Origin of the sequence: Microbacterium sp. str. 'China' (assembly GCF_002993305.1) — a bacterium.
Classification (GTDB): Bacteria; Actinomycetota; Actinomycetes; order Actinomycetales; family Microbacteriaceae; genus Microbacterium; species Microbacterium paraoxydans.
In genome coordinates, this window is the sequence record NZ_CP027434.1 from 3141868 (window position 1) to 3255405 (window position 113538).

The 113538-nt window shown below is 71.3% G+C and carries 101 protein-coding genes and 1 riboswitch (1 of these 102 only partly in view); of the genes, 45 read left to right on the plus strand and 56 right to left on the minus strand.

Annotated features, from left to right (window positions below; all coding sequences use genetic code 11):
• Positions 1-79: 79 nt before the first annotated feature.
• Positions 80-838 (minus strand): SDR family NAD(P)-dependent oxidoreductase, encoded by a 759-nt coding sequence (locus C6C15_RS15315; RefSeq protein WP_105950531.1) that lies wholly within the window; start codon positions 836-838, stop codon positions 80-82.
• 132 nt (positions 839-970) lie between these two features.
• Here C6C15_RS15315 and C6C15_RS15320 point away from each other — a divergent pair, with 132 nt between their 5' ends.
• Positions 971-1696: an aminoglycoside 3'-phosphotransferase gene (locus C6C15_RS15320; RefSeq protein WP_105950532.1), complete on the plus strand. Its 726-nt coding sequence runs from the start codon at positions 971-973 to the stop codon at positions 1694-1696.
• A 6-nt stretch (positions 1697-1702) separates the two neighbouring features.
• Here C6C15_RS15320 and C6C15_RS15325 read toward each other — a convergent pair whose 3' ends face one another.
• The 5 genes from C6C15_RS15325 to C6C15_RS15345 form a co-directional block, all read right to left on the minus strand.
• Positions 1703-3175 carry an amino acid permease gene (locus tag C6C15_RS15325; RefSeq protein WP_231919664.1) on the minus strand — a complete coding sequence of 491 codons (1473 nt, stop codon included), beginning with the start codon at positions 3173-3175 and terminating at the stop codon, positions 1703-1705.
• 9 nt (positions 3176-3184) lie between these two features.
• On the minus strand, positions 3185-4555 hold the full coding sequence (locus tag C6C15_RS15330; RefSeq protein ID WP_105950533.1) for a glutamate decarboxylase: 1371 nt from the start codon (positions 4553-4555) through the stop codon (positions 3185-3187).
• Positions 4556-4656: 101 nt separating this feature from the next.
• Positions 4657-5448 (minus strand): energy-coupling factor transporter transmembrane component T family protein, encoded by a 792-nt coding sequence (locus tag C6C15_RS15335; protein ID WP_060923373.1) that lies wholly within the window; start codon positions 5446-5448, stop codon positions 4657-4659.
• Positions 5445-6899 (minus strand): ABC transporter ATP-binding protein, encoded by a 1455-nt coding sequence (locus C6C15_RS15340; protein WP_197676700.1) that lies wholly within the window; start codon positions 6897-6899, stop codon positions 5445-5447. Before C6C15_RS15340 ends, C6C15_RS15335 begins: the two co-directional genes overlap by 4 nt.
• Positions 6899-7540, minus strand: coding sequence for an ECF transporter S component (locus C6C15_RS15345; protein WP_060923390.1), 642 nt, complete (start codon positions 7538-7540; stop codon positions 6899-6901). Before C6C15_RS15345 ends, C6C15_RS15340 begins: the two co-directional genes overlap by 1 nt.
• A riboswitch (TPP riboswitch) is annotated at positions 7531-7642 on the minus strand. (Overlaps the previous gene by 10 nt.)
• Before the next feature lie 70 nt (positions 7643-7712).
• On the opposite strand from C6C15_RS15345, the gene C6C15_RS15350 reads away from it, so the two are divergent.
• Entirely contained in the window at positions 7713-9200 is a 1488-nt protein-coding gene (locus C6C15_RS15350; protein ID WP_144881923.1) for a D-alanyl-D-alanine carboxypeptidase family protein, read from the plus strand.
• Between the two features lie 58 nt (positions 9201-9258).
• Here the strand turns inward: C6C15_RS15350 and C6C15_RS15355 are convergent, their stop codons facing one another.
• Together C6C15_RS15355 and C6C15_RS15360 are read right to left on the minus strand one after the other, a co-directional pair.
• On the minus strand, positions 9259-11568 hold the full coding sequence (locus C6C15_RS15355) for an ABC transporter ATP-binding protein (protein ID WP_060923392.1): 2310 nt from the start codon (positions 11566-11568) through the stop codon (positions 9259-9261).
• Positions 11565-13292 carry an ABC transporter ATP-binding protein gene (locus C6C15_RS15360; protein WP_105950534.1) on the minus strand — a complete coding sequence of 576 codons (1728 nt, stop codon included), beginning with the start codon at positions 13290-13292 and terminating at the stop codon, positions 11565-11567. The genes C6C15_RS15355 and C6C15_RS15360 overlap by 4 nt, the downstream gene beginning before the upstream one ends.
• A gap of 203 nt (positions 13293-13495) precedes the next feature.
• On the opposite strand from C6C15_RS15360, the gene C6C15_RS15365 reads away from it, so the two are divergent.
• Both C6C15_RS15365 and C6C15_RS15370 read left to right on the plus strand, forming a co-directional pair.
• The gene (locus C6C15_RS15365; protein ID WP_105950535.1) at positions 13496-14518 is read left to right on the plus strand and encodes a hypothetical protein; all 1023 of its coding nucleotides are present in this window, start codon (positions 13496-13498) and stop codon (positions 14516-14518) included.
• On the plus strand, positions 14515-14910 hold the full coding sequence (locus C6C15_RS15370; protein WP_105950536.1) for a GntR family transcriptional regulator: 396 nt from the start codon (positions 14515-14517) through the stop codon (positions 14908-14910). The genes C6C15_RS15365 and C6C15_RS15370 overlap by 4 nt, the downstream gene beginning before the upstream one ends.
• Before the next feature lie 8 nt (positions 14911-14918).
• Here the strand turns inward: C6C15_RS15370 and C6C15_RS15375 are convergent, their stop codons facing one another.
• On the minus strand, positions 14919-15980 hold the full coding sequence (locus tag C6C15_RS15375; protein WP_105950537.1) for an enoyl-CoA hydratase/isomerase family protein: 1062 nt from the start codon (positions 15978-15980) through the stop codon (positions 14919-14921).
• Positions 15981-16090: 110 nt separating this feature from the next.
• Between C6C15_RS15375 and C6C15_RS17250 the strand changes: the two genes are divergently transcribed.
• Entirely contained in the window at positions 16091-18055 is a 1965-nt protein-coding gene (locus tag C6C15_RS17250; RefSeq protein ID WP_199787661.1) for an ATP-binding cassette domain-containing protein, read from the plus strand.
• Positions 18056-18112: 57 nt separating this feature from the next.
• Here C6C15_RS17250 and C6C15_RS15385 read toward each other — a convergent pair whose 3' ends face one another.
• From C6C15_RS15385 to C6C15_RS15435, 11 genes are all read right to left on the minus strand, one after another.
• Positions 18113-18562 carry a hypothetical protein gene (locus C6C15_RS15385; protein WP_025104866.1) on the minus strand — a complete coding sequence of 150 codons (450 nt, stop codon included), beginning with the start codon at positions 18560-18562 and terminating at the stop codon, positions 18113-18115.
• A gap of 301 nt (positions 18563-18863) precedes the next feature.
• Positions 18864-20186 (minus strand): glutamate-1-semialdehyde 2,1-aminomutase, encoded by a 1323-nt coding sequence (gene hemL / locus C6C15_RS15390; RefSeq protein WP_105950538.1) that lies wholly within the window; start codon positions 20184-20186, stop codon positions 18864-18866.
• A 90-nt stretch (positions 20187-20276) separates the two neighbouring features.
• A complete protein-coding gene (gene hemB, locus C6C15_RS15395) occupies positions 20277-21254 on the minus strand; it encodes a porphobilinogen synthase (protein ID WP_062637133.1) in 978 nt (325 codons plus the stop codon).
• Complete coding sequence (locus C6C15_RS15400) at positions 21251-22048, minus strand: uroporphyrinogen-III synthase (RefSeq protein ID WP_060921535.1); 798 nt, start codon at positions 22046-22048, stop codon at positions 21251-21253. The genes hemB and C6C15_RS15400 overlap by 4 nt, the downstream gene beginning before the upstream one ends.
• Complete coding sequence (gene hemC, locus C6C15_RS15405) at positions 22045-23046, minus strand: hydroxymethylbilane synthase (RefSeq protein ID WP_105950539.1); 1002 nt, start codon at positions 23044-23046, stop codon at positions 22045-22047. Before hemC ends, C6C15_RS15400 begins: the two co-directional genes overlap by 4 nt.
• Before the next feature lie 5 nt (positions 23047-23051).
• Complete coding sequence (gene hemQ / locus C6C15_RS15410) at positions 23052-23729, minus strand: hydrogen peroxide-dependent heme synthase (RefSeq protein ID WP_174521419.1); 678 nt, start codon at positions 23727-23729, stop codon at positions 23052-23054.
• Between the two features lie 79 nt (positions 23730-23808).
• Positions 23809-24081 carry a hypothetical protein gene (locus tag C6C15_RS15415; RefSeq protein WP_105950540.1) on the minus strand — a complete coding sequence of 91 codons (273 nt, stop codon included), beginning with the start codon at positions 24079-24081 and terminating at the stop codon, positions 23809-23811.
• Positions 24068-24475, minus strand: a complete 408-nt coding sequence (locus C6C15_RS15420; RefSeq protein WP_025104873.1) for a phage holin family protein — start codon at positions 24473-24475, stop codon at positions 24068-24070. Before C6C15_RS15420 ends, C6C15_RS15415 begins: the two co-directional genes overlap by 14 nt.
• Position 24476: 1 nt before the next feature.
• The gene (locus C6C15_RS15425) at positions 24477-24890 is read right to left on the minus strand and encodes a hypothetical protein (RefSeq protein ID WP_105950541.1); all 414 of its coding nucleotides are present in this window, start codon (positions 24888-24890) and stop codon (positions 24477-24479) included.
• A 169-nt stretch (positions 24891-25059) separates the two neighbouring features.
• Complete coding sequence (locus tag C6C15_RS15430; RefSeq protein WP_105950542.1) at positions 25060-26568, minus strand: protoporphyrinogen/coproporphyrinogen oxidase; 1509 nt, start codon at positions 26566-26568, stop codon at positions 25060-25062.
• A gap of 92 nt (positions 26569-26660) precedes the next feature.
• Positions 26661-26972 carry a metalloregulator ArsR/SmtB family transcription factor gene (locus tag C6C15_RS15435; protein ID WP_060921528.1) on the minus strand — a complete coding sequence of 104 codons (312 nt, stop codon included), beginning with the start codon at positions 26970-26972 and terminating at the stop codon, positions 26661-26663.
• Positions 26973-27038: 66 nt separating this feature from the next.
• Between C6C15_RS15435 and C6C15_RS15440 the strand changes: the two genes are divergently transcribed.
• Positions 27039-27932 carry an NAD(P)H-binding protein gene (locus C6C15_RS15440; protein ID WP_105950543.1) on the plus strand — a complete coding sequence of 298 codons (894 nt, stop codon included), beginning with the start codon at positions 27039-27041 and terminating at the stop codon, positions 27930-27932.
• 51 nt (positions 27933-27983) lie between these two features.
• On the opposite strand, the gene hemE is transcribed toward C6C15_RS15440, so the two are convergent.
• Positions 27984-29006, minus strand: coding sequence for a uroporphyrinogen decarboxylase (gene hemE / locus C6C15_RS15445; RefSeq protein WP_060921526.1), 1023 nt, complete (start codon positions 29004-29006; stop codon positions 27984-27986).
• Positions 29007-29078: 72 nt separating this feature from the next.
• Here hemE and C6C15_RS15450 point away from each other — a divergent pair, with 72 nt between their 5' ends.
• The 4 genes from C6C15_RS15450 (at position 29079) to C6C15_RS15465 (ending at position 32223) form a co-directional block, all read left to right on the plus strand.
• Positions 29079-30395, plus strand: coding sequence for a glutamyl-tRNA reductase (locus tag C6C15_RS15450; RefSeq protein WP_105950544.1), 1317 nt, complete (start codon positions 29079-29081; stop codon positions 30393-30395).
• Between the two features lie 176 nt (positions 30396-30571).
• Positions 30572-31324, plus strand: a complete 753-nt coding sequence (locus C6C15_RS15455; protein ID WP_105950545.1) for a class I SAM-dependent methyltransferase — start codon at positions 30572-30574, stop codon at positions 31322-31324.
• An 18-nt stretch (positions 31325-31342) separates the two neighbouring features.
• Positions 31343-31933 carry an HhH-GPD-type base excision DNA repair protein gene (locus C6C15_RS15460; protein WP_105950546.1) on the plus strand — a complete coding sequence of 197 codons (591 nt, stop codon included), beginning with the start codon at positions 31343-31345 and terminating at the stop codon, positions 31931-31933.
• Complete coding sequence (locus C6C15_RS15465; RefSeq protein WP_199787662.1) at positions 31933-32223, plus strand: hypothetical protein; 291 nt, start codon at positions 31933-31935, stop codon at positions 32221-32223. The genes C6C15_RS15460 and C6C15_RS15465 overlap by 1 nt, the downstream gene beginning before the upstream one ends.
• A 104-nt stretch (positions 32224-32327) precedes the next feature.
• Here C6C15_RS15465 and C6C15_RS15470 read toward each other — a convergent pair whose 3' ends face one another.
• From C6C15_RS15470 to C6C15_RS15480, 3 genes are all read right to left on the minus strand, one after another.
• Positions 32328-34007 carry an ABC-F family ATP-binding cassette domain-containing protein gene (locus C6C15_RS15470; protein WP_105950547.1) on the minus strand — a complete coding sequence of 560 codons (1680 nt, stop codon included), beginning with the start codon at positions 34005-34007 and terminating at the stop codon, positions 32328-32330.
• A gap of 278 nt (positions 34008-34285) precedes the next feature.
• Positions 34286-35002, minus strand: coding sequence for a hypothetical protein (locus C6C15_RS15475; protein ID WP_158698574.1), 717 nt, complete (start codon positions 35000-35002; stop codon positions 34286-34288).
• Position 35003: 1 nt separating this feature from the next.
• Positions 35004-36389 (minus strand): glycine--tRNA ligase, encoded by a 1386-nt coding sequence (locus tag C6C15_RS15480; RefSeq protein ID WP_060921520.1) that lies wholly within the window; start codon positions 36387-36389, stop codon positions 35004-35006.
• 116 nt (positions 36390-36505) lie between these two features.
• Here C6C15_RS15480 and C6C15_RS15485 point away from each other — a divergent pair, with 116 nt between their 5' ends.
• On the plus strand, positions 36506-37975 hold the full coding sequence (locus C6C15_RS15485) for a peptide MFS transporter (protein ID WP_105950549.1): 1470 nt from the start codon (positions 36506-36508) through the stop codon (positions 37973-37975).
• Positions 37976-37987: 12 nt separating this feature from the next.
• Here the strand turns inward: C6C15_RS15485 and C6C15_RS15490 are convergent, their stop codons facing one another.
• Both C6C15_RS15490 and C6C15_RS15495 read right to left on the minus strand, forming a co-directional pair.
• Complete coding sequence (locus C6C15_RS15490) at positions 37988-38677, minus strand: GNAT family N-acetyltransferase (RefSeq protein ID WP_105950550.1); 690 nt, start codon at positions 38675-38677, stop codon at positions 37988-37990.
• 47 nt (positions 38678-38724) lie between these two features.
• Complete coding sequence (locus C6C15_RS15495) at positions 38725-39345, minus strand: hypothetical protein (RefSeq protein ID WP_060921517.1); 621 nt, start codon at positions 39343-39345, stop codon at positions 38725-38727.
• Positions 39346-39401: 56 nt separating this feature from the next.
• On the opposite strand from C6C15_RS15495, the gene C6C15_RS15500 reads away from it, so the two are divergent.
• Positions 39402-40841 carry an MFS transporter gene (locus tag C6C15_RS15500; RefSeq protein ID WP_105950551.1) on the plus strand — a complete coding sequence of 480 codons (1440 nt, stop codon included), beginning with the start codon at positions 39402-39404 and terminating at the stop codon, positions 40839-40841.
• An 86-nt stretch (positions 40842-40927) separates the two neighbouring features.
• Here the strand turns inward: C6C15_RS15500 and C6C15_RS15505 are convergent, their stop codons facing one another.
• From C6C15_RS15505 to C6C15_RS15520, 4 genes are all read right to left on the minus strand, one after another.
• A complete protein-coding gene (locus C6C15_RS15505) occupies positions 40928-41326 on the minus strand; it encodes a hypothetical protein (protein WP_105950552.1) in 399 nt (132 codons plus the stop codon).
• A 296-nt stretch (positions 41327-41622) separates the two neighbouring features.
• The gene (locus tag C6C15_RS15510; RefSeq protein ID WP_060921515.1) at positions 41623-42588 is read right to left on the minus strand and encodes a serine hydrolase; all 966 of its coding nucleotides are present in this window, start codon (positions 42586-42588) and stop codon (positions 41623-41625) included.
• Between the two features lie 111 nt (positions 42589-42699).
• Positions 42700-44685, minus strand: a complete 1986-nt coding sequence (locus C6C15_RS15515; RefSeq protein ID WP_105950553.1) for a M13 family metallopeptidase — start codon at positions 44683-44685, stop codon at positions 42700-42702.
• A 45-nt stretch (positions 44686-44730) separates the two neighbouring features.
• Positions 44731-45276, minus strand: a complete 546-nt coding sequence (locus C6C15_RS15520; protein ID WP_105950554.1) for a J-domain-containing protein — start codon at positions 45274-45276, stop codon at positions 44731-44733.
• 94 nt (positions 45277-45370) lie between these two features.
• On the opposite strand from C6C15_RS15520, the gene C6C15_RS15525 reads away from it, so the two are divergent.
• Together C6C15_RS15525 and C6C15_RS15530 are read left to right on the plus strand one after the other, a co-directional pair.
• Positions 45371-46693 carry an MATE family efflux transporter gene (locus tag C6C15_RS15525; RefSeq protein WP_105950555.1) on the plus strand — a complete coding sequence of 441 codons (1323 nt, stop codon included), beginning with the start codon at positions 45371-45373 and terminating at the stop codon, positions 46691-46693.
• 119 nt (positions 46694-46812) lie between these two features.
• Entirely contained in the window at positions 46813-47172 is a 360-nt protein-coding gene (locus C6C15_RS15530; RefSeq protein WP_158698575.1) for a hypothetical protein, read from the plus strand.
• Positions 47173-47199: 27 nt separating this feature from the next.
• Here the strand turns inward: C6C15_RS15530 and C6C15_RS15535 are convergent, their stop codons facing one another.
• Positions 47200-47865, minus strand: a complete 666-nt coding sequence (locus C6C15_RS15535) for a TrmH family RNA methyltransferase (protein WP_105950557.1) — start codon at positions 47863-47865, stop codon at positions 47200-47202.
• Positions 47866-47966: 101 nt separating this feature from the next.
• Between C6C15_RS15535 and C6C15_RS15540 the strand changes: the two genes are divergently transcribed.
• Complete coding sequence (locus C6C15_RS15540; RefSeq protein WP_231919666.1) at positions 47967-49250, plus strand: Nramp family divalent metal transporter; 1284 nt, start codon at positions 47967-47969, stop codon at positions 49248-49250.
• Positions 49251-49270: 20 nt separating this feature from the next.
• Complete coding sequence (locus C6C15_RS15545; protein WP_060921509.1) at positions 49271-49570, plus strand: hypothetical protein; 300 nt, start codon at positions 49271-49273, stop codon at positions 49568-49570.
• Position 49571: 1 nt separating this feature from the next.
• Here the strand turns inward: C6C15_RS15545 and C6C15_RS15550 are convergent, their stop codons facing one another.
• Positions 49572-51017: a Na+/H+ antiporter NhaC family protein gene (locus C6C15_RS15550; RefSeq protein WP_060921508.1), complete on the minus strand. Its 1446-nt coding sequence runs from the start codon at positions 51015-51017 to the stop codon at positions 49572-49574.
• 52 nt (positions 51018-51069) lie between these two features.
• On the minus strand, positions 51070-52683 hold the full coding sequence (locus C6C15_RS15555) for an amidohydrolase (RefSeq protein WP_060921507.1): 1614 nt from the start codon (positions 52681-52683) through the stop codon (positions 51070-51072).
• 70 nt (positions 52684-52753) lie between these two features.
• Here C6C15_RS15555 and C6C15_RS15560 point away from each other — a divergent pair, with 70 nt between their 5' ends.
• The 5 genes from C6C15_RS15560 to C6C15_RS17255 all read left to right on the plus strand — a co-directional run bounded on the left by C6C15_RS15560 (position 52754) and on the right by C6C15_RS17255 (position 55702).
• Positions 52754-53422, plus strand: coding sequence for a TetR/AcrR family transcriptional regulator (locus tag C6C15_RS15560; protein ID WP_105950558.1), 669 nt, complete (start codon positions 52754-52756; stop codon positions 53420-53422).
• A 9-nt stretch (positions 53423-53431) separates the two neighbouring features.
• Complete coding sequence (locus tag C6C15_RS15565) at positions 53432-54064, plus strand: metal-dependent transcriptional regulator (protein WP_105950559.1); 633 nt, start codon at positions 53432-53434, stop codon at positions 54062-54064.
• Between the two features lie 96 nt (positions 54065-54160).
• Complete coding sequence (locus C6C15_RS15570; RefSeq protein WP_025104898.1) at positions 54161-54970, plus strand: HAD-IIA family hydrolase; 810 nt, start codon at positions 54161-54163, stop codon at positions 54968-54970.
• Position 54971: 1 nt separating this feature from the next.
• Positions 54972-55541: a YdeI/OmpD-associated family protein gene (locus tag C6C15_RS15575; protein WP_105950560.1), complete on the plus strand. Its 570-nt coding sequence runs from the start codon at positions 54972-54974 to the stop codon at positions 55539-55541.
• Complete coding sequence (locus C6C15_RS17255) at positions 55538-55702, plus strand: hypothetical protein (protein WP_186326370.1); 165 nt, start codon at positions 55538-55540, stop codon at positions 55700-55702. Before C6C15_RS15575 ends, C6C15_RS17255 begins: the two co-directional genes overlap by 4 nt.
• Before the next feature lie 21 nt (positions 55703-55723).
• On the opposite strand, the gene C6C15_RS15580 is transcribed toward C6C15_RS17255, so the two are convergent.
• From C6C15_RS15580 to C6C15_RS15615, 8 genes are all read right to left on the minus strand, one after another.
• Positions 55724-57355, minus strand: a complete 1632-nt coding sequence (locus C6C15_RS15580; protein ID WP_105950561.1) for an ABC transporter ATP-binding protein — start codon at positions 57353-57355, stop codon at positions 55724-55726.
• Positions 57352-58434, minus strand: coding sequence for a serine hydrolase domain-containing protein (locus C6C15_RS15585; protein WP_105950562.1), 1083 nt, complete (start codon positions 58432-58434; stop codon positions 57352-57354). The genes C6C15_RS15580 and C6C15_RS15585 overlap by 4 nt, the downstream gene beginning before the upstream one ends.
• Complete coding sequence (locus C6C15_RS15590) at positions 58431-59558, minus strand: enolase C-terminal domain-like protein (protein ID WP_105950563.1); 1128 nt, start codon at positions 59556-59558, stop codon at positions 58431-58433. Before C6C15_RS15590 ends, C6C15_RS15585 begins: the two co-directional genes overlap by 4 nt.
• Positions 59555-60745: an anhydro-N-acetylmuramic acid kinase gene (locus C6C15_RS15595; RefSeq protein ID WP_105950564.1), complete on the minus strand. Its 1191-nt coding sequence runs from the start codon at positions 60743-60745 to the stop codon at positions 59555-59557. The genes C6C15_RS15590 and C6C15_RS15595 overlap by 4 nt, the downstream gene beginning before the upstream one ends.
• A complete protein-coding gene (gene murQ / locus C6C15_RS15600) occupies positions 60745-61650 on the minus strand; it encodes an N-acetylmuramic acid 6-phosphate etherase (protein ID WP_105950565.1) in 906 nt (301 codons plus the stop codon). The genes C6C15_RS15595 and murQ overlap by 1 nt, the downstream gene beginning before the upstream one ends.
• A complete protein-coding gene (locus C6C15_RS15605; protein WP_085605636.1) occupies positions 61647-62534 on the minus strand; it encodes an ABC transporter permease in 888 nt (295 codons plus the stop codon). The genes murQ and C6C15_RS15605 overlap by 4 nt, the downstream gene beginning before the upstream one ends.
• The gene (locus tag C6C15_RS15610) at positions 62531-63502 is read right to left on the minus strand and encodes an ABC transporter permease (protein WP_025104906.1); all 972 of its coding nucleotides are present in this window, start codon (positions 63500-63502) and stop codon (positions 62531-62533) included. Before C6C15_RS15610 ends, C6C15_RS15605 begins: the two co-directional genes overlap by 4 nt.
• Positions 63503-63569: 67 nt before the next feature.
• Positions 63570-65120 carry an ABC transporter substrate-binding protein gene (locus C6C15_RS15615; protein WP_105950566.1) on the minus strand — a complete coding sequence of 517 codons (1551 nt, stop codon included), beginning with the start codon at positions 65118-65120 and terminating at the stop codon, positions 63570-63572.
• Positions 65121-65285: 165 nt separating this feature from the next.
• Here C6C15_RS15615 and C6C15_RS15620 point away from each other — a divergent pair, with 165 nt between their 5' ends.
• From C6C15_RS15620 to C6C15_RS15630, 3 genes are all read left to right on the plus strand, one after another.
• Entirely contained in the window at positions 65286-66188 is a 903-nt protein-coding gene (locus C6C15_RS15620; protein WP_105950567.1) for a MurR/RpiR family transcriptional regulator, read from the plus strand.
• Between the two features lies 1 nt (position 66189).
• The gene (locus tag C6C15_RS15625) at positions 66190-67332 is read left to right on the plus strand and encodes an MFS transporter (protein WP_105950568.1); all 1143 of its coding nucleotides are present in this window, start codon (positions 66190-66192) and stop codon (positions 67330-67332) included.
• A gap of 121 nt (positions 67333-67453) precedes the next feature.
• A complete protein-coding gene (locus C6C15_RS15630; protein WP_105950569.1) occupies positions 67454-67822 on the plus strand; it encodes a hypothetical protein in 369 nt (122 codons plus the stop codon).
• An 8-nt stretch (positions 67823-67830) separates the two neighbouring features.
• On the opposite strand, the gene C6C15_RS15635 is transcribed toward C6C15_RS15630, so the two are convergent.
• Both C6C15_RS15635 and pyrE read right to left on the minus strand, forming a co-directional pair.
• Positions 67831-68733 (minus strand): ROK family protein, encoded by a 903-nt coding sequence (locus C6C15_RS15635; protein ID WP_105950570.1) that lies wholly within the window; start codon positions 68731-68733, stop codon positions 67831-67833.
• Positions 68730-69290: an orotate phosphoribosyltransferase gene (gene pyrE / locus C6C15_RS15640; RefSeq protein ID WP_025104912.1), complete on the minus strand. Its 561-nt coding sequence runs from the start codon at positions 69288-69290 to the stop codon at positions 68730-68732. The genes C6C15_RS15635 and pyrE overlap by 4 nt, the downstream gene beginning before the upstream one ends.
• A gap of 37 nt (positions 69291-69327) precedes the next feature.
• On the opposite strand from pyrE, the gene C6C15_RS15645 reads away from it, so the two are divergent.
• Positions 69328-70173 carry an exodeoxyribonuclease III gene (locus C6C15_RS15645; RefSeq protein WP_105950571.1) on the plus strand — a complete coding sequence of 282 codons (846 nt, stop codon included), beginning with the start codon at positions 69328-69330 and terminating at the stop codon, positions 70171-70173.
• 142 nt (positions 70174-70315) lie between these two features.
• Positions 70316-71122 (plus strand): HAD family hydrolase, encoded by an 807-nt coding sequence (locus C6C15_RS15650; protein WP_105950572.1) that lies wholly within the window; start codon positions 70316-70318, stop codon positions 71120-71122.
• A gap of 15 nt (positions 71123-71137) precedes the next feature.
• Here C6C15_RS15650 and C6C15_RS15655 read toward each other — a convergent pair whose 3' ends face one another.
• Positions 71138-72325: an MFS transporter gene (locus tag C6C15_RS15655; protein WP_234024168.1), complete on the minus strand. Its 1188-nt coding sequence runs from the start codon at positions 72323-72325 to the stop codon at positions 71138-71140.
• A 31-nt stretch (positions 72326-72356) separates the two neighbouring features.
• A complete protein-coding gene (locus tag C6C15_RS15660) occupies positions 72357-74369 on the minus strand; it encodes a carboxypeptidase-like regulatory domain-containing protein (protein ID WP_158698576.1) in 2013 nt (670 codons plus the stop codon).
• A 191-nt stretch (positions 74370-74560) separates the two neighbouring features.
• Between C6C15_RS15660 and C6C15_RS15665 the strand changes: the two genes are divergently transcribed.
• The 5 genes from C6C15_RS15665 to C6C15_RS15685 all read left to right on the plus strand — a co-directional run bounded on the left by C6C15_RS15665 (position 74561) and on the right by C6C15_RS15685 (position 79790).
• The gene (locus tag C6C15_RS15665) at positions 74561-75814 is read left to right on the plus strand and encodes a sensor histidine kinase (RefSeq protein ID WP_105950575.1); all 1254 of its coding nucleotides are present in this window, start codon (positions 74561-74563) and stop codon (positions 75812-75814) included.
• A complete protein-coding gene (locus C6C15_RS15670; RefSeq protein ID WP_105950576.1) occupies positions 75811-76500 on the plus strand; it encodes a response regulator in 690 nt (229 codons plus the stop codon). The genes C6C15_RS15665 and C6C15_RS15670 overlap by 4 nt, the downstream gene beginning before the upstream one ends.
• 38 nt (positions 76501-76538) lie before the next feature.
• Entirely contained in the window at positions 76539-77720 is a 1182-nt protein-coding gene (locus tag C6C15_RS15675; RefSeq protein ID WP_105950577.1) for a benzoate/H(+) symporter BenE family transporter, read from the plus strand.
• A 106-nt stretch (positions 77721-77826) separates the two neighbouring features.
• On the plus strand, positions 77827-78711 hold the full coding sequence (locus C6C15_RS15680) for an ABC transporter ATP-binding protein (protein WP_105950850.1): 885 nt from the start codon (positions 77827-77829) through the stop codon (positions 78709-78711).
• Positions 78708-79790: an ABC transporter permease gene (locus C6C15_RS15685; RefSeq protein WP_105950578.1), complete on the plus strand. Its 1083-nt coding sequence runs from the start codon at positions 78708-78710 to the stop codon at positions 79788-79790. The genes C6C15_RS15680 and C6C15_RS15685 overlap by 4 nt, the downstream gene beginning before the upstream one ends.
• 84 nt (positions 79791-79874) lie before the next feature.
• Here the strand turns inward: C6C15_RS15685 and C6C15_RS15690 are convergent, their stop codons facing one another.
• Positions 79875-83330, minus strand: a complete 3456-nt coding sequence (locus C6C15_RS15690) for a bifunctional proline dehydrogenase/L-glutamate gamma-semialdehyde dehydrogenase (protein ID WP_105950579.1) — start codon at positions 83328-83330, stop codon at positions 79875-79877.
• 137 nt (positions 83331-83467) lie between these two features.
• Here C6C15_RS15690 and C6C15_RS15695 point away from each other — a divergent pair, with 137 nt between their 5' ends.
• Positions 83468-84376, plus strand: coding sequence for a LysR substrate-binding domain-containing protein (locus C6C15_RS15695; protein ID WP_025104922.1), 909 nt, complete (start codon positions 83468-83470; stop codon positions 84374-84376).
• 99 nt (positions 84377-84475) lie between these two features.
• A complete protein-coding gene (locus C6C15_RS15700; protein WP_025104923.1) occupies positions 84476-85063 on the plus strand; it encodes a nitroreductase family protein in 588 nt (195 codons plus the stop codon).
• A 68-nt stretch (positions 85064-85131) separates the two neighbouring features.
• Here the strand turns inward: C6C15_RS15700 and C6C15_RS15705 are convergent, their stop codons facing one another.
• Complete coding sequence (locus tag C6C15_RS15705) at positions 85132-87345, minus strand: ATP-dependent Clp protease ATP-binding subunit (RefSeq protein WP_082750120.1); 2214 nt, start codon at positions 87343-87345, stop codon at positions 85132-85134.
• Between the two features lie 85 nt (positions 87346-87430).
• On the minus strand, positions 87431-88630 hold the full coding sequence (gene coaBC, locus C6C15_RS15710) for a bifunctional phosphopantothenoylcysteine decarboxylase/phosphopantothenate--cysteine ligase CoaBC (RefSeq protein ID WP_105950580.1): 1200 nt from the start codon (positions 88628-88630) through the stop codon (positions 87431-87433).
• A gap of 87 nt (positions 88631-88717) precedes the next feature.
• Between coaBC and C6C15_RS15715 the strand changes: the two genes are divergently transcribed.
• The gene (locus C6C15_RS15715) at positions 88718-89416 is read left to right on the plus strand and encodes an NRDE family protein (protein WP_105950581.1); all 699 of its coding nucleotides are present in this window, start codon (positions 88718-88720) and stop codon (positions 89414-89416) included.
• A gap of 565 nt (positions 89417-89981) precedes the next feature.
• Here C6C15_RS15715 and C6C15_RS15720 read toward each other — a convergent pair.
• Positions 89982-90962 carry a GlxA family transcriptional regulator gene (locus C6C15_RS15720; protein WP_105950582.1) on the minus strand — a complete coding sequence of 327 codons (981 nt, stop codon included), beginning with the start codon at positions 90960-90962 and terminating at the stop codon, positions 89982-89984.
• Between the two features lie 86 nt (positions 90963-91048).
• On the opposite strand from C6C15_RS15720, the gene C6C15_RS17260 reads away from it, so the two are divergent.
• Entirely contained in the window at positions 91049-91210 is a 162-nt protein-coding gene (locus C6C15_RS17260; protein WP_167627839.1) for a hypothetical protein, read from the plus strand.
• A 37-nt stretch (positions 91211-91247) separates the two neighbouring features.
• Positions 91248-91838 (plus strand): hypothetical protein, encoded by a 591-nt coding sequence (locus C6C15_RS15725; protein ID WP_060923595.1) that lies wholly within the window; start codon positions 91248-91250, stop codon positions 91836-91838.
• Between the two features lie 4 nt (positions 91839-91842).
• Here the strand turns inward: C6C15_RS15725 and C6C15_RS15730 are convergent, their stop codons facing one another.
• Both C6C15_RS15730 and C6C15_RS15735 read right to left on the minus strand, forming a co-directional pair.
• Positions 91843-93069, minus strand: coding sequence for a glycosyltransferase (locus C6C15_RS15730; protein ID WP_105950851.1), 1227 nt, complete (start codon positions 93067-93069; stop codon positions 91843-91845).
• Positions 93070-93074: 5 nt separating this feature from the next.
• Positions 93075-94304 (minus strand): glycosyltransferase, encoded by a 1230-nt coding sequence (locus C6C15_RS15735; protein WP_105950852.1) that lies wholly within the window; start codon positions 94302-94304, stop codon positions 93075-93077.
• Between the two features lie 121 nt (positions 94305-94425).
• On the opposite strand from C6C15_RS15735, the gene C6C15_RS15740 reads away from it, so the two are divergent.
• Positions 94426-95013, plus strand: a complete 588-nt coding sequence (locus C6C15_RS15740; protein WP_025102630.1) for a hypothetical protein — start codon at positions 94426-94428, stop codon at positions 95011-95013.
• A gap of 18 nt (positions 95014-95031) precedes the next feature.
• The gene (locus C6C15_RS15745; RefSeq protein ID WP_158698577.1) at positions 95032-95799 is read left to right on the plus strand and encodes a hypothetical protein; all 768 of its coding nucleotides are present in this window, start codon (positions 95032-95034) and stop codon (positions 95797-95799) included.
• Between the two features lie 76 nt (positions 95800-95875).
• Here C6C15_RS15745 and C6C15_RS15750 read toward each other — a convergent pair whose 3' ends face one another.
• The gene (locus C6C15_RS15750; protein ID WP_105950584.1) at positions 95876-98890 is read right to left on the minus strand and encodes an alpha-mannosidase; all 3015 of its coding nucleotides are present in this window, start codon (positions 98888-98890) and stop codon (positions 95876-95878) included.
• 134 nt (positions 98891-99024) lie between these two features.
• On the opposite strand from C6C15_RS15750, the gene C6C15_RS15755 reads away from it, so the two are divergent.
• Positions 99025-100050 carry a LacI family DNA-binding transcriptional regulator gene (locus C6C15_RS15755; protein WP_105950585.1) on the plus strand — a complete coding sequence of 342 codons (1026 nt, stop codon included), beginning with the start codon at positions 99025-99027 and terminating at the stop codon, positions 100048-100050.
• A gap of 78 nt (positions 100051-100128) precedes the next feature.
• On the opposite strand, the gene C6C15_RS15760 is transcribed toward C6C15_RS15755, so the two are convergent.
• Positions 100129-101433 (minus strand): glycoside hydrolase 5 family protein, encoded by a 1305-nt coding sequence (locus C6C15_RS15760; protein WP_105950586.1) that lies wholly within the window; start codon positions 101431-101433, stop codon positions 100129-100131.
• A 178-nt stretch (positions 101434-101611) separates the two neighbouring features.
• On the opposite strand from C6C15_RS15760, the gene C6C15_RS15765 reads away from it, so the two are divergent.
• The 4 genes from C6C15_RS15765 to C6C15_RS15780 are packed head-to-tail and all read left to right on the plus strand — an operon-like array spanning position 101612 to position 107968.
• Complete coding sequence (locus C6C15_RS15765; protein WP_060922286.1) at positions 101612-102913, plus strand: ABC transporter substrate-binding protein; 1302 nt, start codon at positions 101612-101614, stop codon at positions 102911-102913.
• Between the two features lie 41 nt (positions 102914-102954).
• A complete protein-coding gene (locus C6C15_RS15770) occupies positions 102955-103842 on the plus strand; it encodes a carbohydrate ABC transporter permease (RefSeq protein WP_025102636.1) in 888 nt (295 codons plus the stop codon).
• The gene (locus C6C15_RS15775) at positions 103839-104771 is read left to right on the plus strand and encodes a carbohydrate ABC transporter permease (protein WP_060922287.1); all 933 of its coding nucleotides are present in this window, start codon (positions 103839-103841) and stop codon (positions 104769-104771) included. The genes C6C15_RS15770 and C6C15_RS15775 overlap by 4 nt, the downstream gene beginning before the upstream one ends.
• Positions 104768-107968, plus strand: coding sequence for a glycoside hydrolase domain-containing protein (locus C6C15_RS15780; RefSeq protein ID WP_105950588.1), 3201 nt, complete (start codon positions 104768-104770; stop codon positions 107966-107968). The genes C6C15_RS15775 and C6C15_RS15780 overlap by 4 nt, the downstream gene beginning before the upstream one ends.
• A gap of 39 nt (positions 107969-108007) precedes the next feature.
• Here C6C15_RS15780 and C6C15_RS15785 read toward each other — a convergent pair whose 3' ends face one another.
• On the minus strand, positions 108008-108901 hold the full coding sequence (locus C6C15_RS15785; protein WP_199787664.1) for a glycosyl hydrolase family 18 protein: 894 nt from the start codon (positions 108899-108901) through the stop codon (positions 108008-108010).
• Between the two features lie 135 nt (positions 108902-109036).
• On the opposite strand from C6C15_RS15785, the gene C6C15_RS15790 reads away from it, so the two are divergent.
• The gene (locus tag C6C15_RS15790) at positions 109037-110905 is read left to right on the plus strand and encodes a heavy metal translocating P-type ATPase (protein ID WP_105950853.1); all 1869 of its coding nucleotides are present in this window, start codon (positions 109037-109039) and stop codon (positions 110903-110905) included.
• Positions 110906-110936: 31 nt separating this feature from the next.
• On the plus strand, positions 110937-111215 hold the full coding sequence (locus C6C15_RS15795; RefSeq protein ID WP_105950589.1) for a hypothetical protein: 279 nt from the start codon (positions 110937-110939) through the stop codon (positions 111213-111215).
• Positions 111216-111228: 13 nt separating this feature from the next.
• On the opposite strand, the gene C6C15_RS15800 is transcribed toward C6C15_RS15795, so the two are convergent.
• Positions 111229-112863 carry a fucose isomerase gene (locus C6C15_RS15800; RefSeq protein ID WP_105950590.1) on the minus strand — a complete coding sequence of 545 codons (1635 nt, stop codon included), beginning with the start codon at positions 112861-112863 and terminating at the stop codon, positions 111229-111231.
• Positions 112860-113538, minus strand: partial view of an FGGY-family carbohydrate kinase gene (locus tag C6C15_RS15805; protein ID WP_105950591.1) — the 3' end only. It continues 839 nt past the right edge of the window; only the last 679 of its 1518 coding nucleotides appear in the window; its start codon lies beyond the right edge, outside the window; it ends in the stop codon at positions 112860-112862. Before C6C15_RS15805 ends, C6C15_RS15800 begins: the two co-directional genes overlap by 4 nt.

A 113538-nucleotide genomic window follows, 5' to 3' on the forward strand; every position in this document is an offset into this window, starting at 1 on the left:
GGTTCTCGTTTCGAATCGCTTGATTGGCTGGATTTCCGGGTCGAATCGGGTCATTCAGGCGATTCGAAGCCGGGAGGGGTCACCGCGGGGCCATGCGGATGGCGCCGTCGAGGCGGATGGTCTCGCCGTTGAGGTAGCCGTTCTCGACGATCTGCTGCACGAGGGCGGCGTACTCGTCCGGGCGTCCGAGGCGAGCGGGGAACGGCACCTGCTGTCCCAGCGAGTCCTGCGCCTCCTGCGGAAGGCCCATGAGCATCGGCGTCTCCATGATGCCGGGGGCGATCGTGCACACGCGAATGGCGTGACGGGCGAGCTCGCGAGCGATCGGCAGGGTCATGGCGTGCACGCCGCCCTTGGACGCCGAGTACGCCGGCTGCCCGATCTGCCCGTCGAACGCGGCGACGCTCGCGGTGTTGACGATGACCCCGCGCTCCTCGTCGTGCAGCTCGTTCGCGGCGATCACAGCCGCGGCCTGGGAGATCACGTTGAACGTCCCGACGAGGTTGATGCGCACGATGCGCTCGAAGTCGGCGAGCACGGCGGGCGTGCCGTCCCGGTCGAGCACCTTGGCGGGCGGGGCGATGCCGGCGCAGTTCACGACCACCCGCAGCGGCGCGGCGGCCTGTGCCGCGGCGACGGCGGCCTTGACCTCGTCGACGCTCGTCACGTCCGCGGGCACGAAGAGACCGCCGAGCTCGGAAGCGATCTCCTCCCCCTTCGACGAGGCGAGGTCGATGATGGTGACGTGGGCTCCCGCGGCGGTGAGCCGACGGGCGGTGGCCAGCCCGAGTCCGGAGACGCCGCCGGTGACGAGGGCACCCTGTCCGCTGATCTGCATCTGATGTTCTCCTTCGAACGTCGTCGTGCGACATGCCTGGAACGCAGTCCCAGCCTATGCGGTTCTTGGTGTCACCGCAGGCCAGTGCGTCGACCCGAGCCTACGACACCGAGGTTCCGGCAGGATGGAGAGGTGAGCATCCCCGCCGCCTCCGTCGAGGTCCCCGCCCGGGTGCGCGAACTCGCCGCCGGGGCGGCACTGACCCCCGCGTGGCGCAACGCGCTCGGCGGCCTGACCTTCCGCACCGACGACGGCCGCTACATCAAATGGGGCCCCCTCGATCCTGAGGCGAACATGCGCGACGAGGCCGAGCGGATGCGCTGGGCCCGCACCTGGATCACGGTGCCCGAGGTGCTCTCCCAGGGCCAGGATGAGGCGCACGAGTGGCTCGTGACGGCGGCCCTCCCCGGCAGCAGCGCCGTGGATCCGCGGTGGACCGCCTCTCCGGAGGCCGCCGTCCGCGCAGTCGGGCTCGGTCTGCGCCTCCTGCACGACGCCCTCCCCGTCGCGGAGTGTCCGTGGACGTGGAGCCCGGCGGAGCGCATCGCGAACGCCGCCGACCGCGGCACGACGGTACCGACGGACCTGCTCGAGCCGCCGTCGATCGACCGGCTCGTGGTCTGCCACGGCGACGCATGCCTGCCGAACACCCTGCTCGACGACGACGGCCGACCCCTCGCCCATGTCGACCTCGCCGCGCTCGGGGTCGCCGACCGGTGGGCCGACATCGCCGTCGCCGCCATGAGCACGCTGTGGAACTTCGGACCCGGGTGGGAGGACACCCTCATCGCGGCCTACGGCGTCGAGCCCGACCACGTCCGGCTGGAGTACTACCGACGCCTCTGGAACGAGACGTGATCCGGCTCAGGCTTCCGGGTGCGCGTCGCTCAGGAGGCTCCCGTCGGCGGGCCGCCGATCCCACGAGGGCTTCCGCAGCGCGTAGAAGAGCAGCGGCGGGGCGCCGAGCACGACGATCACCGCTCCGACGATCCACGGGTACGCGGCCGCCGGGAAGGCGGTGAAGCCGTCGGGCGGGATGAAGGCGAGCAGGAACGCCGCGAGGCAGGCGAAGAACCCGACCCCGGCGACGAACGGGAGGGCCTTCACGCGGTAGGCACGGTGGACGTCCGGCGCCTTCCGCCGCAGCACCATCGCCGAGGCGAACATGAGCATGTACATGATGAGGTACAGCGCGGCGGCCATGTCGATGAGCGCCACGAAGGCGGCGCTGACGTTGGGCACGATGATGAAGATCGCCGCGAGGATCGTGACGATGGTTCCCTGGAGCATCAGGATGCCGGACTGCACACCGGCCTTGTTCCGCTTCTGCAGCAGCGGCGGGAGCAGTCCCGTCTCCGCCGCCGCCAGCACACCCTTGGAGGGACCGGCGACCCACGTCACGACCGAGGCGAGGGCACCGGCGGCGATCAGGGCCGAGACGACGGCCGTCGCCCACCCCATGTCCCAGTGGTCGAAGTACTCCCCGAACGCGAGCATGATGCCGTTCGTCAGCCCGAGCTCCTTCTTCGGCACAGCGACCGCGATCGCGATGGTGGGCAGGATGAAGACGAGCAGGATCAGGCCGGCGGCGAGGAACACCGAACGCGGGTAGCCCTTGCCCGGATCCTTCATCTGGTTCACGTGCACCGCGTTGACCTCCATGCCGGCGTAGGCCAGCACGTTCGAGACGATCAGCACGATGGACGCGAGACCCGTGAACGGCGGGATCACCGCCGAGGCATCCAGCGGCACCTGGCTCTTCTCCCCGCTGAAGACCCACACCGCCCCGAAAACGATGAGCAGCACCGCCGGGAACAGCGTGCCGATGATGCCGCCCCAGGAGCCCAGCTTGGCGAAGAGGTCGCCGCCGCGGAGGGTGACCAGGGTGGCGCCCCAGTAGCAGACGATGATGATGACCGCCGTGAAGAAGCCGGAGCTGGACAGCGAGGGGTCGAGGAACACGAAGGCGAGAGCGCCGGCGACGAACGCGAGCTGCGTGGGGAACCAGACGACGTTCTGGATCCACTGCAGCCACACTGCGGTGAACCCCCAGCGGTTGCCGAGGGCCTCCCGCACCCAGACGTACACCCCGCCCTTCCACCCCGTCGCCAGCTCCGCGGCGACGAGGGCGGTGGGGACGAGGAAGAGCACCGCGGGGATGAGGTACAGCGTGATGCTGCCGAGGCCGTAGATCGCCATCGCGGGCAGGGACCGCAGGCTCGCCACGACGACGAGGGTGAGCAGGGCGAGCTGGCCGATGCCGAGGACGGCGACGGCGGGACGGGAGACGCGCGGCGTGGAGGCGGCGCCGGCGGCACCGGACTGCGGGGCGGACATGTCAGCCCCCTAGTGGTGGAACGCCGAGTCGGGGTGGTCGGGCGGCATGGGTGCCGTGAGCGCGTCGAGGTGGGCCACCTCGGCGGTGATGGCGTCGAGCAGCTCGGCGGCCAGATCCATGCTGAGCCCGTTGCGCACGACGATCCGCTGCACCGTGAGGTCCTCCAGATCGGCGGGCATCGGGTACGCGGGGACGAGCCAGCCGCGCATCCGGAGCCGATCCTGCAGGTGGTACAGCGTCCACTTGTCGGTGTGCCCGTCCTTCAGGCGCCAGGCGAAGACGGGGATGTCGCTGCCGTCGTTCCACAGTTCGAACGCGTCCAGTTTCGCGATCCCCGCGGACAGGAACTTCGCCACGTCCTGCGAGGCCTGCTGGATAGCCCGGTAGCCCTCGAACCCGAGGCGGAGGAACAGGTAGTACTGCAGCAGCACCTGCGCCCCAGGGCGGGAGAAGTTCAGGGCGAAGGTCGGCATCTCCCCGCCGAGGTAGCTCACCTTGAACACCAGATCCTCCGGCAGCCACTGCGTGTCGCGCCAGACCACCCAGCCGAGACCGGGGTAGACGAGACCGTATTTATGCCCCGAGGTGCTGATCGAGTGCACGCGCTCCAGCCGGAAGTCCCAGACCAGGTCGGGCTGGAGGAACGGGGCGATCATCGCTCCCGAGGCGCCGTCCACGTGGATCGGGATGTCGAGGCCGGTCTTCTCCTGGATCGCATCCAGCGCCGCGGCGATCTCCGCCACCGGCTCGTACATGCCGGTGTAGGTGACACCCATGATGGCGACGACGCCGATGGTGTTCTCGTCCACGTACTTCTCGAGATCATGGCCGTCGAGTGTCTTGTGCTCCTCACTGATGGGCACGTAGCGCGGTTCGACGTCGAAGTAGTTGCAGAACTTCTCCCAGCACACCTGCACGGCGCTCGACATCACGAGGTTCGGCGCGGAGGCGTCTTTGCCGGCGGCACGGCGCGCCTGCTGCCAGCGCCGCTTGAACGCGAGACCGCCGAGCATGCACGCCTCGGAGGAGCCGATGGTCGAGGTGCCGATGCTCTTCGCCGCGTCCGGAGCCTTCCAGAGGTTCGCGAGCATGTGCCAGCAGTTGTCCTCGATGGCGGCGGTCTGCGGATACTCGTCCTTGTCGATCATGTTCTTGTCGAACGAGGCCACGTAGACCTGCTTCGCCTCGTCGTCCATCCAGGTGCTGACGAAGGTGGCGAGGTTGAGGCGTGCGTTGCCGTCGAGGATGGTCTCGTCCTCGACGATCTGCTTCGCCGTCGTGGGAAGCGACTCGGAATCCGGGATGACGTGTCGCGGTGCGACGGTGGCCTCGCCCGGCCGCGTGAAGAGCGGCTGGTCGTCGGCGGAGGAGATGCTCATGGGACGTCCCTTTCGGTCGGTGTCGATTGGCACTGTCTCCAGCGGACGCTAGACCGGCCACCGACCGACCTCCAGGGACCCTCGTCCGAAACGGGTGAGGGTCAGGACGGCCCAAGGATGAAGTTCCAGGCCCCGGTCGCGACCGCGGCGGCGATCGCCGTCGCGGAGATCGCCGCCCCGACGGCGAGCAGAAGCCACTCCGGCGCGCCGAAGCGCGACTCGCGCGCCCACGTCCGTCGTCCCGCCGCCCCGAAGCCGCGTGCCTCCATCGCGGTCGCGAGCTTGGCACCGCGGCGGATCGACAGCACGAGCAGGGCGAAGGCCATGCCGAGGAAGCGGCGGATGCGCCCGCGGTCGGCGACGCCGCGCGCCCGGCGGGCGAGCTCGAGGGCACGCCAGTCGTCGAGGAACAGTCCGGCCATGCGCAGGCCGGCGAGCGCGCCCAGCACGAAACGGGCCGGAAGCCGAAGGATCTGCCCGAGGCCATCGGCGAGGTCCGTGGGATCGACCGTGATGAAGAGCACCACCGAGGGCAGGGCGATCGCGAGCACCCGGAGCATCGTGGCGACGGCGAGCGCGAGCGAGCCCTCGCTGATGCGGAGCACGAACCAGTCGACGTAGACGGTGCCGCTCGTCTCTCCGTAGAGGGCGATGGTGAGACCGGTCAGCGGAGCCGCGAGCCAGACCGGCCACGTGCGCACCCAGAACTCCCGCCAGCCGATGCCCGCGAAGAGGAACAGCACCGCTTCGAGCACCAGCGCGACAGCCGCCGACACGGGGTCGAGGGTGAGGACCAGCGGCACGGCGATGAGCGCGCTGACCCCCAGCTTCGCGACCGGATTGATCCGGGCGACGACGCCGGTGCGGGCGGACGCGGGGGCGAGAGCCGTCATGCCGGTGCCCCCAGCGCGAACCGCGTGGCGTGCAGAGCGCGCACCACGTCGAGATCGTGGGTGATGGTGACGATCGCGGAGCCCTCGTCCCGCAGGGCGGCGAGCATCGCGACGAGCTCAGCCCAGGTGCGGGCGTCCTGGCCGAACGTCGGCTCGTCGAGGATCAGCACCCGGGGTCGCGTGGCGATCGCGGCCGCGACCGTGAGCCGGCGCTTCTCTCCACCCGAGAGCGTGTACGGATTCGCGGCCCCCAGATGCGCCAGCCGCAGCCGGGCCAGCAGCTCGTCGATACGGGCCTCGATCTCGCCTTCGGGGAGGCCCAGGGCGCGGGGGCCGACCGCGAGCTCCTCGCGCACCGTCTTGCCGAGGAGCTGATGTTCCGGCTCCTGGAAAACCATCCCGATCCGCGTGAGGAGCTCGCGGGAGGCCCAGCGGATCGGGGACGGGTCCGCCCCCTGCGCGAGCACCGGGGCCGCGGACACGGCACCGCTGACGGGAGGGAGGAGTCCGGCGAGGGTCAGACCCAGCGTGGACTTGCCCGCACCGTTGGGCCCGGTGATCGCGACGGCTTCCCCCGCACGCACCTCCAGGTCGATGCCCTGTGCCACGGGGCGCCCCTTCACCCGTGCGACCGCGAGCCCGCGCGCCGACAGCAGCACCTCCCCGGGAGCCGTCCGCGGTGCCGGCGGCTCGGCGGGCGGTCGGCCGGGCACCCAGACGCCGTCCGCGGCCAGGCGCTCGCCCTGCGCGCCGAGCACATCCGCAGGAGTGCCGTCCGCCACCACCCCGCCGGCACCCAGCACGATCACCCGCGTGAGGAGCGGCAACCACACCTCGAGCCGATGCTCCACGACCACGAGGGTGGCGGGACGCGTGGCGAGCATCCGCTCGACGGCATCCCTGACCTCGCGCACGCCCTCCGGATCGAGGTTCGCCGTCGGCTCGTCGAGCAGCACCAGCCCGGGGCCCATCGCCAGCATGCCGGCCAGGGCGAGCCGCTGCTTCTGACCGCCGGAGAGCGCCGCGGTCGGGTGATCGAGCGGCACGTCCAGTCCGACGCCGGCCATCGCGGCCTCGACGCGGGGCCAGATCTCGGCACGCGGCACACCGAGGTTCTCGCACCCGAAGGCGACGTCATCGCCGGCACGGGCGAGGATCACCTGCGAGTCGGGATCCTGGAGCACGAGCCCGGCCCGCCCGCGGGTCGCCGCGGCGGGGTCGCCGCCGACGAGCAGCGCGCCTTCGCTCTCCCCCTCCTCCTCACCGCCGAGCACACCGGCGAGGCCGTGCAGCAGCGTCGACTTCCCCGCGCCGGAGGCGCCGAGCACGAGCACGCGCTCGCCGGGCTCGATGCGGAACGAGACGTCGCGCAGCGCCCAGGCGTGGCGGCTCGCGTGTCGCCAACCCCAGCCGCGGGCCTCGACGCCGGCGGGAGCGAACTGCGCGGACATCAGACGCGGACGCGCGCCTCGCGCCCGGAGCCGAAGCGGTCCAGAGCCCCGGTCGCCGCGATGCCGCGGGCGAGCACCCACGACAGCGCACCGGCGATGACCGCCCCGGAGATCACGGTGCTGAGGAGGTAGATCGTCGTGAAGGCGGGACCTGACCCGGCATACCAGAGGACGAGGTTGTTGATGCCGCCCGCGAGCGCGGCACCGGCCCCGGCGAGGATCGCGACGGGCAGCGACCAGCGGCGGTAGAAGAACAGCAAGAAGACCAGCTCGGCGCCGAGGCCCTGCACGAGACCCGCCTCGAGCGTGAGGAAGCCGCCCCACTGGTTGCCGATGAGCGCCGAGACGACGGCGGCCAGCAGCTCGACGTAGATCGCGGCACCCGCCTTGCGGATGATGAGCCCGCCGAGCACACCCGCGAAGAGCCACGGGCCGTCGAGGAGCCCTTGGAGGCCGGGAAGCAGCGGCTCGAGCATGGCCTTCGGCCCCAGGTATCCGACGTTCCAGGCCAGGAAGATCAGACCGGCGGCGACACCGAGGACGCTGGCGACGACGATGTCGATGACGCGCCAGCGCAGGTAGCCCCGCGCCGGAGCGGCCGTGGTGTTCCTCGACGGGGATGCGGACGTGGACGTACTCATGTGAACTCCTCCCTGCGCTGGCATGACCCAGATCAGGTTCGACGGTCGAAGCGCGATTCGCTCCCTCTCAGCCCGGCTCGCCGGACTCCCGTGGTTGTGCTGTCGATCCTACCGTCCGCGCGTCCCGCGCCGCGCACGGCGGATTCGGGGCCGGATTCGGTACCGTAAGCGAGTGACCGCTTCCGATCCCCCTGAAGAGGCGTCCGGCGGCGTGGGCGTCGACGCGCGGCCCGAAGACTCCGCACCCGCCTCTGCCGCGCCCGCGGACGATCAGCCGGGTCCGGTTCCGGAAGCTGCGGCGTGGGCCGATGCCTCGGCACCGCCGACCGCGCTGACCTGGGTGGACCCGTCGATCGTCGCTGCGGCGTCATCGACGCCCGAGTTCGATGCCTCGGCCGGCACGGAGGAGGAGACGGGATTGCTGCGCGACGCCCGGCTGCGCCCGGCGATTGCCGGACCCGGCCTGCTCGTCCCCCTCGGCGTCCTCGCCGGCCTCATCGCCTCTTACGCCGGCACCACGCTGCTCTGGCCGCTGCACGAGGTCGCCCCGACCGTCCAGGCGGTCGAGTTCACCCCGGTCGCCGCCCCCACCGCCGCGCTCGCCTGGCCGGCGGTCGGCGACGGGGCGGTCGGCATCGCCGGGATGACCACCGCGGCGTCGACCACCGCGCCGGTGAGCATCGCGAGCATCACGAAGGTCGTCAGCAGTCTCATGGTGCTGGACCGGCTGCCGCTGGCCCCCGGCGAACAGGGCCCGGAGTTCTCCTTCACCTACGCCGACAGCGTCCGTTACTGGGACTATCGGATCGCCAATCAGTCGGCGCTCGATGTGCCGGTGGGCGGAGTGCTGACCGAGTACCAGCTTCTGCAGGGCACCCTGCTCGGCTCGGCCAACAACTACATCGACCGGCTGGCGTCGGAGATCTGGGGGTCCGACCGCGAATTCGCCGCCGCGGCCGAGGTCTGGCTCGGCGAGCGCGGACTCTCCGGCATCACCGTGGTCACGCCGTCCGGATTCGACGAGCGCAACGTCGCCACCCCGGAGGCCCTCGTGGCCCTGGGCGAGATGGCGATGCGGAATCCGGTGTTCGCCGAGATCGTGGGTACCCGGTCCGTCGACCTGCCGGGGGCCGGGACGGTCGAGAACACGAACGGCATGCTCGCCGATCCGGGAGTCGTCGGCATCAAGACGGGCACCCTCGTCGGCTGGAACCTGTTGACCGCCAAGGACGTCGTCATCGGCGACGCGACGGTCCGGCTCTACGCCGCGGCATTGAACCAGGAGGACGACGAGGCGCGCCTCGCCCTCACCCGCGCCCTGTTCGCTCAGACGGAAGCGGCGTTGCAGGCCCAGGGCCCGGCCGTCCCGGCAGGCACGGTGGTCGGGCGCGTCCTCACCGTCTGGGGCGAGCGCGTCGATGTGGTCGCCGGTGAGGACGCCGATGTCGTGCTGTGGAACGGAGCGAGCGCGACGGCGACGCCGGTGTTCGATCTCGGGGAGGAACGCGAAGCGGACGGGACGGTCGGCACCCTGACCACGACCGGTCCCGTCGACAGCACGGACACCGCCCTCGTCCTCGACGAGGACCTGGACGGTCCGAGCCCATGGTGGCGACTGACCCACCCCCTCGAACTCCTCGGCATCGCCGGAGACGACTGAGGTTTCACGCACGACGCCCCACTCCGGATCCGGAGTGGGGCGTCGTGCGTGAGGCGGGTCAGGACGGAGACGTGGAGCCGTCAGCGCCGTCGTCGAGAAGTGCCCGAGCCGCTGCGGTCTCGGCCGCCGGGAGCTGGGCGCCGACCGCCGCTCCGGCCACCGCGTCCGCCGCCTGCTCCTGCGCGCTCGCCTCCTCGTCCGCGTCGCCGGTCACGACGACCGGCGAGGATCCGGTGAGAGCCGCTTCGGCGTCGAGGTCGGTCGCCGCCTGCTCGAACTGCGACTGGTACAGGCGCCAATACGCGCCCTGCGCGGCGATCAGCTCGTCGTGCGTGCCCTTCTCCACGATGTCACCGTGCTCCATCACGAGGATGAGGTCCGCGTCGCGGATGGTCGACAGGCGGTGGGCGATGACGAACGAGGTGCGCCCCTGCCGGAGCGCGGCCATCGCGTGCTGCAGCAGCAGCTCGGTGCGGGTGTCGACCGCCGATGTGGCCTCGTCCAGGATGAGGATCGACGGATGCGCCACGAAGGCCCGTGCGATCGTGATGAGCTGGCGCTCACCGGCCGAGACGTTCGACGCGTCCTCGTCGAGCACGGTGTCGTACCCGTCCGGCAGTGCGTGCACGAAGCGATCCACGTAGGTCGCCTTCGCCGCGGCGAGCACCTCCTCGTCCGTCGCGGTCGAGCGTCCGTAGCGGATGTTCTCGCGGATGCTCCCGGCGAAGAGCCAGGGGTCCTGGAGCACCATGCCGGTGCGGGACCGCAGCTCGTCGCGCGTGATGGTCGAGATGTCCTGACCGTCGAGCGTGATCCGCCCGCCGCTGAGCTCGTAGAACCGCATGATGAGGTTCACCAGCGTCGTCTTGCCTGCGCCGGTGGGCCCGACGATGGCGACGGTCTGTCCCGGTTCCACCCGGAAGGACAGATCGGTGATGAGCGGCCGCTCCGGCGAGTACGAGAACGAGACGTTCTCGAACTCGATCACGCCCTCCCCCTCGCGAAGCGCGGGGGCCTCAGGATCGTCGGCCTCCTGCTCGTCGGCATCGAGCAGGCCGAACACCCGCTCCGCCGACGCGGTGCCGGACTGCACGACCGCGGCCATGCCGCCCAGCTCCGACAGCGGCTGGGTGAACTGCTGCGAGTACTGGATGAAGGCCTGCACGTCGCCGAGTCGCAGCTGCCCGCTCGCGACCATGAGGCCGCCGAGCACCGCGATGCCGACATAGGTCAGGCTGCCGACGAAGGTCATCGCCGGCATGATGATGCCGGAGAGGAACTGCGCCTTGAAGCTCGCCTGGAACAGCTCCTCGTTCTCGGCCTTGAACTTGTCCAGAGCGTCCTGCTCACGGCCGAACACCTTGACCAGCGCGTGCCCGGAGAAGGCCTCCTCGACCCGGGCGTTGAGCCGGCCGACCTTGCGCCACTGCGTGCCGAAGGCCTTCTGCGAGCGCGGTCCGATGACGCCGAAGATCACGCCCATGAGCGGGAGTGCCACGAGCGCCACGAGGGCGAGCTGCCACGAGATCGAGAACATCATCACGAGCACGCCGATCACCGTCAGCACGGCGGTGAGGGCACCGGACAGCGACTGCTGCATGGTCTGGGTGATGTTGTCGATGTCGTTCGTCACGCGGGAGATCAGCTCGCCGCGCTGCACCTTGTCGAAGTACGCCAGCGGGAGCCGGTTGATCTTCGCCTCGACGGACTCGCGTAGGCGCCACATGGTCCGGACCATGATGACGTTGATGACGTACCCCTGCAGCCAGCTGAGGAATGCGGCCACGACGTAGATCGCGAGGACGGCGGCGATCACCCAGCGCAGCGCGTCGAAGTCGATGCCGTCGCCGACTCGGAAGTCGCCGAGCGCTCCGACCTGATTGGCGAAGTCGGTCTGTCCGGCGTCGCGCAGGGCGTCGACCACCACGTCCTGCGGCGTCCCCGCCGGGAATCCCGGGAAGTCGCCGCTGGGCTGACCGAGCTGGATGGAGATGAAGCCGCGGTAGACGATGTTCGTCGCCTCGGCGAGCACCTTCGGGGCGGCGACGGTCAGCACGACCCCGATCGCTCCGAGGATCGACACGAAGACGAACCAGACCGCGGAGGGCTTGAGCAGCCCGATCATCCGGGCGAAGCTCGGGCCGAAGTGGTCGGCCTTGCCCGGTGCGACGCTGTCCCAGTCGCCGGAGTTCTGCCGTGCCTGCTCGGCGAGCTCGGCCTCGTACTGCTCCTCTGCGGTGAGCTCCCGCTCGGCCGTGGGCGCCGGTGTCTTGCCCCGTCCGCGGCGCCGCTGGCCCTGGGTCCCTGAGCTTGTCGAAGGGCCCGCTCCCTGGGTCCCTGGGCTTGTGGAAGGATCCTGCTCGCTCATGCGTCCACCCCCAGCTGCGACTCGACGATCTCCCGGTAGGTCTCGCTGTTCTCCAGCAGCTCCTCATGGGTGCCGACTCCGACCATCGTGCCGCCCTCCAGCACCACGATGCGGTCGGCATCGGTGATGGTGGAGATGCGCTGCGCGACCACGATCTTCGTCACCTGCGGAAGCTCCCGCCACAGCGCCTGCCGCAGCCGGGCGTCCGTGGTGAGGTCGAGCGCGGAGAACGAGTCGTCGAACACGAGCACCTGCGGGCGATGGACGAGGGCCCGCGCGATCGCGAGGCGCTGTCGCTGGCCGCCGGACACGTTCGTGCCGCCCTGGGCGATGCGTGAGTCGAGGCCGTCCGGCATCTCCTCCACGAAGTCCCGCCCCTGAGCGATCTCGAGCGCGTGCCAGAGCTCCTCGTCGGTGGCGTCCTCGCGGCCATAGCGCAGGTTGGACGCGACGGTGCCCGTGAAGAGGAAGGGACGCTGCGGCACGAGGCCGATGCTGTCCCACAGCGCCTCGACGTCGGCGTCGCGGACGTCCGTGCCCCCTACGTACACCGCACCGCCCGAGACGTCGAACAGGCGAGGGATGAGCGAGACGAGCGTGGTCTTCCCCGAGCCGGTGGAGCCGACCACCGCGACGGTCTCGCCCGGTTCGGCGGCGAAGCTGATGCCGCTGAGGACCGGGGCGTCGGCGCCCGGGTAGGTGAACTCCACGTCGTCGAACGCGACCGCTCCCGGCGTCGGGAAGGCGGTGACGCCGTCCGCCGGACGCGTCATCGTCGACTCGGTGTTCAGCACTTCACCGATGCGCTCGGCCGAGACGGCGGCGCGCGGGATCATCATCGCCATGAAGCTGGCCATGATGACGCCGCCCATGATCTGACCGATGTACTGCATGAAGGCGAACAGCGTGCCCACCTGCACGGTTCCGTTGTTGACCTCGATGCCGCCGAACCAGATGACGGCGACCACGGTCACGTTGAGGATGAGCATGAACAGCGGGAAGAGCAGCACGAACAGCGAGCCGACCTTGCGGCCGACGACCATGATGTCGGTGTTCGCGCCGCGGAAGCGCTCCTCCTCGATGCGCTCGCGGACGAAGGCCCGGACCACGCGCACGCCGGTGAGCTGCTCCCGCATGATGCGGTTCACGTTGTCGAGCTTGCCCTGGTAGCTGCGGAACAGCGGCACCATCCGGCCGATGACGAGTGCCGCGAGCAGGAGCAGCACCGGGACGGAGACGGCGATCAGCCAGCTCAGCCCGGCGTTGGTCTGCACGGCGAAGATGATGCCGCCGATCGCGAGCAGCGGCGCCGTGACGAGCATGGTCGCGCCCATCATCGCGAGCATCTGCACCTGCTGCACGTCGTTCGTGTTGCGGGTGATGAGGGAACCGGCGCCGAACTGCGAGACCTCGCGCTCGGAGAAGCCGCTGACCTTGCCGAACACGTCGGCGCGGATGTCACGGCCCGCCCCCATCGCGGCGCGGGCGGCGAAGTAGGTCGCGATGACCGAGGCGACGATCTGGCCGAGCGACACCGCCAGCATGAACAGACCGGTGCGCCAGATGTACGCGGTGTCGCCCTGCGCGACGCCGTTGTCGATGATGTCGGCATTGAGGCGGGGCAGGTAGAGGGTGGCGGCCGCGCTGGCGAACTGGAAGACCAGCACGGCGACGAGGAGCCACTTGTAGCGAGACAGATATCGGAGGAGGAGTTTTCCCAGCACAGGCGTACTTTCTCGGAAGGAGGAGGCGGCGGGTCTCCCGGCAGACGGATGCCGACCGACGACCGGCCATAGGACAGGGTGCCACGAAGCGGCGACATTCGGATCCCCCTCCGGGAGGACCTTCGCTCAGAGCGAACCACCATATGTATCGCTTGAATGACACAACTTGTGATAGACATATGGCACAAAGAACGGAGTCCGCCATGCCGAACCCCACCCCGCCTGACATCGTCGGCGCCGTCCTCTCGTCACCGGCCGTCTCGTTCGTCGTCGGCCTCGTCATCGCCGCGCTGCTGGGCCTCACACCCTGGTGGCGCGCGCGTGCGGCGACGGCGACCCGGCTGACGCGCGATGAAGCGGTCGCCGTCGGCGCACGCTACTCGCCCGAGCGACGGCTCCTCGCCGGCGGCGCCCTGGTGGTCCTCGGGACGGGGGTGACGGTGGAGGTGCTCGCCCGGTACGTGCTGCCGCTGAACGGCGAGGTGTCCTGGTGGCGCTACGCCGCCCCCGTGTTCGCCACCGCCGCCGTCATCGCCGCGCTGGCGCTCGCGATCAGCGTGCGGGGTGCGCGCCACGCGACGCAGCCGGTGGCCACCGGGACCCGGCGGACCTGGCTCTCGTTCAGCCCCCGCGGCGGCACCGTGGCGGCGGGTATCGCGCTGCTCGGGCTCATCCTCACGACGATCGCGGCCGGCTGCGCCTCCTCGAACATCGACGGCGGGCCCTTCGTGTTCCTGGAGATCCCCGCGCCGAACACCGACGTCGACCCGGTGCGGCTGTGGTTCTACGGATGGGCGTACGGCGTCACCGTGCTGCTGTGCTGCGCGCTGGTCGCCGCGTCCGTCGTCTGGGCGCTGTCGACGAACGCCACGCGTCCGTTCCTCCGCCCCGAGACCGTTCCCGCCGAACACCGCGAACGTCGCCGGATCGCCGCGGGGGTCGCCCAGGTCGCGACCGGAGGCATCCTGCTCACGCTGGCCGCCGCCTGGCGGTTCATCGGGAGCGCGGGGCGGATCGGCCCCCTGACGATCGAGGGCGAGGGCACGTTCGAGATCGTCTGGCGGTATGCGGACATCGCCCGCGCGGCCGGTGCGGCGGCCCCGGTGCTGGAGGTCGTGGCCGTAGCACTCCTGGTGCTCGCGGCACCGGCCCTGCTGCCGGACGGCGCCCGCAGGTCGAGGGGTTCCGCGACGGCGGCGACACGGCAGCCGGAGGGCGCGCGATGACGCCGCGCTCTCCGCTGTCCGCCGCCGACGATACGCTTCCGGCCCGGGACATCTATCGGCAGTTCCGCGGGCTCATCGTCTCCGGCCAACTCGGCGCCGGCGAACGGCTGCCCTCGGTCCGGCAGACGGCCGGCGACCTCGGCGTCGCTCCGGGGACGGCTGCGCGCGCCTACAAGATGCTCGAAGCCGACGGCCTGGTCGTCTCACGCACCGCGGCGGGCACGCGCGTCGCAGACTCCGCCGCCGTGCTGCCGGCGGCGGTGATCCGGAGGATCCGCGAGCTGGTCGACACCGCGCAGGAGGCCGGCCTCGAACCCGGCGATGTCACCGACGTGATCCGGGCGACCTGGGATTCCCGCCGCCGCGCCGCCGTCGTCCCCGAAGAGAGCTGAGGCGCGCGTCAGAACAGCGCCGGCTGCGGGACGTAGTCGCGGGCGGCCGCCCCGGCGTCGGGTCCGAGCTCGGCAAGGGTGGCGGGCTGCCACCGCGGGTTGCGGTCCTTGTCCACGAGCTGCGCGCGGATGCCCTCCACGAGATCGGGGTGCTCGTTCACGAACCAGAGAACCCGGCGGTAATCGCCCTCCAGCGCGGCGCGGAGCCCGGACATCTCCCGAGCCTCCCGCACGGCGTCGAGAGTGACGACGAGACCAGTCGGGGCCAGCCCGTCGAGCAGGTCGGCGACGGCCGCCGCCTCGTCGGTGCCGAGCCCGCGGAGCCGCTCCAGGATCTCGGGCACGGTCGGGGCGGCGAACGCCTCGTCGATCCACTCCCGCGCAGCGGGGAGCGAGGACGGCTCCGGCGTCTCGTCGAAGAGCAGGACGATCTCGCTGGGGCTCGTCGGGTCGGCGCGGTAGGCCAGAGCCTCGCGCAGCGCGTCGAGGCGGTCGGAGGGGACGAAATGATCCGCGAAGCCCGCGTACACGGCATCGGCACCGTTCATCGTCGTCCCCGTGAGACCGAGGTACTCGCCGAGGCGCCCCGGCGCCCGCCCCAGCAGCCACGTTCCGCCGACATCGGGCGTGAAACCGATCCGGGTCTCCGGCATGGCGAGCTTCGAGCGTTCGGTGACCACGCGGATCGCGGCGTGCCCCGCCAGACCGATGCCACCCCCCATCGTGATGCCGTCGGCGAGCGCGACGACGGGCTTCGGATACTCCGCGATCATGGCGTTCATCGCGTACTCGGCTCGGAAGAACTCCGCGGACTGCTCCGGATGACCCGAGGTGATCTGGCGGTGCAGGCGGCGCACGTCGCCACCTGCGCACATCCCACGCTCGCCTTCGCCGTCGATGAGGACGATCTGCACGTCGGAGTCCTCGCGCCAGGCGACGAGCGCCTCCGTGATGATCGCGATCATGTCCTCGTCGAGCGCATTGATCGCCTCAGGGCGGTTGAGCGTGAGCCGCCCGAGCGCTCCTTCGGTGCGGATGAGGACACGGGGCGCGGCGGGGGTATCGGTCACGGGTGCCAGGCTACCCCGTCACATGCGGCCGGATTCCGCACGAAATGCGGGTTCCGGGGCGGTTTTCCGGCAGGATAGGAGGAACTGTTCATCGCAACGAGAGGTCCCGGATGCCCGAAGGACAGGTGCTCGAATTCACGAATGTGACGAAGCGCTTCAACGAGGTGACGGCCGTCTCGGACTTCTCCGCACGGGTCGAGCCCGGCGCGGTCACTGCTTTCCTCGGCCCCAACGGTGCGGGCAAGACGACGACCCTGCGCATCCTGCTCGGCCAGGTGCGCGCCACGTCCGGCACCGCCACGATCGGCGGCGTCGCGTACGCCGAGCTGCGCCAGCCGCTGCGCACCATCGGCGCGGTGCTGGAGGAGACGGCCTACCGTCCACGCCGCACGGCCAGCCGTCAGCTCACGATCGCCGCGAAGGCCAACGGCATCCGCCTGGCGCGCGTCGACGAGGTCATCTCCCTCGTCGGCCTGGAGGGCGAAGCGGACACGCGCATCGGCGGATTCTCGCTCGGCATGCGTCAGCGCCTCAGCGTGGCCCACGCACTCCTCGGCGACCCGGGAGCGCTCGTCTTCGACGAGCCGGCGAACGGTCTCGACCCGGAGGGCATCCGCTGGATGCGCCTGCTGATGCGTCGTCTCGCCGACGAAGGCCGCACGGTCCTGGTCTCCTCCCATGTGCTCAGCGAGATCGAGCAGGTCGCCGACCACGTGCTCGTGCTCTCCAAGGGACGCCTCGTGCTGTCCAGCGGCATCGAGACACTGGCCGACCCGGCCGGCGGTTCGGTGGTGGTCGATTCCGTCGATCGCCCCGGCCTCACGACCGCCCTGGTCGCCGCGGGATTCGACATCGAGGTGCTCCGCTCCGGTCTGACCGTGCGGGGGACGGACGCGAGCCGGGTGGGCGCCGTTGCGGCGGACGCCGGTATCGCTCTCAGCACCCTCGTGCAGCGCGGTCCGACGTTGGAGGATGTGTTCATCGACCTCATGCGGGGCGGGCGCTTCGACACCGCCCCGGCGCTCGATCAGACGGAGTCTCCGACGGAGGCCGATGCCGAGGTGGAGGCCGAGTCCGCGACCGACGCCGAGGCGCCTGCGGAGGAAGCTCCGACGGACGCCGTGTCGACGGATGAGGCCGCCGCGGGCACCGCCGCTGCGGCTCTCGCAGCCGGCGGCACCGCCGCCCTCGCCGACGACCTGACGACTCAGGCCACGGGCCCCGTGACCTCCGGGACGATCGCCGCCGACGCCGCCCCGACGGAGCAGGCGGAGGTGGAGGTCGCCGCAGACGAGGATGCGACCCGCGCTCTTCCCGTCGTCGCCGCGGACGCCGACACCACCCGGATCCTGCCGGTGATCGACGCGGCCGAAGGCACGCAGCCTGCAGAGGCGGAACACGCCGAAGAGGGCGCGGACACGGAGGCCGAGGACGCGCCGTCGTTCGACGACATCCTCTTCGGTGCGCCCGCGCCCGCCGCCGAGTCCCCGCGGCGGTCCTTCGCCGCCCTGTTCGCAACGGCGTCTGCGGACGCGGAGGCCGAGTCGTCCGCGCAGCCGGCGGCGACGGACGCACCCGGCGAGACCGAGTCCGAGACTGAGACCGAGTCGCCGTCGACGACCGACGATACCCCCGCCGAGGCCGTCGGCTCCGCTGCCGATGCACCGGCCGACAGCACGAGCACCGACGCGCCCGACGGCGCCTCCGGTGACGAGGAGCCCGCGGGGGTGGAGTTCTTCACCGGCCTGGACACCTCGGCAGCGGACGAGACCGCGCCGTCCGAGGACACCGCCGAGGCCGCAGCGCAGGGCGAGGACGCCTCTCCTGCGTCCGACGACGACCCGCGATCGGCCGCCGTGAGCTCGATGCTGGCCGCCGCCGCGCGTGCCTACTACGAGGACGAACCGCGCGACTACCCGCTCGCTCTTGCCGAGGAGACGTCGTCCGGCGAGGGGGCTCCGCAGGACGAGATCGGGAGCGACGAGTCTGCAGACGACACGGAGACCGCGGCGGAACAGCACATCCCCGCGGATGACCGTGGGGACGAGCACCACGACGACGAACACCGCGGCTGAACCCCCGCACAGCAGAACGCCCTCCCGGTCCACCGGGAGGGCGTTCTGCATCCGGGATCAGGCCGGACGTGGTCGGATGACCGGGCGCCGGCTGCCCTTCGACACCGGGGTCGGAGCCGTGGCGACGATCTCCTCGACCGTCGTGGGCTCCTCGGAGACCGGGAGGCGCAGCGCCTGCGTCAGCGCGAGGCCGTGCCGTGTGGTCAGGATCAGGCGGTTGTACTGCGGGTCGCCTTCGAGATCGACGACCACGCTGGGGCGTCGGCGGCGGATCAGCACGAAGTCGAGGCTGCCTGCCGCTTTCCAGCTCCCGGCTGCCAGGACGCCCGGGATGTGCGTACCCGGGTTGGGGACTCCGCGGAGCCAGGTCCAGGCGTCATCCGTCAGCTGGACCTTGGTGATCGTGTCGCGCACGATGCGGACGTTCTCGCGGTGGAAGGTGGCGGCACGTTCGATGGGCGAGAGCACGACCTCGAGTTGCGTCTGGTCCAGCAACAACGTCACCATGCCCCCAGTCTGCCAGCGCCGCCCTCCCGGTTGGCTGGAAGTTGCTCACAGGAACGCAACGATCCCTTGTCGGAATCCCCCACGCTCCGCGCGCACAACTCCTTCGCGAGAACAGGCTCCCGCGCGGGAACAGGCGCTGCCGCGGGCGTAAGCCTGACTCCGCGCGAAGACCTGATGCCGACGACCTCGCGACCACCGCTCCCTCCGCAGGCATCCGCGCGGCATCATGCAGCAGGGTCCAGCGGTGCCTGTTCCCGCGCGGACGCCTGTCCTCGCGGGAGAAAGGCAGCGGCGGCGGCGGTCAGGGGCGCGCGGTGGCGGCCGCCTGAGCGGCGTGCGGCAGGGCTTCCTCGATGCGCTGGAGCTCGGCCTCGCCGTGCGCGGCGGTGAGGAACCAGGCCTCGAAGACGCTCGGCGGCAGCGCGACGCCGTGCTCGCGCATCGCGTGGAAGAACGCCGCGTACCGGAACGACTCCTGCGCCTGCGCCTCGGCATAGTCGCGCGGGGCCGACGCGCGGAACGAGGCGCTGAAGAGGTTTCCGGCGGACGCCAGAGAGTGGGTCACCCCGGCGTCGGCGAGCGCGCGGTCGAGGGCCGAGGAGACCCGGGCCGCCGCGGCATCGACCGTCGCGTAGACCTCCGGCGTCGCGAGGCGGAGCGTCGCCAGGCCCGCGGCCACGGACAGCGGGTTCCCGGAGAGCGTGCCCGCCTGGTAGACGGGGCCGAGCGGCGCGAGGAGATCCATGACCTCGGCACGACCACCGAGCGCCGCCAGCGGCATACCGCCGCCGACGACCTTGCCGAAAGTCAGGATGTCGGGGAGGTAGTCCTCCCCCGCCTGCGCCTGGAGCCCCCAGAAACCCGCGGGGTGCACCCGGAAGCCGGTGAGGACCTCGTCGAGGATCATCAGCGCACCGTGGGCGTGCGCGGTCTCCGCGATGAGGCGGTTGAAGCCCGGCAGCGGAGGGACGACGCCCATGTTCGCGGCCGAGGCCTCCACGATGACGGCCGCGATGCGGGGACCGTGCTCGGCGAAGACGGCGGCGAGCGCCTCGGGGTCGTTGTAGCGGATCACGAGCGTCTGCGCGGCGATCGGCGCGGGCACGCCGGCCGAACCGGGCAGCGCGAGCGTGGCGACCCCGGAGCCCGCCTCGGCGAGCAGGCCGTCGGAGTGGCCGTGATAGTGACCCGCGAACTTCACGAGCAGATCACGGCCGGTCGCGCCGCGGGCGAGGCGGATCGCGGTCATGGTGGCCTCGGTGCCGGTCGAGACGAGACGGACGCGCTCCACGGGACGGATCTCGCCGAAGCGCACACGGTCGGCGATGAGCGCGGCGAGCTCGACCTCCCCTTCGGTCGGAGCGCCGAAGGAGAGCCCGCGGGTGGCGGCCTCTTGCACGGCGGCGACGACCTCGGGCTGCGCGTGTCCGAGCAGTGCGGGACCCCAGGACGCGACGAGGTCGACGTACTCACGACCCGCGGCGTCGGTCACGGTGGCGCCGCGCGCCGAGGCGAGGAACCGCGGCGTCCCGCCGACCGACCCGTAGGCCCGCACCGGAGAGTTCACCCCGCCGGGGATCACCGCACGGGCGGCAGAGAAAAGGTCGTCATTGCGGTCGGTCATCGAGGCTCCTCCGTGATGCACGGCGCTCTCCCGGCATCCCTTCCAGGCTAACCCGCCCCCTGCCCTTCCGAGGCCGCGGCCGACGAAGGCTCAGCCGCGCAGCCAGCGGGCCGCTTCGGTGGCCCAGTACGTCAGCACCGCGTCGGCGCCCGCCCGGCGGATCGACAGCAGCGACTCGAGGACCGCGGCGCGCCGATCGATCCAGCCGTTCGCGGCGGCGGCCTCGATCATCGCGTACTCGCCCGACACCTGGTACGCCCAGACCGGGACGGTCACGGCGTCGCGGACCTCGCGGAGCACGTCGAGGAAGGCCATCGCCGGCTTCACCATGACGATGTCCGCGCCCTCGTCCTCGTCGACCAGCGCCTCCCGCACGCCCTCGCGACGGTTGCCGGGGTCGAGCTGATACGTGCGGCGGTCGCCCTGGAGCTGCGAGTCCACGGCCTCGCGGAAGGGGCCGTAGAACGCGCTCGCGTACTTCGCGGCGTACGCCAGGATGAGGGTGTCGGTGAAGCCCTCGGCGTCGAGCGCCTGACGGATCACGGCGACCTGGCCGTCCATCATCCCGGACAGCCCCAGCAGCTGCGATCCCGCACGTGCCTGGGCGAGGGCCATCGAGGCGTACCGCTCCAGGGTCGCGTCGTTGTCCACCGAGCCGTCTGCGGCGAGGACGCCGCAGTGACCGTGATCGGTGAACTCGTCGAGGCAGAGGTCGGTCTGCACGACGAGCGCGTCGCCGACCTCCGCCGCCAGCGCCTCGGTGGCGACGTTCAGGATGCCCTGCGGGTCGTCCGCACCGGAGCCTCGCGCGTCACGGACCGCGGGAACGCCGAACAGCATGACGCCGCCCACTCCGGCCTCGGCGGCCTCGACGGCCGCGGAACGCAGCGAGTCGATCGAGTGCTGGGCGACGCCGGGCATCGACCCGATGGCGACCGGCTCGCTGATCCCCTCGCGGACGAAGAGCGGGAGCACGAGCTGACGCGGCTCGAGAGAGGTCTCACGCACGAGGTCGCGGACGGCGCGCGACTGACGCAGTCGGCGCAGACGGATGTCGGGGAAGCTCACGGCGCGAACTCGTCTGCCGCGTGCGGAAGGGTGAACTGCGACACGGCATCGATCAGCGCATCGATGGTCTGCCGATCGGCGACCACCGAGACGGGCAGGCCGGCGCGCTCGGCGTCCTTGGCCGTGCGCGGGCCGATCGCCGCGAGCAGCGTCTCATCCGGGATCTCGGGGAACTGCTCCCGCACCTGCTCGGCCACCGAACCGCTGGTGATGAGGATCGCGTTGATCCGGCCGTTCTCGACGTCGCGGCGGATGCGCTCCGTCACCGGGACGCCGACCGTGCGATAGGCGACGACGCCGTGCACGTCGTGTCCCGCGTCGGACAGCAGGATGCTCAGGACGGGCTTGGCGATCTCGCTGCGCAGCGCCAGGATGCGGCGCGGCTCGTGCTCCAGAGCGATGAGCTGCTGCGCCATGCCCTGCGCGGAGTTGTCCTGTTCGGGGACCAGGGCCACCTCGTAGCCCACGGCCTGCAGCGCCGCGGCCGTCGTCTCCCCCACGGCCGCGATCTTCGTGGTCTTCGGCACGACGGCACGGTGGGCGAACAGCACATCCACCGTGGTCGCGCTCGTGACGGTCAGCCAGTCGAACTCGCCGGCCGCGAGCTGCTCCAGCGCGCGGTCGAGGGTCGCCTGATCCGTGGTCGGAGCGAAGTTGATGAGCGGAGCGACGACGGGGACGGCGCCGAGAGCGCGGAGGCTCGCGGCGACGCTGTCGCCCCAGGGGCCGCCACGGGGCACGAGGATGCGCCAGCCGTCCAGCGGTCGGTCCTGCTTGCTTTCAGAAGTGGTCATGACAATTCGGATTGCTCTTGAGGGACGAGGTCGGCCGCCCCTTGATCGAGCAGCCGACGGGCAACAGCGAGCCCGAGCTCACGCGCTGCGTGCATCGGGTCTGCACCATCGGCAGCATCCGCACCATTGCCACTGCCGTTCCGATGAATATACTCCCCGTTCAGGGCTTCCGTGACGTCCAGACCGATCCGCCGACCGCCGTCCGGGGCGTAGACGACCGTCCTGACGCGGATCTCGGAGTCCTGGACGACGGCGTGCGCCGCCATGGGGGCTTGACAACCGGCGTCCAGTCCCTCCAGGATGGCGCGCTCGACGGTGATGGCGAGCCGGGTCTCCCGATGATCCAGCGCCGACAGCGCCGTGCGCAGCTCCTCCGGCGCGTCCGCCCGCGTCTCGACGGCCAGGGACCCCTGGCCGGGAGCGGTCGGCCATTCCGCGAGGCCGAGCTCCTCGCGATGCAGCGGCGAGTCCGTGCCGAGGCGCGAGAGGCCGGCGGCGGCGAGGATCACGGCATCCAGCTCGCCGGAGGCGACGCGCGCGAGACGGGAGTCGACGTTGCCGCGGATGTCCACGACGTGGGCGCGGGGCGCACGACGGTGGACCTGGGCGATGCGTCGCGGCGACCCGGTACCCACGGCGCTCCCCGCCGGGAGCTCGTGCAGGGGAATGCCGTGGCGGGTGAGCACGACGTCGCGGGCGTCTTCCCGCCGGGGCGTCGCGGCGATGACGAGCGACTCCGGAACCGCGGTCGGGAGGTCCTTCAGCGAGTGCACGAGGAAGTCGCACTCGCCGGCGAGGAGGGCTTCGCGGAGACGGGTGGCGAAGATGCCGAGGCCGCCGATCTCCGACAGCGAGGCGCGGTTGGTGTCGCCCTCGCTGGTGATCGGGACGAGTTCGACGCGACGACCGGTGACCTTCTCCAGTGCGGCGGCGACATGACCGGACTGCGCCTGCGCGAGCGCGCTGCGACGGGTGCCGAGACGGATGGGGGTGCTCATGGCGCTTACTGCAGCACGTCCGCGATCTCGTCGAAGCGCAGGCGGCGCCCGGTGTAGAACGGCACCTCCTCCTTCACGAACATGCGGGCGTCGGTGTAGCGGAGATCGCGCATCATGTCGACGAGATCGGTCAGCTCGTCGGCCTCGAGCGGCAGCAGCCACTCGTAGTCACCGAGGGCGAAGGAGGCCACGGTGTTGGCGATGACGCCGGTGAATGCCGCACCCTTGCGCCCATGATCGGCGAGCATCGCACGACGCTCGCTCTCCGGGGCGAGGTACCACTCCGGCGTGCGGACGAACGGGTAGAGGCAGAGCCAGTCCTTGGGCTCGATGCCGCGGAGGAAGCCGGGGACGTGCGCGCGGTTGAACTCCGCGTCACGGTGAACGCCCATGACGTTCCACACCGGGAGGAGCGAGCGCAGCATCTCGGTGCGGCGCAGGCGGCGGAGAGCCTTCTGCAGCTCCTCGGCGGTGGCGCCGTGCAGCCACACCATGAGGTCGGCGTCGGCCTTGAGCCCGGAGACGTCGTAGAAGCCTCGGACGGTGACGCCGGAGTCCTCGATGTGCGAGACGATCGACTCGAGCTCGGTCGCATCGTTCTCGGTGACGGGGGCGTCGGGGTTGCGTCGCCAGACGGCCCAGAGGGTGTAACCGGACGGGTTCTCTTCGCGCAGGTCGGACATGATCCCAGTCTGCCCCCTTTGCGGAGGCGCCGCTAATCAGGGGAATACTGCCCCCGCCCGAGGGCGGTGCGGGGGTCGCTCAGCGCGCGATGGCGCGGGCGATGGCCCACACGGCCCCGCCGACGGCGGCGGCGATCCCGACCGTCGCGGCAATCGCGGCAGCCGGGTTGCGGTCGGCGAACACACGCGCCTTGACGGCGGCCCGCGCCGACGCCTTCTCGACGCGCCGCGGGATGTTCCCCTTGACCTCGATGGCGGCGAGGGCCGCCTTCAGCTCGGCGCGCGCGGAGGCGACGGGATCGACGATTCCCGCGGGGACCGCGGTGCGCGGCAGCGACTCAGGGGTGCTCATCGCCGGCCTCCTTCACGATTCGGATGTCTTCGGCCACGGCCTGTGCCGGGTTCTGGCGACGGAGCACCTTGCGGAACTTCAAGATGCCGAGCAGTGCGAACAGCAGCACGGCGATGATGAGGATGCCGAACACCGCCAGCGCGGACAGCCACACGGGCCACCACGATGACAGTCCCGCGATCGCGAAGACGAGGATCACGGGCACGGCCCAGAACAGGAAGAACAGCGCGACGAGGAACCAGACGGAGCCGACCCCCGCGTCCTTCGCGGTGCGCGACACCCACGCCTTGGCCGCGTCGATCTCGGCCTTGACCAGATTGGTGACGAGCTCCGGCAGGTCGCCGAGCAGCGTCAGCAGACTGTCGTCGGCGCGATCCCGATATCCGCGGGGCATGTCAGTCGTCGGACTTCCGCGGGGCGGGCTTCTTCGCGGCCGGCTTCGAGGCAGCGGGCTTCTGGGTCTCGGCGGCGCGCTCCTTGACCTCGTCGACCGCGTCCTCCGCGGCGTCCGAGATCTCCTCGGCCGCGTCCTTGCCGGAGGCGATGACGGCATCGAGCTTCTGCCCGGGCGTGCCGTCCCCGGTGACCGACTTGACGATCTTCACGGCGCCGGTCCAGACGGCGCCCGGAACCGCGGCGGCCTTGTCGCCGACGAAGCCCTTGACCTTGTCGACGCGCTCCTGCACGGGGTCGGTGTTCCAGACCTTCAGCCACTGCGTCTTGATCTGCTCGTAGCGCTCGCGTCCTGCGCGGGTGCCGAGCACATAGCCGACGCCGAGTCCGACGACGAGTCCGATCTTCCCCTTCATGGGGTCTCCTCACGTTGTTCCGGCTGTGGTCCGTCCCGGGGGACGCCGATCGCCCGCGTCTCCACCGCGATCAGGTACCCAGCGTAACGCCGTATGCCGATTTCGGCATCAATCGATCAGAGGGTTGACACGGAGCCGCCGAGCGCACTCGCGCGTGCTCGGCGGACGCTCAGTCCCAGAGGAGAGCGCGACGCAGGCGGTCCGCCTCCTCCACAGCATCCGGCACGACCTGCGCGAGCCCCGTGCCCGCGAGCCAGGCACCCACAGCGGCCAGCCCCGGCACGGCCTGCACGGCCTGACGCGCCGCGGCACGCCGCTCCCCCGAGCCGATGATCGACGCGGGCTGTGCCTGCACGAAGCGCCCACGATGACCCGCCACGACCTGGTCGGGCGACAGCGGGACACCCAGGAGCGCCGAGGCCTCCCGGCGGGCGAGGTCGATCGCGGCCCCGTCATCCAGCGCCGCGGTGGCCGCCGGTTCCCCCTGCGCACCGAAGGAGACGCGGACCACCTCACGGTCGCCCGCGGCCTCCCGCACCCACGACCACTTCGCCGTGGAGTGCGTGAGCGCCTTCGCCGTGTGGCTGTGCGGCACGGTGAGCACGCCGGTGCCGCGGGGCGGGGTGCGCAGCGCGGGCACGTCGAGCAGCAGGCTGATGATCTCGATCTCGGGGGCGGGCGCGGCGTCGGCGTCCGCGAGGGCGGGCACGACGCCCGCGAGCAGTTCCCGCGCCGTGTGCTCGGAGGTCGCGACGATCACGGCGTCGGCGACGAGTTCCGCCTCCTGGGTCGCCTCCTCCCCCTCGATCGGCTCGTCTGCGTCGGGCTCCTCGACCACGATGCGCCAGGTGGTGCTGTCGGTGGTGAGACGACGGGCTCGGACGCGAGTGCGGACGGTCGCACCGAGTTCGTCGAGGTCGGCTGCGAGGGCGTCGACGAGCTCGCTCATGCCCCCGACGAGGCCCTCCACGGCGGCACCCGGAGTCTTCGCGCCGCGCGACGCACCCTCTCCGCGGAGGGCCAGCACCGCACCGGACAGGGATCCGACCCGGGTCAGGGCGGCGTTGAGTCCGGGGGCGGCGACATCGATGTCCACGTCGTCCGGGGAGGCGGAGTAGACCCCCGTGGTGACAGGCGCGACGAGGCGGTCGCGCACCTTCTCCCCCATGCGCGAGGCGACGAGGCGACCGAGGCTGAGCTGGTGCCCGATCGTGAGCGGCGGGCGCACCCGGTCGAGATAGGCCCGCCAGGCGCCGGACCAGCCGATGATGCGGCGGACGTCGTCCTGGAACGGGTTGCCGGGGATGCCGAGGATGCCGCCGGCCGGGAGCGGAGCCGCGCCACCGCCGGGGAGTCCGGCGAGCCACGCCCCTCCCGCCTGCGGCGTCACGACGCGGTCGGAGAGGCCGAGGTCGTCCACGAGGGCTCGGACGTGCCCGCCCTTCGTCGCGTAGCTCTCCGCCCCGGCGTCGACGACGACCCCGTCCAGGGCGACCCGGCGGATCACGCCACCCAGGGCGTCTGACCCCTCGAGCAGCGTCACCCGCATGCCGACCTTCGCGCACTCGCGGGCGGCCACCAGTCCGCCGACGCCACCGCCCACCACGACGACGTGCTTCCGTGCGGCGCGGGCGGCAAGGTCGGCCGGTTCGGCGGGTGCGGGGTGCTCGGGGCTCATGCCTCCATCCTTTCACCGCCCCTGTGCTTCGAATCGCCCGATTGGCCGGATAATCGCCGCCGATGCCGCCAGGTGCGCGATTCGAACGGAGGTCAGGCCCGACCGCGCTTGCGGACCTCGCGGAGGACGATCTGCTCGGGGCAGACGGTGGAGAGGAAGTCGCCGACGGAGAGGGCGAGGCGCTCGCCGACGAGCGAGTAGAAGATGCGGTTGGCGTCGCGACGCTCGCTGACGAGGCCCGCCTGCCGGAGCACGCTCAGGTGCCGGGAGATGGTCGGTCCGCTCGCGGAGAACCGGGACGCGATCTCCCCCGCGGCGAGCTCCCCCTCCTTGAGGTCCTGCAGGATCTGCCGCCGGGTGGGATGGGCGAGCGCCGCGAAGATGTCGGATGCGCTGTCGGCCATGCTTGCAATATAGCACCTTCGCTAGATACAGTTTCGCCAGGTAGCTAATTAGCGAAGGAGAACACCATGAAGGTCGCCATCACCGGAGGCAGTGGATTCGTCGGCCGCGCCCTCGCCGATCGCCTGGAGGAGCCCGTGGTGATCTCCCGACGCTCCGGAACGGACATCACGGACGTCGACGCGCTGACCGCGGCCTTCGCCGGATGCGACGTGGTGGCCCACTGCGCCGGGATCAACCGGGAGATCGGCGACCAGACCTTCCGCCGCGTGCACGTGGAGGGGACGGCTGCCGTCGTCGAAGCCGCGCGCCGCGCCGGGGTCCGACGCCTCGTCATGGTGAGCTTCCTCCGCGCCCGTCCCGACTGCGGCTCCGGGTATCACGAGTCGAAGTGGGAGGCCGAAGAGATCGTCCGCGGCTCCGGGCTGCCGCACACGATCCTCAAGTCCGGGATGATCTACGGCCCCGGCGATCACATGGTCGATCACGTGACCCGCGCCGTCCGCACCCTTCCCTTCTTCTGGACGGTCGGTTACCGCGAACGCACCGCCCGCCCTGTCCCGGTCGAGGATGCCGCGGACGTGCTGGTGGCCGCACTCGAGGGGCGGATCCCGGAGCCGACGGTCGCGGTGATGGGGGCGGACGAGGTGACGCTCGGAGAGGCCATCCGCCGGATCGCCCGCGTCGCCGGACGCCGCCCCGCGTTCCTCCCGGTGCCGACCTGGGTCGTGCGGGTGCTCGCGCAGCTCACCGAGTGGACCATGGTCGTGCCCCTGGTCGCGAAGGCGCAGGCGCGGATGCTCGCGGAGGGTGTGAGCGAGCCGGCCCCGTGGGCGCCGGAGCCGCCGGAGGACATCCGCCCCTCACGGCCGTTCGACGACGACAGCATCCGCGCGGCACTGCCCACCGGGCGCTTCGGCCTGTCGGACCTGCGGCTGGCGCGCGCGCTTCGAATCGCCTGATTTGCTGCATCTGGGCCGCAGATGCCGCAAAGCAGGCGATTCGAACGGAGGTCAGCCGGCGTGCACGAGCTCGACGATGCGCGTGAGCTGATCGGGGTCGGTCTCCGGGGGCACGCCGTGGCCGAGGTTGAGGATGTGCCCGCGGGCCGCGCGACCGCGCTCGAGCACGTCGCGGACATGCGCCTCGAGCACCGGCCACGGCGCGCCGAGGAACGCGGGATCGATGTTGCCCTGCACCGAGACGTCGGGGCCGAGGATCGCGGCGGCCTCGTCGAGGGGCAGCCGCCAGTCGACCCCCACGCCGTCCGCGATGCCGTCGAGCCGCATATCGCCGAGGAAGGGACCGGTGCCGACGCCGAAGTGGATCGTCGGGACGCCGATGCCGTCCAGAGCGGTCCGTGAGTGCGGCGCCACGAAGGCGCGGTAGTCGGCGGGGCTGAGCGAGCCCGCCCAACTGTCGAAGAGCTGCACGACCGCGGCGCCGGCATCGCGCTGCGTCTCCAGGAACCGCCGCGAGATCTGCGCCAGCCAGCCCGCGAGACGGTGCCAGGCCTCGGGCTCCGCGTGCATCATGCCGCGGGCGCGCAGGTGCTCCTTGGACGGACCGCCCTCGACGAGGTACGCGGCGAGGGTGAAGGGGGCTCCCGCGAAGCCGATGACCGGGGTGTCGCCGAGCTCCGCGACGACGATGCCGACAGCCTCCGCGATCGCGCTGCCGTCCAGGCTCTCCGGATCGATCGCCGTGATGCGGTCGACGTCCGCGACCGTCCGCACCGGGTTCGCGAAGACGGGGCCGCGGCCGGGCTCGATCTCGACCTCCACGCCGGCGAGACGCAGCGGGATGACGATGTCGCTGAAGAACACCGCCGCGTCGACGCCGTGCCGTCGGACCGGCTGGAGGGTGATCTCGGCGGCGAGGTCAGGAGTGAGGCAGGCGTCGAGCATCCTCGTGCCGACCCGCAGCTCCCGGTACTCGGGCAGGGAGCGGCCGGCCTGGCGCATGAACCAGACCGGAGCGGTGGCGGGGCGGTCGCCGGTGAGGGCGCGCAACAGCGGGGCGTCGGAGAGTGCCATGCGTCCATCCTCCCATCCGGGATATAGGGAGCAGCCGAGTCCCGGCTTCGGATGCTCGGGTACAATCGAAGGGTGCTGCTGTGTGTGACGGCGAGTCACAAGACCGCCTCCTTCGAACTGCTCGAACGCCTGAGCCGCACCCCCGACGACGTCGCTCCCACCATCGTGGGCATGGCGCCGTGCGTGCAGGGTGCCGTGGTCCTGGCGACGTGCAACCGCTTCGAGGCGTACGTGGAGATGGACGAGCCGGTGACAGCGGCCGGCGCCATCGGCGTGGAAGCCGTGATCGAGGCGGTCGAGTCCGCGACCGGCATCTCCGCCGCCGATCTCGACGGCGCCTATGCCGTGCACTCCGGCCGCCGCGTCGCCGAGCACCTGTTCTCCGTCGCCTCGGGCCTCGAGTCCGTCGTCTCCGGTGAGGGCGAGATCGCCGGCCAGGTCCGTCGGGCGCTCAAGTCCGCCCGGAAGGACGGCACCACCTCCCCCGAGCTCGAGCGGCTGTTCCAGCGCGCCAGCCAGGCGCAGCGCAAGGTCAAGAACGTCACCGCCCTGGGCCGCGCCGGTCGCTCGCTCGTGCGCCTCGCGCTGGAGCTCGCCGACAGCCGCATCGCCGACTGGTCCGCCGAGCGCGTGCTGCTGGTCGGCACGGGCGCCTACGCGGCGGTCACCCTCGCGACCCTGCGCGAGCGCGGAGCCGTCGACATCTCCGTCTACTCCCCGTCCGGCCGCGCGGAGATCTTCGCAGCCAAGCACGACATCCGCCCGGTGCCGGCCGAGGAGTACGCCCGCACGGCGGCGCACTCCACGCTGCTGATCACCTGCACCACCGCGACCGAGCCCGTGCTCGGCCCGGAGCACCTGCAGCTCCCGGTCGGCCTCGCCGCCGCGGGCTGCCCCGTCGCCGCGACCAGCGGCACCACCGGGGTCCCGAGCCGGCTGGTGGTCGACCTCGGCATGCCGCGGAACGTCGACCCGGCCGTGGCCGCACTGGAGGGCGTCGCGCTGCTCGACCTTGAGACCATCCGCCTGCACGCTCCGCTGGAGGAGCTGCAGGCGACGGACGCCGCCCGGAGCGTCGTCCGCGAAGCCGCGGAGACCTTCCACGTGGTCGGTGCCCGCCAGAGCGTGACCCCGTCGGTCGTCGCCTTCCGCTCGCACATCTTCGAACTGCTGGAGCGCGAGATCGATCGTGCGCGTGCGCGTGGCGACGAGGACGGCAAGGTCGAGCAGGCCCTGCGGCACCTCTCGGGCGTGCTGCTGCACACGCCGACCGTGCGGGCTCATGAGCTCGCCGCCGCCGGTCGCGCGGACGAGTTCGCCGCCGCGCTGTCGACGCTGTACGGGATCACCCCTGCCGCGGACGCCGTCGAGGACGCCGCCACAGCCTGATCCCGTGTGAGCGAGATGGGAGGCGCTGTCCTCCACATCACCGGAGACACCGCCCCGACGCCTGCGGAACGAAAGCCGCTGGTGCTGCAGGTCGACATGCTGATGGACCGGACCGCGAGAACCATGGGCTGCGGGAGGATCCGCGCTGTGAGAGCGTGGGGCACGAGGAGGTGCGAATGACACAGGATCTGTACTCGGACGCGAGGCTGTACGACCTCCTGTTTCCGACGAGCGAGGCAGCCGTGGATTTCTACCGTGCCGAAGCCGACGGCGTGGGCGGTCGTGTGCTCGAGCTCGGATGCGGAACAGGTCAGAAGCTGATCCCGATCGCGGCCGACGGGCACCCGAGCGTCGGCCTCGACCTGTCGCTCGACATGCTGGATGTGGCGCGTCAGAAGGCTGATGAGCGCGGCGTGTCCGTCGAGTGGCAGCACGGCGACATGCGCGACTTCGACCTGGGCGACGAGTTCGACCTCATCTTCATCGCGGGCAACGCTCTGCTGCACCTGCACGAGGCTGACGACATTGTGCAGTGCTTCCGCGCGGCACGGCGGCACCTCGCGCCCGGCGGACGGTTCGCTTTCGACGTCTTCCATCCCGACGTGCGGCTCCTGGCTGACGCCGACGGCGTCCGGCGCCCGCGCACGACATTCGCCGATCCCGACCGCGGCGACGTCCGCGTGGACGTCGCGGACGCCTACGATGCCGCCGCTCAGGTGACGCGCGGCACCTGGTACTTCTCGACGGATTCCGAGCCCGACTTCCAGACGGTGTCCATCGAGGTGCGGAGCATCTTCCCCCAGGAACTGCCGGTACTCCTTGCGCATGCCGGACTCCGACTGGTCGAGCGCTTCGGCAGCTGGGATGGCAGCCTCTTCGGGGCGGGCTCCTCGACCCAGCTCTGCATCTGCGAATCCGCCACCCCGTAGTGAGAGAGGATGGGACTCATGGCCCTTCACATCACCGGAGACACCGCCGCCGACGCCCTGCTGACCGAGAACCCGACGGCTCTGCTGATCGGCATGCTGCTGGACCAGCAGATCCCCATGGAGACCGCGTTCACCGGGCCGCTCAAGATCGAGCAGCGGACGGGAGCCGCGGATGCTACGGCGATCGCGGGGATGGCACCGGAGGAGTTCCTGGAGGCGTTCCGGCAGACCCCCGCGGTGCACCGGTTCCCGGGCTCCATGGCGACGCGGGTGCAGACGCTGTGCCAGGCGCTCGTCGACGACTGGGACGGGGACGCCGCCGCCCTGTGGACGCGCCCGTCGACAGGCTCAGGGGCCCAGCCGAGCGGTGCCGAGGTACTCAGACGGCTCAAGGCCCTTCCCGGCTTCGGTGAGCAGAAGGCGAAGATCTTCCTCGCCCTCCTCGGCAAGCAGTACGGGTTCACCGGCGAAGGCTGGCGAGAGGCCTCGGCACCCTACGGCGAGGACGGGTCGTACCGCAGCGTCGCCGACATCGTGTCGCCGGAGTCGCTGACGAAGGTGCGCGAGTACAAGAAGGCGATGAAGGCCGCGGCGAAGGCGGCGAAGTAGTGCAGCCGACGGGGGACGACGTCGCGGGGCTGATCGCCCGCTCCTCCCCGGCCGTGCGTCGCCGTGATGCGGAGACGCTGACCGCTCTCCTGCAGGACATCACCGGGCGCGAGCCGCAGACCTGGGGGTCGATCATCAGGTTCGGCTCCTGCCACTACCGCTATCCCACCGGGACGGAGGGCGACAGCGGCATTCTGAGCTTCGCCCCCCGGAAGGCCGCGACCACGATCTACCTCCTCGACGGGGTGGACGCCTGGGTCGAGTCCGCGGCGACGCGCGCATGCACCTGACGGTCACGTCGTAGCTCTCGTCCTGTCGCCGAGACCCCGGGTTCCCGCCGAAACCCCGGCGTGCGGACGTGCGGAGCCCGGGGTCTCGGCGGGAAGGCGGGGTCTCAGGCGGTGGCCACCCCCTCTTCAACCTGCACGCGCCGTGCGTCCGCCGCGTGACGACGCCACCGCCGGTCGTGCGTCACCGTGACGACGGCGGCAGGATGGTCGACGAGGGCGCCCTCGAGCTGCTCCACGAGCTCGGGATCGAGGTGGTTCGTCGGCTCATCGAGCAGCAGCAGATCGAACGGCGACGCCAGGGCCACCGCGAGATCCAGCCGCCGACGCTGCCCGACGGAAAGAGCCCGCACGTCGCGCTCCACCTCCGACCCGCGGAAGAGTCCATGAGCCAGGAGAGCATCCTGTGCGTCCACCGGCGGCGTCCCGGTCCGAGCCGCGAACACCTCGACGGCGGAACCCCGCAGGCGCGCGTCGACCTCCTGCCTGAGGAACGCGATCCGCAGCCCGTCCCCGCGGACGAGCGTCCCGGATGCGGGGAGGAGCTCGCCGGCGAGGAGGCGGAGGAGTGTCGTCTTCCCGGCTCCGTTCGGCCCGGTCATGAGCCACCGCGAACCGGCCTCGATCGTCCACTGCGACACGTCGAGCCGTCGTCCCGGTGCGCGGAGGGAGACGGCATCGAGGGTCAGGAGCGGGTCGTCGAGCGGTGCCCGATCCTCTGCCGCGACCACGAACCGCAGCGGCTCGGGCGGCGCCGGGCATGGGTTCTCCCGCAGCCGCGACAACCTCTCCTTCGCCATGCGGATGCGTCCGACGGCACCGTGGTCGCGGCTCCGCGCCCGGAACGCGCCATGACCGAAACCGTCGAGTTCGAGCTTGCGCGGGATCGACTGCAGCCGGAACGTGTTGGCGGCGAGCAGGGCCTCGGTGCGGGCGACCTCGGCCTTCCACTCCTCGTGGCGCGCAGCCGCCGCTCGGCGTTCCGCCTCGCGCGCCCGCAGGAAGCCGGCGTAGCCATCGCCGTAGCGCCGGATCCGTCCGTCCTCCACCTGCACGACAGCCGTCGCGAAACGGTCCAGGAAGTCACGGTCGTGCGTCACGACCACCAGCGCTCCCCGGTGCGCCGCGAGACGCTCCTCGAGCCAGGTCAGCGCCCGGTCGTCGAGGTCGTTCGTGGGCTCGTCGAGGAGCAGCAGCTCGGCTCCGGAAGAGAGGGCGACCGCGAGAGCGAGCCGCGCCCGCTCTCCGCCCGACAGCGCGGCCACCGGTCGCGCGCGGTCCAGCCCGCCCAGCCCGAGCTGTTCGAGGGCGGTGTCGATGCGATGGTCGACCTCGTATCCGCCGCGGGACTCGAAACGGTCCTGCAACAGGGCCACGGCGGTCATCTGCTGCGCACGCTCGGAAGGGGTCACGGCGGCGAGGAGGTCGTAGGCATGGCCGAGTTCGCGCTCCAGCGCGCGGAGGTCGCCGAGGAGCTCGTCGATGGCGTCGGCCACCGTCGCTCCCTCCGCGAACACCGGATTCTGCCGGGCGTGCGCGATCCCGCCGGGAAGGTCGATCCGGACCTCCCCGGACGTCGGCGCGAGAGAACCTGCGAGCAGATCGAGCAGCGTCGACTTCCCCGCGCCGTTGTCGCCGATGACGGCGAGGCGGTCGGTGGGGGCGACGACGAGGTCGATCCGGTCCAGGACGAGTCGGTCGGCGAAGCGGACGGAGGCGGCCTGCAGCGCGCACTCGCGATGAGCGCGGGCCGAGGACTCGGAAGGGGTCGAGAGTACAGGGAACATGAGGGGTCCTCTCCAGCGGCGCGCGCGCACCGCCGGGATCTGCGTCGATGACGCGGGGAACAGGAACCTCGACCGCACCCGGAGTCGGGCGCGTTCGCTCAGGACCCACCGCGGAGAGGATCTCTCGACGCGGCGTCCCGATCTAGCGAATCAGAGTACCCACGAGGAGCGACCATAGCAGGGTCGCTCAGCGCCCGCCAGACCCCGTTTTCTCGCCGAGACCCCGACGTGTGCCCGCATGCAACCCGGGGTCTCGGCGAGGACCCGGGGTCTCAGCGTCAATGGCGGGGGCGGGAGGAGAGGCGGGGGAGGGCGAAGAGGAGGATGATCGCGAGGACGATGCCGCGGACGATCCAGAGGCCGGGCTCCCAGATCACCTCGTAGTTCCCGGGGAGGCCGAGGAACGCGGCGATGATGGAGCCCCACGACGCGCGACCGCTGCTGTCGGTGTCGATCGAGAGTCCGCCCACGATGCTCAGCACGCCCAGGCTCAGCAGCACGATCGGCATGATGAGGGCGCCGGGCTTCGCCTCCCCGCGCGCGATCAAGCGGATCACGGTCATGATCGAGACGAGGGGGAACACGAAGAAGAACCAGACGAGGGCCCCGAGCAGCAGCCCCACGACGATGAAGACCGGCACCCAGAGGAGCATCCAGGGGCCTTCGTCGGCGATGAAGTAGTCGGGGTCGCGGAGGATCGCGACGACGAAGCCCGCCAGGGTGCCCAGCGGCAGCACCGCGAGAACCCACCAGAACACGGCGTTCGGCACGCGTTTCCGGTCCCCCAGCCGCGTCATCACGATCTGGATGATGACCGCCGCCGCGAGCGCCGGGATGCCGAACATCGCGATGATGGGCCCGGCGCCGTCGTTCTCCCGCAGGTCGAGCACCGTGAGGATCATCCATGACACGGCGAGCGCCCCGAGCACGATGGCCGCGACCGGACGCACGGGCGAGGCTTCTCCCCGTGCGCCGGCTCCCCCCGGTGCCGTCATGTCAGGCGCCGCGGAGGCGCTCCGTCAGGTAGGCGTGCAGCTCGTCGATCGGGACGCGCTCCTGCGCCATGGTGTCGCGGTCGCGCACGGTCACGGCACGGTCGTCGAGCGAGTCGAAGTCGACCGTGACGCAGAACGGCGTGCCGATCTCGTCCTGGCGGCGGTAGCGGCGGCCGATCGCACCGGCGTCGTCGAAGTCGACGGCCCACGAGCCGCGGAGCGTGTCGGCGACCTCGCGGGCGAGCGGCGACAGGTTCTCGTTGCGCGACAGCGGGAGCACCGCCGCCTTGACCGGAGCCAGGCGCGGGTCGAGCTTGAGCACGGTGCGGGTGTCGGTGCCGCCCTTGGCGTTGGGCACCTGCTCCTCGACGTACGCGTCGACGAGGAAGGCCATCATCGCGCGGGTGAGGCCGAAGGACGGCTCGATCACGTACGGCGTATAGCGCTCGCCCGTGGCCTGGTCGAAGTAGGTCAGGCTCTGGCCGGAGGCCTCGCTGTGGCTGGAGAGGTCGTAGTCGGTGCGGTTGGCGACGCCCATGAGCTCGCCCCACTCCTTGCCTGCGAAGCCGAAGCGGTATTCGACGTCGATGGTGCCGGCCGAGTAGTGCGCGCGGTCCTCCTCCGGCACGTCGAACTGGCGCATGTTCTCCGGGTCGATGCCGAGGTCGATGAACCAGTTCCAGCACGCCTCGACCCAGTGGTCGAACCACTGCGGCGCCTCGGCGGGCGGCGTGAAGAACTCGATCTCCATCTGCTCGAACTCGCGGGTGCGGAAGATGAAGTTGCCGGGGGTGATCTCGTTCCGGAACGCCTTGCCGACCTGGCCGATGCCGAACGGCGGCTTCTTGCGGCTCGCGGTGAGCACGTTCGAGAAGTTCACGAAGATGCCCTGCGCGGTCTCGGGGCGCAGATAGTAGAGGCCGGACTCGTCATCGACGACGCCGAGGTACGTCTTCACCAGACCGGAGAAGGCCTTCGGCTCGGTGTACTGCCCCTTGGTGCCGCAGTTCGGGCAGGGGATGTCGGCGAGACCGTTCTCGGCCTTGCGGCCCTTGCGCGCCTCGAAGTCCTCGATGAGGTTGTCGGCACGGAAGCGCTTGTGGCACTGCAGGCACTCGACGAGCGGGTCGGTGAAGGTCGCGACGTGACCCGAGGCCTCCCACACGCGCTTCGGCAGGATGATGCTGGAGTCGAGGCCGACCATGTCGCCGCGGCCGCGCACGAAGGTCTGCCACCACTGCCGCCGGATGTTCTCCTTCAGCTCGGTGCCGAGGGGTCCGTAGTCCCAGGCCGACCGGGAACCGCCGTAGATCTCACCCGCCTGGAAGACGAAACCGCGGTGGCGGGCGAGGGCGATGACCTTGTCGAGGCGGGACTGTTCGGCCACGGTGGCTCCAATGGTCGGATGCGGAGAATGCCCGTGAGCACGGGCACCCCCATTCTATCCGGGGCCTGAGCGCAACCCCTGGCCGCGGGACCCGCGGGAGGAGTACCGTCCCACGCATGAGCACCACCGCGCAGCCGCCCGCCTCCCGGGACGAGGACACCCGCTTCTTCGGACAGCCGTGGTCGCTCGTGCACATCTTCGGCGTGGAGATGTGGGAGCGCTTCAGCTTCTACGGCATGCAGGGCATCCTGCTCATCTACCTGTACTTCTCGGTGGCCGATGGCGGCCTCGGCCTCCCGGAAGCGGTGGCGGGCGGGATCGTCGGCGCGTACGGCGGCTCGGTGTACCTGTCCACGATCCTCGGGGCCTGGCTCGCCGATCGACTGTTCGGCTCCGAGCGGGTGCTGTTCGTCAGCGCCATCGTCATCGTCTCGGGCCACCTCGCCCTCGCACTCCTGCCGGGGTTCGTCGGCGTCGGGGTCGGACTCGTGCTCGTGGCCCTGGGCTCGGGCGGTCTGAAGGCCAACGCCACGTCGGTCGTGGGGACGCTGTACCGTCCCGACGACGAACGACGCGACGCCGGGTTCTCGCTGTTCTACCTCGGCATCAACCTCGGCGCCTTCCTCGGTCCGATCCTCACCGGACTGCTCCAGTCGACCCTGGGCTTCCACTGGGGGTTCGGCCTCGCCGCCCTCGGCATGACGCTGGGTCTCGTGCAGTACTCGTTCGGCCGCCGCGGCCTGCCCGCCTCCGCGCGCGAGGTGCCGAACCCGCTCCCCCGCGCGCGCTACCCGCTCGTCGCCGGCATCGCGGTCGGTGCGGTCGTCGTGATCGCGGTGCTCGTGCTGACCGGAGTCATCCAGGCCGACAACCTCGCCACCATCGTGATCGCGGTCACCGTGGTCGCCGCGGTCGCCTACTTCGCGGTGATCCTCGGCAGCCGCCGCATCGATGCCACCGAGCGCTCGCGGGTCTGGGGGTTCCTGCCGCTGTTCCTCACGAGCGTCGCGTTCTGGTCGCTGTACCAGCAGCAGTTCACGGTGCTGACGATCTACTCCGACAAGCGACTCGACCGCGACCTGTTCGGGTGGGAGATGCCGGTGTCGTGGGTGCAGTCCATCAACCCGGTGTTCATCATCATCCTGTCCGGGGTGTTCGCGGCGATCTGGACCAAGCTGGGGAAGCGCCAGCCGTCGACCCCCGTCAAGTTCGGACTGGCCGCCATCATCATGGGCTCCGCGTTCCTGCTGTTCCTGCCGTTCTCCGGCGGCGGTGCGAACTCGACGCCGCTGCTCGCGATCGTCGGCATCCTCTTCGTGTTCACGGTCGCCGAGCTGCTGCTCTCGCCCGTGGGGCTGTCGGTGACGACGAAGCTCGCCCCGGCCGTGTTCCACACGCAGATGGTCGCGCTGTTCTTCCTGTCGATCGCCCTCGGCACCGCCATCTCGGGCGAGCTCGTGAAGTTCTACGATCCGGAGAACGAGGTGCCGTACTTCTCGATCCTCGGCGGCATCGCGATCCTCGTCGGCATCGGCCTACTGCTGAGCGTGAAGCCCGTGCTGCGGCTCATGCGGGGCGTGCGGTGACGGCCCCGGCGATCACGCGGTGAAGAGGTAGCCCCGGCCGGTCTCGAAGCCCGCGATGTGGAGGCCGCTGCCGAGCAGGCCCTCCATCTGCGCGCGCAGCCGCAGCCGCCACTCGTGCGCGGCCGCGGGGTCGGACTCCCTCATGCCCTCGATGTCGTCTGGGATCTCCAGCGTCTCCACGACGGCGTCCTTCGCCGGCGGCTTGGCGATGTCCGCGAGGGCCCACTCGACGTCGAGGCGGTCGCTCTCGTCGCCCGCGTCGCCGCCGCCGAAGATGCCGTACCGGTTCACCGAGTAGCCCGTGGCGCGCGCGCCGAGGACGGTGAGGAAGAAGTGCGCGTTGCGGGCGACCAGCGGGTCGAAGGTCCAGGTGATGCGCCCGACGTCGCGGGAGAACGCCCACTGCCGCTGGTGCTCCTTGAGCTCCCGGCCCCATCCGCGCCCCCGGTACTCGGGCAGCAGAGCCGTGATGTGCGAGTGCATGGCGCGGCGGGCCGGTTCGCCGAAGAAGGCGATCGAGGCGCCGACCATGCGCTCCTCGTCGCCTTCGTCGTCGAAGAAGCCGACGACGTAGTTGCCCGACTGCTGCAGGGCACGGAGGGTCCCGGCGTCCACCACGCGCTGCGGGCCCCGGATGGAGTCGAGCAGGCTCTGGGCGTCGAGGATCAGTTCAACGGTGTCGAGATCGCGGATGGTTCGCACGATCCCAGTCTGCCCCTCCTCCGCCCGTTCGCGGAAACCGACCCGGCTCAGCGGTACGGGAACGCCTCGCCCCCGCCCGCGGCGAGCGCCTCCGCGACGATGCGGAGGTGGTCCTCGGCCATCTCCGCCGGCAGCGGCGGCAGGATCCCGTCCCAGAACGCGAGCACCGCGCCGCGGCCCTGCATCATCCCGGCCGGTCGGGCGAGCGCCCACATGTGCATGTGCGCGGAGCCGTCGTTCCAGCGCCCGAAGTGACAGCGGGCGACGCCGGGGATGCTCTTGACCGCCTCGGACACGCGCTGCATCAGCGGCCCGAGCGCGGCGAGCACGTCCTGCGGCGCGTTCTCCAGGAGCCAGTGTTCGCGCGGTGCGACGCCGCCGATGAAGGGCAGACCGCCGACGTCCCACCCGGCACGCACCTGCCAGAGGTCGTCGTGCCAGATGGTGTGCACGCTCGGACCGCAGTGACCGCACGCGGCCGGGTCGTGCTCGCCGGCGCGGGGCTTCTCCGGCACGAGCATCGGCTCCAGCGGTCGCATCGTGACGCTCTCGAACGCCCACGGCAGACCCTCCGCGAGCGCCGAGGCGTCGAGCACCTCGCCGATCGGGAGCCGGCGGTGGTACGCGGAGTCGGCGGGGTGCTGCGCGGGCGCGATGTCGTCGGTCATCCGGCCATGCAACCACATCGGCCCCTCCCCTCCGGGATCGCCGATAGCCTGAGCCGGTGGGTGCGAACGACGACAGAGCCAGGAAACGCCTCTCCCGTACCCCTCCGCGGTGGGCGATCATCGCGGTGCTCGCGTTCGCGGGTCTGTGCTCCTCGTTCATGTTCACGCTCGTCGTGCCGCTGCAGGCCGAGCTTCCGCAGCTGCTGAACTCCTCCCGTGAGGACACCACCTGGGTGGTGACGATCACCCTGCTCGTGGCCGCCGTCGCGACCCCGATCTCCGGCCGTCTCGGCGACATGTACGGCAAGCGCCGCGTCGTCATCGTGCTCCTCGCGATCCTCATCGCGGGCTCGATCATCGCCGCGCTCTCCGGATCCATCGTCGGCGTCATCATCGGCCGTGCCCTCCAGGGGGCCGTGACCGGCGTCGTGCCCCTCGGAATCGCGATCATGCGCGACGTGCTGCCACCCGAACGCCTCGGCACCGCGGTGGCCCTGATGAGCGCCACCATGGGCGTCGGCGGGGCGATCGGCATGCCCGTCGCCGCGCTGCTCGCCGAGAACGCCGACTGGCACATGCTGTTCTGGCTCGCCGCCGCCCTCGGAGTCCTCGGGCTGCTCCTGGTGCTCGCCGTGGTGCCGGAGGACGTGCTCCGCTCCCCCGGTCGGCTCGACGTGCTCGGGGCCATCGGACTCGCGATCGGCCTCACCGGTCTGCTGCTGTTCGTGTCGCGCGGCGCCGAGTGGGGCTGGACGGCGCCGCTCACGCTCGTCTGCGTGATCGGCGGCGTCGCGGTGCTGCTGCTGTGGGGCTGGTACCAGCTGCGCACGGACGATCCGCTGCTCGACCTGCGCGTCGCCGCCCGGCCCGCCGTCCTCTTCACCAACATCGCCGCCATCGGCATGGGCTTCGCCCTGTTCGCCTCGAACGTCACGTTCCCGCAGATGCTGGAGATGCCGGCAGTGGGCGGCGCCGGATTCGGGCTCGACATGGTGGCGGCCTCCCTCGTGATCATGCCGGCGGGTCTGGTCATGATGGTGATCTCGCCCCTGTCCGGGTGGCTTGAGCGCACCGTGGGGCCGCGGCCGCTCTTCACCGTCGGGGCCATCGCGATCGTCCTCGCCTACGTCTTCGTGCTGCTGTGGTCGACCGAGGTGTGGCACATCTTCGTCGCCAACATCTTCATCGGCGTCGGCATCGGGTTCACCTTCGCCGCGATGCCCATGATCATCATGCGCTCCGTGCCCGCGAACGAGACCGGGGCGTCGAACGGCCTCAACGCGCTGTTCCGCTCCGTGGGCACCTCCACGGCCTCGGCCGTGATGGGCGGGGTACTCGCGGCGATGAGCGTGGACGTCGGCGGCGTGGCCGTGCCGACGCGGGCCGCGTTCGAGGTCTGCTTCTGGCTCGCGATCGCCGCTGGCATCCTGGCCGTGGTCCTGTCCCTGTTCATCCCGCGACGACGCGCCGAGGAGCCGCACCCCTCGCTGCGCTGACCCGTTCGGCGGTCGTGGATTCGCATCGAGGTCGCAGGGATGCAGAACGTGCGACCTGCAGCGGATCTGCGACCTGCGGCGGAGGGTCAGCGGGAGATCGTGCGCGGATCCGGGTCGTCGGCACGCGGTGGCCGCAGCCGGGCGGGAAGCGGCCACGGCAGGGTGAACCGCGCGGTCGCGGGTCGGGTCATGTCCCCGAAGTCGTCGACCTTCACGACGATGCGCCCCGGCGTGCCCTCTTCGTCCGGCGTGACTTCGAGGATGCGCACCCGAAGCGGGCGGTCACCCTCCCCCTCGAGCATCCACGGATCGGCGAGCCAGGCGATGCCGTGCTCCTCCAGCGCGGCCTCCGCGTCGAGCCACTCGCCGGGGCCGAAGACCCTGCGCCCGAGGACATCGACGGCGATCCAGTCCTCGCCCTCCGGACGGATCCAGCCGAGCAGCTCGCCGTCGTCGCGGCGGTGCGGGGTCCAGGCATGAGGCATGCCCCGATGCTAGCCCGCGCGTCGCACGATCAGGCTCTCGCGCGACATCAGGCTCTCGCGCGACATCAGGCTCTCGCGCGACATCAGGCGAGCGCGCGACAGCAGGCTCTCGCGCGACATCAGGCAGTTGCGCCCCCGAAAGCCTGATGCGACGCGAATGTCTGCGTTCGCGCGCGGGATCCAGGGGACGTGGAAACAGGGGAACAAGCGAGGTCAGGCGAGCGCGGGACATCAGGCTCGTTGTCGCTCTGGAAGCCTGATCTCGCGCGGATGCCTGTTCGCGCGGGGTCAGGGGGTCAGTGCGTGTACTCCATGAGTTCGACGCCGAGCACGCGGAAGGCGTCGTGCGCGCGGAGACGGTGGCTGATCGACAGGTCGTCGAAGCACACGATCATCGAGTAGGCGACCCCGGCGCGCGGCCCCGCGAGCACCCCCGCCTCGGCGCGCACTCCCCGGTCGCGCCCGGTCTTGTTCACGAACAGCAGGCCGTGCGCGTCGTGCTCGTGTGCGAAGGGGTCGAGCCCGGTCGAGGCGGCCACGAGGCTGAGGTCCTGATTGAGGCTGAGCCACTCCGAGACCTGGGCGCTAACGGCGGCATCCACGACCTGAGAGTTCACGAGCGCGGAGAACAGCCCGGCGAGCTCGCGTGCCGACCCCACCGCGACCTGCGGGGCGTCGTCCGGACCGCGGCGGTCGCGGAACCGGTCGAGCAGGGCGGTGCGTCGCAGACCCAAGCCCTCGATGCGCTCCCGCACCCGGTCGTGCCCCACCTTCTCCAGCAGGATGTTCACGGCGATCGGATCGCCGGCGGTCGCGGCCAGCACGGCGAGGTCTTCCAGCGGCAGCGCCGGGGCCCGCAGGTGCCGCCACAGCCCGGAGCTCTCCACGGCCTCGACGCTCGTGCGCTCCACGATCTCGAGAGGGTCGAGGGCACCGGACTCGAACGCCGCCGCCACCTCGATGAGCAGCGGGACCACACCGAGGCCGGCGACGGGCATGGTGACGTGGTCGTCTCCCGCCAGCACGTGCACATGGGAGTCGAGGTCGACCACGTGCACGGACACCTGCGCCCCGGAGTTCGCGAGGCCTTCGAGAGCCTTCAGCGTCGACGTGAACGACCGCCGGCCGACGGCCACGCGGCGGGGCAGCCGACGGGCTCCCGGCCGCTGCGAACGCCGACCGCGGGACGACTCAGGCGCACTCCCGGACGCTCCGGGAGCCGAGGGGTTCCGGAACGCGTCACCAGGGTCGGTCGCACCCACGCGTGGTCCTTCAGGAGGGGGAGGGATACTGCGCATCCGGGAAGGGCGCCCCGGCGGCAGGGATATCGTAACCCCACCGCCGGGGCACACCTCACAGAGTCCGGAGGTTCGTCACCAGATGGTCACCCGTGACGACTCCGGCAGCCACAGGGCGTCGTTCTCGGTGACCCCGAGGGCCTCGTAGAACGCGTCGATGTTGCGGACGATCTGGTTGCACCGGAACTCGTTCGGCGAATGCGGATCGATCGTCAGCAGACGCAGGGTCTCGGCCTCGCGGCTCTTCTGCTGCCAGACCTGCGCCCAGGACAGGAGCAGCCGCTGCACCCCGGTGTAGCCGTCGATGACCGGCCCTTCGACGCGCTCCGGCACCGACGGATCGGCCCGCAGCGACAGCTCGTACGCCTTCAGCGCGATCCCGAGGCCGCCCAGATCGCCGATGTTCTCTCCGATCGTGAGGGCGCCGTTCACGTGATGCTCGGCGTCCAGCCCCTCCGGCACGAGGGCGTCGTACTGCGCGATGAGCGCCTTCGTGCGCTCCTCGAAGGCCGCGCGATCCGCGTCGGTCCACCAGTCCTGCAGGCGCCCCTCGCCGTCGTATCGGCTGCCCTGGTCGTCGAAGCCGTGGCCGATCTCGTGCCCGATGACCGCGCCGATCCCGCCGTAGTTCGCCGCCGCGTCCCGCCCGGCGTCGAAGAACGGGTACTGGAGGATGGCCGCGGGGAAGACGATCTCGTTCATCGAGGGGTTGTAGTACGCGTTCACCATCTGCGGCGGCATGTGCCACTCGGTGCGGTCGATCGGCTTCCCGACCTTGTCGATGTTGCGGTCGTGCTCGAAGATCGCCGCGCGGCGCACGTTGCCGAGGAGATCGGTCCGGTCGATCACGAGGGCCGAGTAGTCGCGCCACACCTCGGGGTGCCCGATCTTCGGGGTGAACGCGTCCAGCTTCGCCAGCGCCCGCTGCCGGGTCTCCGCGGTCATCCACTCCAGGGTCTCGATGCTCTGCCGATAGGCCTCGACGAGGTTTGCGACGAGCTCGTCCATGGCCGCCTTCGCCGTCGGCGGGTAGTGCCGCTCGACGTAGACCTTGCCGATCGCCTCGCCCAGCGCCCCCTCGGTGACGGAGACGCCGCGCTTCCAGCGCTCGCGGAGCGTCGGGACGCCGGTGAGCTGGGTGCCGTAGAACGAGAAGTTCTCCTGCACGAGCTCGTCGGTGAGGTAGGGCGCCGCCGCGTGCACGACCTTCGCACGCAGCCAGGCCTTCCAGTCGTCCAGCCGCTCCGGCGTGAGCAGAGCGCCCAGCCCCTCGAAGAAGCTCGGCTGCGCGACGACGACCTCGTCGAACGCCTGCGGGTTCGTCGGCGTCACGGCTTCGCGCCACGGAGTGAGGTCGACGCCCGCGAGTTCCTGCAGCTCGTCCCACGTCTTGAGGTTGTAGGTCGCCACCGCGTCACGGCTGCGCACGTTGTCCCAGTGGTGTCCGGCGAGCTCGGTCTCCAGCGCGATGGAGCGTTCGGCCTGCGCCGCGGCATCGGTCACGCCGGCGAGGGCGAGCAGGCGCTCCAGGTGCTCCCGGTACGCCGCGCGGGTCTCCGCGAAGGTGTCGAGTCGGAAGTAGCTCTCGTCCGGCAGCGAGAGCCCGGCCTGCACGAGCACCGGGAGGTAGCGCTCCGGGTTCCCGGGGTCGCCGTCGACGTAGAGGCCGATCACCGCCGCCCGGCCCTCCCGGTCGTAGGTGCCCACGGTGCGCAGGAAGGCCGGGATGCCGTCGATCGCGTCGATCTCGGCGAACGTCTCGGCCAGCGGGGTCACGCCGGCGGCGGCGATGCGGTCGGTGTCCATGAAGCTCGCGAAGAGGTCGCCGATCTTGCGGGCGAGGGTGCCCTCCTCCGCCTCCTGCGACTCCTCGACGATCGCGCGGACGTCCTTCTCGGCCTGCTCGGCCAGCAGATGGAAGGAGCCCCAGCGCGCCTTGTCCCCGGGGATCTCGGTGCGAGCGATCCAGGCGCCATTCACGTGGCGATAGAGGTCGTCCTGCGGGCGGATGTCGGGGCTGAGGTCGTCGAGCGCGAGGCCCGCGGGAAGCACGTCGGTCATGCGCTCCAGCCTATGGCCGGGGTCCCCCACGGTGTCCAGAAGACCTCAGTCCCGGCGTCGGCGTCCGAAGCGTCGGCGCCGGGGTGACGTCTCGGGCACCGGTGTCCGCGCGGCCCGGCGCTCCGCCCATGCGGCGACCTCGGCGTCGACGTCGCGCAGCGGTGTCACGACGGGAGGTCCACCCTGGAGCTGGCGCCGGGCCTCGCGCACGCGGCGGTTGAAGTCCTCGAGCACCTCGCGGACGTCGGATTCCCTGCCGAGGAGGTCGAGCTGGGCGTCGAGCTCCCGGTCCTCGGTGCGCAGCAGGATCGCGGGAGGGCCGAGCCCGGTCAGTCCCTCCGTCTCGATCTTCCGACGGATCCACCAGTCCGGGTCGTGGTGGTCGCCGAGCCCTTCGAGCGGCTTCCCGGCTCCCGGCAGATCGTCGAAGTCGCCGCGACGGATGGCGACCTGGATGGCGGATTCGACGAAGGCGGCTCTATCGACCGCCGCGGCCGCGGACGGGGTGCCGGTTTCGCTGTCGTCTTCAGCACTGCCGCCCTGCTGCTGCCGCGCTCGATAGCGCGCGGCCGCCTCCCGGGGATCCGTCATGGTGCGCCTCCGTCCGCTGGGAGCTCCTCCCTCACCCTACGTCCGGTCGAGGCCGGCGGTCTCGGGGGTCGGCGTCAGGTCATAGGCTCGGAGGATGGCCGCCCGCACCTCCCTGAACCGCGAGATCCTGCGCCTGGCGGTCCCCGCCCTCGGTGCGCTCATCGCGGAGCCGGCCTTCCTCATCGTCGACGCCGCCCTCGTCGGCCATCTCGGCACCGTCCCCCTCGCCGGGCTCGGTATCGCCGGAGCCGTGCTGCAGACGATCGTCGGCCTCATGGTGTTCCTCGCGTACTCCACGACTCCCGCGGTCGCGCGTCGGTTCGGGGCCGGGCGTCCGGGGGAGGCGGTCTCGGTCGGGATCAACGGCATGTGGCTCGCACTCGGCCTGGGTGCCGTGCTCGCCGTCGTCGGCGCCGTCTCGTCCCCCTGGCTCGTCTCCCTGTTCGGCGCGAGCGCGGAGGTCGCGGCACAGGCGAACGAGTACCTCGTGATCTCGATGTGGGGGCTCCCGGCGATGCTCATCGTGTTCGCGGCCACCGGGCTGCTGCGCGGGATGCAGGACACCATGACCCCGCTGTGGATCGCGGGGCTCGGCTTCGCGGCGAACGCTCTGCTGAACTGGCTCTTCATCTACGGCCTCGGCTGGGGCATCGCCGGCTCCGCGGCAGGTACGGTGACGGCGCAATGGGGCATGGTCGCGGCGTACGCGCTCGTCGTCCGGCGGCTGGCGACCCGGCACAGCGCCTCGTTGCGCGCCCAGCGGGAGGGCCTGCGCCACACCGCGACGTCGGGCGGCTGGCTGTTCCTCCGCACCGTGAGCCTGCGCGTCGCCCTGCTCGCCACCGTGGCCGTGGCGACCGGGATCGGCACGGAGGAGCTCGCCGGGTGGCAGATCGTGTTCACCATCTTCTCGGCGGCGGCCTTCGCCCTCGACGCGCTCGCGATCGCCGCGCAGGCGCTGATCGGCAAGGAGCTGGGTGCCGGTGACGAGGAGCAGGTGCGCCGAGTGCTGGCACGGACGGTCGCGTGGGGAGCGTGGTTCGGCGTCGTGGTCGGCGCCGTCATCGCCGCCCTCTCCGGGGTGCTCGGCATCGTCTTCACCGGCGATCAGGGCGTGGCAGAGGTGGTGCAGCCGGCCCTGATCGTGCTCGCGGTGGCGCAGCCGATCGCGGGCGTGGTGTTCGTGCTGGACGGAGTGCTCATGGGAGCGAACGACGCCCGGTACCTGGCGATCGCGGGCGGTCTGAACCTCGTGCCGTTCCTGCCCGCCCTGGCGATCATCGCCGCGACGGGGGTCGACGGCACCGCCGGCCTCGTGTGGCTCGCCGTCGCGTTCTTCGGGGTGTACCTGCTCGCACGGCTGGCGACGCTGGGGTGGCGTGTGCGCTCCGGGCGATGGCTCGCCGCGCCGGCGTAGCTCCTCCACAGGCGACCCGAAGAACGACTCATCCCCCGCCGCCGGGCACAGCGGAATACAGCGCCCCGCCACTCTGTCGCTCCGGTCCAGCATGGAGTGACACTGAAGGGATGCTGGGGATGAACGACGCACAGGTATGGACGACGATCGGGGTTCTCGCCTCGGGCATGTACGCCACGATCACGCTCATGGCGACGATGTTCGTGAGGATCATCAAGACGGAGATCGGCACGGTCCGCACGGAGATCGGCGGGATCCACACCGAGATCGGTGGGATCAAGGGCGAGATCGGCGGGATCAAGGGCGAGATCGGCGGGATCAAGGGCGAGATCGTCGGGATCAAGGGCGAGATCGTCGGCGTGAAAGCCGAGATCGGGGATCTCCGGAAGGAGGTGCACGGTCTGAGCCGGCGCATGGACGGCCTCGACCGCGACGTCAGCGCGATCTCGCGGCACCTCTTCGGCATCGATCCGGCCTGACGGAGCAGGTACGACCGCTCCTCGTGCTCACTCCGCGTGGCGACGACACCACTCGTACATGATGACGGCGGCGGCGGCACTCGCATTGATCGAGCGGGTCGAGCCGTATTGCGTGATCTCGATGTGACCCGAAGCGGCGGTCAGCGCCTCCGGCGACAGCCCGGGTCCTTCCTGCCCGAACAGGAGCACGCACGAGCGCGGCAGGTCGGCACGGTCCACCGGCACGGCCCCGTCGACGTTGTCGATCGCGATGACGGGCAGCCCCTCCGCGGCCGCCCAGGCGGCGAAGGCCGCGATGTCCTCGTGGTGCACGACGTGCTGGTAGCGGTCGGTGACCATGGCGCCGCGCTTGTTCCAGCGACGGCGGCCGATGATGTGCACCGTGTCGGCGAGGAACGCGTTGGCGCTGCGCACGATGGAACCGATGTTCATGTCGTGCTGCCAGTTCTCGATCGCGACGTGGAACGGATGACGCCGCGTATCGAGATCAGCGACGATCGCCTCCATGCGCCAGTAGCGATAGCGGTCGATGACGTTCCGCGTGTCGCCGTGCGCGAGGAGCTCGGGATCGTACTGCTCTCCCTCAGGCCAGGCCGACGGCCCTCCGGGCCAGGGGCCGACGCCGTATCCGGGCTGCGCCGAGGACCCCCCGGGGGCGGTCGGTTCCGTGCTCTCGGGGCGCTGCGCATCCATCCCGCCAGGCTATCGCCGCCTCCGCCTGGTCGCGGTCGGCGGAGGGGCCGCGCAACACCCGCGGATATTTAGGCAGACCGAAAATACGCTACGGTTTCGGTGTGCCTAAAAATTCCGACGCCGTACTGATCCCCGCCCGCACCGCCTCGCCGCGCCTGCTGTGGCTGCTGGGACCGGCACTGGTGGCAGGTGTGGCCTACCTCGACCCGGGCAACGTCGCCAGCAACATGACCGCGGGGGCGCAGTACGGCTATCTGCTCGTGTGGGTGGTCGTCGCCGGCAATGTGATGGCCTGGCTGATCCAGTACCTGTCCGCGAAGCTCGGCGTCGTCACCGGGCAGAGCCTCCCGGAGGTGCTGGGCCAGCGGCTGCGCCGCCCCTGGACCCGCCGCGCCTACTGGCTGCAGGCGGAGCTGGTCGCGATGGCGACGGACCTCGCCGAGGTCATCGGCGGTGCCGTCGCGCTGAACCTGCTCTTCGGCGTACCGCTGCTGTGGGGCGGCCTCATCACCGGGGCCGTGTCCATGGTTTTGCTCGCCGTGCAGAATCGTCGCGGCGCTCGGCCGTTCGAGTTCGTGATCATCGGCCTCATGTTCGTGATCACGATCGGCTTCATGGCTGGCCTGTTCCTCGCGCCACCTGACCCGGCCGGGGTCGTGAGCGGCCTCGTGCCGCGCTTCGAGGACACGGGGTCCGTGCTGCTCGCCGCCTCGATCCTCGGCGCGACGATCATGCCGCACGCGATCTACGCGCACTCCTCCCTGGCCCGCGACCGGTTCGGTGCGACGAGTGCCGAGACGACCGAGGAGGCGGCCCGGATCGAGACCTCGCGGATCCGCCGCCTGCTCACGGCGACGCGCTGGGATGTGACGATCGCTATGGTCATCGCGGGCTCCGTGAACCTCGGCATCCTCCTGCTCGCGGCGGCGAACCTCGCGGGCGTCGCGGGGACCGACTCGCTGGAGGGCGCACACGCCGCCCTCGCCGCGGGTCTCGGCCCGGTCGTGGCGACCTTCTTCGCCGTGGGACTGCTCGCCTCGGGTCTCGCCTCGACCTCCGTCGGCGCGTACGCGGGCGCCGAGATCATGCACGGCCTCCTGCACGTGCGCATCCCCCTGCTGGCCCGCCGCCTCGTGACGCTCATCCCCGCGCTGGTGATCCTCGGCATCGGGGTGGACCCCACGCTCGCCCTCGTCCTCAGCCAGGTCGTGCTGTCTTTCGGCATCCCGTTCGCGCTGATCCCGCTCGTCGCCCTCACGGCGCAGCGCCGCACGCTCGGCGTCTGGGTCAACCGGGCGTGGACGACAGCCGCCGGCATCGTGGCCTCGGTGCTCCTCATCGCCCTGAACGGCGCCCTGCTCTGGCTGGTGCTGACGGGGGCATGACGCCGGATAGGCTCGACATCATGTCTGCCGCCTCCGCCCGTCGCACCGTCCGCCTCCTCACCTGGAGCGGCTTCGCGACCGGCGTCATCGGCGGTCTGCTCATCGCGTTCCCGAAGGTCATCGGCCCCGCCAGCCCGTGGGTGCAGCTCGCGCTCGGCGTCGCCACCTTGATCTTCGCGTTCCGCGCCCGCAAGGTCGGCATCGCCGAGGTGGAGGGCTTCGACGGGCGCCTCTCGCTCGCCGCCGCCCTCCTGGGGTTCCTCGTGCTCTTCTTCGCGGGGCAGGCGACCGTGATCCTGCTCGGCTCCGCGGGCGCCTGACTCAGGCCGCGAGGAAGCCCGTCACGAGGTAGAGCACGAGCGAGACCCCGGCGGCGATCCCCGCGTAGGGGAGGATGGCCAGCATGAGGTTGATCGGCTTGATGCCGATGGACCGCGACGCGAGGATGATGCCGTCGCCGTAGAGGCAGGTCGTGCTGCCGAGCGCCGCCCCGGAGAACACCGCCGCGCCCGCCAGGATCGGGTCGGCGCCGAGGGCCAGCGCGAGCGGCAGCACCACGGGGGTGATGACCGCGGCGAGGTCCCAGAACGAACCGGTCGCGTAGGCGTACACGCCGCAGACGGCGAATACGATGGCGGGCAGCAGGGCCGGGGTGAGCACCGGCTCCGTGACCTGGATGACGAACTCGGCGAGCTGCAGGGTGATGTTCATCTCCTGCACCATGAACGCCAGCACGGTAAGCACCATCACGAAGAGCATGCTCTCGACGCCCTCCAGCGCCGCGTCCAGCACGCCCCGCACGGAGAGACGGCGCTGCACGAGGACGAGAACGATCGTGACGGCGAGCGCGGCCGCGGTGCCGGCGACGACGTTGGCGTCCGTGGCGATGGTGACGCCCACGAGCACCGCCATCGCGACGAGGAACGACCACGGCTGCGGCTTGCGTCCCGCCTCCGTCGAGGTCTCCAGCGCCACGGCGACCCGCTGCGCCGTCGAACCGTCGGGGTCGTCCTCGCGCAGCTCGGAGAGCAGGGCCGCTCCCTCCGCGCGGCGTTCCGCGTCGGTCGTTCCGAGGGGGAAGACGTCGCCGTCGCGCTCCGCCCGCAGGGCGTCCTTCTTCAGCGGACCGAAGCGCGGCAGCCAGCCGATGCTCATCAGCAGGGCGACCGCGATCGCCGTCCACCCGAAGAAGATGAACGGGATCGACTGCAGGTAGGCGCCGAAGCCGCTGCCTCCGACGGTCACGCCCTGGGCCTCGAAGAGTCCGGAGAAGAACAGCGCCCAGGTCGAGACCGGGACGAGCACCGCGATCGGCGCGGCGGTCATCTTCATGATCGCGCCGAGCTGCGTACGAGGGACGCGGTACCGGTCGGTCACCTGCTTCATCGAGGTGCCGGTGGTGAGCACGTTGAGGTAGTCGTCCACGAACAGGACCACCGAGAGCAGGAACGTCAGCAGTGTCGACTTCCGGCGGGAAGTCACGAACCGCTCCACCCAGCGGGCGAAGTCGGTCACGATGCCCGACTTCTCGAACAGCATCATGAGGATGCCGAACAGCGCCACGATGAGCAGCAGCCACTGGGCGGTCTCGTTGGACAGCGCTGTTCCCGTGTATTCGACCCAGACGTCGAAGCCGCCCCAGCCGCCCAGGATCAGGGCGCCGGCGACGGTGCCGCAGAGCAGGGCGAAGAGGGTGCGCCGGGTGGCGACGGCGATCACGAGGATCACCGCGATGGGCAGGAGCGCGAGGGCGCCGAATTCGGGCATGGGGTTCACCTCGGTGTGAAGAAGGAAGGGGGTATGAGGGGTCGAGCGGGGGTCAGGGCTCGACGCCGCCGACGACCGTCCGCTGTACGGGCAGGTCGGGGAGGTCGTCCGGGGCGACGTGCAGCGGGTTCTCCGCCCACACGGCGTAGTCGGCGCGGAACCCGGGGGCGATCCGGCCGAGGTCGGTGTCGCCCTGAGCACGCGCGGCACCCACGGTGTAGCCGTGCAGCGCCTGGTAGGGGGTGAGCACCTGGTGGGGCTCGAAGACGGGGGCGTCGCGGTCGCCGGGACGACGGCGCAGCTGGGCCCAGGCGAGGCCGATGCGGGCGTCGTTCTGGGCGATGGGCCAGTCCGATCCCAGGGCGACCGGGGCTCCGGCCTCCCAGTAGTCGCGCACGCGCCAGGCACGGGCGGCACGGGCCGGTCCGAGACGCCGCGACCAGTCGTCCGAGCCGTCGGCCTTGCGCCACTGCAGGTGGAGCGGCTGCATCGAGGCGGTGATCCCCGCGGCCGCGAGGCGCGCGACGTCACGATCGGTCGTGGTCTCCAGGTGCTCGATCCGGTGGGGTGCGCCACCGGCACTGCGGACCCCGGCGGCGAGGTACGCATCGATGACCTCCCCCACCGCTCGGTCGCCGATGGCGTGCGTCGCGACCTGGAAGCCGGCCTCGGCATAGCGGCGCACGGTGCGGGCGTAGGCGGCGGCGTCTTTCCAGAACGGCGCGGTCCCCTCCCCCGCCGTGTCGGGCTCGTACAGCCAGGCGGTTCCCGTCTCCACCACGCCGTCGGCATAGAGCTTGACGACCCCGCCCCGCCAGCGCTCTCCCCGGCGGTCGCGCATCCGGAGGTTCTCGGCCGTGCGGGCGGTGTCGAACCCGGGCTCGTGGTCGATGGCGGAGACGATGCGGATCGGTAGACCCGGCCCCTGCTCCATGGCGTCCAGCAGGTCCAGGGTCGCGAAGCCGCCGTCCATGATCGTGCCGCCGGTGAGGCCGGAGGACCGGAGCCCCTGCAGCAGTTCGTGGCCGGCGGCGAGCGTCTGCGCACGGTCCAGGGCGGGGGCGGCGAGGCGCACGGGCTCGTAGGCGCCGAGTTCGCGCAGCTCGCCGGTCGGGATCCCCTCGGCGTCGACCACGACGAGGGAGGAGTCGTCCGTCTCGCGCGGCCCGGTGATGCCGCCGCGCCGCAGCCCCTCGCGGCTGGCCAGCGCGGTGTGTCCGTCGAACACGATGAGGAGCGCAGGGAGGCCGCGCACCGCGTCCTCGATGGCGTCGGCGGTCATGGGGACCTCGTGGAAGACGTCGTAGTCGAGATTCCACCCGCGCACCCACGGCTCGGCGTCCTCGTCGAGCGCCCGGTCCGCCTCGGCGCGCAGGGCGGCGCGCAACGCCGCGGCGGTGGTGATGCCCCCGAGGTCGATTCCCGCGGTGAGCTCGAGGCCCTGCAGCGGGTGCAGGTGCGCGTCGATGAGCCCGGGGGTGACGGCGGCACCGCCGAGGTCGTGCACGACGGTTCCGGTCCCGCGCAGCTCGCGGACGAGGTCGTCGCCGCCGACCGCGAGGAAGCGACCGTCGCGGACGGCGAAGGCCGTCGCCTCCGGGCGGCGGGGGTCCATGGTCACGACGCGCGCGCCGGTGACGATAGTGTCGGCGTCGAAACCCGTCATGACGTTCTTCCTCGAGCGAATTGAAAGAGTTTCAATAAACTAGCAGACACGGAACCCGAATCGAGCCCCGATGACGAAGACCCCCCGCAGCGTGGGCCGCCCCTCCGGCCGGGTGCTCACCGAGGAGCGGATCCTCGATGCCGCCTTCCGACTCAGCGCGGAACGCACCCCGCAGCGCTTCACCATGACCGCGCTCGCGGAATCCCTCGGGGTGCGCACCTCGGCGCTCTATCACCACTTCGAGAACCGCGACGCCGTGATCCGGGCCATGCGCGGCCGCGTGAGCCGCTCCCTCGCCACCCCGGTGCCCCGCGAACGGCCGCTGGAGGACGCCCTGCTCGCCTGGGCGCACAGCTATCGCGACGCGGCCGTCGCCGCCCCGCAGGCCATGGTCATGCTCGCGAGCTCCCCCATCGATGCCGACGAGGGCTCGTTCGCGGACTACGAGCAGATCGCGGTGCTGCTCTCCGACGACGGCTGGCCCCGCGAGACGATCGTCGATGCCATCGTCGCGCTGGAGTCGTTCATCATCGGCTCCGCGCTGGACGCGCTCGCTCCGGCGGACAACATGGCGCCGAAGGAGCTCGCCCCCGCCTACCCCACCTTCGCCGCGGCGGAGAGTGCGAGGGCCGAGCTCAGCGACGACCCCGCCCGACGGACGTTCGAGATCGGCGTGCGCGCCCTCATCCACGGCCTCACGGCCTGGGCGCGCAGGGGCGGAGACCGGCCCGCGCCGTAGAGTGGTGGGGTGGCATCCCCGGCAGCTGACGACTATCTGAAGACCGTCTACGCGCACACCGAGTGGCAGGATGCGCCGATCACCCCCTCGGCCCTGGCGGCCAAGCTCGGCATCGCCCCGTCGTCGGTCACGGAGATGGTGAAGAAGCTCGCTGCGGCGGGACTCGTGTCGCACGTGCCGTACGGAGCGGTCCGGCTGACGGACGCGGGGACCACCCGGGCCCTCGCGATGGTCCGCCGCCACCGCCTCATCGAGACCTGGCTCGTGCAGGAGTTCGGGTACGGATGGGATGAGGTGCACGACGAGGCCGAGGTGCTGGAGCACACCATCAGCGACCGGCTGCTCGAGGGCATCGACGAGCGCCTGGGGCGGCCGCGCTTTGACCCGCACGGAGACGCCATCCCGGATGCCGAGGGCCGCATCGAACGGGAGCCCTTCGTGCTGCTCGCCGATGCCCCGGACGGACACACCGGCCGCGTGCTCCGCGTCGACGACCGCGACCCGGAGCTGCTGCGGACCCTCGACGCCCACGGGGTCGTCGTGGGGACGACCGTGACGGTGACCCCGTCCGGCATCACCCTCGACGGCACCGAGCCGCCGCTGCCCCCCGCCGCCCGCGACGTGGTGTGGCTGTCGGCCTGACCCCCGGCTTCGAATCGCGCACTTTGCGGCACATCGGCCGGGGATGGGGCCAATCCGGCGATTCGAAAGGAAAGGTGAGGCCTCTAGGCTGAGCACATGGCACACCGTGACGACATCGAATGCTGGCTCACCGACATGGACGGCGTGCTCGTCCATGAGAACGACGCCATCCCCGGGGCCTCCGAACTCCTCGCCGGATGGGAGCGCAACGAGATCCCGTACCTCGTGCTCACGAACAATTCGATCTTCACCGCCCGCGACCTCTCGGCCCGCCTCCGTGCGAGCGGCCTGATCGTGCCGGAGGAGCGCATCTGGACCTCCGCGCTCGCGACCGCCGACTTCCTCGCGCAGCAGCTCCCCGGCGGCTCCGCGTTCGTCATCGGCGAGGCCGGCATCCTCACCGCTCTGCACGAGGCCGGCTTCATCATGACCGAGACGAACCCCGACTTCGTCGTCGTCGGCGAGACCCGCAACTACTCGTTCGAGGCCATCACGAAGGCCATCCGCCACATCATCAACGGCTCGCGCTTCATCGTGACCAACCCGGACGCCACCGGCCCGAGCGCCGACGGGGTGCTGCCGGCCACGGGAGCGATCGCCGCCCTCATCACCAAGGCCACCGGCAAGGAGCCCTACGTCGTCGGCAAGCCCAATCCGATGATGTTCCGTTCGGCCCTGAACAAGATCGGCGCGCACTCGAAGAAGACCGGCATGATCGGCGACCGGATGGACACGGACATCGTCGCCGGCATCGAGGCGGGTCTGCACACGGTGCTCGTACTCACAGGCATCAGCGACCAGCGGATCATCGAGCAGTACCCCTTCCGCCCGGACGAGATCGTCGACTCGGTCGCCGACCTGCTGCCGACCATCACCGACTCGATCCCCACCCTCGACGAGGACTGACGTGGGCGCCCTCGACGACGGCGAGCGGGTCACGGCGGCGGACGCCGCGGCCTGGCGCGCCTGGCTCGAGGCGAACCACGAACGCACGGCCGGAGTGTGGCTGCTGAGCGTGCGCGGGCGATCCGCCACCGGCGTCGGCTACGAGGACGCCGTCCGGCAGGCGCTGTGCTTCGGGTGGATCGACGGCCCGGTGCGCACGTTCGACGACGAGACCGGTGGCCAGTGGTTCTCCCCTCGACGCCCGGGGAGCGGCTGGGCGGCGACGAACAAGGCCCGCATCGCGGAGCTGGAGGCCGCGGGGCTCCTCGCTCCGGCCGGCATCCGCGCGCTGGAGACCGCGAAGGCGAACGGCTCCTGGACGCTCCTCGACGGCCCCGAGGCCGGCATCGAGCCGCCGGAGCTCACCGCCGCTCTCGACGCGGTGCCGGCGGCGAGGGCGAGCTGGGATGCGTTCCCGAAGTCGGTGAAGAAGTTCGGCCTCACACACATCGCGATGGCCAAGCGGCCGGAGACGAAGGCCGCGCGCATCGCGAAGATCGTGGCGGATGCCGCGGAGGGGAAGCGCCCATGAGCCAGAGCGACCTGCTGTTCCTCGTCCTGTTCCTCATCATGCTCACGTCGCTAGTCGTGTTCGTGGTGCAGTTCGTGCGCTCCCGCCGCCGCGGCGGCGAGGATGACGGCCGCGCCGGCTGGTGGGAAGGCCCCTGGGACGACGACGACCGCCGACGCTGAGCCGACGGCCGTCGCCCGGTCTCAGGAGGCGAGCGACGCCCCGGGGATCGCGGCGAGCAGCTCCCGGGTGTACGGATGCTGCGGCGTGTCGAAGATGCTCTCCGGGGTGCCGCTCTCGACCACGACGCCGCGCTGCATCACGTGCACCTCGTCGGAGATCATGCGCACGACGGCCAGGTCGTGGCTGATGAAGAGGTAGCTGAGCCCGAGGCGCTTCTGCAGGTCGGCGAGGAGATCGAGGATCTGCGCCTGCACCAGCACGTCGAGCGCGGAGACCGCCTCGTCCAGCACGACGAGCTCGGGCTCCAGGGCCAGGGCGCGGGCGATCGCGACGCGCTGCCGCTGTCCGCCGGAGAGCTCGTGCGGCAGCCGCTCGGCCATGGCCGCGGGAAGGGCGACCTGCTCCAGGAGCTCCAGGACGCGGGCGTGCCGGGAAGCGGCGGTGCCGATCCTGTGCACGCGCAGCGGCTCGGCGATCGACTGCTCCACGGTGTACCGCGGGTCGAGCGAGGCGTAGGGGTTCTGGAAGACGGGCTGCACACGGCGGCGCAGCGCGAAGAGCTCCGCGCGGCGGAGGGTCGTGAGGTCGGTGCCGTCGAAGAGGATGGACCCCGAGGTCGCGTCCTCCAGTCCCAGCACCATGTTCGCCGTCGTGGACTTGCCCGAGCCCGACTCTCCCACGATGGACACGGTCGTGCCGCGACGGATCGAGAAGCTCACGCCGTCGACCGCCGTGAAGGTCTGCGGCTCCCCGGCCTTCGCGTTCCGGAGCGGGAACTCCTTGCGCAGGTCCCGGATCTCGACGAAGGGCACGGCGTCGGCGGCGACCTCGCGCGCGGGCAGGGCGTCGCGGCGGGACGCGAGGCTCGGTGCGGCGGCGAGCAGCTGCCGGGTGTACTCGTGCTGCGGGTTCCCGAGCACCTCCGCCGATGTCCCCTCCTCGACGACGTGGCCACGGAACATCACGACGATCCGGTCGGCGCGCTCCGCGGCGAGGGCGAGGTCGTGGGTGATGAGGAACACCGCGGTGCCCAGCTCGTCGGTCAGCTGGTCGAGCTGGTCGAGGATCCGCCGCTGCACGGTGACGTCGAGCGCCGACGTGGGCTCGTCGGCGATGAGCAGCCGCGGCTTGCAGGCGAGCCCCATCGCGATGAGCACCCGCTGCCGCATGCCGCCGGAGAACTCATGCGGGTACTGGGTCGCGCGGCGGGCGGCGTCGGGAATCCCGACCATCTCCAGCAGCTCGACCACACGGGCCTTCGTCGCGTCGCCGCTCGTGTACCCGTGGACCTCGAGCGCCTCTCCGATCTGCTCACCCACGCGGAGGAGGGGGTTGAGGTTCGACATCGGATCCTGCGGCACGAGGCCGATGCCGGCCCCGCGGAGCGACACCATCGCGTTCTCGGGGAGGTCGGTGAGCTCGCGGCCGTCGAAGCGGATGCTGCCCGCCGTGATGACGCCGTTCTCCGGCAGCAGGCGGTTGACCGCGGCCGCCGTGGTGGACTTCCCGGAGCCGGACTCGCCGACCACGGCGACCGTCTCCCCGGCGGCGATGTCGATCGAGATGTCGCTGATGGCGGTGACCAGCTCGGAGCCGGTCCGGAAGGCGACCGCGAGGCCGTCGATGCTCAGCACGGGCGGAGTGGTGCTCATGGGGTACTCGTTCCTTCGGGGTCCAGGAGTGCGGGCAGCGCTGCGCGCCACAGGGTCTCGGTGGGGGCGATCTCGTCGGCGAACAGCCGGTTCGCGAGGAGGACGACGGCGGTTCCGGTGGCGGGGACCACGCCCAGCGCGCATCCGGTGTAGCCGGGATGCCAGAGCACCCGGGTCGGGGGTCCGTCCGCCGTCACGGTGTCGCTGCGCCAGCCGAGGGCCTGACCGGGGTCGGGGCCGTCGCGGAACAGCTCGGCCACGAGCGCCGGGTCCCAGAGGTCGGGGTGCGCCTCGGGGTCGGCGAGCGCGACGCCGAGGGTCAGCAGCTCGTCGACCGTGCCGAACAGGCCGGCGTGCCCGGAGACACCGTGCAGGGCGTGGAAGCAGTTGCCGTCGTTGACGACTCCGGCGATCTCCCCCTCGCGCCAGGGGAAGTGCCGGCGAGAGATGAGGATCGGGTAGGGCGTGCCGGTGGCGACCATGCGTCGCTCGGCGGCATCCCCGTCGCCCGCGGATGACGCGACCGGACCGGAGACGGGCCCGTAGCCCGTGCGCGTGAGACCGAGGGGCCCGGTCACGAGCTCGCGCACGGCGGCGTCGAGGGGGATGCTGGTCGCGGCGGCGATGATCCGTCCGAGGATCAGGAAGCCCAGGTCGGAATAGTGCCGTCCTTCGTCCACGCCGTAGCGGAGCGGGAGAGCGTCGGCGGCGGCCGCGCCGTCGGCGTGCGTGCCGTCGAGGTAGAGCGGCTGCCACTCCCAGAGCCCCGCCCGGTGCAGGAGCAGGTGCCGCACGGTCGTCCCGGGGGCGCAGGCGGTTCCGGGGTCGAAGCGGTCCACCGGATCGTCGAACCGGAGGTCGCCCCGGGAGGCCAGCCGGAGGATCGCGGTGGTGGTCGCGGCGACCTTGGTGACCGAGGCGAGGTCGAACGCCGTCTCCGTCGTGACCGGCGTCCCCGCGAGGTCGGCGAAGCCGCCGGCCGCCGTGTCCCGGCTCGTGCGGGTGGCGACACCGGCGACGGCTCCCCGGGGCGCGGTCGGCCCGGCAAGAACTGCGGCGATCGCCTCGGCGGCACTCATACGACAGCTCCTGTGCGGGAGCGGTCGAGCAGCACCTCGGCATCGCGGGCGATGCCGATGATCCCCAGTCCTGCGGTCGGGGCGAGGGTGAGCCACTCCGCGGCGGCGGTGAGCCCTCCGGTCACCGGCGACCGGCGCAGCCACGATGCCGCGTCGAGGTCGTGCACGACGTCCGGAGCGACCGCGGCGGCGAGGTGCGCCGCGGCGGCCACCCCGACGTGCGACTCCATCATGCAGCCGACGATGACGCCGAGTCCGGCGGAACGGGCGGCCTGCGCGCACGCGAGCGCCTCGCGGAGCCCGCCGGTCTTGGCGAGCTTGACGTTCACGAGCCCGGCGGCTGCGCGCGCGGCGATGTCGCGGACATCCTGCGCGGTGCGGACCGACTCGTCCGCCATGATCGGCGTGTCGACGGCGGCGGTCACCACGGCCAGCGCATCGAGGTCGCGCGCGGCGACGGGCTGCTCGACGAGTTCGAGTCCGAGACCGGCGTCCTCCGCCGCCCGGATGACGCGGATCGCGGTCTCGGCGTCCCACGCCTGGTTCGCGTCCACGCGCAGGGTGATGTCGGCACCGACGGCGGATCGGACGGCCAGGAGACTCGCGACCGTGTCGTATTCGCGGGACGCCTTGATCTTGAGGCAGCGGAATCCCGCCACCGCATGCTCGACCGCGGTCGCGGCCAGCGCCGCCGGCTCCGCCACGGACAGCGTCATGTCGGTCCGGATGCGCGTGGGCACGTCTGCGTGCGGGGCGAGCGTCTGCGCGAGCGGCTCGTCACGGTGTCGCGCGGCGAGGTCGGCGACCGCGCAGGCCACCGCGCTGCGGGCGGCCGCGTTTCCCCAGGCCGCCGCGGCGAGGGCGTCCGGCAGCCCGGGATCGTCGACGGAGCGCCCGAGCACGGCGTCGGCGAAGGGACCGGCGACCGCGGCCGTCACGCTCTCGGGGCTCTCCCCGGTGACGCGCCAGCTCGTCGCGGCCTCCCCGTACCCGCGACGGCCGTCGGCGTCGGTCACCTCCACGAGCACGACGTCGAGGTGGTCCGTGCGTCGGACGGCCGTGACGAAGGGACGCACCAGGGGCGAAGGCACCCGCAGCACGCGCATCCGCTCGACGACGGTCACGATCCCGCCGCCTCCGTGAGGGTGAGGGAATCGATGGCCGCGACCGGCTCGGGCATCTGCAGCGGACCGACGCCGGGCGTGATCGTGCCGAGGATGCGCGGCTCGCGCGCCCCCGTCCCTCCGGGGACGATGGCGGGGACGCCGTGCAGGGTCGACCAGCCGATGAGCGCGAGGAGGATGGCCTCCTTGCTGTCTGCGGGGGCGCCGAGCTCGTCGGCCAGGACGACCTCGGTCTGCGGCAGCGCGGTCCGCAGCCCGTCGAGGATCAGCGGGTTGCGGCAGCCGCCGCCGGACACGGCGAGGAAGCCGATCCCAGCGGCCTCGACGTCGCGGGCGACCGTACGGACCGTGAGCTCGGTGAGCGTGCGCACGACGTCGGCGACCGCGATCTCGCGTCCCTGCGCCGCGAGGTGCTCGTGCACGTAGGCGAGGTGGAAGTGCTCCTTGCCCGTGCTCTTCGGCGGGGTGAGAGCGTAGTAGGGGTCTGCGAGCATCGAGTCCAGCAGCGCCTCGTCTACCCGCCCGGTCCGGGCGATCGCCGCGTCGTCGTCATAGCCGAGCGGGTTGAGGTCGTGCGCGACGATGACCGCGTCGACGAGCGCGTTCGCGGGGCCGATGTCGTAGGCGACGAGGCCGTCCGGGCGGACGACGGTCATGTTCGAGATGCCGCCGAGGTTCAACGCCCCCGAGACGCCGGCGCGGCCACGGAGCAGCAGCTCGTCGAGGAACGACACGAGCGGCGCGCCGTGGCCGCCCGCGGTGATGTCGCGGATACGGATGTCGGAGACGACGGGCACACCGACCTTCTCGGCGATCCAGGCGGGCTGCCCGATCTGGAGGGTGCCGAGCGCGTGGGCGCCGTCGACCCAGTGGTACACGGTCTGGCCGTGCGAGCACACCGCGTCGACACCGCCGACCTCTGCCGCGACGTCGGCCGCGACGTCGGCGAACGCCTGGCCGATGAGGGTGTCCAGCTCGGCCACCTCGGCCAGGGTGGTCTGCGCCGGAGGGAGCGCGGCGATGAGGCGTGCCCGCAGCTCGTGGTCGTAGGGGACGCTCCTGGAGGCCAGCACCGTGCCCCGGAGGTCGACGCCGTGCGCCGTGAAGCCCCCGTTGGTGGCGAAGTCGACGACGGCGGCGTCGATCCCGTCGTGCGAGGTGCCGGAGATCAGTCCCAAGACGCGCATCAGTTCTCCTCCAGTGCGGTGCGCAGACGGCCGTCGGCCGCCGCGAGTCGGTCGGTGGCCGCGGCGAGGTCCTCCCCGCGGCGGATCATGATCGTGGCGAGCTTCACGTCCCACCCGGCGCCCTCCAGCGCGGCTTCCGCCGTGTCGCGATCGACGTCGGCGATCGTCCGCACCATGCGGATCGCGCGCTCGCGGAGCTTGTGGTTCGTGGCCTTCACGTCGACCATCAGGTTGCCGTAGGCCTTGCCGTTCCGGACCATCGCGATGGTCGAGAACATGTTCAGGACGAGCTTCTGCGCCGTGCCCGACTTGAGGCGCGTGGAGCCGGCGATCACCTCGGGGCCGACCTCGACCTCGATGCCGTGCTCGGCGACCGCGCTCAGCGCGGTGCCGGTGTTGCACGACAGGCCGACGCTGAGCGCCCCCTGCTCCCGCGCCCGCCGGACGGCGGCGACCACGTACGGCGTGCGGCCACTGGACGCGATGCCGATCACTGTGTCGAGCGGGCCGATGTCCGCGGCGTCGATGGCCGCGGCACCCGCCTCCGCGTCGTCCTCCGCGCCTTCGACGGGGTTCACGATCGCGCCGGGACCGCCGGCCATGATCGCGAACACCAGCTCCGGCGGGGTGCTGAACGTGGGCGGGCACTCGGAGGCGTCGAGCACGCCGATGCGTCCGGGGGTACCTGCGCCGACGTAGACCAGGCGTCCGCCCTGCGCCATGCGCGCGGCCGTCTGCTCGATCGCCGGGACGATCTGCGGGAGAGCGCGCTGCACGGCCGCGGGCACGGTGGCGTCGGCCTCGTTCATGGTCTGCGCGAGCTCGGCCACGCTCATCTGATCGAGACGGGCGTACCGGGGGTCGCTCGCCTCGGTGGCGAGAGCGCCGAGGTCTTCCGCGATCATCGCTTGCCCCGGTTTCGCGGGTCGAGGCTGTCGCGCAGCCCGTCGCCCAGCAGGTTCAGGCCGACGACGAGGAGCACGACGACCACGCCGGGGGCGATCATCGTCCACGGGGCGATGGTCACGAGGGTCCGCGCCTCGAAGATCATGGAGCCGAGCGAGGGCGCCGGCGGCGGCGTGCCGAGTCCGAGGAAGCTCAGCGACGCCTCCGTGAGCACTGCCCACGAGAGGGAGAGCGTGACCTGCACGATGATGATCGAGGTGATGTTCGGCAGGACGTGGCGGAACATGGTCGCCATGCGGCTCTGCCCCGTGCTCTTGGCCGCCTTGACGTACTCCACCTCGCGCAGCGACAGCACGGGGCCGCGGGTCACGCGGATGAAGATCGGCACGTAGACGATCGCGATGGCCACGGCGATCGTGAACCAGTTGCGGTCGAACACCGAGGCGAGCGACAGGGCGAGCAGCAGCGGCGGGAACGCGAACAGCACGTTGGTGACCGCCGTGATCGCCCCGTCGGAGAAGCCGCGGTAGAAACCGGCGATGAGTCCGCAGACCGTGCCGACCACGGTCGCGAACGCCACGGCGACCACGGAGATGAGCGCCGAGTTGGCGACACCGGCTGCCACCCGCGAGAACACGTCGCGGCCGAACTGGTCGGTGCCGAACCAGTGCACCGCGGACGGCGGCTGCAGCCGGGACGGCGGGTCCTGCGCGAGCGGGTCGAACGGCAGCAGGCCGAACGCCGAGACGAGGCTCAGCACCGCGAGCAGGACGACGATGATGAGGCCGGCGAGACCGCTGCGGCTGCGCAGCAGGAGACGCACGCGCTCCATGGTGCGCCCGCCGCCGGGAGCGAGGGCCGGGGTCTGAGAGATGTCGGTCATGCGGCACGCACCCGGGGATCGATGACCCGGTAGAGCAGGTCGGTGAGCAGGTTGACGATGACGAAGGCGAGCGCGATCACCAGGACGGTGCTCTGCACGAGCGCGTACTCCTTCTGCTGGATGCCGAGCAGCACCTGGCGGCCGATGCCGGGGAGCGAGAAGATCTGCTCCACCACGACCGCGCCGCCCAGCAGGTAGCCGAACTGCAGACCGGTCATGGTGACGATGGGGACCAGCGCGTTGCCCAACACATGGCGCACCTGGAGGCGACGGGGCGGCACGCCCTTGGCTTTCGCGGTGCGGATGAAGTCGTTGGCACGGATCTCCAGGACCGCGGTGCGCGTGGTGCGCATGATCGGCGCGGCGATGCCGAAGCCGAGCACGATCGACGGCAGGAGCATCTGCTGGAGGTTCAGAGCGGGGTCGTCGAAGAGCCGCGCGTAGCCCTGGCCGTTCGGGTTGAACCCGAGGGACTGCGCGAGGATCGCCAGCAGCGCCGTGCCGAGCAGGAACGCGGGGATGGAGAGGCCGGCGAGGCCGACGACCTGACCGACGCCGTCACGGAACGAGTCGGGCTTCGAGGCGGACAGCATGCCGAGCGGGATGCCGATGGCGAGGGCGATGACGATCGAGAAGATCGCGAGCTCGAAGGTGACCGGCAGCGCGGCGGCGGTGAGCTCGAGCACGCTGGTCTGCGCCCGGGAGGAGAAGCCGAGGTTGCCGGTGAAGATGTTGCCGAGCCAGGAGAAGAACTGCACGACGAGCGGCTGGTCGAGACCGTAGTACGCCTCGAGCGCGGCACGCTGCGCCGGAGTGAGCGCGGCCGCCTCGGTGCCGAGGCCGGAGCTGATCTGGTCGCCGGGGATGGCGCGCAGCATCAGGAAGACGAAGACGGCGACGCCGAAGAGGGTGCCGAGGGCTGCGAGGATGCGTCGCAGCACGCTGTTGCGGAGGAGCTGTCTGAACATGCGCGTGGGAGAGGTGCCTGTCGTCGGGGAGCCGAGGGGGCGCGGACGTCCGCGCCCCCTCGTTCCACTACTGGATGGAGGTGGTCCGCAGGTACTGCAGCGAGCCGTTCGCCATCGGGGTGAAGCCGTCGACGGTCGAGGCCGTCGCGGTGTAGGTGTAGCTGGTGAACAGCCAGATCCAGGCGGCGTTGTCCTCGAGGTTCTCGGAGACCTGCGCGTAGATGTCCTTGCGCTTCTCCGGGTCGGCCGTCTCGCGTCCCTCGGCGAAGAGCGCGTCGAGCTCGGGCGAGGAGTACCCCGCGACCTGGTTCAGGTTGCCGGTGCTAGTGAAGTAACGGCCGTACATGCCGTCCGGGTCCGGGCGTCCGCCGTTGAGGGCGACCGCGGCGTCGAAGTCGGCCGCGATCCAGCGGTCCACGAACGCGCCGGACTCGAGCACCTCGAGGTCGAGCGTGATGTTCGCGTCGGCGAGCTGCGCCTTGAGGTTCTGCGCCTCGTTGACGGAGGTGGCGTACTCGCCCTGGGACACGATCGTCTTGACGGTGACGCCGTCCTCCTTGCCGGCCTTCTTCAGGTACTCGGCCGCCTTGTCGAGGTCACGCTCGGGGCACGGGCGCGCGTCCGGGTCGGACTTGAACGCCGGAGAGGTGATCGGACCGGTGACCTCGCCCTCGCCGAGCGCGGCGGTGTCGAGCACCTCCTGACGGTCGATCGCGCACTGCATCGCGAGGCGCACGTTCACGTCGGCGAGGTCGCCGCGCTGCGCGTTCAGCTGCAGGGCGTGGTAGCTGAGCTGCGGGGTGGTGGCGACCTCGACGGTCGCGCCCTCGGCCGTCTGCGCGACGAGCGGGTCGTCGAACACGGCCAGCTGCACGTTGCCGGACTGCATCGCCGAGACGATGGACGACTCGTCGGGGATCACGCGGAACTCGACGGTGTCGAGCAGCGCGGTGTCGCCCCAGTAGTCCTCGTTCTTGGCGAGGGTGAGCGACTGGCTCGCTTTCCGGTCCTCCAGCACGAACGGGCCGGTGCCGTTCGGGGTGGTGTTGAGCGCCTCCTCGGTGTCGTCCGACGAGAGCATCGCCATGTTGATGACGGCGAGGTTCGCGGGCAGCGCGGCATCGGGGGCACTGAGGGTGAGGGTGACGGTGCTCTCGTCGGTGGCCTCGACGGCGGCGACCGAGGCGAGGGAGCTCGCGGCCACGGCAGCGGTCGCCTCATCGGCGATCGCGTCCAGCGAGTACTTCACGTCGGCGGAGTCGAAGGCGCTGCCGTCCGCGAACGTGACGCCCTCGCGGAGGTGGAGGGTGACCGTGAGGCCGTCTTCGGAGACGTCCCAGGACTCGGCGAGACCGGGGACGACGTTGAGCTCCTCGTCGAACTCGGTCAGGGTGCCGTACAGGTTCTGCAGGACGTTGACCGCCTGGAACTGGGTGGCCTTCCACGGGAAGAGGGTGTCGGGATCGCTCGTGACGCCGATGACCAGGTCGCCGCCGGCGGATCCGGATCCGGTGTCGGACGGGTTCGACGCCGGTGCGGAACACCCGGTGATGACGAGCGCCGCGGCGAGGCCCGTGGCGGTGAGGGCGCCGAGAGACGCCCACCGTGCTGTGCTCATTGCTGTTTCCTCCTGGCTGGGACCGCGTCGCCCTGGCTCGGATCAGGCGGTGCTGCCTGATGCCCCGCGAACATCGTCGGTCTGGGTAAGTACCAAAAGTACACGAAAGCACCTACGCATGTAACAGAAGTTCCTCTAGTGTTAGGAACACCGATCGGAGACCCCATGCCCCACGATGCCGCTCGCGACGACGCCGGCACCCATCTCGTGCTCGTGCGGATGCGCGCCCTGCGCCCAGAACTCCGTCCGAGCGAGCAGCGCATCGCCGACCTGTTCCTCGCCGACCCCGCCGGAACCGCCGGGCTCTCCGTCGCCGAGCTCGCGCACAGCTGCGACACCTCGACCACGTCCGTCGTGCGGTTCTGCAAGCGTCTCGGGTACGAGCATGTGCGCGAGCTGCGCAACCACGTGCTGCGGGAGGTCGAACGCGAGACCTTCGACACCGCCGCGCTCCCCGCGGTGTCCGGCGACATCGACCGCAACGACACCCTCGCCGACATCGTCGCGAAGGTGTCGCTAGCCGAGACGCTCTCCCTCGCCGATACCGCCAAGGTGCTCGACACCGACGCGCTCCGCGCCACGGTCGAGGCGATCACCTCCTCCACCCGGGTGGACATCTTCGGCGTGGGGGCGAGCTCCATCGTCGGGCTCGACCTCCAGCGCAAGCTCACCCGGATCGGGCGGACGGCGTTGGAATGGTCCGACCCGCATGCCGCCTGGACCTCGGCCGCCACCCTCGGGCCGGGGAACGTCGCGATCGCCGTCTCGCATACGGGCGCCACGACCGACACCATCGAGTTCCTCCTACTCGCCCGGCAGGCGGGCGCGACGACCATCGCCATCACCAACCACGCCGGCTCCCCGCTCGCCGGTCAGGCCGACATCGTGCTGACCACCGCGGCGCGCGAGACGGGCTTCCGCTCCGGAGCCCTGGGCAGCCGGATCGCCCAGCTCATGGTCGTCGACTGCATCTTCATCGGGGTCGCGCAGTCCAACTACGACCGCTCGATGGAGGCTCTCCGCGACACCTTCGCCGCCGTGCATCACGTGCGCGCGGGCGGTGCCTGAGATGAGCGCGAGCCGACTCCGCGTCGGGCTGTTCACGGCGTTCGGCGGCCTCGGCGTGACCGCGGCGTTCGTCCCGGCCGTCCTTCCGTCCGCAGAGCACACGACGGACGCCGACCTGAGTGCCGCCGTGCCCGTCCTCTTCGCGGGACTGCTCGTGGGCGTGCTGCTGTCGGGTCCGCTCCTGGTGCGCCGCCCGCCCCGGACGACGCTCGTGCTGGGCAGCCTCCTGCAGGCGGCCGCCATCGTCGGTGTCGCCCTCGCGACGGATCCGGGCGTCTTCATCGCGGCCGCCGCACTCGCGGGGCTCGGGTTCGGTCTCGTCGAGGCCGCGGGCTCCGTGGCAGCCAAGGCCGCCAGCATGGGGAGCGCGACCGGGGTGCTGAGCGCCCTGATGGGCACGGTCGCCGTGTGCGCCGCCGTCACACCGCTCGTGGTGGCGCTCGGGGCCGGCGCCCGTCCGGCCCTGGCGCTGCTCGCGACCGTACCCCTGGCGACCGTCGCGGTGCTCGCCGGCGCCACCACTCTCGCTCGTGCGACCGAGGCCCCGCCGCGACGGGACGCACGCTCCCTGCTCGTCCTCCTCCCCTTCGCGCTGGCTCTGCCGCTCTACGTCGGCGTGGAGACCGTCCTTTCGGGCTGGTCGGCCGTGATCCCGGAGCGGGCGCTCGCGATCGAGCCCGCCACCGCCGCCCTCGGCACCTCCGCCTTCTGGGCACTGATGGCCGTCGGCCGCTTCGGCGCCGCCGCTCTCCGGCGCGCGGCGGTTCCGCCGCTCGCCCTTCTGGCGACCGCGACGGGGGCTGCCGCCGTCCTCCTGGTGCTCGCCGGCGCGCTCCTCGGCGAGCAGCCGGTCGCGGCGCTGCTCATCCTGGCCGTCGTCGTGGTCCTGCTGGCCCCGAGCTACGGCCTCATCCTCGGACTCGCGCTCGACCGACTCGATCCGGCACGCAGCGCCGCGGTCACCGGGGCGCTCGTGGCCTGCGGTGCGGTCGGTGGCACGTTCGTCCCGACGCTCGTCCTGCTGATCGGGCGCGACCCGGCGTCGAGCGTCACGTTCCTCGTGTCCGCCGTGTTGTGCGCGGTCATCCCCGTGCTCATGCTCGTGGCGTCACGCTCCGGGCGCGCCGTCCCGGCGCTGCGGTGACTCACTCTTCCTCCCCATCGCGCCTGCACACGACCTCTTCACAGATGCCGGAATTCCGACCGGCGCCCGCACGGCGACCACGTATCGTCGAAGCCACACCCGCACCGAGGAAGGGAGCGCCGTGTCCGCGGACACCCTCACGATCATCGTCAGCGCGATCGGTGTCGTGCTCACCCTCGGAGCGAGCCTGTTCGCGGCAGGGGCGTGGATGATCCGTCGCATCGACGAGCGTCTCGGCACCGTCGACCACCGGCTCTCCACAGGCATCGGCTCCGTCGAAGAGAAGCTCACCGCACGCATCGACTCCGTCGAAGAGAGGCTCGGCGCACGCATCGGCTCCGCCGAAGAGAAGCTCGGCGCCCGCATCGACACCGCCGAAGAGAAGCTCGGCGCCCGCATCGATGCGGTGGCGGCGGACGTCACGGAGCTGAAGATCGCCGTCGCCCGGCTCGAAGGGCCCCCGCGACGCCTGCTCGTGTCGGGGAGCTGAGCCTCGCGTCAGCGCAGGACGAGGGCGGCGGCGCCGATCAACGGCCCCTCGTCGCCCAGGCCCGAGCGGACGACGCGGGTGCGACGCGAGTACTCGTGCACGGCGCTGGCGGTGAGCGCCTGCTGGACGAGCTCGACGTAGTCCGACGACACCCGCGAGAAGCCGCCGCCGATGGCGACGACGTCGAGGTCGACGAGGGTGGCGGCATCGGCCAGCGCCTCCCCCACGGCGCGGGCCGAACGCTCGATCGCCGCGCGGGCGACGGCGACACCGGCCGCGGCGTCCCGGGCCAGGTCCTCCCCGGTCGCGCCGGACCAGCCCTGCTCCCGCGCCCAGGCGGCACTGGCAGGTCCGGAGGCGATCTCCTCGAGAGTGAGCCCGCCCTCGCGGCGGACCTGCCCCAGGTGCCCGGCGTTGCCGCTGGCCCCGGGCACATACGCACCGCCCACGACGAAACCGCCGCCGACGCCGGTGGACACGACGATCGACAACGAGGCTCCCGCCTGCTGCGTCGCCCCCAGCCACGACTCCGCGAGCGCGAGCGCGCCGCCGTCGTGACCCAGGACCGCCGGGACGTCCCGTCCGAGTGCGGTCGAGGCCGCACGGGCGACCGCATCGACGAGGCCGAACCCGCGGGCGAGGGGCATGTTCACCGGCAGGATCTCACCGCGGGTCCGATCCACGGGACCCGCGCTGCCGATCCCGGCGCCGACGAGCTCCGCGTCGGCGGGGAGGGCGGCGAGCGCATGCCGCACGATCGCATCGACCGCCGCCGTCAACGACGCGGACGTCGCCTCACGGCCGGTGGGCTGCCGGCTGCGGCTGCCGGGGACGAGCGCGCCGTCGTCGGCGACGAGGGCGGCCTCCATCTTCGTGCCGCCCACGTCGACGGCCAGCGCGTAGCGGGTCACTGCGGGTCGAGTCCGAGGTCGTCGAGGTCGAAGGCCGCGCGCCACTCCAGGCCTTCGGCCTCGATGGCGGCCTGCGCGCCGGTCTTGCGGTCGACGATCACCGCGACCGCGACGACCTCCGCACCTTCCTTGCGCAGCGCTTCGACCGCCTTGAGCGCGGACTGCCCGGTGGTCGAGGTGTCCTCCAGCACGACCACGCGCTTGCCCTTCACGTCGGCGCCCTCGATCTGGCGACCGCGGCCGTGGTCCTTCGGCTCCTTGCGCACGACGAACGCGTCGAGCGGACGGTCGGTGCCGACCGAGGCATGCAGGACGGCGTTCGCGATCGGGTCGGCGCCGAGCGTCAGACCGCCGACGGCGACGACGTCGAGATCGGCGATCAAGTCGAGCATGATGCGGCCGATCGCCGGAGCGGCGCGGTGGTCGAGGGTGAGCTTGCGCATGTCGACGTAGTACGTCGCCTTCTTGCCGCTGGACAGGGTGAAATCGCCGTGGAACACCGCCTCGTCCGTGATGAGGGCGAGGAGGGTCTGGCGGTCTGCGTCGAGTGCGGTCACGGCATCCAGTGTAGGAGGCACACCCTAGGCTGGACGCATGCGCTTGGCCACCTGGAACGTCAACTCCATCCGCACCCGCGTCACCCGCACCGTCGAGTTCGCCGTCCGTGAAGACATCGACGTGCTCGCGATGCAGGAGGTGAAGTGCAAGCCGGAGCAGTTCCCGTATGCGCCGTTCGAGGAGGCCGGCTACCACGTCGAGGTGCACGGCCTCAATCAGTGGAACGGCGTCGCGATCGCGAGCCGGCTGCCTATCACCGATGTCCGCACCGCCTTCGACGGCATGCCAGGGTTCGCGAAGGGCCACGAGGGCCCCGACGCCCCGCAGGAGGCGCGCGCTCTGGGCGTCATGGTCGACGGCGTGCGCGTCTGGAGCCTGTACGTGCCCAACGGCCGCTCGCTCGATGACCCGCACTATGTCTACAAGCTGCACTGGCTCGAGCAGCTCAAGCAGTCCACGGCGGCCGAGCTGTCGGCGAACCCCGACCTCCCGCTCGCCCTCGTCGGCGACTTCAACATCATCCCGTTCGACCATGACAACGGCGATCCCGCCATCGTGGTCGGCCGCTCCACCCACGTCTCCCCCGCCGAGCGCGACGCGTTCTTCGCGCTGACCGACGCGGGCGTGACCGACGTCGTGCGCCCGCTGCTCCCCGAGGGCTACACCTACTGGGACTACCAGCGGTTGAAGTTCCCGCGCAACGAGGGCATCCGCATCGACTTCATCCTCGGCTCGAAGACGTTCGCCGATGCCGTCACCGGCGCGTCGATCCACCGCAACGAGCGCAAGGGCGAGCAGCCCAGCGATCACGTGCCCGTGGTGGTCGACGTGGACTTCGGCGGCGACGACGCCGACGACGACCTGCCGATGATCTTCTCCTGACCCTTCGACAGGCTCAGGCCCTTCGACAGGCTCAGGGACCCATCCTCATGACACGCTCAGTCCCGTCGACAGGCTCAGCCCCTTCGACAAGCTCAGTCCCGTCGACAGGCTCAGCCCCTTCGACAAGCTCAGGGACCACCCCGTGCGGCTGATCGCGACCGACCTCGACGGCACCCTGCTCGACAGCTCATCCGCGGTGTCGCCGCGCACCCGTGCGGCGCTCGACGCCGCGCGGGACGCGGGCGTCGCGGTGGTGCCCGTCACCGCCCGCCAGCCCATCGGCCTTCGTGTGATCGCCGCCGACGCCGGATTCGACGGGTGGGCGCTGTGCGGCAACGGCGCGTACGCGACGCATCTCACCGAGGGCCGCATGCTGTTCGCCGAGGAGCTGCCGCCCGCGACGCTGTGCACTCTCGCCGACGCGCTGCGCGCCAGCGTCCCCGGCCTGCTCTTCGCGAGCGTACGGGAGGGCGGCGAGACGTTCGTCGCACAGCACGGCTATGCGGCGATCGCGCAGCTGTCCGACCACAAACGCGACCCCGCGTCGATGGGCGGCGTGCCGCTGGACGAGGTGCTCGCGGCGCCGACGCTCAAGCTCGTGATCCGGCACCCCGAGCTCGCGCCCGCCGCACTCTTCGAGACCCTGCGGTCCCTCGGGCTCACCGGCTTCGAGGCCACGCTGTCCGGTGCCCCGTTCGTCGAGGTCATGGCGCAGGGCGTCACGAAGGCCACGGGACTCGCGCGCCTCTGCACGCACCTCGGCATCGATCGCTCCGGCGTCGTGGCGTTCGGAGACGCCCTCAACGACGTCGAGATGCTCCGCTGGGCCGGTCACGGCGTGGCCATGGCGCACGCGGAACCCGTCGTGCAGGAAGCCGCCGACGAGACCACGGCGACCAACGACGAAGACGGTGTGGCCCGCGTGATCGAGCGCCTGCTCGGCCCCTGAACCGGGCCGCCGCGGTCAGGCGGCCCCACTCGGACGGGCGTCGGCACGCGGCGGTCGGAGACCGAGGAGAGCCAGGGCGCCCGCCCCCGCCGTGAGCGCCGCGATGACGCCGATCCCGACCGCCGGTACCGTCGCCGTCGCCACAGCCCCCGCGACGAGCGGGCCACCCGCATCGCCCAGCTCCCGGCCCAGTTCCGCACTACCCATCGTGCGTCCCATGCGTTCGGCGGGCGTCGATGCCGCGAGGTGCGAGAACGCCACCGGGGTGGCCAGCCCCACCCCCGCGCCGACCAGCACACCCGTGAGGCACAACACGACAGGCGTCACCCACAGCGCCGAGAGAGCGATGCCGACGCCGATGAGAAGCAGCCCGCCGACCGCCCCGAGGCGGACCGAGAGCCGGCCACGGTCGTGCGCCGCCCCGACCAGCGGCTGCACGATGCTCGACACGACCGCCAGTACCGTGACGATCGCCATGCTGCCCACGGTGCCGAGTCCGGCCTCCCGGCCGAGCAGGGGGAGGAAGCCGACGGCCACGGCGAGCGCGCCGGTCGTCGCCGCCAGCACCAGCGTCGGGACGAGGAATCCCGGGGCGAGGATCTCCCGGCCGAGGTCGACGAGGGTCACCCGTTTCCGGGGCAGCACGGGCACGACCGGGACGGCGACCAGCACCCATCCGGCCGCGGCCAGCCCGAGCACGGCCAGGGCCCAGAACAGCGCCGGGATCCCGCCCGCCACCACGAGGAGCGCACCGAGCAGGGGACCGAGCGCGTATCCGAGACTCTTCCAGGAGCCGTAGCGGCCGAAGTACCGGCCACGCGACGCCTCGTCCGTCAACCGCGCCACCGCGGCGGACGAGGCCGGGGAGAACGCCGAGGCCGCCGCCCCCTGGCCGAAGCGCGCGATCACGAGGCCGATCATGCCGGGGGCCAGCGCTCCGACCACCGAGAACGCGGCGAAGGCCAGCAGCCCGCCGAGGATCACGGGACGCACCCCGACCCGGTCGCTGAGCGCCCCGAAGAGCGGCTTGAGCAGCACCTCCGCAAGGTCGTACAGCGCGAGCGTGAAGCCGAACGCCAGCAGCGTCCAGCCGATGTCCTCGGTCTCGGCGCCCAGGGCGGCTGCGATGCCGTGCGCGCCGAACGCGGTGGTGAATCCGGCGAGGTAGAGCGGTGCCAGGCGCGGGCGCGTCGAGGAGGTCACACCTGATCCTGGCAGACCTGCGACGGACCCTTCAGCCCTGCTGCCGACGGCGTCGGAGGAGCATGCCTCCTGCGAGGAGGAGCCCCGCGGCCATGGTCACGGCGAACGACGGGAGCTCTCCCCCGGTGGCTGCGAGGTCGTCCTGACCCTGCGGTGGCGTCGACGCTCCACCCGAGGCTCCTGCCACGACGTTCAGGGCCGCGCTCGCCACCACATCCCCTTGCGCATTCAGCGCGACCACGGTGTGACTTCCCGCCGGGAGCCCCGCGGGAATGCGGAAGTCGTCCGAGAACGCGCCGTCGATCCCCGCTACGAGCTCTCCGAGTTCGGTCGGCTCCGAGCGGAGTTCGATCACGACGGCCTCTCCGGGCGCGAAACCGGACCCCGAGATCTTCAGTACTTCCCCGGCGAGGATCGACTCCTGTGACAGGGCCAGCGCGGGGGGCGATTGCGGTGCCGTGCACTCCGAGGACAACATCACATCCCGTGCCGACAGGACCGCGCCGGACTCCAGACGGAACGTGCCCGCCCCGAGGAGCGACTCCGCACCGCCGAAGTACGCGGTGCAGTAGCCTGCCATCTCCACCCGCAGCGTGTAGACCCCCGCGGGCAGCGAGCCACCCGGAGTCTCGGGGGTGGATCCCGCACCCAAGACGAAGGATCCTTCCGTGTCGAGGGCCGCAACCTCCTGCCATCCGGACGCCGTCCACAGCAGGGCCGTGACCGTCGCCCCGGAGACCGCAGCGCCGTCCGCGGTCGAGACGTTCCCGCCGATCGCGCCGCCCGTCGCGAGGTCGAAGTCCACTCCCGCGCGATCGCCGCCCGCGGCGAGCACGACAGGGGTCGCCTCGGCCCGGGTCGCGACGCCGTCGAAGAACTGCGGGGCGAAAATCATGTCGTACACGTTCGCCGTGGCCCGCACGATGTAGGTCCCGGCGGGGACGGCCAGGCGGTACGAGCCGTCGGGCTGCGTGTAGGCCATGCCGACAAGGGTGTCCCCGCTGTACGCCTCCACGATCGCGTCGCCGGACAGCGCGCCGGACGTGCGCACCACGCCGGTGATCATCCCGCTCGAGTCGAGGGTCGCGTCGATGTCCGAGACGATCTGCCCCTGGGCGACGGCGATGGTCGTCGCATCTTCCTCTCGCCGCGCGTTCTTCCAGTACTCGCGGATACCCCGTCCGCCGTCGGGGACGAACGCAACGACGTACCGCCCTGGCGGGACGGTGAGGGAGTAGGACCCGTCCGGCGCGACGTCCGCCTGCAGCGTGAGCCCCGTCGTGGCGTCGCTGGCGGTCACCCATCCGGGAACGGGCGAGTCGTCGGCCGCCAACGTCATCGTGCCCTGGATGACACCGAGCTCGGCGAGGTAGGCATCCACTCGCTCGGTGCTCTGCCCCGCGGTGACATGGACCGCTTTCGCCCTGCTCTCGTCGTAGGCATCCTCCCAGAACTCGGCGGAGAGCGTCGGGTCCGCCGGTTCGAAGCGGACGCGGTAGTCACCCGCGGGGAGAGCGGCGAGCCGGTAGGCACCGTCCGCGTCCGTCGACGCGAACGCCGACACGGAATAGTCGGCGGACTCCGCCCGTACGGTCACGCCTTCGAGTGGAGAGCCGTCCGCCTGATGCCTCACGATGCCGGCGATCGCCCCGCCGAGTGCGAGGGCCGCGTCCACTCCCACGACGGAATCCCCTTCGGCGACGATGAGACGCTGCGCGGCCGCACGCGACGACGCATCGTCCCAGAACTCGGGGATGAAGTCCGTCCCGGAGGCGTCGAAGGCCACGACGTACTCCCCCGCCGGAAGGTCCGGCACGAGGTACGCACCCGTGGCATCGGTCATCGTGGATTCGAAGACCGACGCGTCGTCGGTCGACACCGAGACGGTGACGCCCGCGAGAGGCGAACCGTCCGCCTCCGCCGTCACCGTCCCCGCCAGCGATCCTCCTGACGCGGCACCGGCTGCGGTCGCGCCGCCCAGTGCGAGTGCGAGGGCCGCGGCCCCACCCATGATCGACCGAAAGAACGCGCGTCGTCGCGCCATGTCCCCACCCTCCGGAGGAGGCCGGCGCAGCCCGATGCTGTCACGGTCGACCTCGAGCGCTGCCGATCCCGCGGCAATGCCTTCTCCGAAGGTAGACGATCGACGCATCGGAAAGGAATAGGCAGATCACAGGAGGGCGCGTCCGCCGCGCGGGGGATGCCGCGCGACGGCCCCCGCCCTACGGTGGAGGGATGGCCTTCACCCGGACGCCGACCCTGCGCGATCAGCGCGGCGATCTCCTCCTCGCGCTCGTCCTCTTCGTCGGGGCGATCCTCAGCGCGGCGCTCTCCTCCATCGCCCAGGTCTACGGCGACGAACAGGCCCCGCTGTGGACGGCCCTCGTCTACGCCGTCGTCGTGGCGGCGCCGCTCGGGTTCCGCCGGCGCTGGCCCGGCACCGTCGCCGTCGTGGTGTCGCTGGCGTACTTCACGGCCGTGACGATCCGGGTACCCGAGATCTACGTCGGCAACATCGCGATGTTCATCGCGCTCTACACGGTCGGCGCCTGGATGAACGACCGCCGGAAGGCGCTCGTCGTCCGTGTCGCGATCATCGTGGGCATGTTCGTGTGGCTCCTCATCACCATGTACCGCGACGCGATCAGCGAGGCGGACAAGGCGGACGTCGTCGCCGGCGCCATGTCGCCCTATGTGGCCTTCATGCTCATCCAGATCCTCCTCAACGTCCTGTACTTCGGCGGCGCCTACTACTTCGGCGAGCGCTCCTGGGCGGCGGCCGAGCAGCGCACCGTGCTGGAGGAGCGCACCCGCGAACTGGAGCGCGAGCGCGAGGTCACGGCGGCACAGGCGGTGGCCCTCGACCGGGTGCGGATCGCCCGGGAGCTGCACGACGTCGTCGCCCACCACGTGTCGGTCATGGGGGTGCAGGCGGGCGCCGCGCGCCTCGTGCTCGAGAACGATCCGGCCCAGTCGGCGCGCATCCTCTCCGGGATCGAGTCCTCCGCGCGGGACGCGATCCAGGAGCTGCGCCAGCTGCTGGAGACTCTGCGGACCCCCGGCGGCGACGCGACCGAGCCGGCATCGACCGTCTCCCTCGACGACATCGCCGCCCTGGCGGAGGCATCGGCCGAGGCGGGTCTCCCCACCGCGTACACCGTGATCGGCGATCCGGTGCCGGTGCCCTCGCTCGTCGCCGTGAACCTCTACCGGATCGCGCAGGAGTCGCTGACCAACGCCCGTCGGCACGCCGGGCCGGGGGCGACGGCGGACGTGCGCGTGCGCTACGACGAGGACGGCGTGGAGGTCGAGGTCGTGAACACCGGTCGCGCCATCGCCCAGCTGCGTCCCGGCCTCGGCCAGCTCGGGATGCGGGAGCGCGCCGCGGCCTCCGGCGGCACGTTCGAGATCGCTCCGCGCGCGCCCGGCGGGGTGCGGGTGCGAGCGCGGGTGCCGCTCGGCGCGTTCCTGCCGGAGGACGCCCGGTGACCGCGCCGATCCGGGTGCTCCTCGTCGACGACCACGCCCTCCTCCGCGCCGGTTTCCGCACGATCCTCGACACCCAGCCCGACATCACCGTCGTCGGCGAAGCCTCGACCGGGGCGGAGGCCGTCGCGCAGGCCGCCGACCTGCGCCCTGACGTCATCACGATGGACGTGCAGATGCCCGACATGGACGGGATCGAGGCGACGCGCCGGCTCGTGGCCGATCCCTCGGTGAGCGCCGCGATCGCGATCGTGACGACGTTCGATCGCGACGACTACCTCTATCAGGCGCTCGAAGCCGGCGCGAGCGGATTCCTCCTCAAGAACGCGGGCGCCGAGGACCTCATCTCCGCAGTGCGCGCGCTCGCGGCCGGGGACGGCATGCTGGCACCCGAGGTGACGCGCCGGGTCCTCACCCGCTTCGCCGGAGCGACTGCGGAGGCCGACGCCGCTCCCGCCCGCGCGGTGGCGAAGGCGCCCGCGGCCCCCGTCCTCGCGGAACCGCTGACCGAGCGGGAGGCCGAGGTGCTGACCCTGCTCGCCGACGCCCGCAGCAACGCCGAGATCGCCCGCGCCCTCTTCATCGGGGAGGCCACCGTGAAGACCCACGTCTCCCGCATCCTGCAGAAGCTCGGCGCCAGGGACCGCGTGCAGGCCGTCGTGCTCGCGCATCGGATGGGGCTGGCCTGACCGGAGGCGGACCGCTCCCCCGCGATACTCTCGGAGCCATGCCCGCCGCCGTCCCCGTGTCCCGTCCGATCGTCGCCGGGATCGTCACGGCGCTCGTGGGGTTCACGAGCTCGTTCGCGGTGGTGCTCACGGGCCTCGACGCCGTCGGCGCGTCGGCGGCGCAGGCAGCCAGCGGACTCCTCGCCGTGAGCCTCGCGATGGGGCTCGCCTGCATCGTGCTGGCCTGGCGCTACCGGATGCCGATCACGGCCGCGTGGTCCACTCCCGGTGCCGCCCTGCTCGTGGCGACCGGCAGCGTCGAGGGCGGCTGGCCCGCTGCCGTCGGAGCCTTCCTCGTGACCGCGGCCCTCATCCTCCTCACGGCGCTCTGGCCCGCGCTCGGAGCTTTGATCGCCCGGATCCCTCCGTCGATCGCGCAGGCCATGCTGGCGGGGGTGCTGCTGCCGCTCTGCCTCGCCCCGATCACGGGGGTCGTCGCGAATCCGTGGGGCGTGCTCCCGGTCGTGCTGACCTGGCTGGTCTTCGCCCGGCTGGCTCCCCGGTGGGCCGTGCCGCTGGCCTTCGTCGCCGCGGCTGCGGTCGTCGCCGTCTCGCTGGTCTCCGCAGGGACCCCGGTCGACCCAGCCGTCCTCCTGCCGCGGTTCGAGCTGACGATGCCGGCCTTCACCGTCGGGGCCCTGGTCGGCATCGCGCTGCCGCTGTTCATCGTGACCATGGCGTCGCAGAACGTGCCTGGTATCGCGATCATGCGCAGCTTCGGCTACGAGGTCCCGTGGCGTCCGGCGATGCTCGTGACAGGTCTCGGCACCGCCGTCGGCGCTCCGGCGGGCGGTCACGCGATCAACCTCGCCGCCATCAGCGCGGCCCTCGCCGCGTCCCCTGACGCGGACCCCGATCCGGACCGGCGCTGGCTCGCCGGGGTCTCGACGGGGGCGTCCTATCTCGTGCTGGGCGCGTTCTCCGCCGCCTTCGCCACGCTCGTCGTGCTCGCCCCGACGGCGGTGATCCCGGCGGTCGCGGGGCTGGCGCTGTTCGGCGCCTTCGGCGCGGCCGTCCAGCAGGCGATCGACGACCCCGGCGAGCGCCTCCCCGCGGTCGTCACGTTCCTCGTCGCGGCCTCCGGCATCGCCGTGCTCGGGGTGAGCGCGGCGTTCTGGGCACTGGTCGCCGGCCTGCTCGTGCGCACGGTGCTGCACGCCGGCCGTCCGTCCCGCGGCTGATCCGTCGCCGTCCCCCCTGCGGGGGATGCCCCGCCCCGCCCGCGCTCAATAGCGTGAAGGTCATGCGGATCACCTTCGGACGGAGCACCACGACATGACCACCGGACTGCTGGAACTCTCCGGCATCACCAAGAGCTACGGCAGCCGCCGGGTGCTGGACGACGTGTCGTTCACGGTCGCGCCGGGCCGGCTCACCGGCTTCGTCGGCGGCAACGGCGCCGGCAAGACCACGACCATGCGCATCATCCTCGGTCTGCTGTCGTCGGACGGCGGACGAGTCGACCTCGACGGGACGCCCCTCACCACCGCCGACCGCCGCCGCTTCGGGTACATGCCCGAGGAGCGCGGCCTGTACCCGAAGATGAAGGTGCGGGAGCAGATCGTCTACCTCGCCCGACTGCACGGGTTCAGCAAGCCGGAGGCGACGGAGCGGGCGACCGCGCTGCTCACGGAGCTCGGACTCGGCGAGCGCCTCGACGACACGATCGAATCGCTGTCGCTGGGCAACCAGCAGCGGGCGCAGATCGCCGCGTCGCTCGTGCACGACCCCGAGGTGCTGATCCTCGACGAGCCCTTCTCCGGCCTGGACCCCCTCGCGGTGGACGTCGTCGCCGGAGTCCTGCAGGCCAGCGCGGCCCGCGGCGCCTCGATCCTCTTCTCCTCCCATCAGCTGGACGTGGTCGAGCGTCTCTGCGACGACCTCGTCATCCTCGCGGGGGGCACCATCCGTGCCGCCGGGTCCCGGGACGGGCTCCGCGCCGAGCACGCCCGCGACCGGTACGAGCTCATCTCCGCGGGCGACGCCGGGTGGCTGCGCACCGAGCCCGGGGTCACGGTCGTCGACTTCGAGGGCGGCTACGCGCTCTTCGACGCGGACGGCCCCGACACCGCCCAGCGCGTGCTGCAGTCGGCGGTCGCGCGCGGCGACGTCGCGAGCTTCGCGCCCAAGCACCCCTCCCTCGCCCAGATCTTCAAGGAGGTCATCCAGTGAATGCCTCGACCCCCGCACGGAACGGGATCTGGCTGGTCGCCGAGCGGGAGATCGGCTCCAAGCTCCGCAGCAAGGCGTTCCTGATCTCGACCGGCATCCTGCTGCTCATCGCCCTCGCCGGCGTGCTGTTCGGCGGCTTCGCGAGTCAGAACAACGACGCCATGCCGGTGGCCGTGACCTCGGAGACCGCGACCGCCGTGTCCGCACTGCCCGACGTCGAGGTGACCGAGGTCGCCTCTCGCGCCGAGGCCGAGGAGCTGGTCCGCGAGGGGGACGTCGATGCGGCGGTGCTCGCGGGGGACAACGCCGCGGGCTACACGATCGTCGCGCTGGAGGACGCCCCCGGATCGCTCGTGTCCGCGCTGTCGCTGTCCCCCGAGGTCGTGATCCTCGAACCGGTCACCACCAACCCGCTGCTGCGCTACTTCATCGCGATCGCCTTCGGTCTCGTCTTCATGATGGCCGCGGCGACCTTCGGCGGCACCATCGCGCAGAGTGTGGTCGAGGAGAAGCAGACCCGGGTCGTGGAGGTGCTGCTGTCGGCGATCCCGGCGCGCACGCTGCTCGCCGGCAAGGTGATCGGCAACACGGTGCTCGCGATGGGGCAGATCCTCGCCCTCGCGGCCGTCGCCACCATAGGGCTCATCGTGACGGGTCAGCGCGAGGTGCTGACCACCCTGGGCGCCCCCATCATCTGGTTCGCGGTGTTCTTCCTCTTCGGGTTCATCCTGCTCGCGGCGATGTTCGCGGCGGCGGCCTCCATGGTCTCCCGGCAGGAGGACATCGGATCGACGACGACCCCCATCACGATGCTCATCATGGCGCCGTACGTGCTGGTGATCGTGTTCAACGACAACCCGCTGGTGCTGACGATCATGTCGTACGTGCCGTTCTCGGCTCCGGTCGGCATGCCGATGCGCTTGTTCGTCGGCGAAGCGCAGTGGTGGGAGCCGCTCCTGAGCCTCGCGATCCTCCTGGCGAGCTGCGTCGCGGCGATCGTCGTCGGCGCGAAGATCTACGAGAACTCCCTGCTCCGGATGGGCTCGCGCGTGAAGCTCGCCGAGGCTCTGCGCGGCTGATCCCGGGACCCCGCCTTCGCGTCGAGACCCCCTGCTGCACGCGTGTGCAGCAGGGGGTCTCGGCGTGTGCCCGGGGTCTCGGTGTCAGAGGAGGCCGTCGGAGAGGGTGGTGGGGTTGCCGAAGCGGTGGTTGGTGATCGACACGGCCTGCTCGTGCAGGAACGGGAGCATCTCGACCCGGCCCGCTCCGGTCACGGCGTGGGACCACACCGCGACGTCGGGGCTGCCGTCGAGGGCCGTGTGCAGCGCGGCGGCATCGCCACCGACGAGCCGCACCCGCTGCCACGACCGGGCGCCCTTCGCGTAGCGCTTCGTCCACGCGGCATCGGACTCGGTCTTCACGGACACGCCCTGGGCCTTGAGCGCCTTCTCCACGCGGGACGGCAGCGACGCGGCCGACACGGTGAAGGGGCTGCCGCTGCGCAGTGCCGCGGCGAGCACGCGGACTCCCTCGGCCAACGGCGCGTCCTCGGCGATACGCACGTCGACCGCCACCGGACGGTACCGGAACACGTTGCGCTCGACGCCGAGTCCGGACTTGTCGCTCACGGCGCCGAACTCGTCGATCCACGCGCGCTCATCGGCGGCCGCGGCGCGGTGCAGCCACTCGATGCCCACGGGGTCGAGCTCAGGCGCAGCCGCCTCCAGCAGCCCGGTCACGGCCGGGGTCACCGCCGCACCCGGAGCCGCGGCGGGCAGCTCGCCCGCACGCCACTCACCGAGACCGAAGAGGTAGTTCGGGCCGCCGGCCTTGGCTCCGGCGCCCACGGCCGAGCGCTTCCAGCCGCCGAACGGCTGGCGCTGCACGATGGCGCCGGTGATGCCCCGGTTCACGTACAGGTTGCCGGCCTCGACGCGGTCCAGCCAGGTCGCGACCTCGGCGGAGTCCAGCGAGTGCAGCCCCGCGGTGAGGCCGTAGTCGACGGCGTTCTGCAGCCGGATGGCCTCGTCGAGGTCCTTCGCGTGCATGATGCCGAGCACGGGTCCGAAGAACTCGGTCAGGTGGAAGTACGAGCCCTCGCGCACGCCGGCCTTCACCCCCGGCGTCCACTGCTTCCCCTCGTCGTCGAGCTTCCGGGGCTCCACGAGCCAGCGCTCGCCCTTGTCGAGCGTGGTGAGCGCGGTGAGGAGCTTGCCGTTCGCGGGCTCGATGATCGGCCCCATCTGCGTGGCGGGGTCGTCGGGAAGCCCGACGCGCATCGAGGTGACCGCGTCCACGAGCTGCCGCTCGAAGCGCTTCGAGTCGGCCACCGACCCGACGAGGATCGCCAGCGACGCGGCCGAGCACTTCTGCCCGGCGTGGCCGAACGCGCTGCGGGCGACGTCGGCGGCCGCGAGGTCGAGGTCGGCCGACGGCGTCACGATGATGGCGTTCTTGCCGCTGGTCTCGGCCAGCAGCGGCAGGTCGGCCCGGAAGGAGCGGAACAGCTGCGCGGTCTCGTAGGCCCCGGTGAGGATGACCCGGTCGACCTGGGGACTCGCGACCAGGCGGGTGCCGAGGTCGCGGGAGGCGAGGTCGACGAGAGCGAGCAGATCGCGCGGGACACCTGCGGCCCACAGCGCCTCGACCATCACGGCGCCGCACCGCTGGGTGAGCTTCGCGGGCTTGATGATCACGCCGGATCCGGAGGCGAGGCCGGCGAGGACTCCGCCGGCGGGGATCGCCACGGGGAAGTTCCACGGCGGCGTGACCACGGTCACCTTCGACGGCACGAACTCGGCGCCGGGGATGGCCTCGAGGTCCTTCGCCCGCTCGGCGTAGTAGTGCGCGAAGTCGATCGCCTCGCTGACCTCGGGATCGGCTTCCGCGATGGTCTTGCCGGCCTCGTGCGCCATGATCTCCAGCAGCGCGCCGCGGCGGGCGGCGAGCTCGTCGCCCGCGCGGTGCAGGACGGCGGCGCGCTCGGCGGCGGGGAGCGCCGCCCATCTCTCGGCGGCGGACGTGGCGGCGGCGAACACGGCGTCCAGCTCGGCGTCGGTCTCGATGCGGGCGGCCGCGATCGCGTCCCGGCCGAGCGTCGACGACGCCGAGCGCTGCAGGATCTCCCGGCCCCAGGCACGGTTCGCGGCGAGCGCCGGATCGGTGTCGGGCTCGTTCGCGAAGCCGTCCGTGGTGCCGTCAGGGCGCGGGGCCGTGCGGTCCTGCGTGCGGTTCGGGGCGGGAACCGACGGGTCGGCGACGAGCGCGGCGAGAGAGCGCTCGAAGCGCTCCCGCTCGCGGGCGAGCAGAGTCGGGTTCGACGCCAGCTCGAACACGGCGGACATGAAGTTCTCGGGGCTCGCGTTCTCCTCGAGGCGCCGCACGAGGTACGCGATCGCGACATCGAACTCCGCCGGGTTCACGACCGGCGTGTAGAGCAGGAGGCGGCCGACGTCCTTGCGGACGGCCTCGGCCTGCCCGGTCGCCATGCCGAGCAGCATCTCGTACTCCACGGCCTCGGTCACACCGCGGGCCTTCGCGAGCAGCCAGGTGTAGGCGATGTCGAAGAGGTTGTGACCGGCGACGCCGATGCGCACGGCGTCGAGCCGCTCGGGCGTCATCGCCCAGTCGAGCACGCGCTTGTAGTTCGTGTCGGAGTCCTGCTTGGTGCCGTAGGTCGCGAGCGGCCAGCCGTGCACCTTCGCGTCGACCTCCTCCATCGCGAGGTTCGCGCCCTTGACCACGCGCACCTTGATCGGCGCTCCGCCCTTGGCGCGGCGTGCGGCGGCCCACTCCTGGAGACGCTGCATGGCGCCGAGCGCATCGGGCAGGTAGGCCTGCAGCACGATGCCGGCCTCGAGGTCTTCCAGGCCGGGCTGGTCGAGGATGCTCGTGAAGGCCGCGATCGTCAGGTCGAGATCGCGGTACTCCTCCATGTCGAGGTTGATGAACTTCTGGGTCCCGGTGCGGGCGCCCTTCGCCTCGGCCTTCGCCGCGAGCCGGTACAGCGGGGTGAGCTTCTCTACGACGTCGGCGACGGCCTCGTCGAACGACCACATGGAGAGCTGGCTGACGACGCTCGAGACCTTGATCGAGACGTAGTCGACGTCCGGACGGGCGAGGAAGTCGTACGTGCCCTGCAGTCGGCGGCCCGCCTCGCGCTCGCCGAGCACGGCCTCGCCGAGGAGGTTCAGGTTCAGACGGTTGCCGGTCTTGCGGAGCTTGGCGATCGCGGGGCCGAGCTTGGACGGCGTGGCGTCGAGCACGAGGTGGCCCACCATGGCCCGCAGCACGCGCCGCGAGATCGGGACGACGACGTTCGGGAGCTTCGGCGCCCAGAACCCGCCGGCCTTGATGGCGGCACGGAGGTAGCCGGGCAGCAGCGTGGGCGTGATGTCGGACAGCTCGGCGAGCTTGCGGCCGGCGACCCGCAGATCCTCCGGACGCATGACGCCGTCGACGAAGCCGACCGTGAAGGCGAGGCCGTTCGGATCCTTGAGCACTTCGGACAGGCGCTGGGCGGCCGGCTCGACCGGGTGGGTCTCGCTCTCGGCGAGCCAGCGCTGCACGAGCGCGGCGACCTCTTCGGTGCGGGGGGTGGTGTCGTCGATGACGGTCATGAAGCGGGGTACCTTCCTCGGCCTCGCACACCCGGGTGTCGTGTGCGGCTGGATCATTGTCCAGCCGGTCGGTAGGCTCCGTCTATCAACCGATTCGAGTGGATTCTGTTCACTCTTCCCGAACGATCGGAACCGCCGTGCTCGACGTCCATCGCCTGCGTCTGCTCGTGGAGCTGTCGCGTCGCGGGACCCTCTCCGCCGTGGCGGATGCGCTGTCGTACAGCAAGGCCTCCGTGTCGCAGCAGCTCGCCGCGCTGGAGCGTGATGTCGGGGTGCCGCTGCTGCGTCGGGTCGGTCGCGGCGTGCAGTTCACGCCGCAGGGGAACGTCCTGGTGGCCGAGGCCATCGGCATCCTCGATCAGCTCGAGCACGCCCAGGTCGCCGTCGCCGAATCGCTCACCGAGGTGACCGGCACCGTGCGCCTCGCGGTGTTCCAGTCCACCGCGCACTCCCTGCTGCCCCGCGCCCTCGCAGCCCTCGGCGCGCGCCACCCCGCCCTGCGCGTCGAGGTGACCGAGCGGGATCCGGAGTCCGGGCTGGTGGGCGTCTCGAGCCGCGACTACGACCTCATCCTCGCGGAGCAGTATCCGGGCCATACGCGTCCCATCCACGCCGACCTCGACCGCGTGGTGCTCGCCCACGACGCCATCGCCCTCGCCCGGCGTCCGGGAGCGTCGGAATCCGCCGATCCCGTCGCTGCCCTGTGGGCGACCCGCGCCGAGCCGTGGGTGCTCGAACCCGCCGGGACCGCCTCCCGCGCGTGGGCCGAGCAGCTCTGCCGCACCGCCGGGTTCGAGCCCGACGTGCGCTTCGAGCTGGCCGACCTCACCGCGCACGTCCGGCTCATCCACGCGGGACTCGCGGTCGGGCTGCTCCCCGAGCTCGTGTGGGCCGGCGACACCCCGACTGTCGACCTCGCCCCGCTCCCGCAGGAGCCGCGCCGGGAGATCTTCTCCTCCGCGCGCCGGGTCTCCGCGGACGCCCCGTCGATCCGCGCCGTCCGCGCCGCGCTCGCCGACGCCGCCTCCCGCAACCTCCTGGACTGACGCGAACCGACTTCCGGGAATATGCATGCACATGCATCGGTTCATCCCCCGTGTACCCGGACGACGGCGTCCGATCCCCTCCGTCCGAAAGGCACTTCCGTGAGCACTCCCGTCATCGACCGCACCGCCCCGACCGAGCACCCCGTCCTCGACGTCCTCGCCGGCCGCTGGAGCCCCCGCGCGTACGACGCGCAGCACCCGATCGACGAGGCCAAGCTCGCCACCGCCCTCGAGGCCGCCCGCTGGAGCCCCTCCGCCAACAACATCCAGCCCTGGCGCTTCATCGTCGCCCGCCGCGGCACCGCGCTGCACGCCCAGATCGTCGACGCGCTCATGGGCTTCAACCAGGCCTGGGCCGGCAACGCGGCCGTCCTCGTCGTCGCGATCGCCGAGACCGCGACCGCCGACGGCACGCCGATCAGCCACGCGTTCTACGACCTCGGCCAGGCCGTGGCGCACTTCTCCGTGCAGGCCCACCACGACGGCCTCGTCGTGCACCAGATGAGCGGCTTCGACCCCGAGGTCGTCCGCGAGTTCGCCGACCTCGAGCCCCGCTTCACCCCCGCCACCGTCATCGCCGTCGGCGAGTTCGGCGACATCGAGGCTCTGCCGGAGGTGCTGCAGGAGCGCGAGGTCGCCCCGCGGGTGCGCCGTCCGATCGCGGAGACGGTCGTCCTCAGCGCCTGAGCATCGACACACGAAAGGCCCGGTATGCGTGATGCATACCGGGCCTTTTCGCCGTGTGCCGATGCCGCTCAGTCGTCGAGCAGCTCGGCCTCGATCACGTCGTCCTCGTCCTCGGGCTCCGGCTCCGGCGTCGTCGCGGTGAGCACGAGGCCCGTGCCGTCGGCCGCCACGTCCACCCGGACGGTGTCGCCGTCGTGCACGCCACCCGAGAGGAGGGCGGTCGCCAGCTTGTTCTGCACCTCGGTCTGGATGAGGCGACGCAGCGGGCGGGCGCCGAACACCGGGTCGTACCCGCGCTCGGCCAGCCACGACCGCGCCCCGGGAGTGACCGCGAGCGTGAGGCGACGGTCGCGCAGCCGGTCGTGCAGCTGGTCGACCGACAGCTCCACGATCTGCGCGAGGTCGTCTTCGGTGAGCGCCTGGAACATCACGATGTCGTCGAGACGGTTGAGGAACTCCGGCCGGAACGCCTGGCGCACGAGGGCCATCACCTGCTCCCGCTTCTCCTCCACGGAGAGCACGGGGTCGATGAGGATCGGCGAGCCCAGGTTGGAGGTCAGGATGAGGATCACGTTCGAGAAGTCGACCGTGCGCCCCTGCCCGTCCGTCAGCCGTCCGTCGTCGAGCACCTGCAGCAGCACGTCGAACACCTCGGGGTGCGCCTTCTCGACCTCGTCGAGCAGGATCACGCTGTACGGACGACGGCGCACGGCCTCGGTCAGCTGACCGCCCTGCTCGTAGCCGACGTACCCGGGAGGGGCGCCGACGAGCCGGGAGACCGAGTGCTTCTCGCCGTACTCCGACATGTCGATGCGCACCATGGCGTGCTCGTCGTCGAAGAGGAACTGCGCGAGCGCCTTGGCCAGCTCGGTCTTCCCGACGCCGGTCGGGCCGAGGAACAGGAACGAGCCGGTGGGGCGACCGGGATCGCTGATGCCCGCGCGCGAGCGGCGCACCGCGTCGGACACGGCCTTGACGGCGTCCTTCTGGCCGATGAGGCGCTTGCCGAGCTCGTTCTCCAGGTGCAGGAGCTTCTCGCTCTCCCCCTGCAGCAGCCGCCCGACGGGAATGCCGGTCCAGGCCGCGATCACGGCCGCGATGTCCTCCTCGGTGACCTGCTCGTTCACCATGCGCGGTTCGCTCGAGGCGGTGGCCTCGGCCTGCTCGGCTTCGGCGATGTCGCGCTCCAGGCGCTTGATCGTCTCGTACTCGAGCTTCGACGCCTTCGTGTAGTCGGCGTTGCGCATGGCGAGGTCGCGCTGGGTGATCGCGTCGTCGAGCTGCTTCTTCAGCTCTCCGACCCGGTTCAGGCCCTGCCGCTCCCGCGCCCAGCGGGCCTCGAGTCCGGCCAGCTCCTTCTCGAGTTCGACGAGGTGCTCGCGGAGGGTGCCGAGACGCTCCTTGGACGCGGCGTCCTTCTCCCGCTTGAGCGCGAGCTCCTCCAGCTTCAGCCGGTCGACCTGACGCTTGAGCTGGTCGATCTCGACGGGAGAGGAGTCGATCTCCATCTTCAGACGAGACATCGACTCGTCGATCAGGTCGATGGCCTTGTCCGGCAGCTGCCGCGCGGGCAGGTAGCGGTTGGAGAGGGAGGCCGCGGCCACGAGCGCGCTGTCGGAGATGGTCACCCCGTGGTGCGCCTCATAACGCCCCTTGAGCCCGCGGAGGATCGCGATCGTGTCCTCGACCGTCGGCTCGCCCACGTACACCTGCTGGAAGCGTCGCTCGAGGGCGGCGTCCTTCTCGATGAACTCGCGGTACTCGTTGAGCGTGGTGGCGCCGATGAGCCGCAGCTCGCCGCGGGCCAGCATCGGCTTGAGCATGTTCGAGGCCGCGACCGAGCCCTCGCCGCCGCCCGCGCCCATGAGCACGTGCAGCTCGTCGATGAACGTGATGACCTGGCCGTCCGACTCGGTGATCTCCTTGAGCACCTGCTTCAGGCGCTCCTCGAACTGGCCGCGGTACATCGCACCCGCGACGAGCGCGGAGATGTCGAGCGAGACGAGCTCCTTGTCCTTGAGGGACTCGGCGACGTCGCCCGCGACGATGCGCTGCGCGAGGCCTTCGACCACCGCGGTCTTGCCGACGCCGGGCTCACCGATCAGCACCGGGTTGTTCTTGGTGCGGCGGGTGAGCACCTGGCTGACGCGCCGGATCTCACTGTCCCGTCCGATGACGGGGTCGAGCTTGCCCTCGCGGGCACGGTCGGTCAGGTTGATGCCGAACTGCTCGAGGGCGGACTGCTGTTCCTGGTTCGGGGATCCGGTCTGCGGGGTGGTCATGCGCTCCTCCTGGAGATGCTCCTTCTGAAAGTTGAGTTTGGTTGACTCAAGTTTAGCATTCGGTGGTGCGCGGCTCCACCACCTCTCACCTCTCGCGGGCGACCTCGTCCCAGACGGCCGCCGCCACCTCGCGCTTGGTCCCGGCCGCGGTCCGCGCCAGGGCCCCTCCGCGACCGAGGATGTGCACGGCGTTCTCGCCACGCTCAAAACCCTGCTCCCAGCCGACCTCGTTCACCACCAGCAGGTCGACCCCCTTGCGCTCCTGCTTGCCGCGGGCACGGGCGAGCAGCTCGGCCTCGTCCTCCGGGGTCTCCGCCGCGAACGCGACGATGAGCTGCCCTTCCCGCCGGATGTCGACGAGCGCGGCGACGATGTCCTCGTTCTCGACGAGTTCGATCGTGCCGACGCCGCCACGGTCCTTGGTGAGCTTGCGGGCGGAGACCTCGACCGGACGGTAGTCGGCCACCGCCGCCGCCATCAACACGACGTCGGCCGTCGCCGCCTCCTCCTTCGTCGCCGCGGACAGCTCGGCGGCTGTGCCGACCCGCACGATCCGGATGTGCGGGTGGCGGGCCTCCGCGAGCACATCCCCGGAGACGTTCGCCGCGACGAGCACCACCTCCGCGCCGCGCGCCGCCGCCTCCGCCGCGAGCGCGACCCCCTGGCGGCCGCTGCTCCGGTTGCCGAGGAAGCGCACCGGATCGATGGGCTCCCGCGTGCCGCCCGCCGAGACGACGACCCGCACGCCTGCGAGGTCGCCCGGGGCCAGCAGCGCCTGGACAGCGGCGAGGATCTCCTCGGGCTCGACCATGCGACCGGGGCCGCTGTCGCCGCCGGCCAGTTCGCCGTCGGCGGGGCCGACCACGTGCACGCCGCGGTCCCGGAGCGTGGCCATGTTCGCCTGCGTGGCGGGGTTCCGCCACATCTCCGCGTGCATCGCGGGGGCGACGAGCACGGGCGCCTCGGTCGCGAGCAGCGTCGTGCCGAGGAGGTCGTCGGCGAGGCCCGCGGCCATCTTCGCGAGGGAGTTCGCCGTCGCCGGGGCGATCACGACGAGGTCCGCCCCCTGCCCCAGCGCGACGTGCCGCACGCGGGCGACATCCTCGTGCACGCTCGTCGTCACCGGGTGCCGGCTCAGCGCCTCCCAGGTCGGCAGGCCCACGAAGCGCAGCGCATCCTCCGTGGGCACGACGGTCACGTCGTGACCGGCCTTGGTGAGCAGGCGCACGAGGTGCACCGTTTTGTACGCGGCGATGCCGCCCGTGACTCCCACGACGATGTTCACGCCTCGATTCTGCCCCAGGGTCCGGACGCCCGGGCCGTCGCGTGCGGATCCGTCCCCGCCCGTCCCGGCCGACCTAGACTCGGAGGCGTGTGCACGGTGGTGATCGATGTCGAGGCCGCGGGTTCCGCGCGGCTGCTGGCCGTCCGCGACGAGGACCCGGCCCGGGAGTGGGATGCTCTCGGCCCGTGGTGGCCCGAGGAGTACCCGGGAGTGATCGGCATCCGCGACCGCCGCGCCGGTGGGGCCTGGCTCGCCGTGAACCCCGCCGAACGACGCCTCGCCGTGCTCCTCAACCGCGCCGACGTGCAGGACCTCTCCGCGACCGCGGCCGTCTCCCGCGGGACCCTTCCGCTCGCCGCGGTCACCGGTCGCTCTCCGCAGGGAGCCCCGCCGATGCACGGCTTCAATCTGCTCGAAGTCGGTCCGGAGGGCGCGCGAGTGCTCTCGTGGGACGGTGCCGAGTTGCGGGAGACCCCGATCGAGCCCGGGACCCACATGATCGCCCACGACGACCTCGACGACGAGGGGACCCCGCGCATCGCCGCGTGGCTCCCGGAGTTCCGGGCGCTCGGGCCCGCCGCGGCGAGCGCCGACTGGGCGACCGAGTGGACCGCGCTCCTCGGAGCCTCCGCGGACCTGCCCCCGGAAGACGACCGCGCCATCATCCGCGACAACCGCCCGCACGGGTACCCGACACAGTCCCTCCTCTACGCGGTCGCCACGATCACGCCCGCCGGGGTCGACGTCCGCGACGTCACCCTCCCCTCCCCCGCCCACTGGCTCTGACCCCCTCTTTCCCTCTCCCCTCTCCACCTCTCCACCCCTCGCGCCGCGGGATCAAAACCGCGCCCCCGCCCTCCGCCCGCGGCCCCTTTCTGATCCCGCCCGGCCCGCCGCTTCCCGCGCAGGATCGAAAACGCACCCGGCCGTCCATCCCGCGGGGCCTTCCTGATCCCGCACCGATGCGGGCGATCGACTCTCGGCTCGACGAGCACCCTGCGGACGTGCCGTGCGATGCCCGCCGGCGCGGGCTGGACCAGAATGCCGCGGCCTGTCGCGGGACCGTTCGGCCTGATGCGGGACGGTCAACGCTCCGGATCCGGCTCGGTGCCGCGCGTTTTTGATCCCGCACGACAGCGGGGGACGGTCGCGAGGCCGACGGGCAGAAGCGGGACGGAAAACGCCCCGGACGCGGGGCATTCACGCGCGTTTTCGATCCCGCACGACTGCGGGGGCGGGTAGGGGGACCGTGGCGGGACGGAAAGTGGCCCGGATGCGTGGAAACGGGGCACGAAATTGATCCCGCACCGCCGAAGGAATGAGCGGGCGGGACGGGGCGGAAGGGGCGGGGTCAGGCGGCGGGGAGGGCGGCGGGGAGGGCGTCGGCGCAGGAGAAGCGGGCGCGGTAGGCGGTGGGAGTCACGCCCAGCACGCGGGCGAAGTTCTGCCGGAGGACGGCCGCGGAACCGAAGCCGCAGTCCGTCGCGATGTGTTCGAGCGGAAGATCGGTGCGCTCGAGGAGGCGCTGGGCCTGGATGATCCGCTGTCGGCCGAGCCACGCCGCAGGGGTCGCCCCGTACTCGGCCTTGAAGCGGCGCGCGAAGGTCCGCGGCGACATGAGTGCCCGTGCTGCGAGCTGGTCGACCGTCAGGTCTTCGCGGAGGTTCTCCACCGCCCAGTCGGCCACCACGGCGAGCGAATCCGTGGGCGCGACCGGGATGGGGCGATCGATGAACTGCGCCTGACCCCCGTCCCGTTGCGGCGGCACGACCATCCGACGCGCGATCCGGTTGGTGATCTCCGCCCCGAGCTCCTGTCGCAGCAGGTGCAGGCAGGCGTCGATGCCCGCGGCGGTGCCCGCGCTGGTGATGATGCGGCCGTCCTGGACGAAGAGCACGTCCGGGTCGATGTCGACGGCGGGGTACATGTCGGCCATTGTGTGCGCGTACATCCAGTGCGTCGTCGCCCGCCGCCCGTCCAGCACTCCGGCCGCGGCGAGGATGAACGACCCGCTGCACACGCTCATGACCCAGGCGCCGCGCGCCACGGCCTCGCGGGCCAGGTCGACGAGGAGCGGGTCGATGTCGCCCCAGACCTCGCGCGGCACCGGGCAGAACACGACGAGGTCGGCCTCCGCGGCGAAGGACAGATCGTGTTCCACGTTGATGGAGAAGCCGATCTTGGAGCGCACGACCCCGGGCCGCGGGGCGACGATGCGGAAGTCGAAGTTCGGCACCCCGTCGGCCGATCGGTCGAGGCCGAACGCCTCGCAGGCGACCCCGAACTCGAACGGCGCGAAGCCGTCCTGCACCACGCACGCAACGGTCTTCATCACAGCTCCCGGAATGGCAGTTTTCCTACGCACAGTGCCCGATCCGCCACTCGTGGCAGCATAACACCGAGCGTAGCTTTTCTGCCATGGTACTCCCCATCCTCCTCCTCGCCCTCGTCATCTGGGCGGTCGTCGCCACCTTCGTCGAACTGCGGCGCGACGGCTACCGCCCGACCCCCACCGACTGGAGCCGCGTCGCCGGTCAGGACGCCCTGTCGCAGGCCGACCCCGGCCACGTCTACCGCTGACCTGCCGACAATCCGCGAGGAGGGCTACGCTCGGGTCATGAGCGACCCCCAGCAGCCCGGACAGCCCTCGCGCGACGGCGCCGTCGACCCGGCCGCGACCCCGACCCCTCCGTCGCTCCCGGCGGAGCCGCAGTACCCCGGCGCGCAGGCCCCCGCACCGGGAGCGCCGTACGCCCCCGGCCTCGGCGGGGGTCATGTCTTCCCCACCGCCACCCCGCAGGCCTCCCCCACCGCGATACCGCAGCCGTCACCGACCGCACCGGGATTCGTCCCCGGATCCGCCGGCATCCCGCCCTATGGCGCACCGGCCCCGAGCACATCCGGCAACGGCCTCGGGCGCGCCGCCTTCATCGTCGCGCTGGTGACCCTCGCGATCGACGTGTTCCTGATCCTCGCGCGGCCGTTCGTCTACATGTCGGACCGGACCTACAGCCTGATCGGCCTGATCGAGGGGGCGTCGGGCATCCTCACCTTCCTCGGCTACGGGGCTGCGCTCGTGCTCGGCCTCATCGCGGCGCGACGCCCGGGTCCGCGGCTGCTCGCCGGGATCGCCATCGGCATCTCGGGCGCCGGTCTGCTGACGATCGTGCTGAGCTGGCTCTCGTCGACCTTCTACGGGTTCCTGTGACCGCTCAGGATCGCGGGAGCACCCGCTCGTAGACCTCGATCATGGCGGCCGTCCGCGACGACTGCCGGAAGGCGTCCGCCACGGCGGGCACCGGCCGCGGCGCGGTCCCGTCCGCGATGTCCGCGGCCGCCTGCCGCAGCGTCGCGGCGAGGGCCTCGATCCGTTGCGCCTCGACGGCTCGTCCGCGAGCGTGCGGATCCGTCGTCGGCACCGCCCAGAGCCCGCCCTGGAGTTCCGCGGCGATGTCGGGATCGCACACGACGGAGGGCGTGCCGAGGGTGGCCGCCTCGAACGGCGTCATGCCCTGGGTCTCGAACCCGATGGACGTCTGCACGAGCGCATCGGCGGCGGCGATCCGCTCCAGCGTCTGCGCATAGGAGAGTCGGCCGGCGAACCGTACGTCCGCACGTCCCGCGACGATGCGTTCGGCAGCGGTGCGCTGTCCGCCGCCGCCGATCACTTCGAGGTCTGCGTCGATGCCCGCGTCGACCCAGGCCTGGAGGAACGGGAGCAGGCGCTTCTCCGGACTCATCCGCCCGAGCCAGACGAAGCGCGCGCGCCCCGGCGTCCGTTCGGCGGGGGACGCTGCGAGGGTCTGCGCACGGACGTCATCGTCGATGCCGTTCCACACGACGTCGACCGTCCGCGCCACGCCGTTCTGCTCCAGGCGTCGCGCGAAGTGCCCTGACGGGGCCGTGACGGCGGCGGCGCTCGCCGCGAGACCGCGGAGGTACGACCACCCGTCGCTGCCGCCGACCGGCATGCCGATACCGCGGAGGGCGGCGCGGCGCCAGAGGTTGAGCACGGCGAGCACGGGCCGGTGCAGCGGGGTGACTGCGGCGAGCCCCACATCGACGCGGTTGTGCATCGTGTGCACGACCGGAATCCCGTGCCGGGCGGCGAAGCGGTGGCCGATGAAGGCGCCCCAGAAGTCGGCCTGCACGTGGACGAGGTCGACGGGCGGGCGGTGCGCCATGGCCCGGTCGAGAGTCCGATCGGTCGCCCGCCCCGGCCAGGTCATCGCGTACTCCCGGTCGAGGGTGATCGGCAGCGACGGAAGGTCGACGTTCCCCTCGGATGGCGCGGCGTCGTCGCGCCGTGCGTGCATGCGGGGCGCGACGACCGTCACGGTGTGCCCGGCTCGCTCCAGGAACGTCCGCTGCAGCCGCATCGACACCTGCGCCCCGCCGAGGGAGTCGAGGTGCTGATCGGCGAAGAAGACGACGTGCATCCGCGTCACTCGGGCAGCGGCTCGTCGCGGTACAGCGCCTCGAAGGTGTCGAGCGTGCGGTTGATGTCGTGGATGGCCACACCGTCGAGGGACGCCTTCTGCATCCGCTCGTACTCGCCGGGGGAGGCGGTCAGCACGGCGGTGAGCTTCGCGGCGAGGTCGTCGACGTCTCCCGGCGTGAAGAGGTGGCCGTTCTCGCCGTCGTGCACGAGGTGCGGCAGGGCGACGGCGTCCGCGGCGACGATCGGCAACGCCGATGCCATCGCCTCCATCGTCGCGATGGACTGTAGCTCGGCGATCGACGCGATGACGAAGAGGCTCGCACGGGACAACAGCGCCCGCAGCTCCTCGTCGGTGGTCCGGCCGTGGAAGGTGACCCGGTCCGACAGCCCGAGCTGTGCCGTCAGGTGCTCGAGCTGCTTGCGCTGGTCTCCGCCGCCGACGATGTCGAACGTCGTGTGCAGCGCCGGGTCGAGCTTGGTCATCGCCTTGAGGATGACCTCGACCTGCTTCTCCGCCGTCAGCCGGCCCACGAACACGAGCCGGTTCTCCTCGCGCGGGGCGATGACCGGGGTGTACTGGGAGCGGTCGATGCCGCAGCTCACCGGGATGACGCCGCGCACCTCGACCGTCTTCTCCAGGAAGTCGGCGGCCCGACGCGTCGGCGTGGTGATCGCCCGCGTCAGGTCGAAGGTGCGCTTCGCGTCGGCCCAGGCGAACTTGAGCACCATGTCGTCGACGAACTTCGGCATTGTCGTGTGGTCGAGGATGTTCTCGGCCATGACGTGGTTCGTCGCGATGACCGGGATGCCGCGCTGCTTCGCGATGCGGGCGAGTCCGCGACCGATCACGATGTGGGACTGGATGTGCACGACGTCGGGCTGCACGGCGTCGAGCACCTTCCGGGCGTAGTGCTTGGAGCGCCACGGCCACACGAAGCGCAGCCAGTCGTGCGGGGCCCAGCGCACGGAGGGCAGGCGGTGGAGCGTCATCGGCTCCCCCTCGATGACCTCGGTGCGGGGCGCGGTGCGACGGTAAGCCTGGTTGGGGGCGACGACGTGCACCTCGTGCCCGCGCTGCACGAGCCCGGCGGCGAGACGCTCGGCGAAGCGGGCGGCGCCGTTGATGTCGGGCGCGAACGTGTCGCAGCCGAGGAGGATCTTCAGCGGACGGGGCTGTACGGCGGTGGCGTCGCGCGACGCATCGATCGGATCGTCGGAGGAGGTCACAGAGATGCCTAACGGGGTGGCGGCCAAGGAGAAGCCCTGGTCGGGCGGTGGCAACTCTACCCGAGGGCCCTGTCCCCGACGCCGAGCCATACCGGCATCCTTCAGCCTCGGCCGATACCGTGAAGCCATGCGACTGCACGCCGACGCCGACCCCCAGCTGTGGATCCCCGTGACGGACTCGCTCGGGTGGAGGGGACGCCGGCATCGCAAGGCCGCGATCCGGATGCTGCTCGGCCAGGTGAACGCCGCGGTCGGCGCGACGGAGCGCCCCGGTTCGCGGTTCGGAGCCTGGGCGATGAGCCAGGCCGCGCCGATGCTCATGAAGAAGGCCGACGGCCGGGTGCTCGCGTGGACGTGGAAGGCGGAGCCGGACCTCGTCGTGGCGATGGCGACGGTGCAGGCGCTGACCCCCGACATCCGGATCGCCCGCGCGTCGATGCCGATGGAGTACGACGACACGACCTCCTTCCCGACCCGGCTCGGCGTCGGCGAGAAACTCGTGGTCCCGACCCCGCCCTCGCCTTCGGCGCCGCCCTTCGCGACCTACACATGGGACACCGGTACGCACCTGGTGACCCTGACCGCCGTCTGCAGCGACCGGGAACGCTTCGGCACGCTCATCGGCGCGCTGGACGAGCTGGCCCGCAGCCTCCGCATCGCCGACGACCTCACCGGCGGCGAGTCGCCCGACGTCCTCCGCCTCCCGCCCGCCTGACAGCGGATGCGGATGCCGATGAACACTGTCGCGCGGTCCCCGCGCATCGTCGACGGCTCACGATCGGTCCACCCGAACGGCCGCTTCCCGTCTGCGGCGCTCGGGCTCGTCGGCATCCTTCCTCTGCTGCCCCTGCTGCTGGCGATCATTGATACCCGTCCAGGCTTCCGCCTCATCCTGATCGCACTCGCTCTCTACGCCGCGATGCTCGCGGTCGCGCTCTGGGTCTGGGTGCGGTCCTTGCGCGAACGCCTGATCCGAATCGAGGCAAGCGGCCCGCTGCGATTCACGCCGTCCACGGGCGTCCGCATCTCCTCGTGGCTCGTTCCCGTGACGGGCCTGCTTCCCGCAGCGGCGGCCTTCCTCGTTCACGCCCTGGGCCTTCCGACGATGGGCGGTCGGCTTCTCGAATGGGGCCCGTACGTGCTCGCCGTCGTCTCGCTCGTCGGCCTCGGTCGGGAAGTCCTCGCGCAAGGCCACCCGCTGGGTCTCGTACTCGACGAGAGGGGCCTGCACGGAGTCCGCAGATCCGCCCGGGTCGAAGCCTCCTGGGAGGAGATCGGCACCACCACGCCTGTCGGCCCACACGGGCCGAAGCTGGCGATCTCGATCGCCGGACGCGCCCCCGTGATCCTCGATGCGCATCACCTGGGGTCTGACCCGGCAGCAGTGGCCTCCGTCGTCTCCTTCTTCCGCGACGCCCCCGATCAGCGACCTGCGCTGGTCGACGGCGTCGCGGCGATGCGCACCGTCGAGGACGCGCACCGATCCCGCCCGGCGGGATGAGAAACGCGCCTCCCGTAGGGCGGGGAGGCGCGTTTCTGGTCCGGCGCGGAGCGCCCGGCGCGAGGAGGCCGGGGGCTCAGCGGACGATGCGGAGCGTGCGGACCTCGAAGGGGCGGAGGTGGAGCCCGCCGCCGAGGCGGGGCGCCTCGATCTCGTCCTCGATCAGGCTCACCTCGCGCACCTCGCGGTGCTCGAAGCCGACCGACAGCTCGCCGACCGCCCGGCGCCCGAGCGCCTCGTACACCCGCACGATGACGTCGCCGAAACCGTCGTCGGCGAGCTTCACGGCGGAGACGACGATCCCCTCGCCCGACACCTCCACCAGCGGCTCGACCTCGCGCGCCCCGCGGATCACCGTGGGCGTGCTGTTGAGGCGGATGCCCTCGGCCGTGGCGATCGCGGCGTCGGCGCCGATCACGAGGCCGACCTCGATCTCGTGGAGCCCGTGATCCGTGTCCGGGTCGGGGAAGCGCGGCGCCCGCAGCAGGGAGAGCCGCACGGTCGTGGTGACGCCGTCCTCGCCGACCTCGCGCGTCGTGTCGTACCCGTAGATCGAGTCGTTCACGAGAGCCGCACCGAAGTCCTGCTCCCGCACCAGCACGTAGCGGTGCATCGAGGTCTCGAACTTCGCCGCCTCCCAGCTCGTGTTCGTGTGGGTGACGCGCGCCTGGTAGCCGAACTGCGTCTCGGCTTCGGTGTGCGACGCCTGGATGTCGAGCGGGAAGGCGAGCTTGAGCAGCTTCTCGGTCTCGTGCCAGTCGATGTCGTTGCGCAGCAGCACGGTGCGCGACTGCGGCGCGAGAAGGATCGTCTGCGTGATGGTCGACTCCGAGAACGGACGCACGACGACGATCTGCGCGACACCGTCCACGAGCGACGCTTCGATCGACGAGACCGCCGTGAGGTCGTCGACGCTGTTGCGGTAGTAGCGGTCGATGTCCCACGCGTCCCACATGTTCGGGAAGTCCTGGTGCAGCTGGAACAGGTTCGCGGCCTTGCCTGCGGCGACCGTCTCCCGCCCCGTGGCCTTGTCGACGGCGGAGACGATCAGGCCCTCGCCCGAGACGAGCACGGACACGAGATCGTTCTCGATCCGCCATCCCGGGTGGGTCGCTGAGCCTGCCGAAGCGTCCTCGACGAGCGAGACCGGCCCTTCGACGGGCTCCGGGACCCACGAGGCGCCGAGTGCGCGCCCCCGACCGACCGACGTCGGCTCGAACAGCAGCTCGCGGTCGCCCTCCCCGGCGAGCGACCGGCGCGCGGCGTCAGCGATGTCGCGCGCATCCGAGAGCACGTCGGACAGCACGGCGACGGCCTCGCGGTGCACCCACGCGATCGAGGTTCCGGGCAGGATGTCGTGGAACTCATGCAGCAGCACGGCCTGCCAGAGCCGGTCGAGCTCGGCCTGCGGGTACGCGGCGCCGGTGCGCACGGCGTCGGTCGCGGCCCACAGCTCGGCCTCCACGAGCGCGTGCTCGGCCCACCGGTGCAGCGCCTTCGTGGCGTGCTGGCTCGTGAGCGTGCCGCGGTGCAGCTCGAGGTAGAGCTCGCCGACCCACACGGCCGGGTTCGGCAGCTCGGCCTTGGCGGCGTCGAAGAACACGTCCGGGTGCTCCCACACCACCTGCGCGCTGCCCTCGAGGTCGCGCAGCCGCTCGGCCTTGCCCGTCATCTCGCGCGTCGTGCCGCCGCCGCCGTCACCCCAGCCGACCGGGGCGATCGACCGCGAGCTGCGGCGGTTCTCCTTGAACTGCCGCGAGGCCTTCGCGACCTCCATGCCGCTCAGCTGCGAGTTGTAGGTGTCCATGGACGGGAAGTGCGTGAACACCTGCGAGCCGTCGATGCCCTCCCAGAGGAAGGAGTGGTGCGGGAAGACGTTCTGCTGGTTCCACGAGATCTTCTGCGTGAAGAACCACTCGAACCCGGCACGGCGCATCAGCTGCGGAAGGGCCGGCGAGTAGCCGAAGCTGTCCGGCAGCCATACGCCCTTCGAACGGATGCCGAACTCGCGCTCGAAGAAGCGCTGCCCGTGCGAGAACTGCCGCACGAGCGACTCCCCCGTCGGCATGACGGTGTCGGACTCCACCCACATGCCGCCCAGCGGCAGGAAGCGTCCGGCGGCGACCGCGGCCTTGACCCGCTCCCACACCTCGGGACGGTGCTCCTTGATCCAGGCGTACTGCTGCGCGCTCGACATGCCGTACTGGAACTCGGGCTGCTCCTCGATGAGCGTGGTCATGGACGAGGTGGTGCGCGCGACCTTGCGGATCGTCTCGCGCACCGGCCACAGCCAGGCGGAGTCGATGTGCGCGTGGCCGACGGCCGAGATCCGGTGCGCACTCGCTTCGGCCGGAGCCGCGAGGACATCCGCGAGCCGGGCCCGCGCGTCACCGGCGGTCTCCACGATGTGCTGCAGGTCGAGCACGTCGAGCGCGTCGTCCAGCGCCTGCAGGATGCGCATGCGGCGCGGCGACGTGGCGGGGAGCTCCGCCTGCAGCTCGAACAGCACCTCGAGGTCGAGGGACAGATCGAACACCTCGGGCTCGAACACCGCGAGGTCGAGGCGCCGCAGCCGGTACAGCGGCTCCTTCGAGGAGGTGAGGATGTCGCCCTCCTGCGTCGGCAGGAAGGGGTGGTAGTCGAGGAGGACGGGGTTGGACGCGCCCTCCAGGTAGAGCTCGACGGCCTCGTCACCCGCGGCGGTCTCGGCGATCGGGACCCACTGGTTGCGCGGGTTGATGCTCTTGATCGGCGTGCCGTCCGGCCGGTAGGCGAGGGCCTCGCACTGGAACCCCGTCATGTTCACGTCGAAGCCCAGATCGATCAGCGCCTCGACCCGGCGGCCTGCCCATTCCGCGGGCACCCGACCGGTGAGCTTGAACCACGTCGTCCCCCACGCCGGGCCCCACAGCTCGCCGACCGCGGCGGGGGTGAACGAGAGCGCCAGGCCCTCCGCCGGGGCGATGGGCTCTCCGGAGAGCTGGTGCGCCTCGACCGTGAGGGGGATCGCGGCCGAGTGGATCGCCGGGCGGATGCGCTCTTCGAGGACCCGCTTGACGCGGCCGACGGTGAGCGAGGTGTCGTCATGCATGGTGGGGTTCTCCGGGCTCGACGGTGAGGGACTGGGTTCGATGCGTGTCGTTACTAAAACGATCTAGCACGGGAGTCTACGGCACGTTCTCCGCTGCTTTCGAGAGGCTAAACCGATCAAGTAGGGTGATGCCTATGACCCCGGGGAAACGCGTGACCATCGCGGATATCGCGCGCATGGCCGGCGTCTCCCCCGGCGCCGTATCGTTCGCCCTCAACGGTCGTCCCGGCGTGAGCGAGGAGACGCGGCAGCGCATCCTCTCGATCATCGAGGAGCACCACTGGCAGCCGAGTTCCGCCGCGCGCGCCCTCGTCGGCGCCCGGGCCAACGCGGTCGGGTTCGCCCTCGCCCGCCCGGCGCGCTCCCTCGGCTCCGAGGCCTTCTTCACCGACCTCATCGCCGGCATCGAGTCCCGGCTCTCCGAGAGCAAGGTCGGTCTGCAACTCCGCCTCGTCGCCGACATCGACGAGGAGATGGAGGTGCATCGGCAGTGGCGGTCATCGAATCAGGTCGACGGCATCATCCTCATCGACCCGCGCGACGACGACCCGCGCGGCGCGCGCATCACGGCCCTGGACGCCCGCGCCGTCATGATCGGCTCGAAGCCCTCCCCGGACGGCGCGGTGCCCAGCGTGTGGATCGGCGACGACGCCGTCGCGGACACCCTGTTCTCCTACCTCGCCGCCCTCGGTCACGCGCGCATCGCCTACGTCGCCGGTCCGGCCGAACTGGAGCACACCCGTCTGCGCGCCGAGGTGCTGGAGCGGATGGCGGCGGACGGCGTCTCCGGTGAGGTCATCACGACCGACTTCTCCCCCGCCCGCGCCTCCGCCGTGACGCGCGCGCTGCTCTCCGGCCGGCAGCGCCCGACCGCGATCGTGTACGACAACGACGTGATGGCCGTCGCCGGCCTCCGGGTCGCCCAGGAGATGGGCCGGGCGGTTCCCCGCGACGTCTCCCTCGCGTCGTTCGACGACTCGGTCATCGCGGGTCTCATCAACCCGTCGATCACCGCGATGACCCGCGACACGTTCGAGCTCGGCGAGCAGGCCGCCACGCTTCTGCTGCAGCAGATCGAAGCCGGCACCACGCTGCCGAGCGTCCAGGGCCCGACCCCGGTGCTCACCGCTCGCGAGAGCACGGCGCCACCACCCCGCTGAGACCCCGCCTCCCCGCCCACACCCCGGGCTCTCGACGCACGCACCCCGGGGTGTCGACGACAACCCGGGGTCTCGGTGTCAGACGACGGTGTTGACGGAGGCGTAGCGTGTCACGTCGGACGCGGACGGGGCGGGGTGGATGAGACGGTGGATGCCGCGTGCCTCCAGCGCCGCGGGATCCTGTGCGGTGCGGGAGGTCACCAGAGCGGGATCCTCGCCCGCGGCGCAGGCATCGACCCAGGCCTGGAAGACCGCGCCGCCGGGGCTCAGGGCCGCCCGGCTCACCGGCACCTCCTGCTCGTCGACGTCCACCACGATCGCCGTCGGACGAGCCGGAGCCGCGGTGCGGGTGCGCAGCTCAGGGATGAGCTCCGCGAACCGGCGGCCGAGGGGCTTCGCCGCCCCCTCCTGGTCGATCAGCCCGAGGGAGTACTCCAGCTCCGGGAAGTCGGCGAGCTCCCGGCTCACGTCGTGCGAACACCACCAGGTCACACCCCAGAGGTTCTCGGTGCGGAGAGCCGAGCGCACGGTGGCCTCGAGGAACCCGGGCATCTCGCTCTCGTCGAGACAGTTCGAGGGGGCACCCACCTCCTGCAACCAGATGGGCCGGGCGGGATCCGTCGCGAACGCGCGGGACAGCTCGATGAGGTACTCCGCGTGGCGGTCGGCGGCGATCGAGCGACCTCCGTAGCGCTGCGCCGTGCCGTTGAAGATCCAGGAGTGGATGGTCGTCATCGCGCCGAGCCGGGAGGCATGCGCCGGCGTGAACCCGTGATCGTCCATGTACCAGACCGCGTCGTACTCGCTGTGCACGTGCGGCAGCCCGGGAGCTCCCCGGTCCGCGGCGGCGAGCAGGGCCTCGATCCACCCGCCGGCCTCATCCGTCGTGACCGGCCACGGCGAGGGATGGGTGTGCGCCGAGAACTGGTTCGTCTCGTTGCCGAGCGTGAGCCCGAGGAAGTTCGGGGCGTCCCGCAGGGCACCGGCGAGCCGCTCCACGAGCTGCGCCTGGCCGTCCAGGGCGCTCGGATCGGTGAACATGTTCCGGTCGTGCCAGGTGTACAGCCAGGACGGGACGAAGTCGAAGCTCGACAGATGCCCCTGGATGACATCGACGCTCGCGTCCAGGCCGAACTCGGCGGCGATGTCGACCATAGTGCGCACGTCGTCGATCGCCTTCGCCCGGATGAGGGTGCGGTTGGGCTGCAGGACGGTCCAGAGCGGGAACACGCGCACGTGGTCGAGGCCGAGTGCGGCGAGGGCCGCGAAGTCGCGACGCACGTCGTCCGGGGTGAAGTCGAGCCAGGAGTGCATCCAGTCCGTCGACGGCGTGTAGTTCGCCCCGAAGCGGAGAGGGGCGTCGAGAGCGCCGCGCTGCGTCATGTGTGCACCTTTCGTACCGCGCCCTCCTGCGAGGACATGTCGCATCACTATAACGCTTGAGCATCGCCGTCGATAGGGCACACCTTGACACCGGCCGGATCGGATGGTTTCATCTGCTAAAGCGCTGTAGTCCCTTCGTCGGACCACGCCGAATCGCCCGCCTCGAGGAAGAAGCACGATGAAAGTTCCCGCACGCATTGTCGCTCTGGCAACCTTCACGATCGGCGCCCTGGCGCTCGTGAGCTGCACCGGAGGGGGCGCCGCCTCCGACGACGCCGGCCCCATCGACACCTCCGGCGAGCTCAGCGGAACCATCCAGTTCCAGACCTGGTCGCTGAAGAACGAGAAGTTCACGCCGTACTTCGAAGACCTCATCGCCGCCTTCGAGGAAGAGCACCCGGACGTGACCGTCGAGTGGCTCGACCAGCCCGGCGACGGCTACCAGGAGAAGATCCTGAGCCAGGCGAACGCCGACACGCTGCCCGACGTGCTCAACCTGCCGCCGGACATCGCCTACCCCCTCGTCGCGGCGGGGAAGCTCGTCGATCTGGACACCGCGGATCCGGACCTGAAGGCGGCGTATAACGCCGGGGCCTGGGACGCGTACAGCCAGTACCCCGGCGTCGAGGGCACCTACGGCCTGCCCTGGTACCTCTCCAGTGACGCGTCCTGGTGGAACCTCGCCCAGCTCGCCCCGTACGGCGTCACCGAGGAGAACCTCCCGACGACGGTCGACGAGCTGCTCACACTCGCGAAGGACGTCGCCACGGAGTCCGGCGGCAAGGTCCAGCTCCTCTCCTCGATCCCGGCGCTCGACACCTTCACCGCCGCCGGCATGGAGGTCATCAACGAGGAGGGCGAGTTCGACTTCAACACCGACGAGGCCGCCGCGATCATCGAGCAGTACGCCGACGCCTACGCGGCGGGCGCGATGCCCGCGGAGGCACTGACCGGTGACTACGGCGGGAACGCGGAGGCGTACATCCAGGAGAAGGTCGCCTTCACGACCGGCGGCACCGGCTTCACGACCGATCTGCAGAAGGACGCCCCGGCACTGCTGGAGAACACCGTCGCCACCCCGCGCCTCGGTGTCGCCCCGCTCTACGTGCAGGGCCTCAACGTCTCCGCCGACTCCGACAACAAGGAAGCGGCCCTCGCGTTCGCCGAGTTCGCGACGAACGAGGAGAACCAGGTCGCGTTCTCCTCCCTCGCGGTCGGCACCGCCCCGGGCACGGCCGACGGCGGCGACCAGGTCGTCGAGAACATCGCCTCCTCGGTCACGGACGAGAAGCAGCTCGCCGCGATCGACACCGTGTTCGGCGCGATGAAGGACGCCAAGGCGCTGCCGTTCCAGTGGACCTCGGACATGGCCACCTACATGACCCAGCAGATCGCTCTCGCCGTGAACGGCGAGGCCGACGCCAAGACGCAGCTCGACAAGATCGTCGAGTACGCCAACGCGAACCGCGTGGACCAGTGAGCATGCGCGCGGACACCGGCACCCGGAAGCGGAGGTCGACGATGAGATCCCACAAGTGGTTCACCCCGTGGCTGCTCCTCGCCCCGGCCGTGATCTGGGTGCTGGTGTTCGCGCTCTGGCCGTTCCTGAACACCGTCGTCCTCAGCTTCACGGACGCCCGCCCCCTGCGGACCCCGGAGTTCGTCGGCGGCGCGAACTACGAGCGCATGTTCGGCGACGAGATGTTCTGGAACGCGCTGACCACCTGCCTCATCTACGTGGTCGTGTGCGTGCCGCTGCTCACGATCCTCCCGCTGCTCCTCGCCCTCCTCGTACAGAAGAAGCTCCCCGGCATCTCGTTCTTCCGCACCACGTTCTATTTCCCCGTCATCGCCTCGGTCGTCGTCGTCGCCCTCATCTGGACCTGGCTGTTCGACAGCCGGGGCATCATCAACCAGACACTGGAGTTCCTCGGCCTCATCGATCAGCCGATGGCCTTCCTCGTCGACCGCTGGCTGCTGCTCGGCTGCGCGATCCTGCTCACGGTGTGGAAAGGACTCGGGTACTACATGGTGGTGTACCTCGCCGCCCTGGGGAACGTGGGCAAGGAGCTGCACGAGGCCGCGATGCTCGACGGTGCGAGCTCCTTCCGCCGCTTCCTCTCCGTCACGATCCCGTCCGTGCGCGGGGCGATGCTCCTCATCGCGGTGCTGATCGCCGTGTCCGCCATGCGCGTGTTCGCCGAGCTCGACGTGCTCTCCAAGAGCACGGGCGGCCCCGGCGGCTACGACATGTCGCTCGTGATGCTCATCCGCCAGGTGGGCTCGGGCCTGAACGGCAACATCGGCTACGCATCCGCGATCAGCGTGGCGCTGTTCCTCCTCACGCTCGTGCCGCTCGCGGCGATCGCGTTCATGAACCGCGAGAAGAAGGCGAAGGTCTCCGCATGACGACTCTGACGACGCCCCCGGTGGAGAGCACTCCGCCCGTGGAGGAGGCACCGCGGCCCGGCCGCGAACGCATCTTCCGCCGCCGCGGCTCCGGAGACTTCAGCAAGCCCACGCTCGGCGGACTCATCGGCCGGTACGCGCTGCTGCTGTTCGTCCTCTTCCTCGTCATCGGCCCCTTCGTCTGGCAGCTCTCCACGTCGTTCAAGGGACCGCAGGAGAACATCTACTCCTTCCCACCCGAGCTCATCCCCCGCGATCCGACGCTGCAGAACTACACGAGGGTCGCCGACATCGTCCCCGTCTACCTCTACGCCTGGCACTCGCTGCTCGTCTCGCTCGGCACCGTGCTCAGCAACGTGATCCTGGCCACGTTCGCCGGCTACGCCCTGGGCTGCATGCGCTTCCGCGGGAAGTGGATCGTCATGGGCATCCTGCTGTCCACGCTGCTGTTCCCCGGCGAGGTCACGGTCACCAGCAACTTCCTCACCATCCGTGCGCTCGGGCTCGCCGATACCCTGTGGGGCGTGTTCCTCCCGGGAGCGATCAGCGCCATGAACGTGCTGCTCGTCGCCACCGCGTGCCGCATGATCCCGAAGGACGTGCTCGACGCGGCCACCGTCGACGGTGCGACCACGTGGCAGCGCATCCGGCACATCGTGTGGCCGAACATCCGCGGCATGGTCTCGGTGGTGGCGATCTTCGCCTTCATCGGCGCGTGGGACGACTACCTCTGGCCGCTCATCGTGCTGTCCGACCCGGCCAAGTACACCCTGACCGTGGGCATGGCCTACCTCAACAGCAGCTTCTCGGTCGATCCGCGACTCATCGCGGCCGGCACCATGATCGCGCTCGTTCCGATCGTCATCATGTTCTCGTTCACGCAGCGCTTCTTCTTCAAGGGCGTGCAGGAGGGTGCGCTGAAGGGGTGAGCGCGCCGCTGCTCCGCCCGGACTCCGGTCCCGCGGATCCTCCGTCGTCGCGCGCGAACGCCGGAGTGCTCCCCGGCCCGGTCTTCGCGTACACGTTCGACCCCTCCCGCGGGGCGCAGCGGATCGACGTCCCCGGCCTCGACGGCATCGTCCGCACCCCGGACACCGTGCTGCACTGGGCGTTCTACGCCGACGGCCCTGCGGCGACCCTCGCGCCGTGGGCCGGGCTCGCGGTCGCCGTCGACGTGCGGACCCCCGACGGCAGCCGGCTGAGCGACATCGCCGCCGTCCGCGACCGCTACGACTTCCCGCTCACGGCCGAGGGGCAGTTCGCCGCCCGGTGGAGCATGCCCGAGCAGTGGAACGCCGACAGCGTCGCCCTCGCGCCCCTCGCCGTCGGGACGGGCACGGTCGAGCTCGTCCTCGGCACGGCCGAGCTGGCGAGCACGCCGGATGTGCCCGCAGAGGTCAGCGGCTTCGTCCAGGTCCGCATCGAGGAGCGCCCTGGCCCCGGCGATCTCCCGCCCGTCGAGCGGGTCGACACCCGGCGCGGCTCCCACTCCGGCCCCCGCTTCTCCCGCGGGAACACGATCCCGGCGGTCGCCGTGCCGCACGGCTTCACCTTCGTCACGCCCGCGACCGACGCGGCGGACCCGCGCTGGCCCTATCGTCCGTTCGTGCACGACGATCCGCAGGGACGGCGTCTCGAAGCCTTGCAGTTCTCGCACCAGCCCAGCCCGTGGATCGGCGATCGCGCGGTGCTCCAGCTCATGCCGTTCCTGGGGACGCCGACGTCGGACAGGGCGGCCCGGCGTCGCTGGATCGTCCCCGAGAGCGAGCGCGCCCGCCCGCACGAGTACGCCGCGGACCTCGGCGACGGGCTGCAGGTCGAGATGACCGCGACCTCGCACGCCGCGGCGTTCCGCGTGCGGTGCGAGGACCCGCACGCCGCCGTGGGGTTCGTGATCGACCAGCTCACGGACGACGGCCGACTCACCTTCACCGACGCCGGCTTCGAGGGCTGGATCCCCGAGGGGCCTGAGGACTGGGGGAATGCGCCGCGCTGCTACTTCGCCGGGACCGTGCACAGCGCGTCGGACGTCGCGAAGGGCGCCCTGGACGACGACGGGCGTGCCCGGGTCGCGGGCTTCGTCCGCGCCGGGGGCGCCGTCGAGGTGCGGGTCGGGGTCTCGTTCCTCTCCGTCGCGCAGGCTCGGCACAGCCTCGCCCTCGAGGCCCCTCCCGCCGCCCCCTTCGAAGAGCTCCGCGCCCGCGCGGCCACCGCGTGGAACCGCCTGCTCGGGCGCGTGACGATCCCCCCGCTCCCCGAGGCCGAACGCCCGTTCCGCGGCCTGGCCGACGAGGAGCAGCGCGCCCGGATCGCCGCCGCACTCCACCGGATGCACCTGTATCCGAACACGGCGGCGGAGAACGCGGGCACCGCGGACGCGCCGGAGTGGCGCTTCGCCGACGTGTTCGCCGCGCGGACCGCCTTCGGCGAGTCGGCAACGGGGGCGCCGGTCGTGGAGGGCGAGCTCGTCGTCAACAACGGCTACTGGGACACGTACCGCACCGAGTGGCCCGCGCTCGCACTCCTCGACCCCGCGCTGGCCGGGCGCCTGCTGGACGGGCAGCTCGCCCAGTATCGCCGCGGCGGCTGGATGGCCCGCTGGAGCGCCCCCGGGTACGTCGACAGCATGGTCGGCACCTCGAGCGACCAGATCTTCGCCGACGCGGAACGCTGGGACGTGCCCTTCGACCGGGAGGCGGCGTTCGAGAGCGGGTGGCGCCACGCGTGCGAGCCGGGACCCGATCCGCGACGGGGTCGCAAGGGCATCGGCCGCGGGCGCTTCCTCGGCTTCATCCCGTCCGACGTGCCGGAGGGGATGAGCTGGAGCATCGAGAACGCCGTGAGCGACGCCGCCCTCGGCCGGTTCGCCGCCCGACTCGCGGCATCAGCGGCGGCGGACCAGGCCGCGCGCTATCGGGCCTTCGCGCGGTACTTCGCGAATCGCTCCCGCGCGGCGCGCGTGCTCTTCGACCCGGCGTCCAAATTCTTCCGCGGTCGCGCGGCGGACGGGTCGTTCGCGCCGGATTTCGATCCTCGGGTCTGGGGTGGCGACAACGTCGAGACGAACGCCTGGGGCATGTCGGTCGGCATGGTGCACGACGGGCCGGGACTCGCGGCGCTGCACGGCGGGCGGACCGGACTCGGCCGGCACCTCGACGCCCTCTTCGCGGAGCCGGAGACCGCCGACGAGCGCTTCGGCGGTGCGTACGGCACGGTCATCCACGAGCAGCGCGAAGCCCGCGCCCAGCGGTCGGGCATGTGCGCCCTGTCGAACCAGCCGGCCCACCACATCCCCTTCATGTACGCCTTCAGCGACCGGCCGTGGCACAGCGCGGGCCTCGTGCACGGCCTCGCGCGCCGCCTCTTCGCCGGTGCGCACATCGGCCAGGGCTTCCCGGGCGACGAGGACAACGGAGAGATGAGCGCCTGGTGGCTCTGGGCCGCGCTCGGCCTGTATCCCCTGGAGCTCGCTGCGGGGTCTCTGCGCATCGGGTCGCCGCTCTCGAACGACATCCGGGTCGCGCGCGGAGACGGCTCGTCGCTGCGCATCCACTCGCGACGGAGCTCCCCCGAAGCCCACGTGCTGGAGGAAGCACGCCTGGACGGACGCCGGCTGCCCACCGCCGACCTCCCGATCGACGCACTCCAGCGAGATACGGTGCTCGAGCTCGTGTTCGGCACGGACCCGGCGCGCGCGTTGGAGAGCGGGGAGGACGCGCTCGACGCGGAGCCGTGGCACCGCGACCTCACGGGCGGAGAGGGAGAGGCCGTCGCCTCCGCGGATGTCCGCGAGGCGCGGCGCCTGTTCGACGACGGCGACCCGCAGGGTGACGAAGGCGTCAGGCTGCCGGAAGGCTCGTGGGTGGGCTGGCGATTCCCCTCACCCCGCGGACTCACCGACATCACCGTCACGAGCCGCGGGCCCGTCGCGGCCGGTGTGCTGCGCGGGGAGGTGGAGGGGGCCGACGGTCGCTGGCACCCGCTCACCACGACGCACCTCGAAGGGCTGGCGCCCGATCGCACGACGCCGTTCGCTCTGGAGACGCGGGTCGTGACCTCGGCCGTCCGCATCCGCGCGGACGCCGAGGTCACGCTCCGTCAGATCGAGCTCTTCGATCTGGACTGACTCACCGCGCCGCTGCGCGGTAGACGGTCGCCTCGCCCTTCAGCGCCTCGGTGATGCCGGAGAGATAGGGCGACTGGTTCGTCGCCGTGAGGTTGTACGCGACATAGACGCCGTACCCGTCAGCCACCGTGCGCTGAGCGAAGTCCGCGGCCGTCGTGGCGCTCGTGTTCGCGAGGTCGATGGCCGCGGCGCCGAGCCGAGCGCGGTCGTCCAGGCCCGGCACGGTGGGAGCATCGTAGGTCGGGTAGTACGGGTTCCAGGCGTGATCGAGCACGCTGCCGGCGTCGAAGAGGCCGAAGTCCGTGGTCGTGTAGGCGGGCCGATGGCATACAGCGTGATGAGCTTGTCCGGCCCGAGCCGGTCGCGCAACGCGGAGGCCAGCCAGCCGAAGGACTGCGGGTTCGGCTGCGGGGTGCCGTTCGCCCCGTAGTTGCTCCACTCGTCGTCGAAGTCGATGCCGTCGAGGCCGTAGGCGGTCACGGTGTCTGCGAGCTGCGCGGCGAAGGCGTCGGCATCCGCGTACGACGTGAAGTTCGCGAAGCCGGCACCCTGGTGGTTTCCGAGGACCGACAGCAGCACCTTGGTGCCCTGGGCCTGCAGCGGGCGGATCTGGTTCTGCGCATCCTGCAGCGTCTCGGTGACACGGTCGTTGAGGTGGAGGACCGCCTGCTCCCCGTCGTAGTTGATGTTCGCGGCGAAGATCATGGCCAGATCGACCGCTGGGCGGCCCGACTCGGCGAGCGTGTAGTCCGCGACGTTCGCTAAATCGTTCGAGTTGACCTCGACGTAGACGGCGAGCTTCGGGTCGGCAGCGGCGGTATCGGCGACCGCTGTGGTCGAGGCGGCGAGGGCGGCGGCTCCAGCGGCTGCGAACGCCGCTGCTGCCGCGATACCTCTTCTCAGGCGGGACGATCGTGCGGGTGAGGAACTCATGACGGGATCTTCTCCTTCGGCGTCGTTGTCGAGATCGGGTCGCGACGTCGCGACTCGCGGCCGACTATATCGCTTAAGCACTTATGTCGGAAGGGGATGCTGGCGGTGCGCACCGATTCCGACGATGCTGGACGCATGCGCGCCCTCCGACTCCTCTGGCGGTACCCGGTCATCACGCTCACGGTCCTGGTCTTCGCCGTGGTCGGGGCGCTCCACGCCGCCGGGGAGGAGACCATCGGCCGATGGGTCGCGACGATCTTCGTGGCTGCGGTGGTCGTGTGGACGCTCATCGGCATGGTCCGCGACGTGCTCCGCGGCCACGTCGGACTCGACATCCTCGCCGTCGTCGCCATGGTGGCGACACTCGCGGTGGGCGAGTACATCGCGGCGCTCATCATCGTCCTCATGCTCTCCGGGGGCGAGGCGCTGGAGGACTTCGCGGGCCGCCGGGCCAAGCGCGACCTCTCCGCTCTGCTGGATCGCTCGCCGCGCAGCGCCCATGTGCTGACACATCCCGAGGATGCGGATTCGGACGCGGCGAGGGAGGTGCCCGTCGACGATGTGGCCGTGGGCGACGTCCTCCTCGTGCGCCCGGCGGAGATCATCCCCGTGGACGGTGAACTGCTCACGGACAGCGCGTCGTTCGACGAATCCTCGCTCACCGGCGAGAGCCTGCCCGTGACGCGCGGTGCAGGCGACGAGGTGCTGTCCGGCGCGATCAACGGCAGCCGGGCCATCCGCCTCCGTGCCCTCCGCACCGGCGCCGACAGCCAGTACCAGCAGATCGTCGCCCTGGTCGCCCAAGCCGAGTCCTCCCACGCGCCCATCGTGCGTCTCGCCGACCGGTTCGCGATCCCGTTCACCGCCGTCGCGCTCGTCCTCGCGGGGACGGCCTGGGCGCTCTCCGGCGACGCCACGCGCTTCGCCGAAGTGCTCGTGCTGGCGACGCCCTGTCCCCTGCTGATCGCCGCGCCCGTCGCCTTCCTCGGCGGACTCTCCCGGGCGGCGAAGTCGGGCGTCATCATGAAGAGCGGTGCGGTGATCGAGCAGATCGCGCGCGTGCGCTCTGCGGCGTTCGACAAGACCGGGACGCTCACCCAGGGGAGGCCGGAGCTCGTCGACGTGCGTCCGGCACAGGGCTTCGATGCGGAGGAGATCCTGCGACTCGCCGCCTCGGCCGAGCAGTACTCCTCGCACGTGCTCGCCGACGGCATCCGTCGCGCCGCCTCCGCCCGAGGCCTGGCGCTGCACGGGGCGACGGAGGCGAGCGAGACCGCGACGAACGGGGTGTCCGCGACGATCGGCGGCCGCGCGGTGGTCGTCGGCAAGCCGGCGTATGTGGCGTCCCTCGCCCCGGACACCGTGCGGGCGGAGCTCGCGCCGGGACAGGCCGCCGCCTATGTCGCCGTGGACGGACGGTTCGCGGGGGCCCTGGTCCTCGCCGATGCCGCCCGCCCGGAGGCGCCCGCCGTGATCTCGTGGCTGCGGACGCATGAGGTCGACCGGCTCGCGATGCTGACCGGGGACGTGGAGACCACCGCGGCGTCGATCGGACGGCAGGTCGGGATCGACGAGATCCACGCCGAGCTCCTGCCGCCCGAGAAGGTGCGTCTGGCCGCCGAGATGCAACCACGGCCCGTGCTGATGGTCGGCGACGGTGTGAACGACGCCCCGGTGCTGGCAGCGGCCGACATCGGCATCGCGATGGGCGCGAAGGGAGCGACGGCCGCCGGGGACGCCGCCGACGTCGTCATCCTCGTGGATTCGCTCGCCAAGGTCGTCGACGCCGTCGCGATCGGACGGCACACCCTCCGCGTCGCCCTCACCGCGATCTGGATCGGGATCGGGCTGAGCGTGGGGCTGATGGTCGTCGCGATGACCGGCGTCATCCCCGCGGTCGTCGGCGCTCTGGTGCAGGAGCTCGTCGACCTCGCGACGATCCTCTACGCCCTGCGCGCGCTGAGCGGCCCGCCGAGCGACCTCCGCCCCTCCGGAATACCGTGACAGCCTGAGACCCCGGACTCAGACTGGAGGCATGACCGTGGACGACCCGCAGGTATGGACTCTGATCGGCGTCTTCGCCGCCGTGATGCTCGGCGGCATGACGCTCATGACGTCGCAGCTCAGCCGCGTGATCCGCGCGGAGGTGGACCGCATCGACGGAATCCTCTCCGCACGGATCGACCGCATCGACGGCACCCTCTCCGCACGGATCGACGGCCTCGACGCCCGGCTGGGACGGATCGAGACGAAGGTCGACGATCTCGACAGGGAGCTCACGAACCTCGCGACGCGATTCTGGCGCTCGCGGTGACGAGCCCGCGGCCTCAGATCGAGACGTCGCCGACGAGGTTGACCTTGATGCCCATGCCGTCGAACATCGCGGCCTTCGCGATCAGCGCCTTGTCCGCGGTCTCGGCGTCGGGCGCGTAGACGAGCTGCGCGTGGTTCGCCTTGTGCCGCGCCATGAACTGGTCGCGCGAGATGCCGTGCAGCACCACATGGGCGATCGGCCACTCCGGGTTCGTGGCGTCCTTCCGGCGCTGCGTCTCCTCCGCCGGCAGCTCGACGACCGACGCCCGGAAGATGTCCGCCTGCAGGACGCCCTCGGCGATGAACACCCGGGAGAGCACGACCTCGCCGGGCTTCGAGACGCCGTTGATCGTGGCGCCGCCGGCGGGGAAGAACACGTGACCCTGGCGCCACCCCTCCGCGTTCTGCCAGCCGCCGAGATGGGAGGCCGGCACCGAGCCGGAGATCTCGTACACCCATACGAACTGCCCGTCGTAGTCCTCGCCCCAACGGACGTCGTGGAGAGTGTTGTCGGGGACGAGCCCCATCGCCCGCCAGACGCGGTCGGTCACGAGCGCATCGACGGCGACGCCCTCGTCGGCCTCGTTGAAGTGCGGGAACGCGCGCCCCTCATGCAGCACGCGGGAGCCGTCGCGCGAGGTCACCGGCGGGCGCTCGGTGGAGTTCAGGATGCCCTCCGCCAGGTCCGACGCCGGAACGAGGTCCTTCAAGCCCTGCTGGTACTGGATGCCGACCGCGTCGAGGCCGAAGTCGTCGGCGATGCGGAGGGCGGCGATGTACATCTTCAGCTGCCACTGCACCTGCTCGCGGGTGAGCTCGGTCGCGGCGTCCTCGCCGTAGCGGAAGGTCATGCCGCGCTCGATCAGCCAGTCGTAGGCGGCGTCGGCCTCCTCCTCGGTCACGTTCAGCATCTCCGCGTAGAGGGCCGACTGCGACAGGCGCTCCTTGTAGATGCCGGTCTGGTTGAGGAGCTCGTCGTCGAAGATGGCGTTGTACATGCCCATGCAGCCCTCGTCGAAGACGCCGATGATGGCCTTCTCGGCGCGCAGCTGCTCGGCGAGCGCCTCGCCGAGCTGCTTCTCCGGGCTGTCGGGCAGTGCGGGGAGCGGACGCACGTGGGAGGCGTCGTGGGTGATGGCGCCGGTCTCCGTCCACTCCCGGATGCCGTCGCGGAACCAGTCGTCGGTGAAGTCGACCGACCAGATCGTCGCGTACGGCTTGTCCATCTTCGTCAGGCCCGCGTTGAGGCCGAGGAGGCCGACGAGGCCGGGCCAGTCGCCCGCGAAGTTCGCCACCGTGAGGATCGGGCCCTCGTGCGTGCGGAGGCCCGCGAGCACGTGGTGCGAGTACTGCCAGACGGCCTCGGCGACGATGAGCGGCGCGTCGACGGGGATGTTCTTGAACACCTCGAGCCCCATGCGCTGGCTGGAGATGAAGCCGTGACCGGTCTCCGGGTCGACCTCGTTGGCGCGGACGACCGTCCAGCCGAGGTCGTTCAGCACGCCGGTGACCCCGGCCTCGAGCTCGACCTGGGTGGGCCAGCCGGCTGTGTTGGCCGACTCTCGGAGGTCGCCGGAGGCGATCAGGTACGCGGTCTTCGGCGCAGCGGTGGGACGGGATGCCGGGGTGGGCAGGGTGTAGGCGGTCATGAGTTCTCCGGGGTCGAGGGGGTGGGGGATCCGTCGCGCTGGGCGGCGGCGAGTTCATGGACGACGTCCTTCGAGCCGTCGTACAGGCGCACGTAGCGGTCGAAGAGGGCGTCGGCGAAGGGACGCAGCGCCTCGTCCGGGCGGACGGTGTCGGCGATGGGGTTCCAGTCGGTGATCGCGGGCGTGGCACCGTCGGCGGCCGTGGCCGTCGCCGCGAGGAAGGCGGCGCCGTAGCTCGCACCGATCGTGGTCTGCGGCACCTCCTGCACGAGCCCGGTGATGTCCGAGACGATCTGCAGCCACAGCCGTCCCTGCGTGCCGCCGCCGACCGCCACGATGCGGCGGATGTCGGCGCCGGCGGCTCGCATGGTCTCGACGTTGTGACGTACGCCCAGCGCCGTGGCCTCGAGGGCCGCGCGATAGAGGTCTCCTCGGGTGTGCCGGAGGGTGAGTCCGGCGATGACCCCGCGGGCGTCGGGATCCTGGATCGGGGTGCGCTCACCGGCGAAGTACGGCAGCATCAGCAGGCCGTTCGCGCCGGGCCCCGACTCCTCGGCCTCGGCGAGCAGCGCCGGGTAGTCGGCGCCGGAGAGGTCCTTCAGCCACGCGGTGAGCGCTCCGGATGTGGACAGCCCGCCGGCGAGGTTGCGCGTGCCCTCGAAGGCGCCGGCCGTC

Bases quoted from the DNA above. Each gene is read 5' to 3' on its own strand.
- C6C15_RS15315 (WP_105950531.1), bottom strand. From the start codon at position 838: ATGCAGATCAGCGGACAGGGTGCCCTCGTCACCGGCGGCGTCTCCGGA.
- C6C15_RS15325 (WP_231919664.1), bottom strand. From the start codon at position 3,175: ATGTCCGCCCCGCAGTCCGGTGCCGCCGGCGCCGCCTCCACGCCGCGC.
- C6C15_RS15330 (WP_105950533.1), bottom strand. From the start codon at position 4,555: ATGAGCATCTCCTCCGCCGACGACCAGCCGCTCTTCACGCGGCCGGGC.
- C6C15_RS15335 (WP_060923373.1), bottom strand. From the start codon at position 5,448: ATGACGGCTCTCGCCCCCGCGTCCGCCCGCACCGGCGTCGTCGCCCGG.
- C6C15_RS15340 (WP_197676700.1), bottom strand. From the start codon at position 6,899: ATGTCCGCGCAGTTCGCTCCCGCCGGCGTCGAGGCCCGCGGCTGGGGT.
- C6C15_RS15345 (WP_060923390.1), bottom strand. From the start codon at position 7,540: ATGAGTACGTCCACGTCCGCATCCCCGTCGAGGAACACCACGGCCGCT.
- C6C15_RS15355 (WP_060923392.1), bottom strand. From the start codon at position 11,568: ATGAGCGAGCAGGATCCTTCCACAAGCCCAGGGACCCAGGGAGCGGGC.
- C6C15_RS15365 (WP_105950535.1), top strand. From the start codon at position 13,496: ATGCCGAACCCCACCCCGCCTGACATCGTCGGCGCCGTCCTCTCGTCA.
- C6C15_RS15370 (WP_105950536.1), top strand. From the start codon at position 14,515: ATGACGCCGCGCTCTCCGCTGTCCGCCGCCGACGATACGCTTCCGGCC.
- C6C15_RS17250 (WP_199787661.1), top strand. From the start codon at position 16,091: ATGCCCGAAGGACAGGTGCTCGAATTCACGAATGTGACGAAGCGCTTC.
- C6C15_RS15385 (WP_025104866.1), bottom strand. From the start codon at position 18,562: ATGGTGACGTTGTTGCTGGACCAGACGCAACTCGAGGTCGTGCTCTCG.
- hemL (WP_105950538.1), bottom strand. From the start codon at position 20,186: ATGACCGACCGCAATGACGACCTTTTCTCTGCCGCCCGTGCGGTGATC.
- C6C15_RS15400 (WP_060921535.1), bottom strand. From the start codon at position 22,048: ATGACCACTTCTGAAAGCAAGCAGGACCGACCGCTGGACGGCTGGCGC.
- hemC (WP_105950539.1), bottom strand. From the start codon at position 23,046: ATGAGCACCCCCATCCGTCTCGGCACCCGTCGCAGCGCGCTCGCGCAG.
- hemQ (WP_174521419.1), bottom strand. From the start codon at position 23,729: ATGTCCGACCTGCGCGAAGAGAACCCGTCCGGTTACACCCTCTGGGCC.
- C6C15_RS15415 (WP_105950540.1), bottom strand. From the start codon at position 24,081: ATGAGCACCCCTGAGTCGCTGCCGCGCACCGCGGTCCCCGCGGGAATC.
- C6C15_RS15420 (WP_025104873.1), bottom strand. From the start codon at position 24,475: ATGCCCCGCGGATATCGGGATCGCGCCGACGACAGTCTGCTGACGCTG.
- C6C15_RS15425 (WP_105950541.1), bottom strand. From the start codon at position 24,890: ATGAAGGGGAAGATCGGACTCGTCGTCGGACTCGGCGTCGGCTATGTG.
- C6C15_RS15430 (WP_105950542.1), bottom strand. From the start codon at position 26,568: ATGAGCCCCGAGCACCCCGCACCCGCCGAACCGGCCGACCTTGCCGCC.
- C6C15_RS15435 (WP_060921528.1), bottom strand. From the start codon at position 26,972: ATGGCCGACAGCGCATCCGACATCTTCGCGGCGCTCGCCCATCCCACC.
- C6C15_RS15440 (WP_105950543.1), top strand. From the start codon at position 27,039: ATGAAGGTCGCCATCACCGGAGGCAGTGGATTCGTCGGCCGCGCCCTC.
- hemE (WP_060921526.1), bottom strand. From the start codon at position 29,006: ATGGCACTCTCCGACGCCCCGCTGTTGCGCGCCCTCACCGGCGACCGC.
- C6C15_RS15455 (WP_105950545.1), top strand. From the start codon at position 30,572: ATGACACAGGATCTGTACTCGGACGCGAGGCTGTACGACCTCCTGTTT.
- C6C15_RS15460 (WP_105950546.1), top strand. From the start codon at position 31,343: ATGGCCCTTCACATCACCGGAGACACCGCCGCCGACGCCCTGCTGACC.
- C6C15_RS15470 (WP_105950547.1), bottom strand. From the start codon at position 34,007: ATGTTCCCTGTACTCTCGACCCCTTCCGAGTCCTCGGCCCGCGCTCAT.
- C6C15_RS15475 (WP_158698574.1), bottom strand. From the start codon at position 35,002: ATGACGGCACCGGGGGGAGCCGGCGCACGGGGAGAAGCCTCGCCCGTG.
- C6C15_RS15485 (WP_105950549.1), top strand. From the start codon at position 36,506: ATGAGCACCACCGCGCAGCCGCCCGCCTCCCGGGACGAGGACACCCGC.
- C6C15_RS15495 (WP_060921517.1), bottom strand. From the start codon at position 39,345: ATGACCGACGACATCGCGCCCGCGCAGCACCCCGCCGACTCCGCGTAC.
- C6C15_RS15505 (WP_105950552.1), bottom strand. From the start codon at position 41,326: ATGCCTCATGCCTGGACCCCGCACCGCCGCGACGACGGCGAGCTGCTC.
- C6C15_RS15515 (WP_105950553.1), bottom strand. From the start codon at position 44,685: ATGACCGACGTGCTTCCCGCGGGCCTCGCGCTCGACGACCTCAGCCCC.
- C6C15_RS15520 (WP_105950554.1), bottom strand. From the start codon at position 45,276: ATGACGGATCCCCGGGAGGCGGCCGCGCGCTATCGAGCGCGGCAGCAG.
- C6C15_RS15525 (WP_105950555.1), top strand. From the start codon at position 45,371: ATGGCCGCCCGCACCTCCCTGAACCGCGAGATCCTGCGCCTGGCGGTC.
- C6C15_RS15530 (WP_158698575.1), top strand. From the start codon at position 46,813: ATGAACGACGCACAGGTATGGACGACGATCGGGGTTCTCGCCTCGGGC.
- C6C15_RS15535 (WP_105950557.1), bottom strand. From the start codon at position 47,865: ATGGATGCGCAGCGCCCCGAGAGCACGGAACCGACCGCCCCCGGGGGG.
- C6C15_RS15545 (WP_060921509.1), top strand. From the start codon at position 49,271: ATGTCTGCCGCCTCCGCCCGTCGCACCGTCCGCCTCCTCACCTGGAGC.
- C6C15_RS15550 (WP_060921508.1), bottom strand. From the start codon at position 51,017: ATGCCCGAATTCGGCGCCCTCGCGCTCCTGCCCATCGCGGTGATCCTC.
- C6C15_RS15555 (WP_060921507.1), bottom strand. From the start codon at position 52,683: ATGACGGGTTTCGACGCCGACACTATCGTCACCGGCGCGCGCGTCGTG.
- C6C15_RS15560 (WP_105950558.1), top strand. From the start codon at position 52,754: ATGACGAAGACCCCCCGCAGCGTGGGCCGCCCCTCCGGCCGGGTGCTC.
- C6C15_RS15570 (WP_025104898.1), top strand. From the start codon at position 54,161: ATGGCACACCGTGACGACATCGAATGCTGGCTCACCGACATGGACGGC.
- C6C15_RS17255 (WP_186326370.1), top strand. From the start codon at position 55,538: ATGAGCCAGAGCGACCTGCTGTTCCTCGTCCTGTTCCTCATCATGCTC.
- C6C15_RS15580 (WP_105950561.1), bottom strand. From the start codon at position 57,355: ATGAGCACCACTCCGCCCGTGCTGAGCATCGACGGCCTCGCGGTCGCC.
- C6C15_RS15585 (WP_105950562.1), bottom strand. From the start codon at position 58,434: ATGAGTGCCGCCGAGGCGATCGCCGCAGTTCTTGCCGGGCCGACCGCG.
- C6C15_RS15595 (WP_105950564.1), bottom strand. From the start codon at position 60,745: ATGCGCGTCTTGGGACTGATCTCCGGCACCTCGCACGACGGGATCGAC.
- murQ (WP_105950565.1), bottom strand. From the start codon at position 61,650: ATGATCGCGGAAGACCTCGGCGCTCTCGCCACCGAGGCGAGCGACCCC.
- C6C15_RS15605 (WP_085605636.1), bottom strand. From the start codon at position 62,534: ATGACCGACATCTCTCAGACCCCGGCCCTCGCTCCCGGCGGCGGGCGC.
- C6C15_RS15610 (WP_025104906.1), bottom strand. From the start codon at position 63,502: ATGTTCAGACAGCTCCTCCGCAACAGCGTGCTGCGACGCATCCTCGCA.
- C6C15_RS15615 (WP_105950566.1), bottom strand. From the start codon at position 65,120: ATGAGCACAGCACGGTGGGCGTCTCTCGGCGCCCTCACCGCCACGGGC.
- C6C15_RS15620 (WP_105950567.1), top strand. From the start codon at position 65,286: ATGCCCCACGATGCCGCTCGCGACGACGCCGGCACCCATCTCGTGCTC.
- C6C15_RS15625 (WP_105950568.1), top strand. From the start codon at position 66,190: ATGAGCGCGAGCCGACTCCGCGTCGGGCTGTTCACGGCGTTCGGCGGC.
- C6C15_RS15645 (WP_105950571.1), top strand. From the start codon at position 69,328: ATGCGCTTGGCCACCTGGAACGTCAACTCCATCCGCACCCGCGTCACC.
- C6C15_RS15660 (WP_158698576.1), bottom strand. From the start codon at position 74,369: ATGGCGCGACGACGCGCGTTCTTTCGGTCGATCATGGGTGGGGCCGCG.
- C6C15_RS15665 (WP_105950575.1), top strand. From the start codon at position 74,561: ATGGCCTTCACCCGGACGCCGACCCTGCGCGATCAGCGCGGCGATCTC.
- C6C15_RS15675 (WP_105950577.1), top strand. From the start codon at position 76,539: ATGCCCGCCGCCGTCCCCGTGTCCCGTCCGATCGTCGCCGGGATCGTC.
- C6C15_RS15690 (WP_105950579.1), bottom strand. From the start codon at position 83,330: ATGACCGTCATCGACGACACCACCCCCCGCACCGAAGAGGTCGCCGCG.
- C6C15_RS15705 (WP_082750120.1), bottom strand. From the start codon at position 87,345: ATGACCACCCCGCAGACCGGATCCCCGAACCAGGAACAGCAGTCCGCC.
- C6C15_RS15720 (WP_105950582.1), bottom strand. From the start codon at position 90,962: ATGAAGACCGTTGCGTGCGTGGTGCAGGACGGCTTCGCGCCGTTCGAG.
- C6C15_RS17260 (WP_167627839.1), top strand. From the start codon at position 91,049: ATGGTACTCCCCATCCTCCTCCTCGCCCTCGTCATCTGGGCGGTCGTC.
- C6C15_RS15725 (WP_060923595.1), top strand. From the start codon at position 91,248: ATGAGCGACCCCCAGCAGCCCGGACAGCCCTCGCGCGACGGCGCCGTC.
- C6C15_RS15730 (WP_105950851.1), bottom strand. From the start codon at position 93,069: ATGCACGTCGTCTTCTTCGCCGATCAGCACCTCGACTCCCTCGGCGGG.
- C6C15_RS15740 (WP_025102630.1), top strand. From the start codon at position 94,426: ATGCGACTGCACGCCGACGCCGACCCCCAGCTGTGGATCCCCGTGACG.
- C6C15_RS15745 (WP_158698577.1), top strand. From the start codon at position 95,032: ATGAACACTGTCGCGCGGTCCCCGCGCATCGTCGACGGCTCACGATCG.
- C6C15_RS15750 (WP_105950584.1), bottom strand. From the start codon at position 98,890: ATGCATGACGACACCTCGCTCACCGTCGGCCGCGTCAAGCGGGTCCTC.
- C6C15_RS15755 (WP_105950585.1), top strand. From the start codon at position 99,025: ATGACCCCGGGGAAACGCGTGACCATCGCGGATATCGCGCGCATGGCC.
- C6C15_RS15760 (WP_105950586.1), bottom strand. From the start codon at position 101,433: ATGACGCAGCGCGGCGCTCTCGACGCCCCTCTCCGCTTCGGGGCGAAC.
- C6C15_RS15765 (WP_060922286.1), top strand. From the start codon at position 101,612: ATGAAAGTTCCCGCACGCATTGTCGCTCTGGCAACCTTCACGATCGGC.
- C6C15_RS15770 (WP_025102636.1), top strand. From the start codon at position 102,955: ATGAGATCCCACAAGTGGTTCACCCCGTGGCTGCTCCTCGCCCCGGCC.
- C6C15_RS15775 (WP_060922287.1), top strand. From the start codon at position 103,839: ATGACGACTCTGACGACGCCCCCGGTGGAGAGCACTCCGCCCGTGGAG.
- C6C15_RS15785 (WP_199787664.1), bottom strand. From the start codon at position 108,901: ATGAGTTCCTCACCCGCACGATCGTCCCGCCTGAGAAGAGGTATCGCG.
- C6C15_RS15790 (WP_105950853.1), top strand. From the start codon at position 109,037: ATGCGCGCCCTCCGACTCCTCTGGCGGTACCCGGTCATCACGCTCACG.
- C6C15_RS15795 (WP_105950589.1), top strand. From the start codon at position 110,937: ATGACCGTGGACGACCCGCAGGTATGGACTCTGATCGGCGTCTTCGCC.
- C6C15_RS15800 (WP_105950590.1), bottom strand. From the start codon at position 112,863: ATGACCGCCTACACCCTGCCCACCCCGGCATCCCGTCCCACCGCTGCG.